114 protein-coding genes, 1 tRNA gene and 1 riboswitch (2 of these 116 running past the window's edge) are annotated in these 110,453 nt (G+C 65.9%); of the genes, 65 read left to right on the top strand and 50 right to left on the bottom strand.

All coding sequences use genetic code 11. The features are described 5' to 3' along the window. From G5V65_RS03220 to pcaF, 10 genes are all read left to right on the top strand, one after another. Positions 1 to 773: the 3' portion of an ABC transporter substrate-binding protein gene (locus tag G5V65_RS03220; protein WP_165047022.1), read on the top strand. 505 nt of this gene lie to the left of the window's left edge; 773 of the gene's 1,278 nt are visible here — the last part of the coding sequence; its start codon lies off the left edge, out of view; the stop codon is at positions 771 to 773. A gap of 67 nt (positions 774 to 840) precedes the next feature. Beyond that, positions 841 to 1,560: an ABC transporter ATP-binding protein gene (locus G5V65_RS03215; protein WP_165047020.1), complete on the top strand. Its 720-nt coding sequence runs from the start codon at positions 841 to 843 to the stop codon at positions 1,558 to 1,560. Next, a complete protein-coding gene (locus G5V65_RS03210; RefSeq protein ID WP_165047018.1) occupies positions 1,557 to 2,270 on the top strand; it encodes an ABC transporter ATP-binding protein in 714 nt (237 codons plus the stop codon). The genes G5V65_RS03215 and G5V65_RS03210 overlap by 4 nt, the downstream gene beginning before the upstream one ends. Further along, positions 2,267 to 3,130, top strand: coding sequence for a branched-chain amino acid ABC transporter permease (locus G5V65_RS03205; protein ID WP_165047017.1), 864 nt, complete (start codon positions 2,267 to 2,269; stop codon positions 3,128 to 3,130). Before G5V65_RS03210 ends, G5V65_RS03205 begins: the two co-directional genes overlap by 4 nt. Positions 3,131 to 3,139: 9 nt before the next feature. Beyond that, positions 3,140 to 4,186: a branched-chain amino acid ABC transporter permease gene (locus G5V65_RS03200; protein WP_165047015.1), complete on the top strand. Its 1,047-nt coding sequence runs from the start codon at positions 3,140 to 3,142 to the stop codon at positions 4,184 to 4,186. A gap of 22 nt (positions 4,187 to 4,208) precedes the next feature. Further along, the gene (locus tag G5V65_RS03195; protein WP_165047014.1) at positions 4,209 to 5,048 is read left to right on the top strand and encodes an intradiol ring-cleavage dioxygenase; all 840 of its coding nucleotides are present in this window, start codon (positions 4,209 to 4,211) and stop codon (positions 5,046 to 5,048) included. Between the two features lie 10 nt (positions 5,049 to 5,058). Further along, the gene (locus tag G5V65_RS03190) at positions 5,059 to 5,391 is read left to right on the top strand and encodes a hypothetical protein (protein WP_165047012.1); all 333 of its coding nucleotides are present in this window, start codon (positions 5,059 to 5,061) and stop codon (positions 5,389 to 5,391) included. Between the two features lie 9 nt (positions 5,392 to 5,400). Then, entirely contained in the window at positions 5,401 to 6,135 is a 735-nt protein-coding gene (locus tag G5V65_RS03185; RefSeq protein WP_165047011.1) for a 3-oxoacid CoA-transferase subunit A, read from the top strand. Further along, positions 6,132 to 6,803 carry a 3-oxoacid CoA-transferase subunit B gene (locus G5V65_RS03180; RefSeq protein WP_165047009.1) on the top strand — a complete coding sequence of 224 codons (672 nt, stop codon included), beginning with the start codon at positions 6,132 to 6,134 and terminating at the stop codon, positions 6,801 to 6,803. The genes G5V65_RS03185 and G5V65_RS03180 overlap by 4 nt, the downstream gene beginning before the upstream one ends. A 2-nt stretch (positions 6,804 to 6,805) precedes the next feature. Then, a complete protein-coding gene (gene pcaF, locus G5V65_RS03175) occupies positions 6,806 to 8,005 on the top strand; it encodes a 3-oxoadipyl-CoA thiolase (RefSeq protein ID WP_165047007.1) in 1,200 nt (399 codons plus the stop codon). Here pcaF and G5V65_RS03170 read toward each other — a convergent pair whose 3' ends face one another. Next, positions 8,006 to 8,956 (bottom strand): LysR family transcriptional regulator, encoded by a 951-nt coding sequence (locus G5V65_RS03170; protein ID WP_165047005.1) that lies wholly within the window; start codon positions 8,954 to 8,956, stop codon positions 8,006 to 8,008. It abuts the gene before it with no gap. 95 nt (positions 8,957 to 9,051) lie between these two features. On the opposite strand from G5V65_RS03170, the gene G5V65_RS03165 reads away from it, so the two are divergent. The 4 genes from G5V65_RS03165 to dmeF all read left to right on the top strand — a co-directional run bounded on the left by G5V65_RS03165 (position 9,052) and on the right by dmeF (position 13,270). Further along, positions 9,052 to 10,125, top strand: coding sequence for a maleylacetate reductase (locus G5V65_RS03165; RefSeq protein ID WP_165047003.1), 1,074 nt, complete (start codon positions 9,052 to 9,054; stop codon positions 10,123 to 10,125). Positions 10,126 to 10,152: 27 nt separating this feature from the next. Beyond that, positions 10,153 to 11,910 (top strand): FAD-dependent oxidoreductase, encoded by a 1,758-nt coding sequence (locus G5V65_RS03160; RefSeq protein WP_165047001.1) that lies wholly within the window; start codon positions 10,153 to 10,155, stop codon positions 11,908 to 11,910. Between the two features lie 107 nt (positions 11,911 to 12,017). Continuing rightward, positions 12,018 to 12,290 (top strand): metal/formaldehyde-sensitive transcriptional repressor, encoded by a 273-nt coding sequence (locus G5V65_RS03155; protein ID WP_165046999.1) that lies wholly within the window; start codon positions 12,018 to 12,020, stop codon positions 12,288 to 12,290. Further along, positions 12,287 to 13,270 carry a CDF family Co(II)/Ni(II) efflux transporter DmeF gene (gene dmeF / locus G5V65_RS03150; protein ID WP_165046998.1) on the top strand — a complete coding sequence of 328 codons (984 nt, stop codon included), beginning with the start codon at positions 12,287 to 12,289 and terminating at the stop codon, positions 13,268 to 13,270. The genes G5V65_RS03155 and dmeF overlap by 4 nt, the downstream gene beginning before the upstream one ends. A 75-nt stretch (positions 13,271 to 13,345) precedes the next feature. Here the strand turns inward: dmeF and G5V65_RS03145 are convergent, their stop codons facing one another. Together G5V65_RS03145 and rlmB are read right to left on the bottom strand one after the other, a co-directional pair. Next, the gene (locus G5V65_RS03145) at positions 13,346 to 13,759 is read right to left on the bottom strand and encodes a CoA-binding protein (RefSeq protein WP_165046991.1); all 414 of its coding nucleotides are present in this window, start codon (positions 13,757 to 13,759) and stop codon (positions 13,346 to 13,348) included. 164 nt (positions 13,760 to 13,923) lie between these two features. Next, positions 13,924 to 14,727: a 23S rRNA (guanosine(2251)-2'-O)-methyltransferase RlmB gene (rlmB, locus tag G5V65_RS03140; protein WP_165046989.1), complete on the bottom strand. Its 804-nt coding sequence runs from the start codon at positions 14,725 to 14,727 to the stop codon at positions 13,924 to 13,926. A 123-nt stretch (positions 14,728 to 14,850) separates the two neighbouring features. On the opposite strand from rlmB, the gene G5V65_RS03135 reads away from it, so the two are divergent. From G5V65_RS03135 to G5V65_RS03125, 3 genes are all read left to right on the top strand, one after another. Continuing rightward, positions 14,851 to 14,934, top strand: a tRNA-Tyr gene (locus tag G5V65_RS03135). Between the two features lie 28 nt (positions 14,935 to 14,962). Continuing rightward, positions 14,963 to 15,757: a dimethylarginine dimethylaminohydrolase family protein gene (locus G5V65_RS03130; protein ID WP_165046988.1), complete on the top strand. Its 795-nt coding sequence runs from the start codon at positions 14,963 to 14,965 to the stop codon at positions 15,755 to 15,757. 21 nt (positions 15,758 to 15,778) lie between these two features. Continuing rightward, entirely contained in the window at positions 15,779 to 16,762 is a 984-nt protein-coding gene (locus G5V65_RS03125; protein WP_165046987.1) for a hypothetical protein, read from the top strand. 200 nt (positions 16,763 to 16,962) lie between these two features. Here the strand turns inward: G5V65_RS03125 and G5V65_RS03120 are convergent, their stop codons facing one another. Next, positions 16,963 to 17,562 carry a LysE family translocator gene (locus G5V65_RS03120; RefSeq protein WP_165046986.1) on the bottom strand — a complete coding sequence of 200 codons (600 nt, stop codon included), beginning with the start codon at positions 17,560 to 17,562 and terminating at the stop codon, positions 16,963 to 16,965. Between the two features lie 73 nt (positions 17,563 to 17,635). On the opposite strand from G5V65_RS03120, the gene G5V65_RS03115 reads away from it, so the two are divergent. Continuing rightward, a complete protein-coding gene (locus G5V65_RS03115) occupies positions 17,636 to 18,088 on the top strand; it encodes an Lrp/AsnC family transcriptional regulator (RefSeq protein ID WP_165046985.1) in 453 nt (150 codons plus the stop codon). 149 nt (positions 18,089 to 18,237) lie between these two features. On the opposite strand, the gene G5V65_RS03110 is transcribed toward G5V65_RS03115, so the two are convergent. Beyond that, positions 18,238 to 18,651: a VOC family protein gene (locus G5V65_RS03110; RefSeq protein WP_165046984.1), complete on the bottom strand. Its 414-nt coding sequence runs from the start codon at positions 18,649 to 18,651 to the stop codon at positions 18,238 to 18,240. Between the two features lie 182 nt (positions 18,652 to 18,833). On the opposite strand from G5V65_RS03110, the gene G5V65_RS03105 reads away from it, so the two are divergent. Continuing rightward, complete coding sequence (locus tag G5V65_RS03105) at positions 18,834 to 20,126, top strand: O-acetylhomoserine aminocarboxypropyltransferase/cysteine synthase family protein (RefSeq protein ID WP_165046983.1); 1,293 nt, start codon at positions 18,834 to 18,836, stop codon at positions 20,124 to 20,126. A 44-nt stretch (positions 20,127 to 20,170) separates the two neighbouring features. Here G5V65_RS03105 and G5V65_RS03100 read toward each other — a convergent pair whose 3' ends face one another. Next, positions 20,171 to 20,884: an SIMPL domain-containing protein gene (locus tag G5V65_RS03100; protein WP_165046982.1), complete on the bottom strand. Its 714-nt coding sequence runs from the start codon at positions 20,882 to 20,884 to the stop codon at positions 20,171 to 20,173. A gap of 169 nt (positions 20,885 to 21,053) precedes the next feature. Here G5V65_RS03100 and G5V65_RS03095 point away from each other — a divergent pair, with 169 nt between their 5' ends. Both G5V65_RS03095 and G5V65_RS03090 read left to right on the top strand, forming a co-directional pair. Continuing rightward, positions 21,054 to 23,978, top strand: coding sequence for a hypothetical protein (locus G5V65_RS03095; protein WP_165046981.1), 2,925 nt, complete (start codon positions 21,054 to 21,056; stop codon positions 23,976 to 23,978). Between the two features lie 98 nt (positions 23,979 to 24,076). Further along, positions 24,077 to 26,050 (top strand): cation:proton antiporter domain-containing protein, encoded by a 1,974-nt coding sequence (locus G5V65_RS03090; RefSeq protein ID WP_165046980.1) that lies wholly within the window; start codon positions 24,077 to 24,079, stop codon positions 26,048 to 26,050. Here G5V65_RS03090 and cobT read toward each other — a convergent pair. Next, the gene (gene cobT / locus G5V65_RS03085; RefSeq protein WP_165046979.1) at positions 26,047 to 27,063 is read right to left on the bottom strand and encodes a nicotinate-nucleotide--dimethylbenzimidazole phosphoribosyltransferase; all 1,017 of its coding nucleotides are present in this window, start codon (positions 27,061 to 27,063) and stop codon (positions 26,047 to 26,049) included. The genes G5V65_RS03090 and cobT overlap by 4 nt on opposite strands. Before the next feature lie 83 nt (positions 27,064 to 27,146). Between cobT and cobS the strand changes: the two genes are divergently transcribed. From cobS to G5V65_RS03065, 4 genes are all read left to right on the top strand, one after another. Then, positions 27,147 to 27,908, top strand: coding sequence for an adenosylcobinamide-GDP ribazoletransferase (gene cobS, locus G5V65_RS03080; RefSeq protein ID WP_165046978.1), 762 nt, complete (start codon positions 27,147 to 27,149; stop codon positions 27,906 to 27,908). Between the two features lie 106 nt (positions 27,909 to 28,014). Then, the gene (locus tag G5V65_RS03075; protein WP_165046976.1) at positions 28,015 to 28,470 is read left to right on the top strand and encodes a type III secretion system chaperone; all 456 of its coding nucleotides are present in this window, start codon (positions 28,015 to 28,017) and stop codon (positions 28,468 to 28,470) included. 35 nt (positions 28,471 to 28,505) lie between these two features. Then, on the top strand, positions 28,506 to 29,159 hold the full coding sequence (locus tag G5V65_RS03070) for a hypothetical protein (protein ID WP_165046975.1): 654 nt from the start codon (positions 28,506 to 28,508) through the stop codon (positions 29,157 to 29,159). Positions 29,160 to 29,437: 278 nt separating this feature from the next. Continuing rightward, the gene (locus G5V65_RS03065) at positions 29,438 to 29,641 is read left to right on the top strand and encodes a hypothetical protein (RefSeq protein WP_165046974.1); all 204 of its coding nucleotides are present in this window, start codon (positions 29,438 to 29,440) and stop codon (positions 29,639 to 29,641) included. A 190-nt stretch (positions 29,642 to 29,831) separates the two neighbouring features. On the opposite strand, the gene G5V65_RS03060 is transcribed toward G5V65_RS03065, so the two are convergent. From G5V65_RS03060 to G5V65_RS03040, 5 genes are all read right to left on the bottom strand, one after another. Then, positions 29,832 to 30,341: a CarD family transcriptional regulator gene (locus G5V65_RS03060; RefSeq protein ID WP_165046972.1), complete on the bottom strand. Its 510-nt coding sequence runs from the start codon at positions 30,339 to 30,341 to the stop codon at positions 29,832 to 29,834. Between the two features lie 317 nt (positions 30,342 to 30,658). Then, positions 30,659 to 30,997 (bottom strand): ferredoxin FdxA, encoded by a 339-nt coding sequence (fdxA, locus tag G5V65_RS03055; RefSeq protein WP_165046971.1) that lies wholly within the window; start codon positions 30,995 to 30,997, stop codon positions 30,659 to 30,661. A 47-nt stretch (positions 30,998 to 31,044) separates the two neighbouring features. After that, a complete protein-coding gene (locus G5V65_RS03050) occupies positions 31,045 to 31,380 on the bottom strand; it encodes an RNA-binding S4 domain-containing protein (protein WP_206526642.1) in 336 nt (111 codons plus the stop codon). Position 31,381: 1 nt separating this feature from the next. Further along, positions 31,382 to 34,231, bottom strand: a complete 2,850-nt coding sequence (locus tag G5V65_RS03045; RefSeq protein WP_165046970.1) for a helicase-related protein — start codon at positions 34,229 to 34,231, stop codon at positions 31,382 to 31,384. 13 nt (positions 34,232 to 34,244) lie between these two features. Continuing rightward, positions 34,245 to 34,817 carry a tetratricopeptide repeat protein gene (locus tag G5V65_RS03040; protein ID WP_165046968.1) on the bottom strand — a complete coding sequence of 191 codons (573 nt, stop codon included), beginning with the start codon at positions 34,815 to 34,817 and terminating at the stop codon, positions 34,245 to 34,247. A 73-nt stretch (positions 34,818 to 34,890) separates the two neighbouring features. On the opposite strand from G5V65_RS03040, the gene G5V65_RS03035 reads away from it, so the two are divergent. Both G5V65_RS03035 and G5V65_RS03030 read left to right on the top strand, forming a co-directional pair. Next, entirely contained in the window at positions 34,891 to 35,178 is a 288-nt protein-coding gene (locus G5V65_RS03035; protein ID WP_165047224.1) for an SCP2 sterol-binding domain-containing protein, read from the top strand. Next, complete coding sequence (locus tag G5V65_RS03030) at positions 35,175 to 36,110, top strand: alpha/beta fold hydrolase (protein ID WP_165046967.1); 936 nt, start codon at positions 35,175 to 35,177, stop codon at positions 36,108 to 36,110. The genes G5V65_RS03035 and G5V65_RS03030 overlap by 4 nt, the downstream gene beginning before the upstream one ends. A 70-nt stretch (positions 36,111 to 36,180) precedes the next feature. Here the strand turns inward: G5V65_RS03030 and G5V65_RS03025 are convergent, their stop codons facing one another. The 4 genes from G5V65_RS03025 to G5V65_RS03010 are packed head-to-tail and all read right to left on the bottom strand — an operon-like array spanning position 36,181 to position 40,089. Continuing rightward, complete coding sequence (locus G5V65_RS03025) at positions 36,181 to 36,903, bottom strand: proteasome-type protease (RefSeq protein WP_165046966.1); 723 nt, start codon at positions 36,901 to 36,903, stop codon at positions 36,181 to 36,183. A gap of 27 nt (positions 36,904 to 36,930) precedes the next feature. After that, positions 36,931 to 37,740 (bottom strand): transglutaminase family protein, encoded by an 810-nt coding sequence (locus G5V65_RS03020; protein WP_165046964.1) that lies wholly within the window; start codon positions 37,738 to 37,740, stop codon positions 36,931 to 36,933. Further along, the gene (locus G5V65_RS03015; protein WP_165046962.1) at positions 37,740 to 38,690 is read right to left on the bottom strand and encodes an alpha-E domain-containing protein; all 951 of its coding nucleotides are present in this window, start codon (positions 38,688 to 38,690) and stop codon (positions 37,740 to 37,742) included. Before G5V65_RS03015 ends, G5V65_RS03020 begins: the two co-directional genes overlap by 1 nt. Positions 38,691 to 38,697: 7 nt before the next feature. Beyond that, a complete protein-coding gene (locus G5V65_RS03010; RefSeq protein WP_165047222.1) occupies positions 38,698 to 40,089 on the bottom strand; it encodes a circularly permuted type 2 ATP-grasp protein in 1,392 nt (463 codons plus the stop codon). 177 nt (positions 40,090 to 40,266) lie between these two features. On the opposite strand from G5V65_RS03010, the gene G5V65_RS03005 reads away from it, so the two are divergent. The 3 genes from G5V65_RS03005 to G5V65_RS02995 all read left to right on the top strand — a co-directional run bounded on the left by G5V65_RS03005 (position 40,267) and on the right by G5V65_RS02995 (position 44,783). Then, complete coding sequence (locus G5V65_RS03005; RefSeq protein ID WP_165046961.1) at positions 40,267 to 41,271, top strand: ligase-associated DNA damage response exonuclease; 1,005 nt, start codon at positions 40,267 to 40,269, stop codon at positions 41,269 to 41,271. After that, positions 41,268 to 42,866: an ATP-dependent DNA ligase gene (locus G5V65_RS03000; RefSeq protein ID WP_165046960.1), complete on the top strand. Its 1,599-nt coding sequence runs from the start codon at positions 41,268 to 41,270 to the stop codon at positions 42,864 to 42,866. Before G5V65_RS03005 ends, G5V65_RS03000 begins: the two co-directional genes overlap by 4 nt. 90 nt (positions 42,867 to 42,956) lie before the next feature. Continuing rightward, positions 42,957 to 44,783, top strand: a complete 1,827-nt coding sequence (locus G5V65_RS02995; RefSeq protein WP_165046957.1) for a M3 family oligoendopeptidase — start codon at positions 42,957 to 42,959, stop codon at positions 44,781 to 44,783. 16 nt (positions 44,784 to 44,799) lie between these two features. Here the strand turns inward: G5V65_RS02995 and G5V65_RS02990 are convergent, their stop codons facing one another. The 7 genes from G5V65_RS02990 to G5V65_RS02960 all read right to left on the bottom strand — a co-directional run bounded on the left by G5V65_RS02990 (position 44,800) and on the right by G5V65_RS02960 (position 51,082). Then, the gene (locus G5V65_RS02990) at positions 44,800 to 45,156 is read right to left on the bottom strand and encodes a baeRF12 domain-containing protein (protein ID WP_165046955.1); all 357 of its coding nucleotides are present in this window, start codon (positions 45,154 to 45,156) and stop codon (positions 44,800 to 44,802) included. Positions 45,157 to 45,347: 191 nt separating this feature from the next. Then, positions 45,348 to 46,331: a Gfo/Idh/MocA family protein gene (locus tag G5V65_RS02985; protein ID WP_165046953.1), complete on the bottom strand. Its 984-nt coding sequence runs from the start codon at positions 46,329 to 46,331 to the stop codon at positions 45,348 to 45,350. A 68-nt stretch (positions 46,332 to 46,399) separates the two neighbouring features. After that, positions 46,400 to 47,170: a CDP-diacylglycerol--serine O-phosphatidyltransferase gene (pssA, locus tag G5V65_RS02980; RefSeq protein ID WP_165046951.1), complete on the bottom strand. Its 771-nt coding sequence runs from the start codon at positions 47,168 to 47,170 to the stop codon at positions 46,400 to 46,402. Next, positions 47,167 to 47,859, bottom strand: a complete 693-nt coding sequence (locus tag G5V65_RS02975) for a phosphatidylserine decarboxylase (protein WP_165046949.1) — start codon at positions 47,857 to 47,859, stop codon at positions 47,167 to 47,169. The genes pssA and G5V65_RS02975 overlap by 4 nt, the downstream gene beginning before the upstream one ends. A gap of 131 nt (positions 47,860 to 47,990) precedes the next feature. After that, a complete protein-coding gene (locus G5V65_RS02970) occupies positions 47,991 to 48,806 on the bottom strand; it encodes a class I SAM-dependent methyltransferase (protein ID WP_165046948.1) in 816 nt (271 codons plus the stop codon). Between the two features lie 150 nt (positions 48,807 to 48,956). Then, entirely contained in the window at positions 48,957 to 49,853 is an 897-nt protein-coding gene (rpoH, locus tag G5V65_RS02965) for an RNA polymerase sigma factor RpoH (RefSeq protein WP_165046947.1), read from the bottom strand. 179 nt (positions 49,854 to 50,032) lie between these two features. Further along, positions 50,033 to 51,082 (bottom strand): RluA family pseudouridine synthase, encoded by a 1,050-nt coding sequence (locus tag G5V65_RS02960; protein WP_165046946.1) that lies wholly within the window; start codon positions 51,080 to 51,082, stop codon positions 50,033 to 50,035. Between G5V65_RS02960 and G5V65_RS02955 the strand changes: the two genes are divergently transcribed. Next, complete coding sequence (locus G5V65_RS02955) at positions 51,081 to 51,380, top strand: DUF6476 family protein (RefSeq protein ID WP_165046945.1); 300 nt, start codon at positions 51,081 to 51,083, stop codon at positions 51,378 to 51,380. The two genes, G5V65_RS02960 and G5V65_RS02955, sit on opposite strands and share 2 nt — an antisense overlap. Before the next feature lie 4 nt (positions 51,381 to 51,384). Here G5V65_RS02955 and G5V65_RS02950 read toward each other — a convergent pair whose 3' ends face one another. From G5V65_RS02950 to G5V65_RS02925, 6 genes are read right to left on the bottom strand one after another with little or no spacing between them, the layout of a single operon-like run. Beyond that, positions 51,385 to 52,164 carry a cobalamin-binding protein gene (locus G5V65_RS02950; RefSeq protein ID WP_165046944.1) on the bottom strand — a complete coding sequence of 260 codons (780 nt, stop codon included), beginning with the start codon at positions 52,162 to 52,164 and terminating at the stop codon, positions 51,385 to 51,387. Further along, positions 52,161 to 52,823: an adenosylcobinamide amidohydrolase gene (locus G5V65_RS02945; protein ID WP_165046943.1), complete on the bottom strand. Its 663-nt coding sequence runs from the start codon at positions 52,821 to 52,823 to the stop codon at positions 52,161 to 52,163. Before G5V65_RS02945 ends, G5V65_RS02950 begins: the two co-directional genes overlap by 4 nt. Beyond that, positions 52,820 to 53,572, bottom strand: a complete 753-nt coding sequence (locus G5V65_RS02940; protein ID WP_165046942.1) for an ABC transporter ATP-binding protein — start codon at positions 53,570 to 53,572, stop codon at positions 52,820 to 52,822. Before G5V65_RS02940 ends, G5V65_RS02945 begins: the two co-directional genes overlap by 4 nt. Continuing rightward, positions 53,569 to 54,555: a FecCD family ABC transporter permease gene (locus G5V65_RS02935; protein WP_206526651.1), complete on the bottom strand. Its 987-nt coding sequence runs from the start codon at positions 54,553 to 54,555 to the stop codon at positions 53,569 to 53,571. The genes G5V65_RS02940 and G5V65_RS02935 overlap by 4 nt, the downstream gene beginning before the upstream one ends. A gap of 2 nt (positions 54,556 to 54,557) precedes the next feature. Then, positions 54,558 to 55,400: an ABC transporter substrate-binding protein gene (locus G5V65_RS02930; protein WP_165046940.1), complete on the bottom strand. Its 843-nt coding sequence runs from the start codon at positions 55,398 to 55,400 to the stop codon at positions 54,558 to 54,560. Continuing rightward, the gene (locus G5V65_RS02925) at positions 55,375 to 57,210 is read right to left on the bottom strand and encodes a TonB-dependent receptor plug domain-containing protein (RefSeq protein WP_165046939.1); all 1,836 of its coding nucleotides are present in this window, start codon (positions 57,208 to 57,210) and stop codon (positions 55,375 to 55,377) included. The genes G5V65_RS02930 and G5V65_RS02925 overlap by 26 nt, the downstream gene beginning before the upstream one ends. Before the next feature lie 137 nt (positions 57,211 to 57,347). Continuing rightward, positions 57,348 to 57,532, bottom strand: a riboswitch (cobalamin riboswitch). A 373-nt stretch (positions 57,533 to 57,905) separates the two neighbouring features. Here G5V65_RS02925 and G5V65_RS02920 point away from each other — a divergent pair. The 6 genes from G5V65_RS02920 (at position 57,906) to G5V65_RS02895 (ending at position 64,808) form a co-directional block, all read left to right on the top strand. After that, positions 57,906 to 59,351, top strand: coding sequence for an amidase (locus G5V65_RS02920; protein WP_165046938.1), 1,446 nt, complete (start codon positions 57,906 to 57,908; stop codon positions 59,349 to 59,351). A 69-nt stretch (positions 59,352 to 59,420) separates the two neighbouring features. Then, positions 59,421 to 60,485: a polyamine ABC transporter ATP-binding protein gene (locus G5V65_RS02915; RefSeq protein WP_165046937.1), complete on the top strand. Its 1,065-nt coding sequence runs from the start codon at positions 59,421 to 59,423 to the stop codon at positions 60,483 to 60,485. 2 nt (positions 60,486 to 60,487) lie between these two features. After that, positions 60,488 to 61,402 (top strand): ABC transporter permease, encoded by a 915-nt coding sequence (locus G5V65_RS02910; RefSeq protein ID WP_165046936.1) that lies wholly within the window; start codon positions 60,488 to 60,490, stop codon positions 61,400 to 61,402. After that, positions 61,395 to 62,198, top strand: a complete 804-nt coding sequence (locus G5V65_RS02905) for an ABC transporter permease (protein ID WP_165046935.1) — start codon at positions 61,395 to 61,397, stop codon at positions 62,196 to 62,198. The genes G5V65_RS02910 and G5V65_RS02905 overlap by 8 nt, the downstream gene beginning before the upstream one ends. A gap of 41 nt (positions 62,199 to 62,239) precedes the next feature. Next, a complete protein-coding gene (locus tag G5V65_RS02900) occupies positions 62,240 to 63,265 on the top strand; it encodes an ABC transporter substrate-binding protein (RefSeq protein ID WP_165046934.1) in 1,026 nt (341 codons plus the stop codon). Positions 63,266 to 63,395: 130 nt separating this feature from the next. Beyond that, positions 63,396 to 64,808, top strand: coding sequence for an amidase (locus tag G5V65_RS02895; RefSeq protein WP_206526648.1), 1,413 nt, complete (start codon positions 63,396 to 63,398; stop codon positions 64,806 to 64,808). Here the strand turns inward: G5V65_RS02895 and thpR are convergent. The 3 genes from thpR to G5V65_RS02880 are packed head-to-tail and all read right to left on the bottom strand — an operon-like array spanning position 64,803 to position 66,975. Continuing rightward, a complete protein-coding gene (thpR, locus tag G5V65_RS02890) occupies positions 64,803 to 65,342 on the bottom strand; it encodes an RNA 2',3'-cyclic phosphodiesterase (RefSeq protein WP_165046932.1) in 540 nt (179 codons plus the stop codon). The two genes, G5V65_RS02895 and thpR, sit on opposite strands and share 6 nt — an antisense overlap. Further along, positions 65,339 to 66,460 carry an acetoin utilization protein AcuC gene (locus tag G5V65_RS02885; RefSeq protein WP_165046931.1) on the bottom strand — a complete coding sequence of 374 codons (1,122 nt, stop codon included), beginning with the start codon at positions 66,458 to 66,460 and terminating at the stop codon, positions 65,339 to 65,341. Before G5V65_RS02885 ends, thpR begins: the two co-directional genes overlap by 4 nt. Beyond that, positions 66,457 to 66,975 carry a glutathione peroxidase gene (locus G5V65_RS02880; protein ID WP_165046930.1) on the bottom strand — a complete coding sequence of 173 codons (519 nt, stop codon included), beginning with the start codon at positions 66,973 to 66,975 and terminating at the stop codon, positions 66,457 to 66,459. The genes G5V65_RS02885 and G5V65_RS02880 overlap by 4 nt, the downstream gene beginning before the upstream one ends. A 303-nt stretch (positions 66,976 to 67,278) precedes the next feature. On the opposite strand from G5V65_RS02880, the gene G5V65_RS02875 reads away from it, so the two are divergent. From G5V65_RS02875 to G5V65_RS02865, 3 genes are all read left to right on the top strand, one after another. Further along, positions 67,279 to 67,755, top strand: a complete 477-nt coding sequence (locus tag G5V65_RS02875; protein WP_165046929.1) for an NUDIX hydrolase — start codon at positions 67,279 to 67,281, stop codon at positions 67,753 to 67,755. Positions 67,756 to 67,905: 150 nt separating this feature from the next. Further along, positions 67,906 to 68,340: a DUF1178 family protein gene (locus G5V65_RS02870; RefSeq protein WP_165046928.1), complete on the top strand. Its 435-nt coding sequence runs from the start codon at positions 67,906 to 67,908 to the stop codon at positions 68,338 to 68,340. 165 nt (positions 68,341 to 68,505) lie between these two features. Next, positions 68,506 to 69,138, top strand: coding sequence for a Hint domain-containing protein (locus G5V65_RS02865; protein WP_165046927.1), 633 nt, complete (start codon positions 68,506 to 68,508; stop codon positions 69,136 to 69,138). Here the strand turns inward: G5V65_RS02865 and G5V65_RS02860 are convergent, their stop codons facing one another. Next, entirely contained in the window at positions 69,139 to 69,462 is a 324-nt protein-coding gene (locus G5V65_RS02860) for a 2Fe-2S iron-sulfur cluster-binding protein (RefSeq protein ID WP_165046926.1), read from the bottom strand. A 166-nt stretch (positions 69,463 to 69,628) separates the two neighbouring features. Between G5V65_RS02860 and G5V65_RS02855 the strand changes: the two genes are divergently transcribed. The 3 genes from G5V65_RS02855 to G5V65_RS02845 all read left to right on the top strand — a co-directional run bounded on the left by G5V65_RS02855 (position 69,629) and on the right by G5V65_RS02845 (position 71,351). Further along, positions 69,629 to 70,090: an OB-fold nucleic acid binding domain-containing protein gene (locus tag G5V65_RS02855; protein WP_165046925.1), complete on the top strand. Its 462-nt coding sequence runs from the start codon at positions 69,629 to 69,631 to the stop codon at positions 70,088 to 70,090. A gap of 80 nt (positions 70,091 to 70,170) precedes the next feature. Next, positions 70,171 to 70,707, top strand: coding sequence for a peptidoglycan-binding domain-containing protein (locus G5V65_RS02850; protein WP_165046924.1), 537 nt, complete (start codon positions 70,171 to 70,173; stop codon positions 70,705 to 70,707). Next, the gene (locus tag G5V65_RS02845; protein ID WP_343162811.1) at positions 70,704 to 71,351 is read left to right on the top strand and encodes an HD domain-containing protein; all 648 of its coding nucleotides are present in this window, start codon (positions 70,704 to 70,706) and stop codon (positions 71,349 to 71,351) included. The genes G5V65_RS02850 and G5V65_RS02845 overlap by 4 nt, the downstream gene beginning before the upstream one ends. Before the next feature lie 52 nt (positions 71,352 to 71,403). Here G5V65_RS02845 and G5V65_RS02840 read toward each other — a convergent pair whose 3' ends face one another. From G5V65_RS02840 to G5V65_RS02810, 7 genes are all read right to left on the bottom strand, one after another. Then, positions 71,404 to 72,882, bottom strand: coding sequence for a DegQ family serine endoprotease (locus G5V65_RS02840; protein ID WP_241250426.1), 1,479 nt, complete (start codon positions 72,880 to 72,882; stop codon positions 71,404 to 71,406). 203 nt (positions 72,883 to 73,085) lie between these two features. Then, positions 73,086 to 73,280 carry a DUF2065 family protein gene (locus tag G5V65_RS02835; RefSeq protein WP_165046923.1) on the bottom strand — a complete coding sequence of 65 codons (195 nt, stop codon included), beginning with the start codon at positions 73,278 to 73,280 and terminating at the stop codon, positions 73,086 to 73,088. Next, positions 73,277 to 74,179 (bottom strand): protease modulator HflC, encoded by a 903-nt coding sequence (gene hflC, locus G5V65_RS02830; protein WP_394352228.1) that lies wholly within the window; start codon positions 74,177 to 74,179, stop codon positions 73,277 to 73,279. Before hflC ends, G5V65_RS02835 begins: the two co-directional genes overlap by 4 nt. Further along, entirely contained in the window at positions 74,179 to 75,375 is a 1,197-nt protein-coding gene (hflK, locus tag G5V65_RS02825; protein WP_165046922.1) for an FtsH protease activity modulator HflK, read from the bottom strand. Before hflK ends, hflC begins: the two co-directional genes overlap by 1 nt. Positions 75,376 to 75,452: 77 nt before the next feature. Next, complete coding sequence (gene gor, locus G5V65_RS02820) at positions 75,453 to 76,811, bottom strand: glutathione-disulfide reductase (RefSeq protein WP_165046921.1); 1,359 nt, start codon at positions 76,809 to 76,811, stop codon at positions 75,453 to 75,455. Beyond that, a complete protein-coding gene (gene rpiA / locus G5V65_RS02815) occupies positions 76,808 to 77,593 on the bottom strand; it encodes a ribose-5-phosphate isomerase RpiA (protein ID WP_165046920.1) in 786 nt (261 codons plus the stop codon). Before rpiA ends, gor begins: the two co-directional genes overlap by 4 nt. A 123-nt stretch (positions 77,594 to 77,716) precedes the next feature. Further along, entirely contained in the window at positions 77,717 to 78,295 is a 579-nt protein-coding gene (locus G5V65_RS02810) for a hypothetical protein (RefSeq protein ID WP_165046919.1), read from the bottom strand. Positions 78,296 to 78,470: 175 nt separating this feature from the next. Between G5V65_RS02810 and G5V65_RS02805 the strand changes: the two genes are divergently transcribed. Genes G5V65_RS02805 through G5V65_RS02795 form a run of 3 tightly spaced genes read left to right on the top strand, consistent with a single transcriptional unit; the run spans position 78,471 to position 81,496 of the window. After that, a complete protein-coding gene (locus G5V65_RS02805) occupies positions 78,471 to 79,127 on the top strand; it encodes a glutathione S-transferase family protein (RefSeq protein ID WP_165046918.1) in 657 nt (218 codons plus the stop codon). 4 nt (positions 79,128 to 79,131) lie between these two features. Further along, the gene (locus G5V65_RS02800) at positions 79,132 to 80,511 is read left to right on the top strand and encodes an L-serine ammonia-lyase (RefSeq protein WP_165046917.1); all 1,380 of its coding nucleotides are present in this window, start codon (positions 79,132 to 79,134) and stop codon (positions 80,509 to 80,511) included. 49 nt (positions 80,512 to 80,560) lie between these two features. Then, complete coding sequence (locus tag G5V65_RS02795) at positions 80,561 to 81,496, top strand: DMT family transporter (protein ID WP_165046916.1); 936 nt, start codon at positions 80,561 to 80,563, stop codon at positions 81,494 to 81,496. Here the strand turns inward: G5V65_RS02795 and G5V65_RS02790 are convergent. After that, positions 81,423 to 82,139, bottom strand: coding sequence for a thiamine diphosphokinase (locus G5V65_RS02790; RefSeq protein ID WP_165046915.1), 717 nt, complete (start codon positions 82,137 to 82,139; stop codon positions 81,423 to 81,425). The two genes, G5V65_RS02795 and G5V65_RS02790, sit on opposite strands and share 74 nt — an antisense overlap. A 140-nt stretch (positions 82,140 to 82,279) precedes the next feature. On the opposite strand from G5V65_RS02790, the gene G5V65_RS02785 reads away from it, so the two are divergent. Next, positions 82,280 to 84,724: a hypothetical protein gene (locus tag G5V65_RS02785; RefSeq protein ID WP_165046914.1), complete on the top strand. Its 2,445-nt coding sequence runs from the start codon at positions 82,280 to 82,282 to the stop codon at positions 84,722 to 84,724. 69 nt (positions 84,725 to 84,793) lie between these two features. Here the strand turns inward: G5V65_RS02785 and G5V65_RS02780 are convergent, their stop codons facing one another. After that, a complete protein-coding gene (locus G5V65_RS02780; RefSeq protein WP_165046913.1) occupies positions 84,794 to 85,027 on the bottom strand; it encodes a DUF2842 domain-containing protein in 234 nt (77 codons plus the stop codon). A gap of 10 nt (positions 85,028 to 85,037) precedes the next feature. Further along, on the bottom strand, positions 85,038 to 86,330 hold the full coding sequence (locus G5V65_RS02775; protein WP_165046912.1) for an adenylosuccinate synthase: 1,293 nt from the start codon (positions 86,328 to 86,330) through the stop codon (positions 85,038 to 85,040). 182 nt (positions 86,331 to 86,512) lie between these two features. Here G5V65_RS02775 and G5V65_RS02770 point away from each other — a divergent pair, with 182 nt between their 5' ends. The 16 genes from G5V65_RS02770 to G5V65_RS02695 all read left to right on the top strand — a co-directional run bounded on the left by G5V65_RS02770 (position 86,513) and on the right by G5V65_RS02695 (position 102,037). Then, positions 86,513 to 86,902: a VOC family protein gene (locus tag G5V65_RS02770; RefSeq protein WP_165046911.1), complete on the top strand. Its 390-nt coding sequence runs from the start codon at positions 86,513 to 86,515 to the stop codon at positions 86,900 to 86,902. A 65-nt stretch (positions 86,903 to 86,967) separates the two neighbouring features. Next, entirely contained in the window at positions 86,968 to 87,354 is a 387-nt protein-coding gene (secG, locus tag G5V65_RS22610; protein ID WP_165046910.1) for a preprotein translocase subunit SecG, read from the top strand. A gap of 158 nt (positions 87,355 to 87,512) precedes the next feature. Further along, positions 87,513 to 89,156 carry a CTP synthase gene (locus G5V65_RS02760; protein ID WP_165046909.1) on the top strand — a complete coding sequence of 548 codons (1,644 nt, stop codon included), beginning with the start codon at positions 87,513 to 87,515 and terminating at the stop codon, positions 89,154 to 89,156. 202 nt (positions 89,157 to 89,358) lie between these two features. After that, positions 89,359 to 90,144, top strand: a complete 786-nt coding sequence (locus G5V65_RS02755; RefSeq protein WP_165046908.1) for a 23S rRNA (adenine(2030)-N(6))-methyltransferase RlmJ — start codon at positions 89,359 to 89,361, stop codon at positions 90,142 to 90,144. Next, positions 90,137 to 91,033, top strand: a complete 897-nt coding sequence (locus G5V65_RS02750) for a PhzF family phenazine biosynthesis protein (RefSeq protein WP_165046907.1) — start codon at positions 90,137 to 90,139, stop codon at positions 91,031 to 91,033. The genes G5V65_RS02755 and G5V65_RS02750 overlap by 8 nt, the downstream gene beginning before the upstream one ends. A 46-nt stretch (positions 91,034 to 91,079) precedes the next feature. Further along, positions 91,080 to 91,529, top strand: coding sequence for a tellurite resistance TerB family protein (locus tag G5V65_RS02745; protein ID WP_165046906.1), 450 nt, complete (start codon positions 91,080 to 91,082; stop codon positions 91,527 to 91,529). After that, entirely contained in the window at positions 91,526 to 92,293 is a 768-nt protein-coding gene (locus tag G5V65_RS02740) for a phosphate/phosphite/phosphonate ABC transporter substrate-binding protein (protein WP_165046905.1), read from the top strand. Before G5V65_RS02745 ends, G5V65_RS02740 begins: the two co-directional genes overlap by 4 nt. Positions 92,294 to 92,396: 103 nt before the next feature. Continuing rightward, positions 92,397 to 93,176, top strand: coding sequence for an ATP-binding cassette domain-containing protein (locus tag G5V65_RS02735; protein WP_165046904.1), 780 nt, complete (start codon positions 92,397 to 92,399; stop codon positions 93,174 to 93,176). Between the two features lie 44 nt (positions 93,177 to 93,220). Beyond that, positions 93,221 to 93,952, top strand: a complete 732-nt coding sequence (locus G5V65_RS02730) for a transporter substrate-binding domain-containing protein (RefSeq protein ID WP_165046903.1) — start codon at positions 93,221 to 93,223, stop codon at positions 93,950 to 93,952. Between the two features lie 40 nt (positions 93,953 to 93,992). Then, positions 93,993 to 94,877: an ABC transporter permease gene (locus G5V65_RS02725; RefSeq protein ID WP_165046902.1), complete on the top strand. Its 885-nt coding sequence runs from the start codon at positions 93,993 to 93,995 to the stop codon at positions 94,875 to 94,877. 10 nt (positions 94,878 to 94,887) lie between these two features. Continuing rightward, positions 94,888 to 95,715: an ABC transporter permease gene (locus G5V65_RS02720; protein WP_165046901.1), complete on the top strand. Its 828-nt coding sequence runs from the start codon at positions 94,888 to 94,890 to the stop codon at positions 95,713 to 95,715. 148 nt (positions 95,716 to 95,863) lie between these two features. Continuing rightward, positions 95,864 to 97,201, top strand: coding sequence for a glutamine synthetase family protein (locus tag G5V65_RS02715; protein WP_165047214.1), 1,338 nt, complete (start codon positions 95,864 to 95,866; stop codon positions 97,199 to 97,201). Positions 97,202 to 97,337: 136 nt separating this feature from the next. Next, positions 97,338 to 98,018, top strand: coding sequence for a type 1 glutamine amidotransferase (locus G5V65_RS02710; RefSeq protein WP_165046900.1), 681 nt, complete (start codon positions 97,338 to 97,340; stop codon positions 98,016 to 98,018). 39 nt (positions 98,019 to 98,057) lie between these two features. Beyond that, positions 98,058 to 99,413: a glutamine synthetase family protein gene (locus G5V65_RS02705; RefSeq protein ID WP_165046899.1), complete on the top strand. Its 1,356-nt coding sequence runs from the start codon at positions 98,058 to 98,060 to the stop codon at positions 99,411 to 99,413. 6 nt (positions 99,414 to 99,419) lie between these two features. Further along, the gene (locus G5V65_RS02700; protein WP_165046898.1) at positions 99,420 to 100,721 is read left to right on the top strand and encodes an NAD(P)/FAD-dependent oxidoreductase; all 1,302 of its coding nucleotides are present in this window, start codon (positions 99,420 to 99,422) and stop codon (positions 100,719 to 100,721) included. Positions 100,722 to 100,849: 128 nt separating this feature from the next. Further along, positions 100,850 to 102,037: a DegT/DnrJ/EryC1/StrS family aminotransferase gene (locus G5V65_RS02695; protein ID WP_165046897.1), complete on the top strand. Its 1,188-nt coding sequence runs from the start codon at positions 100,850 to 100,852 to the stop codon at positions 102,035 to 102,037. A 118-nt stretch (positions 102,038 to 102,155) separates the two neighbouring features. On the opposite strand, the gene G5V65_RS02690 is transcribed toward G5V65_RS02695, so the two are convergent. From G5V65_RS02690 to phaC, 4 genes are all read right to left on the bottom strand, one after another. Then, positions 102,156 to 103,100 (bottom strand): LysR family transcriptional regulator, encoded by a 945-nt coding sequence (locus G5V65_RS02690; protein WP_165046896.1) that lies wholly within the window; start codon positions 103,098 to 103,100, stop codon positions 102,156 to 102,158. 20 nt (positions 103,101 to 103,120) lie between these two features. Continuing rightward, positions 103,121 to 103,687: a polyhydroxyalkanoate synthesis repressor PhaR gene (gene phaR, locus G5V65_RS02685; RefSeq protein WP_165046895.1), complete on the bottom strand. Its 567-nt coding sequence runs from the start codon at positions 103,685 to 103,687 to the stop codon at positions 103,121 to 103,123. Between the two features lie 152 nt (positions 103,688 to 103,839). Then, positions 103,840 to 104,289 (bottom strand): Phasin, encoded by a 450-nt coding sequence (locus G5V65_RS02680; RefSeq protein ID WP_165046894.1) that lies wholly within the window; start codon positions 104,287 to 104,289, stop codon positions 103,840 to 103,842. Between the two features lie 144 nt (positions 104,290 to 104,433). After that, positions 104,434 to 106,230 (bottom strand): class I poly(R)-hydroxyalkanoic acid synthase, encoded by a 1,797-nt coding sequence (gene phaC / locus G5V65_RS02675; protein ID WP_165046893.1) that lies wholly within the window; start codon positions 106,228 to 106,230, stop codon positions 104,434 to 104,436. A 105-nt stretch (positions 106,231 to 106,335) separates the two neighbouring features. Here phaC and phaZ point away from each other — a divergent pair, with 105 nt between their 5' ends. Further along, entirely contained in the window at positions 106,336 to 107,613 is a 1,278-nt protein-coding gene (gene phaZ, locus G5V65_RS02670) for a polyhydroxyalkanoate depolymerase (protein ID WP_165046892.1), read from the top strand. Here phaZ and G5V65_RS02665 read toward each other — a convergent pair. From G5V65_RS02665 to G5V65_RS02655, 3 genes are read right to left on the bottom strand one after another with little or no spacing between them, the layout of a single operon-like run. Then, positions 107,591 to 108,322, bottom strand: coding sequence for an alpha/beta fold hydrolase (locus G5V65_RS02665; RefSeq protein WP_165046891.1), 732 nt, complete (start codon positions 108,320 to 108,322; stop codon positions 107,591 to 107,593). The two genes, phaZ and G5V65_RS02665, sit on opposite strands and share 23 nt — an antisense overlap. Then, positions 108,319 to 109,299, bottom strand: coding sequence for an alpha/beta hydrolase (locus G5V65_RS02660; RefSeq protein WP_165046890.1), 981 nt, complete (start codon positions 109,297 to 109,299; stop codon positions 108,319 to 108,321). Before G5V65_RS02660 ends, G5V65_RS02665 begins: the two co-directional genes overlap by 4 nt. Beyond that, positions 109,299 to 110,039, bottom strand: coding sequence for an alpha/beta fold hydrolase (locus G5V65_RS02655; protein ID WP_165046889.1), 741 nt, complete (start codon positions 110,037 to 110,039; stop codon positions 109,299 to 109,301). Before G5V65_RS02655 ends, G5V65_RS02660 begins: the two co-directional genes overlap by 1 nt. 158 nt (positions 110,040 to 110,197) lie before the next feature. On the opposite strand from G5V65_RS02655, the gene thrS reads away from it, so the two are divergent. Continuing rightward, positions 110,198 to 110,453: the 5' end (the start) of a threonine--tRNA ligase gene (gene thrS / locus G5V65_RS02650; RefSeq protein ID WP_165046888.1), read on the top strand. It continues 1,691 nt past the right edge of the window; the window shows 256 of its 1,947 coding nt (coding positions 1-256); the start codon lies at positions 110,198 to 110,200; its stop codon lies beyond the right edge, outside the window.

The raw sequence follows: 110,453 nt of genomic DNA, 5'->3' as shown, positions 1-110,453 counted from the left end.
ACATGTGGGGCATGGCCTCGACGAACAAGAAGGTCGGCGCGCTCTGGCCGAATGACGGCGACGGCAACGCCTGGGCCTCGCCCGATGTCGGCATGCCGCCCGCGCTGGCCGCGGCGGGCTACGACCTCACCGATCCGGGCCGCTACCAGAACCTGACCGATGATTTCTCGGCCCAGATCAACGCCTTCAAGCAGGCCGGCTGCGAAATCATGACCGGCATCCCGATCCCGCCCGATTTCACCACCTTCTGGACCCAGGCCAAACAGCAGGGCTTCAACCCCAAGCTCGTCTCGGTCGCCAAGGCGCTGCTCTTCCCCGAAAGCGTCGCCGCTCTGGGCGAACTGGGCCACAACCTGACCGCCGAGGTGTGGTGGTCCCCCAACCACCCCTTCAAATCCTCGCTCACCGGCGAAAGCGCGGCCGACCTTGCCACCGCCTTCGAGACGGCGGCGCAACGCCAATGGACCATGCCCGTGGGCTTCGTCCACGCGCTCTTCGAAGTGGCCGCCGACGCGATCAAGCGCACCGATGACCCGACCGATGGCGATGCCCTGGCCGAGGCGGTGGCGACCACCAACCTCGATACCGTGGTGGGCAAGGTGCAATGGGGCCGTGACAACGTGCCGGAATTCGCGCGCAAGAACATCTCCAAGACCCCGCTGGTCGGTGGCCAGTGGCGGCGCAAGGAAGATGGCACCTTCGACCTCGTGATCGTGGAAAATGCCGGCGCGCCGGAAATCCCGCTGGGTGGCACGCTGGAAACGCTGGCCTGACGAAACCCTGCCCCGGCCCCGGCCCGGCGTCGTGCCGGGGCCTCCCTTCCCCGCAAAGGCCACGCCCATGGCGATCCTGTCCCTCCACTCGGTCTCGAAATCCTTCGGGGCGCTCAAGGTCACCGATGATGTCAGCTTCGACCTGAACCCGGGCGAGGCGCTGGGCATCATCGGCCCCAACGGCGCGGGCAAATCCACGCTCTTCAACCTGATCACCGGCAATATCGCCGCCGATCAGGGGCGCATCCTCCTCGATGGCCGCGATGTCACCCGCACCCCGCCGATGGACCGCGTCCGCGCGGGCATCGGCCGGTCCTTCCAGATCCCCCAGCCCTTCGGCAACCTCTCGGTCTATGAAAACCTGCTGGTCGCCGCCCGTTTCGGGGGCGAGGTGACCGCAACCGAAGCCCCCGCCTTCTGCATGGATATCCTGTCGCGCACCGGCCTTGCGGCCGTGGCGGAAAAACCCTCCGGCGGTCTGTCCCTCCTGCAGCGCAAGCGGCTGGAACTCGCCCGCGCCATGGCCACCCGCCCCCGCGTCATCCTGCTGGATGAAATCGCGGGCGGCCTGACCGATGCCGAATGCGTGGAACTCGTGGCCACCATCCGCGCCATCCATGCCGAAGGCACCGCGATCCTCTGGATCGAACATGTCCTGCATGCGCTGAACTCGGTCGTGGAACGGCTCATGGTGCTGAACTTCGGGCGGATGCTGATGATCGGCCAGCCCGATCAGGTCATGGCCTCGCCCGAGGTGCGCGAAATCTATCTGGGAATCGACGCATGACAGCCCTTCTCTCCATCGCGGGCCTCACCGCCCATTACGGCGATTTCCAGGCCCTCTTCGGCGTCGACCTCACGCTGGATCAGGGCCAGACCATCGCCATCATCGGCGCCAATGGCGCGGGCAAGACCACCCTCATGCGCGCCATCACCGGGGTTGCGCGTGTCACAGCCGGAACCGTCACGCTGGACGGGGAGGACATCACCCGCCACCCCGCCCCCGATATCCTGACGCGCGGCATCGCCATGGTCCCCGAAGGCCGCCGCCTGTTTCCCTCGCTCACGGTCGAGGAGAACCTCATGATCGGCGCCCATGCCCGCACCGGCAACGGCTTCTGGACGCTCGACCGCGTGCAGGCCCTCTTTCCCATCCTGAAAGACCGCCGCCACAACCCCGGCACCGCCCTGTCGGGCGGCCAGCAGCAGATGGTCGCCATCGGCCGCGCCCTGATGTCGAACCCCCGCGTCCTGCTCTGCGACGAACTCTCGCTGGGCCTTGCCCCCGTGGTCATCAAGGAAATCTACGCCGCCTTCCCCCAGATCAAGGACAGCGGCACCTCCATCATCGTGGTGGAGCAGGACATCGGGCAAGCCCTGCGCGTCGCCGATCACGTCCATTGCATGATGGAAGGCCGCATCACCCTGTCGGGCCGCCCCGCCGATCTGTCGCGCGACGCCATCCACGACGCCTATTTCGGAGTGAGCCACGCATGATCCTGATCGACACACTCGCCCAGGGCCTGCTTCTGGGCGGCCTCTACGCCCTCTTCGCGGCGGGGCTTTCGCTCGTCTTCGGCATAATGCGGCTGGTCAACCTCGCCCATGGCGACCTGATCATCCTCGGCGCCTATCTGATCCTCACCCTCACCACCCTCACCGGCCTGCATCCCTTCCTCTCCGTCCTTCTGGCCGCGCCGCTAATGTTCGCCCTCGGCTGGCTCCTGCAGACCCATCTCCTCAACCGCGTCCTCGGCACCGATATCCTGCCGCCGCTTCTGGTCACCTTCGGCCTCTCCGTCGTCATCCAGAACGGCCTGCTCGAAGCCTTCACCGCCGACAGCCGCAAGCTTTCGGCAGGCAGCATCGAGGCCCAGTCCCTCGACCTCGGCATCGTCACCCTGGGCGTGATGCCGCTGCTGACCTTCGCCTCCGCCGTGGCGGTGGTCTTCGCGCTGAACCTGCTCTTCTACCGCACCGCCCTTGGCCGCGCCTTCCGCGCCACCTCGGACGATGCCACCACGGCCCAGCTCATGGGCATCCGCCCGCAGCGCATCTTCGCCATGGCCACCGGCATCGCCCTTGTCGTGGCCACCATCGCCGCGCTCTACCTTGGCACCCGCGCCAATTTCGATCCCTCCATCGGCCCCGCCCGCCTGCTCTATGCCTTCGAAGCCGTCATCATCGGCGGTCTGGGCAGCCTCTGGGGCACGCTCGCGGGCGGCATCGTCATCGGCATGGCGCAGGCCATCGGCGCGTCGATCAATCCCGAATGGCAGATCCTGTCAGGCCATGTCGCCTTCGTGCTGGTGCTGCTCATCCGCCCGCGCGGCCTCTTCCCCCGCGCCAATGACTGAGGACCGGACATGACACTTTCCCGCAACCTCGGCCTCGGCCTTGCCTTCCTGGCCCTCGCGCTGATGTATGCCCTGCCCGCCATCGCGCCCCGCGCCATCGTGCAGGATCTCTTCGGCATCCTGACGCTGCTTGTCCTTGCGATGAACTGGAACATGCTGGCCGGTTTCGCGGGCCTCGTCTCGGTGGGCCAGCAGGCCTTTGTCGGCATCGGCGCCTATGCCATGTTCGCCGCCATCATCCTGCTGGGCCTCGATCCGCTGCTGGGCGTGCTGATCGGCGGTCTTGCCGCCGCCGCCTTCTCCATCCCCATGGCCTTCTTCGCCTTCCGCCTGAACGGCGCCTATTTCGCCATCGGCACCTGGGTCGTGGCCGATATCGCCCGCCTCGCCATCAGCCAGTGGAAGGCGCTTGGCGGCGGCACCGGCACCTCGCTGCCCAAGGGCACGGCCCGCGACATGGCCTTCGTCGACCAGATCAAGGAGATGCTGGATGTCTCCAGCGCCGCCGCCGCCGATGCGCTCACCTACTGGCTGATGCTGACGCTGGCCGTCGCCATGCTGGCGGCCTCCTATCTCTTCCTGCGCTCGCGCATGGGGCTGGGGCTTCAGGCCATCCGCGACAATGAGAATGCCGCGCGCTCGGTCGGCGTGGACCCGGTGAAACTCAAGGCGCTGGTCTTCCTGCTCACCGCCTTCGGCACGGGGCTATGCGGCGCGCTGGCCTTCATCCAGATCACGCGCGTCACCCCCGACGCCGCCTTCTCGGTGATCGACTGGACCGCCTTCGTCATCTTCATCACCGTCATCGGCGGCATCGGCACCCTGCCCGGCCCCATCGTCGGCGTGGTGGTCTTCTACGCCCTGCAACGCGCCCTGGCGGATTACGGCACCATCTACCTGATCGTGCTGGGCTGCCTCGGCATCGCCGTCATGCTCTTCGCCCGCCGCGGCCTCTGGGGGCTTTTCACCGACCGCACGGGGATCGACCTTCTGCCCCTCACCCACCGCCCGCCGCAGCCTGCGGCCCGGCACCCCAAAGCCCCCCGCGCCGCCTGACGCATTCACCAAGGACCGCCCCATGAAACCCTACTTTTCCGAAGAGACCTCCGTCGAAACGGTCAATGCCCGCATGGGCGCCACCACCAGCCCCCGCCTGGCCGAGGTGATGTCCTGCCTCGTCAAGCACCTTCATGCCTTCGCCCGGGAATGCCACCTGACCCAGGCCGAATGGGAAACCGGCATCGACTTCCTCACCCGCACCGGCCAGATCTGCTCGGGCGAGCGGCAGGAATTCATCCTTCTCTCCGATGTCCTGGGCTTCTCGATGCTGGTCGACGCGATCAACAACCGCCGCCCGCCGGGGGCCACCGAAAACACCGTCTTCGGCCCCTTCCATGTCGATGACGCCCCCATCCGCGCCATGGGCGACAACATCAGCCTCGATGGCAAGGGAGAGCCCTGCCTCTTCGAAGGCAAGGTGCTGGATCTGCACGGCACCCCGATCGAGGGCGCCTGCGTCGATGTCTGGTCCGACAATGCCGACGGCTTCTACGATGTGCAGCAACCGGGCATCCAGCCGAAATGGAACAATCGCGGCCGCTTCATCACCGGCGCCGACGGGGCTTATGCCTTCCGCGGCATCAAGCCCATCTCCTACCCCATCCCCGATGACGGCCCCGTGGGCAAGATGCTGGCCGCCCTTGGCCGCCACCCCTATCGCCCGGCCCACATGCATTTCCTCGTCACCGCGCCGGGTTTCCAGAAGCTCGTGACCCATACCTTCGTGGGCGATGATGCCTATCTGGAAAGCGACGCCGTCTTCGGCGTGAAACAGACGCTGATCGCCCCCTTCGAACGGCTGCAAGGGGCCGATACGCCCTGGCGCTCGCCCTTCGATTTCGTCTTGACCCCGGAATGAGGGCCGCATCATGCCGAATGTGAAGATCTTCGTCGATGACAGCCTCTATCCCGGCATCCGCGAACCGCTGGTGCAGGCCCTCGGCCCGATCCGCGACATGCTCTGCCAGGATCTGTCGGTCGATGTGCCCGCCTGCCAGTTCGCCCTGCTGCCGGTCGGCGCCATGCCCGACCTGCCGCGCGTCAATGTGGAAATGGCGATCCTGCCCCGCCCGGACCGCACCCGAGAGGTGATCCTCGCGGTCTGCGCCAAGCTGCGCAGCATGGTCGAGGCCGCCACCCGAACCCATGTCGCCGTGCGCGTCACCGCGCTCGACCCCGAAACCTACATCGCCCTGAAATAGGAAACCGGAATGGACAAGACCCTGCCCGACCTTGCCACCGCCGTGGCGGGCGTGACCGATGGCATGACCGTGATGATCGGCGGCTTCGGCGGCTCCGGCGCGCCCATCGAACTGATTCACGCCCTGATCGACCGCTTCCTCGCCACCGGCCATCCGCGCGACCTGACGGTGATCAACAACAACGCAGGCAATGGCCATGTCGGCCTTGCCGCCCTGATCGAAACCGGGATGGTCCGCAAGCTGATCTGCTCCTTCCCCCGCTCCGCCGATCCGGTGGTCTTCACCGAACGCTACCTTGCCGGCCAGATCGAACTGGAGCTTGTCCCCCAGGGCACGCTCGCCGAACGCATCCGCGCAGGCGGCGCGGGCATCCCCGCCTTCTACACCCCCACCGGCTATGGAACCGACCTCGCCCATGGCAAGAAGATCGAGGAATTCGACGGCCGCGCTTACGTGCAGGAACGCTGGCTCAAGGCCGATGTCGCGCTGGTCAAGGCGCATCACGGCGACAGGCTCGGCAACCTCACCTACCGGATGGCCGCGCGGAACTTCAATCCGCTGATGTGCATGGCCGCCAGCACCACCATCGTGCAGGTCAGCCGGATCCTTCCCCCCGGCGGGATCGACCCGGAATCCGTCATCACCCCCGGCATCTTCGTCCAGGGCCTCGTCCTTGTCGAAAACCCCGCCCAGGAAGAAGACCTCAACCGCGCCGGTGCCCGCTATCCAGAGGCCGCCCTATGACCGCGAAACTCACCCCCACCCAGATCGCCTGGCGCGCGGCGCAGGACATCGCCGACGGCGCCTATGTCAATCTCGGCATCGGATTCCCCGAAATGGTCGCGCGCTTTCAGCCGCCCGGCCGTCAGGCCATCTTCCACACCGAAAACGGCATCCTGGGCTTTGGCGAAGCCCCCGCCCCGGGGGCCGAGGATTGGGATCTCATCAATGCCGGGAAGAAGGCCGTCACCCTGAAGCCCGGCACCGCCTTCTTCCACCATGCCGACAGCTTCGCCATGGTGCGCGGCGGGCATCTCGACGTGGCGATCCTCGGCGCCTATGAGGTGGCCGAAACCGGCGATCTCGCCAACTGGTCCACCGGCCCGAAAGGCGTGCCCGCCGTCGGCGGCGCGATGGACCTTGTCCATGGCGCGAAACGCGTGGCCGTCATCACCGACCATGTGACAAAGGACGGCAAGCCGAAACTCCTGAAACGCTGCACCCTGCCCCTCACCGGCGTCGCCTGCGTCACCCGGGTCTATTCCAGCCTTGCCGTGATCGACATCGAGGATGGCCACTTCGTCCTGCGCGAAAAACTGCCCTCCCTCTCGCTCTCGGACCTGCAATCCCTCACCGGCGCGGAACTGCACATCCCCGCCCCGGTCCAAGACCTTGTCACGCCGGATCTCTGACCATGACCCCCGTCTATCTCTGCGACTATATCCGCACCCCCATCGGCCGCTTCGGCGGTGCGCTGTCCGCGGTCCGCCCCGATGATCTGGGCGCGATTCCGCTCCGCGCCCTCATGGCCCGCAACCCGGGCCTGGACTGGGACGCCGTCGACGATGTCATCCTCGGCTGCGCCAATCAGGCGGGCGAGGATAACCGCAATGTCGCCCGCATGTCCGCCCTGCTGGCCGGGCTGCCCGTCGCCGTCACCGGCACCACGATCAACCGCCTCTGTGGTTCCGGCATGGACGCGATCCTCACCGCCGCCCGCGCCATCGCGGCGGGCGAGGCCGATCTGATGATCGCAGGCGGCGTCGAATCCATGTCCCGCGCCCCCTTCGTCATCCCCAAGGCCGACAGCGCCTTCTCCCGCCATGCCGAAATCCACGACACCACCATCGGCTGGCGCTTCATCAACCCCGCCATGGACAAGGCCCATGGCACCGACTCCATGCCCCAGACCGGCCAGAATGTCGCCGATGACTACGGCATCAGCCGCGACGCACAGGATGCCATGGCGCTCTCCTCCCAGACCAGGGCCGCCGCCGCCCAGTCCAATGGCCGCCTTGCCCGCGAAATCACCCCCGTCACGATCCCGCAGCGCAGGGGCGACCCCCTCACCGTGGACCGCGACGAACACCCCCGCGCCACCACGATGGAGGCGCTGGCCAAACTCAAACCCCTTTTCCCCGACGGCTCCGTCACCGCAGGCAATGCCTCGGGCGTGAACGACGGCGCGGCGGCCCTCCTCATCGCCTCCGAAACGGCGATGAAGCAGCACGGCCTGACCCCCATCGCCCGCATCCTCGGCGGGGCCACCGCCGGCGTGCCGCCCCGCATCATGGGCATCGGCCCGGCCCCGGCCAGCCAGAAACTCATGGCCCGCCTCAACCTCACCCCATCCGACTTCGACGTGATCGAACTCAACGAGGCCTTCGCCGCCCAGGGCATCGCCACGCTCCGCCAACTGGGCATCGCCGATGATGACCCCCGCGTGAACCCCAATGGCGGGGCCATCGCGCTGGGCCACCCCCTCGGCATGTCCGGCGCGAGGATCACCGGCACGGCGGCGCTGGAACTGGCCCTCACCGGCCGCCGCCGCGCGCTTGCCACCATGTGCATCGGCGTGGGACAGGGCATCGCCATCGCGCTGGAACGCCCCTGATCACCCCCGCCGCCGCGTCACCTGCGCCTCGTGCTGGATCCGGGCTTCCAGAAGGGCGACCTCGTCCTTCAGGAAATCCCCGAACTGCCGCAGCGCAGGCGGCAGCGAGGCGCGGTCGAAGGTCAGCATCCCCAATTGCCGGTCGGGATGTTCGATCTTCAGACGCAGCGCCTCCAGCCCCGATGTCTTGCGCGTCAGGAAGACCACCGAATAGGGCAGCACCGTCAGCGAATCCGACCCCGCCAGGATCGAGATGATCGAGGCCAGCGTCCCCCCCGAAAAGCTGACGCGGAAATCCTCTTTCCCGATGGATTTCAGCGCCCGCTGCAGATCGCGGAACAGCGGGCTGTCGGCGGGGGGCGCGATCCAGGGATAGGGTTCGATATCGGCCAGCGTGATCGTCTTGCGCCGCGTCAGGGGATGCCCTGCCCGCGCCGCGATCACGTTCCGCCCCGGCAGAAGCGGGACAAAGCTCATGTCCGCGGGCACGCTGCCCTGATGCAGCGGCACGATCGCCATGTCGAGGCCCCCGTTCCGCAGGCTCGTGGCAAGCTGGTCGAAATAGCCGTAGGATTGCGCGATCTGCACATCGGGATGCCGCGTCTGGAAATCCGCGATGAAGGTGGACACGACCCCGTCCATGAAGATGGGCGTCCCCGCGATCCGCAGTCGCCCCGTATGCCCCCGGCGATAGCTTTGCACCAGACGGCTCGCCTCGGCATTCAGCGCATGGATGCGCGCGCCAAGCCGGGCCAGATTCTCGCCCAGTTCCGTGGGCCGCAACGGCCGCTTGCCCGGCTCGAACAGGGGCGCGCCGATCCGGTCCTCCAGCAGGGCCATGGTGCGCGAAACCGAAGGCTGCGACTTGCCCAGCGCCTCCGCGCCCTCGGTCAGACCGCCCTTCTCGACGATCATCGCCAGGATTTCCAGATGTTCACTGTCCAGCTTCATAACATCAGATCATATTAGACCCGCGCGATCCGATCAATATCGCGCGCCCATGCCGCTACCTTCCCGCCACAGACGATCCGGAAGGCCCCCGCAGCATGTCCCTTTTCATCGACCAGTTCACCACCACCCTTCCCGGCGTCCGTGTCCGCTTCGGCCCGGGCGTCCGCCACAGGGTCGCGGAAGAGATGGACATGCTGGGTCTTTCCCGCGCGCTGATCCTGACCACGCCCCAGCAAGCCGAAACCGGCGCGGAATTCGCCGCCATGCTGGGCGACCGCGCCGCAGGCAGCTTTGCCCGCGCCACCATGCACACGCCCACCGCCATCAGCGAAGAGGCCACCACGCTCGCCCGCGACTGCCGCGCGGATTGCCTGCTGTCCATCGGCGGCGGCTCGACCACCGGCCTTGGCAAGGCCATCGCCCTGCGCACCGACCTGCCCCAGATCGTGATCCCCACCACCTATGCCGGGTCCGAGGCGACCCCGATCCTCGGCCAGACGGAAGACGGCCACAAGACCACCATCACCACCCCCAAGGTCCAGCCCGAGGTGATCCTCTACGATGCCGAACTGGTGCGCAGCCTGCCCGTGGGCATGACGGTGACCTCCGCCCTCAACGCCATGGCCCATGCCGCCGAAGGGCTCTATGCGCAGAACCGCTCGCCCCTCTCCACCCTAATGGCGCTGGAAGGGCTGCGCGCCTTCCGCGATGCCCTGCCCCGCGTGCAGGCAAACCCCGATGACCTGCAGGCCCGGGGCGAAACGCTTTACGCCGCCTGGCTCTGCGGCACGGTCCTTGGCACCGTCGGCATGGCGCTGCATCACAAGCTTTGCCACACGCTCGGCGGCAGCTTCGACCTGCCCCATGCCGAAACCCATGCCGTGATCCTGCCCCATGCCATCGCCTATAACGAACAGGCCGCCGCGCGCGATCTTGCCCCCATCGCCGAAATCTTCGGCGGCGCGACCCCCGGTCAGGCCCTGCATGCCTTCGCCCGGCGCATGAACGCCCCGCTCGCCCTGCGCGATCTTGGCATGGCCGCGGCCGATCTCGACCGCGCCGCCGATATCGCGACGCAGAACCCCTACTGGAACCCGCGCCCCGTCGAGGCGCGCGCAATTCGCGGCCTGTTGCAGGCCGCATGGGAAGGCGCGGCCCCCGCCGCCTGACCGCAACACGCATAAAGGGAGGACAACATGGCAGACATCACCACCGAGGTGCTCATCATCGGCACGGGCCCCTCCGGCTCCGCCACGGCGGCGCTTCTTTCGACCTATGGCATCCAGAACATGGCGATCAACCGCTACCGCTGGCTGGCCAACACGCCGCGCGCCCATATCACCAACCAGCGCGCGATGGAGGTGCTGCGCGACCTCGGCCGCGATGTCGAGGATGAGGCCTACATGTTCGCCACCCATCAGGATCTGATGGGCGAGAACATCTTCTGCGAAAGCCTGGCGGGCGAGGAAATCGGGCGCATGAAATCCTGGGGCAACCACCCCCTGTCGCGCGCCGAACACCTCATGTCCTCGCCGACCAGGATGAACGACCTGCCGCAAACCTTCATGGAACCGCTGCTCTTCAAGACCGCCTGCTCACGCGGCACGCAGGCGCGCATGTCCACCGAATATGTCAGCCACGTGCAGGATGCCGAAGGCGTCACCACCACCTGCCGCGACCGCCTGACGGGCAAGGACATCACCATCCGCTCGAAATACCTGATCGGCGCGGATGGCGGCAAGTCGCTGGTCGCCGAACATGCGGGCCTGCCCTATGAGGGCAAGATGGGCGTCGGCGGCTCGATGAACATCCTCTTCCGCGCCGACCTGTCGAAATACGTGGCCCACCGCCCCTCGGTCCTCTACTGGGTCATGCAGCCCGGCGCGGATGTCGGCGGCATCGGCATGGGCCTTGTGCGCATGGTGCGCCCCTGGAACGAATGGCTGATCGTCTGGGGCTATGACATCAACGGCCCCGAACCCGAGGTGACGCCCGAATTCGCCACCGGCGTGGCCCGCCAACTGGTGGGCGACCCGGATCTGGAAATCGAACTCCTCTCCGCCAATACCTGGACGGTGAACAACCGCTACGCCACCCGCACCACCAATGGCCGCGTCTTCTGCATGGGCGATGCCATCCACCGCCACCCGCCATCGAACGGGCTTGGCTCCAACACCTCGATCCAGGATGCCTTCAACCTCGCCTGGAAGCTGGCCATGGTGCTGAAGGGCCAGGCCGGCGAACGCCTGCTCGACAGCTACAATGACGAACGCGCCCCCATCGCGAAACAGATCGTCACCCGCGCCAACCAGTCCATCGCTGAATTCGGCCCGATCTTCGAATCGCTGGGCATGGGCGAAGGCGTCGATCCCGTGCAGATGCAGAAGAACCTCAACGCCCGCACCGAAGGGACCGAGGCCGCCGAACGCCAGCGCGAGGCGATCCGCAAGGCCATCGCCTTCAAGAAATACGAATTCGATGCCCATGGCGTCGAGATGAACCAGCGCTACCGCTCTTCCGCCATCGTCACCGACGGCCAGATCGAACCCGCCTTCGCGCTGGATGCCGACCTGCATTATCAACCCACCACATGGCCCGGCGCGCGCCTGCCCCATGCCTGGCTCTACCGCCGCGATACCGGGGCCGAGGTTTCCACCCTCGATCTCTGCGGCCATGGCCGCTTCACCCTGCTCACCGGCCTGGGTGGCGAGGCATGGGTGCAGGCCGCGCAATCCGTGGCCGAGGAGCTGGGCATCGACATCACCACCCATGTCATCGGCCCCCGCCAGACTTTCATCGACCATTCCGGCGACTGGGCCCGCGCCAGCGAGATCCGCGACAGCGGCTGCCTCCTCGTCCGCCCCGATCACCATGTCTGCTGGCGCGCCGAAACCCTGACGGCCGCACCCCGGCCCGATCTGCTGCGCGTGATGCGCGCCGTCCTCGCCCGCTGATCCTGCCGGGGCCGCCCCCGCCCCTGCCCCGACCACGGGGCGCGCGGGGGCGGCCCCTCATGCCTGCCGCTTGCCATGACGGCAAATATAGGGTAGCCCCCTACCCTATGAGCCATACATCCCACCACAAATCCACCCTCCTCGCCCGCGTCCGCCGCCTCAAGGGCCAGATGGAGGCGATCGAGCGCGCCCTCGAAACCGGCGCCCCCTGCGCCGACATCCTCAACCTTGCCGCCTCCGTCCGCGGGGCGACCAACGGCCTTGTCGTCGAACTGCTCGAGGATCACCTGCACAGCCATGTCGTGCAGGCCGAAACCGACGCCGACCGCAGCGCCGCAGCGCTGGAACTTGTCGATGTGATGCGGAGACATCTGAAATGACCGCGGCCCCCCATGACCACGTCTTTCTGGGCCAGGACCATGTGCGCAACGAAAGGCGCAGCTGGATGGTCATCGCCCTGACCGCAACCATGATGATGGCCGAGATCGCGGCGGGAACGATCTTCGGCTCCATGGCGCTGCTGGCCGATGGCTGGCACATGTCCACCCATGCCTCGGCCCTGCTGATCACGGCGCTGGCCTATCGCTATGCCCGCCGCCACGCGACCAACCCGCGCTTCACCTTCGGCACCGGCAAGCTGGGCGATCTCGCCGCCTTCGGCAGCGCCACCGTTCTTGCCATCGTGGCCCTGCTGATCGGCTGGGAAAGCCTGATGCGGCTTTACAGCCCCATCGCCATCCGCTTCGATGAAGCGATCCTCGTCGCGGTGATCGGTCTCGCGGTGAACCTGCTCAGCGCCTGGCTGCTGCGCGACGATCACCACCATCACGGCCACCACGGCCACCACGGACACGGCCACCACGCCCACCACCACGACCACGACCACGACCACGACCACGACCACGACCACGACCACGCACAACACGGCCCCTCGCGCGACAACAACCTGCGCGCCGCCTATCTTCATGTCCTGGCCGATGCGCTGACCTCGGTCATGGCGATCCTCGCCCTTCTGGCCGGGCGCAGCTATGGCTGGACATGGCTGGATCCGATCATCGGGGTCATCGGCGCCCTTGTCATCCTGCGCTGGTCCTGGGGCCTTCTGCGCGACAGCGGCGCGGTGCTGGTGGACTACCTCCCCGAAGGCCAGGACCTGCCCGCCGAAATCCGCGCCGCCATCGCCACCGAGACCGACGAGATCGTCGATCTCCATGTCTGGCAGCTTGGCCCGGGCCATCATGGCGCGATCCTGTCGATCCTCAGCGCCGATCCCCAGCCCCCTCAGGAATACCGCCGCCGCCTGTCCGGGGTGCAGGATCTGTCCCACATCACCATCGAAGTGCAACCCAAGGCCGCCTGACGGCCCTCACCGGCACCGACGCAGGGGCACAGCGGCCCCCGGCCGCGCTCCCGGAAACCGCGCCGGTTGCCCCGCTCACATCCCCAGACGCGGCATCTCGATGGCCGGGCAGCGGTTCATCACCACCTCCACGCCCGCCGCCCGCGCCCGCGCCGCCGCCGCTGCGTCCTCCACGCCCAGTTGCATCCACACCGCCTTCAGCCCCGGCAGCACCGCCAGCGCCTCATCGACCACCGCCCCCGCCTCTTCCGAGCGGCGAAAGATGTCGACCATGTCCACCCCGCCGCCGATCTCGGCCAGGGATGCCCGCACCACCTCGCCCAGCGCCTCCTGCCCCGCCTGCCCCGGATTGACCGGGATCACCCGGAACCCCTTGCGCTTCAGGAAGGCCGCCACGCCATGGCTCGGCCTGTCGGGCTTGGGCGACCAGCCCACCACTGCGATGGTCCGCACCGCGCCAAGGATGCGGCGGATATCGTCATCTGTCATGCAAACCCCCAGAAGAAAAAAGCGCCCGGGCCTCTGCGGCCGGGCGCCAGTCGCGGAACGAGGGACAGTGAACGAGACGCGGGTGTTCCGAACCCGCTCCCTGCCCTGTGACATAGAAGGCGCAGCTTCGGATTTAAGGGCCGATCCCGCATTCGTGATCTGCCCTAGCCCTTGCCCCCGCCGCGCTGCGCGGCCGCATACAGCCCCACCGCCGCCGCGTTCGACACGTTCAGCGACCCGAACGCCCCCGCAAAGGGAATGCGCGCGATCACGTCGCAGGTCTCGCGCGTCTTGTCGCGCAGCCCCGGCCCCTCGGCCCCCAGCACCAGCCCGACAGGGCGCGTGCCCACCGCCGCCATCGCCTCGGCCAGAGGCACCGTCCCGTCGCCATCCAGCCCGATCAGGACGTAACCCATCTCCTTCAACTCCACCATCGCATCGGCAAGGTTCGTCACCCGCAGATAGGGCTGCCGCTCCAAGGCCCCGCTCGCCGTCTTGGCCAGCGCCCCCGTCTCCGGCGCGGAATGGTGGCGGGGTGCCACCACCGCCCGCGCGCCGAACACCTCGGCCGACCGCAGCACCGCGCCCACGTTATGCGGATCCGTCACCCGGTCCAGAAGCACCACCAAGGGCGCCCCCGCCCCCGATATCGCCACATCCGCCAGCTTGCCCCAGTTCAAGGGCCGCGCCTCCAGCGCCGCGCCCTGATGGACCGAGCCCTCGTCGATCGGCACGTCGAACTTGCGCGGGTCCACCACCTCGGGCTCCATCCCGCTCGCGGCCACGGCCTCTTCCAGCCGGTCCAGCGCATTCTTCGTCACCACCAGCCGCAGCTTCTCGCGCGCGGGGTTCACCAGCGCATCCCGCACCGCATGGATGCCGAACAGCCAGACCGTCTCCTTCGCCTCGGCCCGCTTGGCGCGTTCCTTGTCGATCACCCAGGTCGGCTTCTTGGCTCCGGTCTTCATCGCGCAATCCCCATCACATCCTTCCCCATCCATGTCCCCCGAACCGCCCCCGATGCAAGCGCGATTTCCCGCCGCTTTCCACCTTGACGCCCCCTCCCCCCTCGGCTATCCCCGCCTCGCGTCGGGCGACGAGCTGCAAGGTGCGGCAGCGGACTGTAACTCCGCCGGGGAGACCCATGCCTGGTTCGATTCCAGGGTCGCCCACCATCCCTTCCTCTGCTAAAGGGTGGTGATCATGACAAAAGACGCATCCTTCCGCTTCACCCACGCCATCACCCGCCGCCCCGCGGCCACCATCACCCAAGGCCTGCGTGCCGTCGATACCGGCACGCCCGACCTTGCCACGATGCAGGCCCATCACGCGGCCTATATCGCCACCCTGCGCGCCACCGGCGCGACGGTCATCGAACTCCCCGCCCTCGACGCCTATCCCGACTCGGTCTTTGTCGAGGATACGGCCCTCTGCCTGCCCGAGGGTGCCATCATCATGCGCCCCGGCGCCCCCACCCGCCTGGGCGAGGCGGCCGAGATGGAACCCCAACTCCGCGCCCTTTACACCACCATCGCCCGCATCCAGGGCCCCGGCACCATCGAAGGCGGCGACATCCTCGTGACGGGCCGCGAAATCCTCGTGGGCCAATCCGCCCGCACCGATGCCGCAGGCATCGCCGAACTCCGCGCCATCGTCACCGCCTGGGGCCACAGCTTGCGCGAAGTGCACACCCCCCCCGGCGTGCTGCATTTCAAGACCGATTGTTCCCTGCTGGATGCCAACACGATCCTCTCCACCGAACGCCTCTCCGCCTCCGGCTGCTTCGACGGCTACAAGCTGATCCACACCGCCCCGGGCGAAGAGGCCGCCGCCAACACGATCCGCTTCAACGATGTTGTGCTGATGCCCGCAGGCTTCCCCGGCACCAGACAGCGCATCGAACAGGCGGGTTTCACCGTCGTCGAAATCGGCAACTCCGAATGCGCGAAACTCGACGGCGGCATGTCCTGCCTCTCGCTCCGCTTCACCCCCTCCTGATCCCACCCGGGGGAGTTACCAGTGTCCGCGTTCAACATCCTCTGCATCGGCCAGGCGGGGCGGCTTCAATACGAAGCCGTCCTCCTCGCCGCCACGCTCCGCGCGCAATCGCCCGGCTTCCAGGGCCGCCTCCTGATCGCCACCCCGCGCCCCGGCCCGCTCTGGGCCGGCCAGAACCCCCAGATCACCGATTCCGCCACCCTCGCCCTGCTCGCTGACCTGGGGGCCGAGGTGATCCCCTTCGAAAGCCGCGCCTTCGGCGCCGCCTACCCCCATGGCAACAAGATCGAGGCGCTGGCCCATATCCCCGACGCGCCCTTCCTCTTCCTCGACACCGACACGATCATCACCGGCGACCTCTCCACCCTGACCCCCGATTTCACCCGCCCCACGGCCTCGATGAAACGCGAAGGCACCTGGCCGCAGATTGAACTCTACGGCCCCGGCTATACCGGGATCTGGGGCAGCCTCTACCGCCGCTTCGGCCTCGATTTCGAAACCTCGCTCGATCCCGCGCAGCCCGATGAATACTGGCAGCGCTACCTCTATTTCAACGCAGGCTGGTTCCTGCACGAAAGCCCCCGCCGCTTCGGCGCGCTCTTCCTGAAATACGCCACCGAAATCGCCCGCGACCCCGGCCCGGAACTGGCCTGCCAGACGCTTGACCCCTGGCTCGATCAGGTGGCGCTTCCCCTGGTGATCCATGCCCTGGGCGGCGGCCGCCCCGGCCCCGAACTCGCGGGCCTCGACGGCGCGCTCACCTGCCACTGGCGCATCCTGCCGCTCTTCTTCGCCCGCGAAAGCGACCATGCCGTCGCGGTGATGGAAAAGGCCGCCGCCGACACGCGCGTCGAACGCGTCCTGCGCCACTACGCCCCCTTCAAGAAGATGCTCTACAAGGGCCAGGGCCAGGAAGTCCGCGCCCTCTTCGACCGCGCCGATCTGCCGCGCAAGGAACAGGCGATCCGCAACGCGATCAAGCGCGCGGGCCTCTGGACGCGGTGATCCCCCTCCGGCAAGGCGGGGTGAACCCCGCCCTACCAACCCCTCTCCCTTCCGACACGCGGCCCCCGCCACCGTAAGGCGGGGTTCACCCCGCCACCCCCCCAAAACCACCGTAAAGGTAGGGCGGGGTTCACCCCGCCACCCCCCCCAAACCACCGCAAAGGTAGGGCGGGGTTCACCCCGCCACCCCCCCGCCCCCCTCACATCTCCATCCCCACCACCGGGATCAGCGACAGAACCAGCAACCCCGCCATCCCCCAGTTGAACAGCCGCAGCCGCCCCGGCCCCTCCAGCCAGCGCCGCAATCCCTGCCCCGCCGCCGCCCAGACCGCGACCGACGGCAGGTTCACCAGCGCGAACACCCCCGCCACCGCCGCATAGGCCCCGACCGAGGGCGCAGGCACATAGGCCGCCACCGCGCCCAGCGCCATGGCCCAGGCCTTCGGGTTCACCCACTGAAACGCCGCCGCCTGCAGGAAGGTCATCGGCCGCCCCGCCGCGCGCCCCTCGCCCGGCGCGCCCGACCGCGCGATCTTCCAGGCCAGCCACAGCATATACCCCACCGCCGCGACCTTCAGCGCAGTCAGCGCCAGCGGATGCGCCAGGAACACCCCCGCCACCCCCAGCCCCACCAGAAACACCATCACCGAATGGCCGACCGAAATCCCGATCATATGCGGCACCGTCCGCCGCAGCCCGAAATTCACGCCCGAGGCCAGCAGCATCATGTTGTTCGGCCCCGGCGTGACCGAGGTGACGAAGGCAAAGCCCAGCAGGGCAAGGAAAAGCTCATATGTCATGGCGCAATTCCTGCCACGAAACCCACGCCGCAGGATTGCAAATGCAGCGCAAAACGCACATGATCCGCAACAAATGACGAAGATTGACAGTATAAACGCCCGGATATTGCAGGAACTTCGCCGCGATGGCCGGATCCCCAACCTCATCCTCGCCGAACGCGTCGGCCTCTCGCCCTCCGCCTGCCTCCGCCGCGTGCAGGACATGGAACGTTCGGGCCTGATCAAGGGCTACCGCGCCGTCCTCGACCCCGTCCAACTCGGCATCGGCTTCACCGCCTATGTGACCGTGGGCCTCAACACCCATACCAAGGCCAGCCAGGAGGCCTTCGAACGCGCCATCTCCCGCGCGCCGCAGGTCACCGAATGCCACAACATCACCGGCACCGTGGAATATCTCCTCCGCGTCGAATGCACCGACCTCGCCGCCTACAAGCACTGGCATACCGATGTGCTGGGAACCCTGCCGCAGGTGCAATCCATCACCACCTTCGTCGTCATGGGCAGCCCCAAGGACGACCGGGCATAGCGCCCACCCGGAGCGAAGCCCCGCCCCTGTGCAGCCACGCACCCTTAACCACGTCAGCGCAGCCAAACCTGCCCAAACTTGTATGCACGCCCATCTGCACCAGCCGCCTGCACCGGCTGTTGCACGCCCCAAATCGCCAAGCTCTTGGTCTAATGGGCAAAAACGCCCTCCAGCGTCGGGAATCCCTTAACCTCGATCGGATTGCCCGAGGGATCGCGAAAGAACATCGTCCATTGCTCGCCCGGCTCACCCTCGAACCGCACCTGCGGCTCCAGCACGAAATCCACCCCCGCCCCGCGCAGCCGCCCGGCCAGCCGCTGCCAATCCGGCAGATGCAGGACCAGCCCGAAATGCGGCATCGGCACCAGCTTTTCGCCCACCCTACCGGTTGCGGCATTGAGAAACGGCTCCCCAAGATGCAGGCTCAACTGATGGCCGAAGAAATCGAAATCCACCCAGGTCGGCGCCGACCGCCCCTCGGCACAGCCCAGCACCCCGCCATAAAAGGCCCGCGCCGCCTCCAGATCGGTCACGTGAATCGCCAGATGAAACGGTGTCGGCATCGCTTGTCCCCCCAGTCTCCGCCCGGCAAGACTATTCTCCTCCGCAGCCCCGGCAAGACGCAAAATAAGTTCCGCCAAACTCTTGGAAATGCGGGCAAATCCCCTTAATTCCTGCCCCCCCTTCACAGCCCGGGCGGCTTCCCCTAGGCTCCCGCCATCACAATCCCAGGGAGGGGAAGACCATGTCAGACAACCGCCCGCTTGCCTTCGAAACGCTTCAGATCCACGCCGGAACCGCCCCCGATCCCGCCACCGGCGCGCGTCAGGTGCCGATCTACCAGACCACGGCCTATGTGTTCCGCGACGCCGACCACGCGGCAAAACTCTTTAATCTGCAAGAGGTTGGCTATATCTATTCGCGGCTGACGAACCCCACCGTCTCGGCGCTCGCGAACCGCGTCTGCGCGCTGGAAGGCGGGGCGGGGGCGATCTGCTGCTCCTCGGGCCATGCCGCGCAGATCATGGCGCTTTTCCCGCTGATGGGGCCGGGCAAGAACATCATCGCCTCCACCCGTCTCTATGGCGGCACGATGACCCAGTTCAGCCAGACGATCAAACGCTTCGGCTGGTCGACGAAATTCGTCGATTTCGACGACCTCGCCGCGCTCGAGGCCGCGGTGGATGATGACACCCGCGCCATCTTCTGCGAATCTATCGCGAATCCGGGGGGTTACATCACCGACCTTGATGCCGTCGCGGGCGTGGCCGACAAGGTCGGCCTGCCGCTGATCGTGGATAACACTTCCGCCAGCCCCTATCTCTGCCGCCCCATCGAACATGGCGCGACGCTGGTGGTGCATTCCGCCACCAAATACCTCACCGGCAACGGCACCGTCACGGGCGGTGTCGTGGTCGACTCGGGCAAGTTCGACTGGTCCAAGTCCGGCAAGTTCCCCTCGCTCTCGGAACCCGAACCCGCCTATCACGGGCTGGCCTTCCACCCGGCGCTGGGGGCCATGGCCTTCACCTTCCACTCCATCGCCGTGGGCCTGCGCGACCTTGGCATGACGATGAACCCGCAGGGCGCGCATTACACGCTGATGGGAATCGAAACCCTGTCGCTCCGGATGGACCGGCATGTCGAAAACGCCCGCAAGGTCGCGGAATGGCTGGAGAAAGACCCCCGCATCGACTATGTCACCTATGCCGGTCTGCCCTCGTCGCCCTACCACCACCGCGTCGCGCGCATCTGCCCCAAAGGGGCCGGCGCGCTGTTCACCTTCGCGGTCAAGGGCGGCTATGACGCCTGCGTCAAGCTGATCGACAATGTGAAACTCTTCTCCCATGTGGCGAACCTTGGCGATACCCGCTCGCTCATCATCCATTCGGCAAGCACAACCCATCGCCAACTGTCGGAAGAGCAGCAGGTCAAGGCAGGGGCAGCGCCGAACGTGGTGCGCGTCTCCATCGGGACCGAGAATGCCGATGACATCATCGCCGATCTCGATCAGGCACTCGCCAAGGCAACCGCCTGATCTGCAACGAAAAGGGGCGCCACCCGGCGCCCCTTCCCCCGCCCTTACTGGGCAATCTCCCAGGTGATGGTGACATTCGCCGTCACCCCCACCTCGCCGCCCTCTACCGGAACCGGCGCATCTGCCATGGCGGCCTCCATGCGGTACATCGGCATCGGCGGCGCATAGCCGCCCCCCTCGCTGATCGAAACGATCCGCCCCAGCCCCACGCCCGCAGCCCCCGTCAGCAACTCTGCCCGCGCCCGCGCCTTGGCCACCGCTTCCTTGCGCGCCTCGTCCATCGCAGGCTCCGGCTCGGCCAGCCCAAAGCTCACGCCGTTCAGCGTATTCGCCCCATCCGTGATCGCCGCATCCAGCACCCCGCCCAGTTTTGCCAGATCGCGCACCCGGATCTGCAGCACGTTGGTCGCCACATAGCCCTGGATCATCGGCATCGAGGATCCGTCGCTGTTCGACCAGTTCGGGTTCAGGTTCAGCGTCGATGTCTGGATATCCCGATCCTCGACCCCGGCCGCCTTCACCCGCTCCAGCACCGCCGACAGCGCCGCCGTATTGGCCGCCATCGCCTCTGCCGCCGTGGCCCCCTGCGACGTGACGCCAAGGCTGACCGTCGCGATATCGGGCGCGGCGGTGACGACGCCTTCCCCTGTCACGGTGATTGTGGCGGGGCTTTGGGCGTTTTCGGCCAGAACGGGCAGCGGGGCAAGGCCCGGCACAAGCAGGGCCGCCGAGATGCAGGCCACCGACAGAATGCGCATTGTGAAGATCCTCTCTGATGCGATCGGCCCTTTGTCCACCCAAGCGCGCGCTGCGGGCAAGTCAGGAAAGCGTGTAGTCTCCTTCCCTTCGGCAAAAACCTGCTGTAGGAAGTTGCTCAGCCGCCGCCTTGCATTCCCGCCCTCCCGGAAGCTGTGCTAGACCCGCCCCATGAAGCCGAACTTCGCCCTGAACTTCACCGATGACAGCATCGCGCTGCTGCACCGCACGAAACGCGGCTGGGCCGAAATCGGCAGCACCGCCTTCGATGTCGATGACCTTCCCGCCGCCCTTGCCGCGCTGAAGGCCAAGGCCGAAACGCTCGCCCCGCAAGGCTTCTCGACCAAGCTTGTGATCCCCAATTCCCAGATCAAGTATCTGGACATCCCCGCGCCCGGCCCCGATCAGCCCAGCCGCGAGGCCCAGATTGCCGCCGGTCTGGAAGGCCAGACCCCCTATGCGGTGGCCGAACTGGTCTGGGATCACGTCGCCGGTCAGGATAGCGCGCAGGTCGCCGTGATCGCCCGCGAAACCCTGGACGAGGCCGAAGGCTTTGCCATCACCCATGGCTTCAATCCCATAGCCTTCGCCGCCAACCCGCCCGAAGGCAGCTTCGAGGGCGAGGTCTGGTTCGGCCCCACCGGTTTTGCGCAAAGCCTGCTCAAGCCCGGCGAAAGCGTCGAACGCGACCACCCCCCGCGGCAGGGCACCGCCAAGGCCACATCCGCGGCAGAACCGGAGCCCGCGCCAGAGCCTGCCCCGGAACCCGCTCCTGAACCGGATCCGCTGCCGGAACCTGCGCCGCAACCCGCCCCCACGCCCGGGCCCGCACCGGAACCCGCGCCCGAAATCCTGCCCGAACCCGAGATCCAGCCCGATCTGGAACCTCAGGGCATCCCCGGGCCGCCCGTCGAAATTCCCGAACCCGCACCGATGGAGATTCCCTCCGGGCCGCTGGACTTCGTCACGACGGCCCCCCCCATGGCCCATGACGCGCCGGTGGATCCGGCCCGCATCGCGGCCACCCTCAGCGCAGGCGACCCGCCCGCAGCCGCGCCCGCTTCGGTGATCGGCGCGGATATCCCGGATGCCGACGAAGCGCCGATCGCGCTTGACGTGCATGACGATGCCACCGACACGGCGGTTGCCGAAACCCCGGCCAAAGGTGGTGCAGCCGGGGTCGCCAGCACCCGGATTGTCGACCCTGCCGTCGAGGATGACCTTCCCCCGATGCCCTCGGGTGCCGCTCTTGCGGCCTTTGGCAACCGCCTCGGCAAGGGTGACACGCCCGCTCCGGCGGCCACGCGGCCTGTCGTGGCGGCCCCCCCGACTGATGCGGATCGCAATGCCGCCCGCGCAGGCGGCAAGGCCGGGGCCGAACGGACGCCCGGTCTGCGCCCGCCACCGAAATTCTCTTACGAAACCCCGGGTGAGAAACCGGCCAGTCCCGCCACAAAGGCGCTGCGCGGGATGGCAGGCATGGTCACCGCACCCACGATTCCGGGTGGCAAGCGGGCCAAGGTCACGGCTTCGGCCACAACCGCCTCTGCCGATGGCGGCGCGGCCAGCGCCGCAGCCGCCACGACTCGCGCGCAATCCGGCCTCGGCACACGCCCCATGCCCGTGCGCGGCAAGCCGCGCCACCTTGGCCTGATCCTGACCGGGCTGCTTCTGATCATGCTGGCGCTCGCTGCGGGCCTCTCTTCCTTCTATGTCAGCTGGAACAGCACCGATGACGGCAGTGCCGTCGAAACGGCTGATGGGACCACGGCGCCGGATGCCCAACTGCCCGCCCCTGAAGACGAGATGCTGGCCGATCTGCAGGAAGAGGATTCCGCCGATCCCGCGGCCCCCGCCACAGCCGAAGCAGAAGTCGCCGCCGATACTGCCCCCGAGGGTGAAGCCGCCACCACAGCCGAAAACGCGGCTGAGGCACCGGCCCCCGAGGCTGCCACCGCCGATGCCACCGGGGCCACGGCCCCCCCCCGATCGGAACCGGCCCCTGCCACGGTCATCGCGGGCGATCCCGCCCCGGGCAACCTGCCGGGAACCGAGACGCAGGACGAGATCTTCCTCGCGGCCTCCGACACGCCCCCCAGCCCTGTGGATGCCGCGGCCCTGCCGCCGCCTGCGGCACGGGCCGATCTGCCGCCCGCGGCACAGGCCCCGCCCCCGCCCTTCGGCACGGTCTACCAGTTTGACGAAAACGGCCTCATCAGACCAACGCCCGAAGGGATCGCAACCCCCGAGGGCGTTTTGCTCTTTGCGGGCCGCCCGGAACTGGTGCCCCCCTCACGCCCCGAGGCGATCACGGCCGCCGCCGCTGCGCAAGCGGCCGCAGCGCCCACGGCTCTTGCCTCGCAGGCTGCCGCCGATGCTGTCGCGCCCGCCGAAGAACCGGCCGTCATCATCCCCGCCGATCCTGCGCTGGCTGATGCCCGCCCCCTGCCGCGCCCGGCCGGTCTTGCCCCAGAACCGCAGCCGCAGGACACCGCCACCGATGACGGCGCATCCCTCGCGCCCGAGGATGGCTCGCGGATTGCCGGCATCCGCCCGGCCCTGCGTCCTGCAAGCATCGTGGCAGAAAACGCTGCAAGCGGCCTTCTGTTGCCCGCTTCGGCCAGCACCAGCGGCAACCTCGCCCTGATCGCCCCGGATGGCGCGGGCAGCCCCATCGGACTTGCCATTTCGCGCAGGCCCGCGGCCCGCCCCGATGACATGGCCAGCGCCGTGGAAGCCGCCGTCGCCGCCGCCATCCGCCTGCCCGATCCCGAACCGCCCGCAGCCGAGATCACCCCCGAAACCGAAGAAGAACCGGAACTCGCCGCCGCCCCGGCGCCGCGCATTCCGTCTTCGGCCAATGTCGCCAAGCAGGCCACGATCCGCAACGCGATCGACCTGCGCGACATGAACCTGATCGGCGTCTATGGCACCTCGGCGGATCGCTACGCGCTCGTCCGCAATCCGAACGGGCGCTATATCAAGGTCTCGGTGGGCGACCGGCTGGATGGCGGCCGCGTCGCCGCCATCACCGCCTCCGAACTGCGCTATGAAAAGCGTGGCCGCATGGTCGTTCTGGCCCTTCCCAACAGCTGACGCCTGCTGCATTCCGCTTTGACCAGTTGCAGTCCGGCGGCACCTCGGCGCAAGATCGCGCCGTAACGTCAACGTGAAATCAGGGCTGCGGCATCAGCGTGGAAGGCTTTCTTCTCGAAGCCAGCATCTATCTTGGCGCGGCGGTGCTTGTCGTGCCGCTGGCCATGCGATTTGGTCTTGGTTCCGTCCTCGGCTATCTGGCGGCGGGGATCCTTGTCGGGCCCGTCTTCGGCATGGCCGGGGCCGATACCGCCGACCTGCAGCACTTCGCCGAATTCGGCGTCGTGCTGATGCTGTTCCTGATCGGGCTGGAACTTGAGCCGCGCACGCTCTGGGACATGCGCCACAGGTTGCTGGGCCTCGGCGGGGCGCAGGTCATCCTCAGCGCAGCCGCCATCGCGGCCCTGGCAGCGGTGGCAGGCCTCGCCTGGCAGGTTGCCCTGACACTGGGGCTGATTCTTTCGCTCTCCTCGACCGCGATCGTGCTGCAGACATTGAACGAAAAGAACCTGATGCGCTCGTCCGGGGGGCGGGCCTCGTTTTCGGTGCTGCTCACGCAGGACATCGCCGTCATCCCGATGCTGGCCTTCCTGCCGCTGCTGGCCCTGCCAGCCCTGACCGGCCCCACGGCCGACATCTTCGGCATCACCAATCCCGGCGATCAGGCCGACCATTCCGCCGGCAGTTCTGCCGAGCCGCTGATGACGCTGGTCGACCAACTGCCCAACTGGGCCACAACCCTGCTGACATTGGCCATCGTTGGCGGCATCGTCCTTGCGGGGCATTTCCTGTCACGCCCTGTCTTCCGCTTTGTCCATGCCGCCCGCCTGCCCGAGATGTCGACCTTCATCTCGCTGCTCATCGTGCTTGGCATCGCCTTCCTGATGATGCTTGTCGGGCTTTCCCCCGCCCTCGGCACCTTTGTTGCCGGCGTCGTCCTCGCCAACTCCGAATTCCGCCACCAGATCGAGGCCGATATCAAACCCTTCAAGGGCCTGCTCCTCGGTCTTTTCTTCATGACCGTGGGCATCGGGATCGACACCCGCACCCTGTTCGACCAGCCCGTCACCATCCTGTCCCTCACCCTCATCCTGATCGCGGTCAAGGCGGCGGTCCTCTTTGCCATCGGCTTCGCCTTCCGTCTGCGTCGGCATGATCTCTGGCTCTTCACCCTTGGCCTTGCCCAGGCAGGGGAGTTCGGCTTCGTCCTGATCAGCTTTGCCCGCCAGCAAGGCATCCTCTCGCTCAACCAGGGCCAGATCGGCCTCTTGGTCATCAGCCTGTCCATGCTGCTGACACCCGCTCTCTTCATCCTGTATGAACAGCTTGCCCGCCGGATGCGCAGCCGCACGCCGGAACGTGCCCCCGATCAGATTGATGAAAAGGGCCGCGTCATCGTGGCCGGGATCGGCCGCTTCGGGCAGGTCGTGAACCGTCTCGTCCGCATGTCCGGCCTGTCCACGGTGGTTCTGGATTCCGACATGGCCACCATCGAAACCATGCGCCGCTTCGGGGTGAAGGGCTTCTTCGGGGATCCCGCCAACCCCGCCCTGCTTGACGCGGCTGGCCTGCAAGAGGCCGCGGTCCTCGTCGTCGCCGTGGATGACAGCGTGAACGCCACCCGCATCGTCCGCTATGCCCGCAGCCAGCGCCACGACATCCATATCGTGGCCCGTGCGCGCGACCGTGTGCATGTCTATGAACTCTACCAGGCCGGGGCCGATGACATCGTTCGCGAAACCTTTGACTCCTCCATCCGTGCGGGCCGCTATGTCCTGGAAAACATGGGATTCACGGAATACGAGGCGGCCAAGCTCTCGCAGACCTATTTCAAGGTCGACCGTGCCGCGATGCGCGATCTGGCCAGCCTCTGGGTGCCGGGCCAGCCGGTGCATCTGAACGATGCCTATGTCGCCCGCGCGCGGCAGCTTGACCGCGATCTCGAACTCGCCCTGACCGACGAGTTGCATGAAACCAACCCGATGGCGGGCGAGGATGTCCCCGCCCCCTTCATCGACACGGCCGAGGAAGACGCCCTCGCCGATCCGGCCCCCCGCGCGGAAACGGCCTAGGCGCCAGAGACACCGGCCTCGGCAAAGGTGGCCATGCCCGAATGGCAGGCCAGCGCGCCCTTGACGATGCCCAGCGCCAGCGCCGCCCCCGATCCCTCGCCCAGCCGCAGGCCAAGGTCCAGAAGCGGTGCCTTGCCCAGCGCCGCCAGAAGCCGGGAATGGCCGCCCTCCGCGCTGACATGCCCCGCGACGCAATGATCCAGCGCGCCGGGCACCGCCCGTTCCAGCACGGCAGCCGAGGCCGTGCAGATGAACCCGTCCAGAACAACCGGCACCCGTTCCACCCGCGCGCGCGCGATCGCCCCCGCCATCGCGGCCAGTTCCCGCCCGCCCAGGCAGCGCAGCACCTCCAGCGGATCGCCCAGCGCTCCCGCATGCAGCGCCAGCCCCCGCGTCACGGCATCCGCCTTGCGTGCGAGGCCGGCATCATCGACGCCCGTGCCCCGGCCCACCCAGCCGGAGGGATCCCCCCCGAACAGGGCCGCCGCCAGCGCCGCCGCAGGCGTCGTGTTCCCGATCCCCATTTCACCCGTCACCAGCACATCGGCTGCTGGGTTCACCGCCTCCCATCCCGTCCGCAGCGCCGCGACGACCTCTGCCTCGGTCATCGCAGGCCCGGTCGTGAAATCCTTCGTCGGGCGCTCCAGTTCCAGCGCATGCACCGCCATCTCTGCCCCGAAGGCGCGGCTCAACTGGTTGATCGCCGCCCCACCGGCCCGAAAATTCGCCACCATCTGCACCGTCACTTCCGCTGGAAAGGCCGAAACCCCCTGCGCCACCACCCCATGATTGCCCGCAAAGACAAGAACCTGCGGTCGCTCGCAGCGCGGGCGGTCCGTCCCCTGCCAGCCAGCGAACCAGATCGCCAGATCCTCCAGCCGGCCCAGCGCGCCCGGGGGCTTTGTCAACTGCCCATTGCGCGCGGCGGCACCGGCCATGGCATCGGCATCCGCCCCGGGGGCCGCCGCCAGCAGGGCGCGGAATTCGGAAAGCGTGGAAAAGGAATGGGTCATCTGCAATCTTCCGTCGTTGAAGCCTGGGCTGCGCTTGGCTAACCCTTGGCACCGCCAAAGGCCAGCCGGGAAAGGACACCCCCATGACCAACCGCGACACTGCAAGCCTCGCCCTGGCCGACCTTGCCGCCGCCTTCTCGCTCTTGACGCGCCTGCCCGTCCCGGCCTCGCAGGGGGCACCCTCTCCGCGCGCAGCCTGGGCCTGGCCTGTGGCAGGCGCGGCCGTGGGCGCACTCGCGGCGCTGGCCACATCTGCCGCACTGGCCCTGTCCCTTCCCGCCGGGGTTGCGGCCGCCCTTGCCCTTCTTGTTGCCGCCCTCCTGACGGGCGGGCTGCATGAGGACGGTCTCGCCGATACCGCCGATGGCCTGATGGGCGGCCAGACCCGCGAACGCCGGCTGGAGATCATGAAGGACAGCCGGATCGGCTCCTATGGCACGCTGGCGCTCCTGCTTGTCACGCTGATCCGCTGGTCGGCGCTGACTGCCCTGGTCTCCACCGGCCACCACTGGGCCGCCCTCATCGCCGCAGGCGCCCTGTCACGCGCGCCGATGGCCGTGCTGATCGCCACTCTGCCCAATGCGCGCGGCACGGGGCTTTCGCATCTCACGGGCCGCCCCCCCCGCGGTGCCGTGATCGGCGCGCTGACGATTGCCGCCACCTTTGCCCTGCTCGCGACCGGTGCCACGCTGATCCCCATGCTTCTTGCCGCAGCAGGAACCACGGCCGCCATCGCTCATGCCGCGCGCAAGCGGATCGGCGGCCAGACCGGCGACATCCTCGGTGCCTCGCAGCAGCTCGCCGAAGCCGCGGCGCTTTCACTGGCGGCCGCCAGCCTCGGCTGACAGAACGGGCCGTTGGGCACCGCCCGCGGTCCCTGGTATCGGGCAACACATATCCCCTCCGGTTCCGCCCCTACAGTCAGGGGAACAGGGCAGAAGGAGGAAACACATGCTCGCATCACCGGAAGAGGCGCTTGCCGCCATCGCCCGTCACGCCAAGCTGCCGGGACTGACCTTTGGCAGCGACCGCATCTGCAGCGTCGATCTGGGCAAGGATCTCTGGATCGAGATCGAGGACAAGGCCGAGGATGCGACGATCCGCTTCCACGCCGCACTCGGCTATGCAGGCGATCTTGGCGTCAACGCGCTGCACTTTCTGCTTGAGGCGAATTTCAACGGCAACCGCACTGGCCGCGCCGCCCTTGCCATCAATCCGGCCAGTGACGACGTGACCCTCGGCCAGGCTGTCGATCCCCGCCATTTCACCGCCGACACCTTCTTCGCCGAATTCGAAACCTTCGCCCGCGTCGCCCTGTTCTGGCACGGCCAGTTGCGCGACCTGCCCGAAGACAGCGTCGCCGACGACATCGTCGATACCGACGAAACCATCAATCTCCGGCTCTGATCCGTCACCCCGAACCCGTCAGGAAAGGAAATTCCATGTTCTCCAGCTTCGAAACCACGTCCGCGCAGAAGTCCCGCGACAGCATGGTGATCATTGATCACAGCCATGACATCGAGGGGAACGAACTGAAGAAATCCGACAAGACGTCGATGCGGCCGACCAAAGAGCCCGGCTTCTTCGCGAAGATTTTCACGGCGATCGGCAACCTCGTGTTCGGCACACCCGAACAACGCGAGGCGCGCAGCCTCAAGAAGGCCGAGAAGCAGGTCGACGACAGCTTCGTGTCGATGATGAAAGGGCTTGGCGGCAAGTTCGACGCAGCCAGAACCGCCCGCAACATCGAAACCATGCATCAGGGCCTGAAAAAGCTGAACGGCGGCGAATTCGTCTCTGAAGAGAAACTCAAGAACGCCATGACCGACCGCATGCATTTCGTGAAGGAAGACCTGGTCAACCGGATCGGTCTTCGGGGCGACAGGCTGCACTCCATGTCCAGCGACATGCAGCTCAGGGTCGGCAAGGACATCGCCCGCGCCAATCTGGTCAACTTCAACGCCGAAAGGATGTTTGCCGGCGGCGGCCTGCAGGATGAAAATGATTTCAATGCCTACGAAGGCGTGGGCGAGGTGCAGGGCCGCATCGAGATGACGCTCCAGGTGCTGCGCGATGTCCTGAACATCCCGAACTGACCGACCATCATCACAGCAGGATGCCGCCGGTCCCTTCCGGCGGCATTCCGCATTCCGGCCCGCACCATCCGCATCGCATGTTGCAGCGCCACCTCCCTCGTCGAAAAGATCACGTCCTTCCCCCATTGCACCCAGTTCTGGGAAGGCCACGCCGCAACCCTGGAACCCGAAACCGTCACCCAAGTCCATGTCCTTGGCGCAGACACCATCAATCTCCGGCTCCAGGCCCAGAGACAGGACACAGCCCATGCACTCCAGGTTCGACGTCTCAGGCTCCCATGAAACGCAGGCGCCGCGGCCGCAGGACACGGCCGGAAACGACGGTTCTCCGTCAGCAAATCAAACCCAAGCGCAGCAAAAGCCCGCCCAGCGGGTGGAAGGCCGTCATCACGACGATCAAGAAGTTCTTTGCCCCCAACGCCGAGGTGAAGACCAAACACGAAGACAGACGCGCCGAGGCCACCTTCCTGCCTGATCAATAGCCAGAACAGCGAAGACGGCATCTTCGGGGCGGGGCAGGGAAACTCCAATGGCAACGGGAAAATCAACAAGGGCATTCGCGAAGCTCACCGCGATCTCGACCCCATCCTCACGGCCATCAGAAGCAGCCTCTGATCAAAAGGAAACGGGCCGCAATGCGCTGCGGCCCGTTTCCGTGACTGTCCGGATATCTCAGGCCGCGCGGCTCAGCAGCACGTCATCGACCTTCTTCTGCGCGCCCGCCTCGTCAACGCCCGAAACAGCCGCCACTTCCCGCGTCAGCCGCTCCAGCGCCGCTTCATACAGCTGACGCTCGGAATAGCTCTGCTCGCGCTGGTCATCCGTGCGGTGCAGGTCGCGCACCACTTCGGCGATCGAAAGCAGATCGCCCGAATTGATCTTCTGCTCATATTCCTGCGCGCGGCGCGACCACATCGCCCGCTTCACCCGCGCCCGGCCTTTCAGCGTATCCAGCGCCTTCGTCACCACATCGGGCGAAGACAGCTGGCGCATCCCGATCTCGGTCGCCTTGTGGGTGGGGACCCGCAGCGTCATCTTGTCCTTCTCGAACGAGATGACGAACAGCTCCAGATGGAGACCTGCGATTTCCTGCTCTTCGATCGAGATGATCTTGCCCACGCCATGCGCGGGATACACGACAAACTCGTTAGGGCGGAACTCGGGCTTCTTGGTCTTGGTCATTCAGACGCATCCTCGATGGGATTGCCTGCCTCACGCGACAAAAAGGACGACCGGGCCCCAGTTGGCCCCGGCATACCGGCCAAGTTGTCACAGAAAGACCCCGCTCAGGCGAGCAGCTCTGAGCCAGGCATCAGGCTTCCGTGGTGTATGTAACGGATTCTATACCACAGAATCGCCCTGATTCCAACTGAGTCGAGACCGGGCATGCCGTTCCATTGCGCGCATTTGCCCCGGATTCGGGCAAATATTCGATGGTATTCCGAATCAACAGGGCGGCCATGCCGAATCGGCATGGCAACCGACCGGGTAAGCCGCGCTCAGCTGCCCTCGCCCGCTGCTTCCGAGAAATACTTGCTCAGCTTGTCCGTCTCGCCGTCCCGCGCCTCGGCTTCGGGCAGGGGATCCTTCTTCACGGTGATCACCGGCCACATCTCGGAATACTTGCGGTTGAAGGCCACCCACTTGTCCATGTCCGGCTCGGTATCCGGGCGGATCGCATCCGCGGGGCATTCCGGTTCGCAGACGCCGCAGTCAATGCATTCATCCGGGTGGATCACCAGCATGTTCTCGCCTTCGTAGAAGCAGTCCACCGGGCAGACTTCCACGCAATCGGTGTATTTGCAGGCGATGCAGTTGTCGATCACGACATAGGTCACGGCGGTCTCCTAAAATCCCGGCAGTCTGACTAGTGGGCTTTTGCGCATCATTCAAGCGGGTCGGATGCCGCGTCCCGCTCATCCAGATCAAGGTAGAGCATCTGTGCCTCAGGGGCAGGCCCGCGCCGCAGGCCGAGTGCCAATATCTTCACCACACGGATCCGGCTTGCCTGCGGAAAGGTCAGAACGTCCCCCACCGCCACACCGGCGCCCGGCTTCCGGGTCGGCTGGCCGTTGATGCGCAGATGCCCGCTTTCGGCCATACCGGCGGCAAGGGCGCGGGTCTTGAAGAACCGCGCCTGCCACAGCCATTTGTCCAGCCGAAGCGTTTCGCGCTCCGGCCCGGACCGCGCCCCGATCTTCTGCGCGCCGGGGCCAGCCAAATCAGCCCTTGGTCTTCAGCGCCGCCAGCACGGCAAAGGGGTTGTCCGGGTCGATGGGTTTCTCGGCGCGCGGCGGGCGGGCCTCGAAGGCCTTCCCCCCGCCCGGCTTGCCGCCGTCGCGCCGCTCGGGCTTGCCGCCCTTGCCCTTGTTGCCCCCCTTGAAGCCACCTTCGCGCCGTTCTCCCTTGGGCTGCTCGCCCCCCTCGGCCCGGCGCGGACGGTCGCCCTGCGGCCGCTCGCCACGGTTCGGGCGCTCGCCACCCTGCGGGCGGTTGCCCCCGCGTTCGGGACGCTGAAAGCGCGGCTTGGGTGCCCAGCTGAAGCTGTAGAAGACTTCCATCTCGACCGGCGCATCTTCGGCACCCGCATCCTCTGCCACCGGTTCCGGCTCAGGGGGCGGGGCAAGGACCGATTCCCCTTCGGGGATCGGCGCGGTCGAAACAGGCGTCTCGGGCACGGCCACCGGCTCGGCGGCCTTTACCTTCACCCGCTCGCCCTTCTCGGCCTTGTAGCCAAGGCCCGTCATCAGATCCGCGAACTGCTCCAGCGTCATGCCGGTGATCGAAAGCATGTCCGGGCTCGCCTCGAACCCGGCCCGGCTGTCGCGCGCGCGCAGAAGATCGGCCAGTCGTTCCAGCATGTCGATCCGGATCGCCCGCGCGCCCGCCGGATGATAGCCCGACAGCGTGTAATGCTGCTTGGGCACCTCGGCGATGTTGGGGATCGTCACCAGCCCCGGGGGCGGGCTTTCGGGGAATTCATCCAGCCCGTTCGCAAGCGACCACAGCACCAGCCGCAGCCGCGTCGGCGCGGGTTTCAGAAGCAGCGGCAGGAACACCGTGAACTGCCCGAACCGCACGCCATGCTTGCGCAGCGCGCCCCGCGCCTCCTGATCCAGCGCCTTCACCTCTTCCGCCACCTCGTCCCGCGGCAGCACGCCCAGCCCCTCGACCAGCCGGAAGGCAAAGCCCCGTGCCAGCCCCGTCAGCCCCTCATCCCGGCTCATCGCGGCCAGCGGCTCGAACAGCGCGGCCACCTTGCGATCAATGAAATGCTGCAGACGCCGCTTCACCTTTTCGGCGACATCGGGCCCGGCCTCGTCATCGACGAACCCCTCCACCGACGGGCGCAGCGCCTCGGCCCCCTTCACCAGCTTGCCAACCGCCGTGGTCCCCCACATCAGCCCGCCCTGCTCGGTGAAATCCAGCTCCGTATCCGGCGCGTTGTAGAACCGGTCCGCCCGCAGGTGGAACTCGGGCCGCAGCGCCTGCACCGCCGCCTGCCGCAGCGTGCGCGCCTCCTCCGGCGTCGCCGAGGCGTCCTGCCGGAACCGGAACCCTTCCAGCCGCCCGACGAACTCGCCTTCGACCGTCACTTCGCCCTTGTCATTCACCTCGGCCACGAGGGTCTCCTTCTGCTTCAACCGGCGAAGCAGGACACTGGTCCGCCGGTCAACAAATCGCTGCGTCAGCCGCGCATGCAACGCATCCGACAGGCGGTCTTCTACAGCGCGCGTCTCGTCGCGCCAATGGCTTTCGTCTTCCACCCAGCCCGACCGTTGCGCCACATAGGTCCAGGTCCGGATATAGGCCAGCCGCTTGGAGATGGCGTCGATATCGCCATCCGACCTGTCGATCCGCGCCACCGCCTTGGCCAGCCAGTCCGAAGGCACCCGCCCGGTCTTCAGGAATTCGAAGATCCGCGCCAGCAGCCCCGCATGTTCCGTGGTCGAAGATGACCGGAAATCCGGCACCCGGCACACATCCCACAACAGACGCACATCCTGCGGCCCCTTCACGCGATCCCGAACCTCAGGCATCTCGGACAAGGCCTTCAGCGCGACCACGTCATCGGCATCCCGCGCCCGCGACAGCCAGTCATTCGACGTCGGCGCCTCAAGCGACCGCACCAGCCGCTCGACACTCCCGAACTCCAACCCCGCATTGCGCCATTGCAACTTCTTCACCGGCGCGAAGCGGTGGTTCTCGATGGCGTCGATCATCTCCTCGTCCAGGGGCCGCGCCTCGCCCGTCACGCCGAATGTGCCGTTCTCCACATGCCGCCCCGCCCGACCTGCGATCTGCGCCAGCTCCTGCGGATACAGCGCCCGCATCCGCCGCCCGTCGAACTTGGCCGTCGATGAAAAGGCCACATGCCGGATATCGAGGTTCAGCCCCATCCCGATGGCATCGGTCGCCACCAGATAATCCACATCGCCATTCTGATAGAGCGCGACCTGCGCATTCCGCGTGCGGGGGGAAAGCGCCCCCATCACCACCGCGCAGCCGCCCTTCTGCCGCCGGATCAGTTCGGCAATCGCATACACATTTTCAACAGAAAACCCCACGATGGCACTGCGCGGCGGCATCCGGCTGATCTTTTTCGAACCTGACCACGTCAGCGTGCTCAGCCTGTCGCGCTTGACGAAGCTCACCCCCGGCACCAGCGCGGCAATCGCCCCGCGCATCGTGTCCGATCCCAGGAACAGCGTCTCATGCAACCCACGCGCCCGCAGAAGGCGATCCGTGAAGACATGCCCCCGCTCCGGATCCGCGCAAAGCTGGATCTCGTCCACGGCCACGAAATCCGCCCCGATCTCCAGCGGCATCGCCTCGACGGTGCAAACCCAATAGGCCGTGCGCTCTGGCACGATCCGCTCTTCCCCCGTCACCAGCGCCACGACCGAAGGCCCCCGCAGGGCCACGATCCGGTCATAGACTTCGCGCGCAAGCAGGCGCAGCGGCAGGCCGATCACGCCCGTCCGATGCGCCAGCATCCGTTCGATGGCATAATGTGTCTTGCCGGTATTCGTCGGTCCGAGAACCGCCGTAACCCGTCCGGTCATGGCCATGATCTTGCTGCCCTTACAGGTCCTGCCCGGCGGTGTCTGCTTCCAGTCGCTCTATCGACTCGATTACCCCCTGCAGATGGGGATGTATAGCCAGCGCCGCCCGATAGGCCTCCAACGCCTTCTCGGGCTGCTCCAACTGCTCGAAGATCATGCCAAGGCCGGACAGCGCCCCGAAATGCCGGGGGTTCAATGTCAGCGTGCGCGCGATGTCGTTGACCGAAGGCCCCAGTTCGCCAACCGTGAAATAGGCCGTCGCCCGCGCGTTCCAGCCTTCGGCGAAATCCGGCGCATGGTCGGTCAGCGCGGTGAAATGCTCGATCGCCGCCGCCGCATCCCCTGATTCCATCGCATCCCGCCCGCGCTGCAACAGCAGGTCCATCGCGGGCGATCCCGATTTCGACCATTCGTTCCAGATCTCGCGCTCGATCCGCGATGCGCCCTGCGCATCCGACTCCTTCAGTTCCGCAAAAAGATCATCCAGCGCCGCCGTCTGGGCACCAACTGGCCGCGCAAAAGCCAGCATCGCGCAGAAAACCAGCACGAGTGCCGCAACGACATGATTGTGTAACGGGCGAAGCGCTTTCATAAAACCAAGGTAACGCAACCGCGCGGAAAGGCCAGCCTCCCGCGGTCACGACCAAGCGATGGAGACTGTAAGAATGAGCGACGTGATCGACGCAGCCGTAACCGCCCTGTCCGCCAAGCTGAATGGTGGTTTCGACGGCGTGGCAAAATTCGTGATCCCTGGCGAAGGTGCGATCATGATGGATTCGAACGGCGTCCGCGCCGGGGATGAAGAGGCTGACGTAACCCTCACCGCCTCGACCGAAACCTTCCGCGCGATTCTGGATGGCGACATGAACCCCACCATGGCCTTCATGACCGGCAAGCTTTCGGTGGACGGCTCCATGGGTCTTGCCATGAAGCTCGGTTCCGTCCTGTCGTGACGGGTGCCGCGCCGCTTTTCGCAGACCTCGCCGAGGGGCCATCGGGCGGGCGCGCGCTCTGGTTGCGCACGGCAGATGATAAGCGCATCCGCGCGGCGATCTGGGGCGATGGCGGGCGGGGCACGGTCTTTCTCTTTCCCGGGCGCACGGAATACATCGAAAAATACGGCCGCGCTGCCACCGTGCTTGCGGCCCATGGCTATGTCACGCTGGTGGTGGATTGGCGCGGGCAGGGCCTCGCAGACCGCGCCTTTGCCGACCGCCTGATCGGCCATGTCGGCCAGTTCGACGAATACCAGCGCGATGTCGACGCGCTGCTCGGCCTTGCAGAGCAGGAAGGGTTGCCCCGGCCCTTCCATCTCCTTTCGCATTCCATGGGCGGCTGTATCGGGCTGCGGTCCCTGATGCGCGGGCTGCCCTTTGCTTCGGCGGTCTTCTCGGCCCCGATGTGGGGCATCAGCATGGCGGCATGGTCGCGCCCCATCGCCCATCTCCTTGGCCGCCTGGCCGCGCCTTTCGGGCAGTCTCACCGCTATGCCCCCGGCACCGGGGGGCAGACCTATGTCCTCGCCGCGCCCTTTCAGGGCAATGTGCTGACCACGGATCCCGGGATGTGGGATTACATGCGCCGGCAGGTCATCGCCCAGCCCGATCTGGCCCTTGGTGGCCCCTCGCTCGGCTGGTTGGGGGCGGCGCTTCGGGAATGCGGTGCCCTGGCCGCCCTGCCCGCCCCCTCCACCCCCGCCATCACCGCCCTCGGGACGGCGGAAAAGGTGGTGGATGTCGCCCCGATCCACCTGCGCATGGCCGGTTGGGCCTCTGGTCGGCTGGACATCTATCAGGGCGCGGAACATGAAGTGCCGATGGAAACGCCCGCCCATCGCAGCCGCTTCTTCGATGCGGCAGTCGCGCAGTTCGCCGCCCATCGCTGACCGGTCTCAGGCTGGCCGCGGGGCATACCATGTGCTGCACAGCCGTCTGCACCGCGCGCGGCACCGATTTTCAGATGTTTATCTGGCTGAATCCGTCACGCAGCGCCCGGCTCCAGGCCTCGGACATGGCGCGGAACTGCTCGTCCCCGGCCTCGATCCGGCGGGTATGGGATACCCGGCAGGCATCCCGCTCGATCACGCACAGATCCAGCGGCATTCCCACGGAAAGGTTTGATCTCAATGTGGAATCCATCGACAGAAGCACGGCCTTCTGGGCATCCGCCAGGCTGGTCGACGGCTTGACCACGCGGTCAAGGATGGGCTTGCCGTATTTGTGCTCGCCGATCTGCAGGAAGGGCGTGTCTTCCGTCGCCTCGATGAAATTGCCCTCGGGATAGATCAGGAACAGCCGCATAGCCCCCCCCCGCCGCTGCCCCGCGACAATCATCGATGCGGTAACCCCTTGCATCGCCGACAGTTTTTCGTCGATATCCTCGCGAACCCGGGCCAGCATGTTGCCCACGATCTCGGCCACCTTCAGCATCGTGGGGGCCTTCATGATCGACTGTGTCTCGTCCGCTTCCGGATCTTCGATCGCCTCGCGCAGCCGCGCGATGGTCGTCTGGGTCACCGAAAGGCTCCCTGCCGTCATGATGGCGATGACCCGTTCGCCAGGCTCTTCGAAGTGGAACATCTTGCGATAGGTGGAAATATTGTCGAGCCCCGCATTCGTGCGGGTATCCGACAGCAGCACCATTCCCTCATTCAGCATGAGTCCCACGCAATAGGTCATTTCTTCTTCCCCTTGAACGCGACGACCCTATTGCTGCAAATTCTGGACCGCAACCGTCACGTCAAGGCTTTCGACGCCCAGACCCCGTGCGATCCCGCGAATGGGGGCCGCATCCTGTGCATCAAGCCCCGATCCCAACCGGATATAGCGTTCATCCGGGCAGCAGCGATTTGCAGGATCAAAGCCCACCCAACCCAGGCCCGCCACGTGGATTTCGGCCCAGGCATGCGCGGCCTCATGCGCGGCTCCGTCTGCCGTTGCAAAAAGATAGCCCGAGACATAGCGCGCCGGCAGCCCGATCACCCGGGCGCAGGCGATAAGGGCATGGGCATGGTCCTGACAGACCCCTTCCCCAAGGGCCAGCGCCTCGGCCGCCGTCGTATGGGCATGGGTGGCCCCGGGTCGATAGGCGATGGCATCGGCCACGACAGCCGCAAGCCGATGGGCGCGGGCCAGTGGTCCCTCTTCGGCCAGCGCCGTCTGTGCAAGGGCCGCCAGGGCTGCATCCGCCTCGGTCGGCAGGGTATCCACCAGATAGACCTCGGGTTGGACCATCTCCCGGTGTCCGCGCAAAACCCCTGCCAGATCAAGGGTTTCCACCGTGCCCACGACATGCACCTCGATCTCGCTGACCGGACCTTTCACTGTCCAGGCCTGCACCCGGTCCCCGGCGCCGTCGCGAAATGCCCCGCCCGGGATCCCGTCGGTCACGCTGACCTTCCAGTTTCGCACCTTCTGGCCATCAAAGGCCGATGGTGTCAGGCGGTGGCTTTGCATCACCGCGCGCACCGGTTGATCATAGCGGTAGCGCGTCACATGATCGACAGACAGCAGCATCAGCGCATATCCCCGCTCAGATAGGTTTCGTGGATCAACGACCCCAGCGCCGCCGTCTCGCGAATGAAGCGGGACAGGAAATCATGCAGGCCTTCATCAAAGATGTCGTCCTCGCGCGTTTCACTTAGTGCGACAAGCATTCCCCGCGCCTGCGCCTGGGCTTCCGTCGTTGCCCCGTAAAGACGCGCCAGCCGATCCAGATGCGCAGAAAGGCCTTCGACACAGGTGATCAGCGATCGCGGGCATTGCGGGTTCAGGATCAGGAAATGCGCGATCTTCGCCGCCGTCACCTCGCCTCCATAGGCCCAATGAAAGGCCCGATGCGCCGACATCGCACGCAGCAGCGTAGTCCACTGATAATTGTCGAGGCCGGACCCGACGAATTCCACGCGCGGCAACAGCACGTAATATTTCACGTCCATCAGGCGCGCCGTGTTGTCGGCGCGTTCCAGACTGTAGCCGATGTTCAGGAAATCCCAACCATCGTTGCGCAGAAGCGTGGCCTCGATTGCGCCACGCACCATTGCCGCATGGCGCATCGTCCACTCGGTCAGGCGCGAAAGTTCAAGTTCGCTGCGTGGTGTCCGCTCCAGTTGGCGAAGTTCCTGAAACGCCGTGTTCAGCGCATCCCAGACCTGCGTGGTAAGGGCAGTCCGGACGATGCGCCCATTCTCGCGCGCCGTCGTGATGCAGGATGCAACAGAGGATGGGTTGTCGCGATCGAAGAACAGGAAGCTTTCGATGTTGCGCTGCACCGGATCGCCATATTTCCGGGCAAAGGCATCGGCATTGCCCGATGCCTGCAGCAGCGAATCCCATTCGTTTCGATAGCCCGCGGCCGATGGCAAAAGCGCGATGCGCGATCCCACCTCCAGCAACCGCGCGGCGGTTTCGGCCCGTTCCATGTAGCGGGCGATCCAGAAAAGATTGTCTGCGGTCCGGCTCAGCATGACTGTCTCACTCCGCCAGAACCCAGGTATCCTTGACGCCACCCCCCTGCGAGGAATTCACGACAAGCGATCCTTCCGTCAGGGCGACGCGCGTCAGCGCGCCTGGCACAAGTTCGATACCCTCACCCACGAGGCAATAGGGCCGCAGATCCACATGGCGGGGTGCCACGCCTTCAGCAACGAAGGTGGGCGTCGTTGAAAGCGCCAGCGTCGGCTGGGCGATGTAGTTGCCCGGATCTGCCTTTATCTTCATGCGGAAGGACTCGATCTGGTCCTTCGTCGATTTCGGACCGACCAGCATGCCGTAGCCACCCGATCCATGCACCTCCTTCACGACAAGTTCCGAAAGGTTGTCGAGGACATAGCGCAGGTCCGCCTCCTTGCCGCATTGCCAGGTCGGCACATTCTGCAGGATCGGTTCCTCGCCCAGATAGAAGCGCACCATCTCGGGCACGAAGGTGTAGACGGCCTTGTCATCCGCAACCCCGGCCCCCGGAGCAGAACAGATGCTCACGCCACCCGAACGGTAGACATCCATCAAACCTGGCACGCCCAGCATGGAATCCGGGCGGAAGCAGAGCGGATCAATGAAGGCATCGTCGATCCTGCGATAGACAACATCCACCTTCTTCGGGCCTTCGGTTGTCCGCATCCAGACAAACTCGCCCTCCACGAAAAGATCCTGACCTTCCACCAGTTCGATGCCCATCAGATCGGCGAGAAAGCTGTGTTCGTAATAGGCGCTGTTGAAATGCCCGGGGGTCAGCAGAACGATCGTCGGCTCGTTGGTGCATTTCTGGGGCGCGACGGAAGCCAGGGTTCGCCGAAGGATTTCCGGGTAACGGTCAACAGGTTCAATCCGGTTGCCGCGGAACAGGTCCGGGAACATCCGCATCATGATCTCGCGGTTTTCCAACATGTAGCTGACGCCCGACGGCGTGCGGCAATTGTCTTCCAGCACAAAGAACTCGTCCGGTCCGGTGCGGACGATATCGATCCCCACGATATGGGAATACACGCCCTTCGGGGGCTTCATGCCGACGACGGCCTTCTCGAACGCTTCGTTCTGGTAGACGAGCCTTGACGGAATCCGCCCCGCACGAATGATTTCGCCACGGCCATAGACATCGACGAGAAAGGCGTTCAACGCCCGCGCCCGCTGCTTGATCCCCTTTTCAAGCCTTGCCCATTCCGACGCGGTAAAGACGCGGGGGAACATGTCGAAGGGGATAAGCCTGTCGGGATCCCCGCCCTCGCCATAAACGGCAAAGGTGATGCCGATGCGGCGGAAAAGATCCTCGGCCTCGGCCTGCTTGAGGGTCCGCAGCGAGGCTGGCATGGCGTTCATCCAGTCCTCAAGCCGCGCATAAGGCATGCGCACCTTGCCGCCGTCATACATCTCGTTGAAGTATTGTGACACAACCACCCCCGCACAGCGCTTGGGCCAAGTTAATCAGCGCCCCTTGCAAGGGGGAAGCCTTTCATCTCGCAACAACGGGTGCAGCATGTGCATTTGCACAAAAAACGGGCACATCGCCGCTCTCGCCCAGCGGTATTCCCGCCCTAGCTTTTCGCCATGTCGCAAGATCCGGTCCTGACGTTCACCGACAGGGGCATCTTCTGCCCGGATGGCGGATTCCATATCGACCCATGGCGGCCCGTGGATCATGCGTTGATCACGCATGGTCATTCCGATCATGCCAGATGGGGCCATCGCCGGTATCTTGCCACCCATCAGGCCCTGCCGGTGATCCGCCACCGTCTTGGTCAGATCGACGCAAGCGGCATCGCCTTTGGCGAGTCGCTGCGTATTGGCGGCGTGACCGTATCCTTTCATCCCGCAGGCCATGTGCCCGGCTCGGCCCAGATCCGTGTCGAACGCAGGGGAGAGGTCTGGGTCGTCTCTGGTGACTACAAGATCGAGAATGACGGTCTGGCCGAAGCCTTCACGCCCGTCCGCTGCCATTGCTTCATCTCGGAATGCACCTTCGGCCTGCCCGTCTTCCGCTGGCAACCGCAGGACAGTGTCATGCGTGGCATCGTGGATTGGTGGCAAGGGAATGCCGCATCGGGCAGAACCTCGGTCATTGGGGCCTACAGTTTTGGCAAGGCGCAGCGGATTCTGTCAGGACTCGGAGGTATCGGGCCGATCCTGACCCATGGCGCAGTAGAGGACACGACCGAAATCCTGCGACAGCAAGGCTATCCCCTGCCCACGACAATCCGGGTCACACCGGGGATCGACCTGGCGGCAAATCGGGGGGCGCTTGTCATTGCGCCGCCTTCCGCCATTGGCGCTGCCTGGATGCGCCGGTTCGGCGAGGTCGACGCCGCCATGGCCAGCGGCTGGATGGCCATTCGCGGGTTGAAACGACGGCGGGGCCTTGGCACCGGATTTGTGGTCTCGGACCACGCGGATTGGGGCGGGCTTGTCTCCGCGATCCGGGAAACCGGCGCCGAGCGGGTCTTCGTGACCCACGGTTACACGGTTCCGTTTCGGCGCTGGTTGTCGGAGCAGGGCTATGACGCAGGCATTGTGTCGACCGAGTTCGGGGAAGACATGGCCGAGGCCGCCGAATGAACCGCTTCGCCGCGCTCTTCGCCACGCTCGACGGCACGACAAAGACCTCGGCCAAGGTGGCGGCCCTTGCCGACTACCTTCGCAGCGCGCCCGGGGAAGACCGCGTCTGGGCGATCGCGCTTTTGTCGGGCAAACGGCCAAGGCGCAGCGTCCGCAGCACGGAGTTGCGAGCGTGGGCCGCCGAAAAGGCGCAGGTGCCGCTTTGGCTGTTCGAGGAAAGCTATGCGATGGTGGGCGACCTTGCCGAAACCATCGCCCTGATCCTGCCCGCGGGCAAGGCGGTTGATCCACCGGCTTTGGCAAGTGCCATGCGCGAACTTGCTGCTCTGTCCGGCATGGACGATGATCACCGCAAGGCAGCGATCCTTGATGCCTGGGATCGGCTTGGCCCGATGGAAAGGCTTGTCTTCAACAAACTGATCACCGGCGGCTTCCGCGTCGGCGTCAGTCGTGGCCTGGTGACGCGGGCCCTGGCCGAAGCCACGGGAATGGACGAGGGCACGCTCGCCCACCGGCTGATGGGCGACTGGACGCCAGCCGCCACCAGCTTTGACCACCTGATCGGAGATGGGGATTCCCGCGCCGATACCCGCCCCTATCCCTTTGCCTTGGCCTCAGGTTTGGAAAAAACGCCTGAAATCCTGGGCGCGCCGTCGCTGTGGACGGCCGAATGGAAATGGGATGGCATTCGTGGCCAACTGATCCACCGCGATGGTCTGCTTGCGCTTTGGTCGCGGGGGGAAGAACTGATCACCGACCGCTTCCCGGAATTCGCCATGCTTGCCGACTTTCTGCCCTCTGGCACGGCGCTGGATGGCGAGGTGGTGGTCTGGGATCACGAGGCAGACTTGCCGATGGCCTTCAGCGCGCTGCAGCGGCGGATCGGGCGCAAATCCGTGACGCGGCGGATCCTGGCCGAAGCACCGGCGCGGTTCATCGCCTATGATCTGCTTGAGACCGGGGGGAAGGATATCCGCACCGCCCCCCTGATGGAGCGTCGCGCAAGGCTTCAATCGCTTGTCGCGGGTTTGTCCCCGACCTTGCCCTTGGGCATTTCGCCCGCCCTGCCCTTTTCCAATTGGGAAGAGCTTGATCATCTGCGCCGCAGCGCGCGCCAGTTCCGCGCCGAAGGGGTGATGCTGAAGCAGGTGCAATCCCCGTATCATAACGGCAGGAAACGGGGCGAATGGTGGAAATGGAAGCTGGATCCGTGGTCGGTGGATGCCGTGATGATCTATGCGCAGGCGGGGCACGGACGAAGGGCCAATCTCTTCACCGATTTCACCTTCGCCCTGCGTGACGGAGAAAGCCTGGTGCCCTTTGCAAAGGCCTATTCCGGGCTGACGGATGCAGAGTTTGCTGAGATCACCCGCTGGGTTCAGAAGAACACCCTCGAACGCTTTGGCCCCGTCCGGCGCGTCACGCCGGAACTGGTGTTCGAGATCGGCTTCGAAGGCATTCAGGAAAGCCCGCGGCACAAATCGGGGATCGCCCTGCGGTTTCCGCGCATGATCCGCTGGCGAAAGGACAAGCCCCTGTCCGAGATCGACACGATGGAGAACCTGCGCCAGTTGCTGGCCCGGGCGCAGGCGTGACAGGCTTCACGGCAAAATGGGCCTCTGTCCCTTGCACCTTCCCGGTTGCCAGCCCTAGATGGAAGGCAGCAATGTGCAACGAGGTTCAAGATGACGCTTCCCCTGCCCCGCCCCGTCCATGACGCGAACGCCTCTGGTGGCGGGCTTGGAAAGTTGCCGGAATGGGATCTGTCCGATCTCTATTCCAGCCCCGATTGCGCCGAATTCAAACGTGACATGGCCTGGCTTGAAAAGGCATGTGCAGATTTCGCGGCCAGCTACGAGGGCAGGCTTGCATCCCTTGATGCCGGGGCGATGCTGGAATGCGTGCTTGCCTATGAACGGATCGACGTGGCTGCCGGGCGCATCATGTCCTATGCGGGACTGCGCTATTACCAGAACACGATGGACAGCGACCGCGCCAAGTTCATGGCCGATGCGCAGGACCGGATCACCACCTTCACGACCCCGCTGGTCTTCTTCAGCCTTGAGTTCAACCGTCTGGAAGAAGATCACCTGAACCGCCTTCTGCAGGCAAATGCGGATCTGGCGCGCTACAAGCCGGTTTTTGATCGCATGCGGGCGATGCGCCCCTATCAGCTTTCGGACGAGCTTGAGAAGTTCCTGCATGACAATTCGGTGGTCGGTGCAAGCGCATGGAACAAGCTGTTCGATGAAACCATGGCCGGATTGATGTTCACCGTGGAAGGCGAGGACGAGGAACTGAACCTCGAAGCCACGCTGAACCTGCTGACCGACACGGATCGCAATCGGCGCAAGGCGGCAGCGCAGGCGCTGGCCGGGGTCTTTGACCGCAACATCAAGCTGTTCGCCCGCATCCACAATACCCTGGCCAAGGAGAAGGAAGTCGAGGATCGCTGGCGCAAGATGCCCAGCCCCCAGACCGGGCGGCACCTGTCCAATCATGTGGAGCCCGAAGTGGTCGAGGCGCTGCGCAACGCCGTCGTTGCCGCCTATCCGAAGCTGTCGCACCGCTATTACCGCCTGAAGGCAAAGTGGATGGGCCTTGAGAAACTGCAGATCTGGGACCGGAATGCACCGCTGCCGATCGAGACCCCCAAATCGGTGGATTGGGATAGCGCCAGGGACATGGTGATGAATGCCTATTCGGCCTTTGATCCGAAGATGGCCGATCTGGCCCGGCCCTTCTTCGAAAAGGGCTGGATTGATGCAGGCGTGAAGCCGGGCAAGGCGCCCGGGGCCTTTGCCCATCCCACGGTGTCGACCGTGCATCCCTATGTGATGCTGAACTATCTGGGCAAACCCCGCGATGTCATGACGCTTGCCCATGAACTGGGCCATGGTGTGCATCAGGTTCTGGCGGCAAAGCAGGGGGAGCTTCTGTCATCGACCCCGCTCACCCTTGCCGAGACGGCGAGTGTCTTCGGCGAGATGCTGACTTTCCGCAAATTGCTGGACGGGGCCAAGACCCCCGCTGAACGCAAGACCCTGCTGGCTGGCAAGGTTGAAGACATGATCAACACGGTCGTCCGCCAGATCGCCTTCTACGATTTCGAATGCAAGCTTCACGCCGCGCGTCGCGAAGGGGAACTGACCCCGGACGACATCAATGCCCTGTGGATGAGCGTGCAGGCCCAATCCCTTGGCGATGCCTTCGAATTCATGGACGGATACGAAACCTTCTGGGCCTATATCCCGCATTTCGTGCATTCGCCCTTCTACGTCTATGCCTATGCCTTTGGCGATGGTCTGGTGAATGCGCTTTATGCGGCTTACGCGGATGGGCTGCCCGGGTTCCAGGAAAAATACTTCGAGATGCTGTCGGCAGGCGGATCGAAGCATCACAAGGACCTGCTGGCACCCTTCGGTCTGGATGCCAGCGATCCGAAGTTCTGGGACAAGGGCCTGTCGATGATCGCAGGCTTCATCGACGAATTGGAAGCGATGGAGGCCTGAGAGGCCCCCACCAGCGTCAGATCGCCTGGGCGGCCTGCAGCTGCCCGGCGATATCGCGCAGCGGATGGTTGATCAGATCCCGGTCAAGGACCGTCGCCACCCTGTCGCGCAATCTGTCGGGCAGTTCCTGCCGCATGGCGCAAAGCATCTGTGTTCCCGCAACCAGCGTAAGCCGGTCATAACCGCCCTTGCGCCATTCCATCTCGACCAGATCCGCGATCAGCTTTGGAAAGCGGGCGAGGCGGCTTCTTTCGGTGTTTCCGGGTTGGCGATCGAGGTCTGCCGCCCGAATGTGGCGGACCTCGGTCACCCCCAGCCCCTGGCCTTCGGATACCAGCAGGCGCAGATCCCTTTCCGCTGCAACCAGGATCATGTTTCGTCTTGTCTTCATACCTTCGCCCCCCGTGGACCACAGACCCCCGGGATAGGGAACGGCATGTCGGGGCGCTGTCTTAGCGCATCGCGGGATCGAGGGAGGGAAATAGCCCCAGTCGGGCGCGGGTCGAGAGGCCAGACGGCCAAATGCATGGGCGACAAGGGCCGCCCATGCAGGGGAGGATGGCGTTACCAGGAAATCTCGCGCGCGGTTTCGAAGGCGCGGTCGATCATTTCCTGCGTTCCGCGGGTGAATTCCAGCGGGCAGGGATAGGTAGCCCCGGTCCTGATGCTTTTCCCGAAATTCTCGACCTGCAGCTTGTAGTGATTTGCCGCGGGCCAGCGTTCGCTGGTAACGGTCTGATCACGGTGCAGTTCGATCCGCGCCTCGGCGAAGAGGTTCGCGTTGAACGGCCCATGCGCCACCTTCAGAAGGCCCTTGTCGCCATGGAAGGTGACTTCCTGCCGGTTCTGCATCCGCATCGACGTCATGGCGATATAGGTGGCCCGGCCCAGGGGGCCCTCGATCATCGCATCCACCTGTGCCCAGACATCGACGCCATTCTCGCGGATCATCCGGCAGGAAAGATCGCGCGCCTCGCCCCCCGTCACGAACCGGGCCGATCCATAGGTGTAGACACCGATATCCCGGATGCCGCCGCCGCCGGTTTCCGGCCGGTTGCGGATGTTCTGCAGTTCGTCGGCATTGTTGTAGCTGAAAAAGGCGTCCACATGCAGCAACTTGCCGATCGCCCCACCCTGCACCAGATCGCGCGCGCGCTGCCATTGCGGATGGTGGACGATCATGTAGGCCTCGGCCGCGAGAAGCCCGGTCCTGTCGCGTTCGGCGATGAGGATGTCGATCTCTTCGGCGGTCATCGAGATCGGCTTCTCGGTCAGGACATGCTTGCCCGCCGCCAGAACCTTCAGCGTCCATTCCACATGCATGTGATTGGGCAGCGGAATATAGATCGCGTCGATCGATGGATCGGCGAGAAGATCCTCATAGCTCATCTGCTTCAGGCCGGGGCAGAAATCCCACCCCTTTGCCGATCCGGGGTTTGACGTGCCCAGCGCGGCCAGTTCGGCATTCTCGGCCATATGGATGGCCGGTGCCATGTGATCGCGGGCGAATTTGGCGTTGCCCAGCACGCCCCAGCGGACGGGTTTCATCGGTCTTCTCCCTTTGGTGACAGCCGCAGGCTATGGGCGCGCGCCAGCCTGTGCAAGCGGTCTTCGCCCTAGTCCTGCTTCCGGAACAGCGCAAAAAGCTGCCCTCTCGCCACAAAGAGGATCCCCGCCAGATAGGCCAGCGAAAGTGACAGAAGCGTGACCCAGGGATAGGTGAAGAGCGCGGCAAACAAGGCCACAAGCGCAACAAGGATATAGCGCGCGTCCTCGGCATAGAAGGTGACGCGCTTGAGAGAGGGTGTGCGGATCCGGCTGATCATCAGCGCCCCCATGGCCACCATCCAGATGGCGACGGCCTCGGCCGGCAGCCGCACATCCCCGGGGAAGCAGAAGGCGAGATAGACGGGGGCCAGCACAAGCATGGCACCGGCGGGCGAGGGAACGCCGATGAAGGAGGTACGCTCGGCCGGTTCCTCCCCATCGCTGCGCTTGTTGCCGACATTGAACCGGGCCAGCCGCAACATGCAGCAGATCGCATAGATGAGGACGGCGATCCAGCCGAGGCTGGCCTCGCCCTTCAGCCCCCAAAGGTAGAGAACGATGGCTGGTGTCACCCCGAAATTCACGAAATCGCCAAGACTGTCGAGTTCGGCGCCGATGGCGCTTTCGGATTTCAGCATGCGGGCAAGGCGCCCGTCCAGCGCATCCAGCGCTGCCGCAAGACCGATCAGGGCGATGGCCGTGGCTACGCGGCCGTCGATGGCAAAGCGGATCGCGGTCAGTCCGGAACAAAGGCCGAGGATCGACACGAGATTGGGCAGCAACTGAAGGATATGCACCTTGCGGCGCGGGCGCGGCTGACCCTCGGGCGGCTGGTTCATTCCATCCTCGCCATGCGCTGCGGGCTGTCTTGCCCGATCGTCGCGATCACCGTTTCCCCGGCGACACAGGTCTGGCCAAGGGCCACCTGCGGTTCCACGCCTTCGGGCAGATAGACATCAAGACGCGATCCGAAACGGATGAGGCCGAAACGTTCCCCGGTTCGCACATCCTGACCCTTGGTCGCGAAGCAGAGAATGCGGCGTGCCACAAGCCCGGCGATCTGCACAACGGCGATGGAGCGCCCATCCGCCATGTCGATGCGCAGCGAGTTCCGTTCGTTGTCCACCGATGCCTTGTCGAGCGAGGCATTCAGGAACTTGCCCGGGCGATAGCTGATCTCCGAGATGCGCCCGGCGATGGGTGCGCGGTTCACGTGGCAGTTGAAGACCGACATGAAGACGGAAATCCGCATCAGCGGTTCGGGCCCCATGCCCAGTTCGGGCGGCGGCACCGCCCGTTCGATCAGCGACACGACACCATCCGCCGGGCTGACCATCAGGCCCGCATTCTGCGGCACGGCGCGCCGGGGGTCGCGGAAGAAGTAATAGCACCACACCGTCAGACCCAGACCGATCCAGCCGAGGGGTTCCCACAGCAGGAAAAGCAGGACCGTCGCCGCGGCGAAGGCTGCAACGAAGCGGATGCCTTCCTTGTGCATCGGCTTGATGAAGGTTTCGAGCATCGTCATGTCGGTCTCCAGCTTTGCTGCGGTCTACCTCTGCGGGCCAGTCGAGGCAACCGTCCTGACCGCGGCATCCTGACGACAATATGGGCGCGGGCACGGCCTGCCCAAGATGCGACCGGCGAAATGCACCGGTTTCAGCGGAAGAACCTGTCGATGCGGAAGCGGCGCAGTTCCGCCCGGTTGCGCAGCCAGCGACCCGCCCGACGGATCCCGGGCAGGTGACGAAGCAGCGGAACAAGCGGCCTTGCCACCGTGACGATCCTGGGATCGCGCCTTTCGCGATGGCGGAAATCCTGCGCGTCGTCTCCCGGCTTGTCATTCGTCGTCACGACGGAGGGCGCCGCGGATTCGGGGCGGTTGATGTGAAAGGCCACAATGGATTCAAAGCATTGGACCGACCAGATCCGCCGTTCCGCCGGGCTGTCGCTGACGAGGCTGGATCGGCGGTTGATCCGGTCGATCAGGTTCTGGCTGTAGCGCATGAAGGAAAACTTTTCAGGCCCGTAGCCTTGCAGGTAGGAGGTGTGGGTATCCTCGACCACCAGCAACCCCTTGTCACGGATCGAGTCCAGCATGGATTCGACCGTGATGATCTGTTGCGCATAGGTATGGCCGCCATCATCGAGCAGGATATCCACCGGGCCGACCTTGCGGGCGAAATCCTGCCAGAAGGAGGTGTCGGATTGCGACCCGATGAAGATCTCGAACCCGTCCTTTTCCCATTTCCGCGCATTCGGATTGAGATCGACCCCGATGATCCGTGCCTGCGGGCCGAAGAAGGATCGCCACATGAACAGCGATCCCCCGCCGAGGATGCCAACCTCGACAAAGGTGATGGCCCTGCCACGATAGGGGCCGAAGAGTGTGTCATAGACCCGGAAATAGGAGGAGTGTTTCAGGCTGCGATAGGGGCTTTCCAGGTAGGCGGCGAAACTGGGCGAGTCATTCATCAAGGCGGGTCCCGGGAACTGGCCCGCATCACGAACAATGGGGCACCAAAGAATTAACTTACGTTAACCAATTGTTCAGGAAACCGACAGCCCAACAGAAACGGCCCGCGATTGCGCGCGGGCCGCTGCTTATCCCTGATCCGGCGGAGTTCAGGCCGGGATCACCATGCCCTTGCCACGGGCGAGTTCGCGCATCTTCGATTGCAGCTTTTCAAAGGCCCGCACCTCGATCTGGCGGATCCGTTCCCGGCTGACACCATAGCTTTCGGAAAGTTCCTCAAGCGTGACGGGCGTATCGGCAAGGCGACGCTGCATCAGGATATCCTTCTCGCGTTCGTTCAGCACGGCCATGGCCTGCACCAGAAGCGCGCGGCGGGTATCGAGTTCGTCACGCTCCTCATAGGCGCCGGCCTGATCGCTGTCTTCGTCTTCCAGCCAGTCCTGCCACTGCGTCGCCCCTTCCCCATCGGAACCGACGGTCGCGTTCAGCGAGGCATCGGAACCAGACAGACGCCGGTTCATGTCGATGACTTCGTCTTCGGAGACGGAGAGATCCTTGGCGATCTGGGCCACATTCTCGGGGCGAAGATCGCCATCCTCCAGCGCGCCCACCTTGGCCTTGGCCTTGCGCAGATTGAAGAACAGCTTCTTCTGCGCCGAGGTCGTGCCGAGTTTCACAAGGCTCCAGGAGCGCAGGATGTATTCCTGGATCGAGGCACGGATCCACCACATGGCATAGGTGGCCAGACGGAAGCCCTTTTCGGGATCGAACCGCTTCACGGCCTGCATCAGGCCGACATTCGCCTCAGAGATGACTTCGGCCTGCGGCAGGCCATAGCCGCGATAGCCCATGGCGATCTTGGCCGCGAGGCGCAGATGCGAGGTGACAAGCTGGTGCGCAGCGCCGGCGTCCTGATGATCGACCCAGCGCTTTGCCAGCATGTATTCCTGTTCCGGCTCCAGCAGCGGGAACTTGCGGATTTCCTGAAGATAGCGGTTAAGGCCCTGCTCCGGGCTTGGTGCGGGAAGTGTCTGGTAGGTGCTCATGTCGTGCCCCCTGTTCTGACCCGGATCTTCAGCAAGCCTCCGGGAACCGTCAAATCTAGGTATGCGGCCTTGCTTGTGCAAGTTTGCCGGTCCGTTCAACGATAAGTGGGAAATGTTCCGTCTTCGTTAAAGGCGCGTTTCGGTGCGGTCACGCACATGTCAGCCATTGTTTCAAGACATCAGCGCGCCGCGCGCAGGCATTCCACCAGATCTTCCATGTCGGGCGGAAGCGGGCTTTCGAATTCCATCTCCTCGCCGGTGACAGGGTGAACGAAGCCCAGCGTCGCGGCATGCAGGGCCTGCCTGGGAAAGCCATTTCCCCGTTCGGCCGCAAGCGGCCCGACAGCCGCCGGCGAAAGGCGACGGCGGCCGCCATAGGTCTGATCTCCGATCAGGCCATGCCCCGCATGGGCCATATGCACGCGGATCTGGTGCGTCCGCCCTGTTTCCAGCCAGCAATCCACCAGGGCCGCGGCATCGCCGCCGAAGGAATCCACCACGCGGGCGCGGGTCACGGCATGGCGGCCCGCGCCATCCCAGACCACGGCCTGACGCTGCCGGTCGGTCTTGTGCCGGGCAAGGCCAGTCGCGATGCGCAGGATGCCGCCCGCTTCGAAGGTAACCCCGCGCGTGCCGCGCAGGCGCGGATCGGCCGCGTCCGGCCTGCCATGGACAAGGGCGATGTAGTGGCGGTTGACGCTGTGGGTTTCGAACTGCCGCGCCAGCCCGTGATGGGCGCGATCGGATTTCGCCACGACCAGCAGCCCTGTCGTGTCCTTGTCGATGCGATGAACGATCCCGGGCCGCTTTTCGCCGCCAATCCCGGAGAGCGTATCGCCGCAATGATGCAGCAGGGCATTGACCAGCGTGCCGGAGGGCGTTCCGGGCGCGGGATGGACAACCATCCCTGCGGGCTTGTCGATCACGATCAGATCGTCATCCTCGTAAAGGATGACCAGCGGGATATCCTCGGGCCGGGCGTGATAGTCTTCGGCCGGGGCAAGCCGCAGGGTGAAGGCATCGCCTTCGGCAACCTTCGCCTTGGGATCGAGGAGGGGCATCCCCCCCTTCAGCACATCGCCATCGGCAATCATCTTCATCAGACGCGAACGCGACAGCGCGGCTTCCTCTGGCACCTCGCGGGCCAGCGCCTTATCAAGGCGGTCAGGCGGGTTTGGCCCGATGACGACGATCAGGGTGGCCCCGCCCTCTTCCGAAAGGTCTGACATGGACGACACTCCTGATCCCGGCGGGCTTCCGCCCAGCCTGAGCTTCCTCAAATGGCTAGTGATCGTGCTGATGGTCACGATGATCGGGGGTGTCATAACCATCGTCAGCCTGCTTGTCACCCGGATGCCGGATGGCTCTGCCCCGGTTCTGCCGGAAAACCTGACCCTGCCCGAAGGCGCCAGGGCCGAAGCCGTGACGATCAGCAAGGACCGGATGCTTGTGGTGACAGAGGATGGGCGGCTTCTCGTATATGGGCGCGACGGGCAGTTTCGGCAGGAAATCCGGCTGGAGGAGTGACGGCCTACGCCTCTGCCCTGCCCCAGAGCGCCTGCAGGATGGCATCCAGGCCATCGGTCAGGGCGGCGGGGCCGGGCTGCAGGATGAGGGGCGACTTGATCTCGTGGATGCGGTTGTTCCGCACCGCCGGCAGCACATCCCATCCCGGTCTGGCGGCGATGCGGGCGGGCACCACCTTCTTGCCGCACCATGAGGCCAGGATGATGTCCGGCGCGCGCGGGATCACCTGATCGGGCGTCAGGATCCTGTCCTTCGCGGCCTTGCAGGCGGCCAGTTCCGGAAAGGCATCCTGCCCGCCCGCAATCGCGATCAGTTCCGATACCCAGCCGATGCCCGAAATCAGCGGCTCGTCCCATTCCTCGAACAGGACAACGGGCCGGTTGGGGCGATGGGTCGCGGCAATCCGGGCAAGGCGTTCCTCATAGCCGCAGGCGAGTGTGTCGGCCTGTTCGGGCACGCCGGTCAGCGCGCCGCAGGTCCGGATCATGGCAAGGATGCCTGCGACGGTTCTTTGATTGAAGGCGTGAACCTCGATCCCTTCGCGGATCAGGTCGGCGGCGATGGGGGCCTGCAGATCCGAGAAGGTCAGCACCAGATCAGGCGCAAGCGATCGGATCTTTTCGACATCGGCCGAAGTGAAGGCCCCCACGCGCGGTTTTTCGCGCCGCACCTGCGGCGGGCGGACGGCATAGCCCGTGACACCCACGATCCGGTGGGATTGCCCCAGCAGATACAGCGTCTCGACGGTTTCTTCCGTCAGGCAGACGATCCGGGAAAAGGTCATCTCTGGCGTCTCCGGTCTTCCTCTTCGCGGCGCCAGACCATCCAGTCGGCGGCGGCCGTCGCGATGGCGGCACGGGTCGCGGCACCGATCGCCTCGCCCACGGCGGTATGCAGGCCGGCATAGCGCCCGTCACCCGGGGGGCAGGCAAGGGCCGCGCAATCCGTTCCGGTGCCCGAGGCAAGACCCGTGGACAGGGTGAGGCCCGCCTCGATCACGGCAGCCGTGCGCGCCTCGACCGCGATCGAAAGCGCCTCGATCTGCGCGGCTTCGGTCAGGGGGGCATCAACCGCGGTGCAGAGGTTGATCGTTCCCCAATCGGCGGAATGATAGGGGCGGCGACGGCCGACTGCTTCGGCATTTGACAGGCCGACCGTCGCAAGGCAGGTGGCCTGCACGCCCTCTACCCGCGCCTCGGCCAGGCGAAAGGTGCCGATATCGCGCGATGTCAGCATCCCGACGGCATCGGGCCATTGCAGCATTTCCCGCGCGAACCAGGCGTCGACATCGAAATCCTGCGAGAGATCGGCATTGCGCACCTCACGCCAGAGGACACGTTCCGCCTGCACGAATCCGGGGCGGAACGGGGCCCAGCTGAGCACGCGCAGGAGGCTGGCGAATTCCGCCACAAGCCAGGGCCGCGCGAGCCGGGCCGAGATCATCGCGTCACCGCCATCGGCTGGAAGACCGGGCCATCAGGCGTGTCGGCCAGAAAGCCGCGTATGCCGAAAACCTCGGACAGGCGGGGATCCGACAGAACCTCGCGCGGCGGGGCGTCAAGGACGACGCGCCCATGATGCAGCACGACAAGCCGCGTGCAGAACCGCGCGGCAAGGCCCAGATCATGGATCGACACAACGATCCCCCGCCCTTCCCGCGCAAGATCGGCAAAGACCTGCATGGTGCGCAACTGCGCCTCGGGATCGAGGCCCGCCACGGGTTCGTCGGCCAGGAGAAGCGGGGTTTCCTGTGCCAGCGCGCGGGCGATCAGGACGCGGGCCTGTTCCCCGCCCGACAGGGCGGTGGCGATCCGGTCGCGGTAATCGGCAAGGCCCATGCGCGCAAGCGCGCGGTCAATGGCGCGGCGGTCTTCGGCGTGAAGCTTGCCCGATCCCTGGGCCGCGCGTCCAAGCGCCACCACGGCATCGACGGTGACGGGCCAGTGGATATCGCGGTTTTGCGGCAGAAAGGCCGCCTGCCGTGCCCTTTCGCCCAGGGGAAGGCGGGCAAGGTTCGATGATCCTTCATGCGGCAGCAGGCCCAGCGCCGCCCGCATCAGCGTTGTCTTGCCCGCGCCGTTCGGCCCGATCAGGCCGACGCATTCCCCCGCCTGCACCGACAGGGTCACGTCATCGACGACGGATTTCCCGGCGCGGCGGACCGACAGATGATCCAGCGAGAACAGCGTCATGCCTCCAGCCCCCGCATCCGCCACAGAAGGTGCAGGAAGAAGGGCGCCCCCACCAGCGCTGTCAGCACGCCCAGCTTCAGATCCTGGTCCGGGGCGATCAGCCGCACGGCGATATCTGCCGTCAGCACCATGGCCGCCCCGCCAAGCGCGGCCGCCGGCAGCAGATGCGATGGCCTGCCCCCGACGAGCGGACGCAGAAGATGCGGCATGACCAGCCCGACAAAGCCCACCGCCCCCGCCACCGCCACCGATGCACCGACAGCCGAAGCCGTGCCCAGGACGATCAGCAGGCGCAGTCGCGCCAGATCCACCCCCATGGAGCGGGCCGCGTCTTCGCCCAGCGTCAGCGCATCCAGCCCCCGCCCCGTGGCCAGCAGAAGGCCGCAGCCGATGGCCATGAAGGGCAGCGCCAGCCAGACATGGGTCATCGACCGATCCGCCAGCGAGCCCATCATCCAATAGACGATTTCCATCACCGCAAAGGGATTGGGCGACAGGTTCAGCACCAGCGATGTCAGCGCCCCTGCAAGGGCGGAAATGGCAATGCCGGCCAGGATCAGGGACAGCGCCCCCCCGCGCGGGCCGGCCATGACCAGAACCAGCAACACCGCCAGCGCCGCACCCGCCAATGCCGAAAGCGGCAGGGCAAGGGCAAAGCTGGCAGCCAGGCCGGTCTGCAGCGAAAGCACTGCGCCAAGGGCCGCAGAAGAGGAGACGCCCACCAGCCCGGGTTCGGCCAGCGGATTGCGCAGGAAGCCCTGCATGGCGGCCCCCGAGAGGCCAAGCACCGCCCCGACCAGAAGCCCCAGCAGCGCGCGCGGCAGACGGATCTCCTGCATCACCAGGGCGACCGGGCCGCCTTCGCCAGCGAGAAGCGCCATGACGCTCTGCTTCAGGCCAAGCGCCGCAGGGCCGATCAGCAACGAGGCAAGAAACAGCGCCATCACAAGCAGCGACAAGAGCAGCAGGGCAATGTGGCGCAGGGTCATTGCTGCCCTTCCAGCCCGGCGCGGGCATCGGCCATGGTCCTGATGGCGTTCAGAAGATGGGGGGTGCCGCAGACCCAGTCGGCATCGCGGACATGCGCCTGTGCCGCGCCGTCGCGCAACTGGCGCAGCGCGGGATGGGACAGGATTTCCTCGGACCGCGACGCGCCGGGATAGGGGGTGGAGGTGACGACGACCTGCGGTTCAGCCATGACGAGACGTTCCAGCGGAAGGATGCCGCCGCCGGTCAGCCCCGCCTCTGCCCCGACATTGCGAAAGCCGGTCAGCGAAAGGATCTGGTCCGACAGGGTGCCGGAACCGGCGGTATAGCCATTGGGATAATACATCGCGGCCGTCGCAGCCGGGCCGTCATGCCCGATGGAGGCGAGGGAGGTTTCAAATTCGCGGGCCATCGCCTCGCCCCGTTCGGGACGCCCGAGCGCCGCGCCGATCTGGCGCATGTGATCGGCGACATCTTCCAGCCGGTCGGCGGGGGGCAACTGGACCACCTCGATCCCCAGCCCCCGCAGCAGATCGACCGATGCCCGCGCGGTATAGGTGCCTGCCAGAACCAGATCAGGATGCATGAGAAATATCTGCTCTGCCCCGCCCCGGTTGACGGGATAGGCCTGCGCCTCTTCCACCATCGCCGAGGACAGCGGATCCAGCGCGAGGTTGCTGACGGAAATCAGCTGCCCGGGATCGGCCAGCAGCATGGCCAGCTGATCGGTGCAGAGGTTCATCGACACCACCCTTTCGGGCGGCGCCGCAACCGCCGCCCCGGCCCAAAGGGCAAGGGCGGCGATCAGGCAAGGTTCAGAATTTCGCGGAAATGCCGACATAGATCGCCCGACCGGAGGTGCCGTAATCTGCAATCTCCTGGTAGTCTTCATCAAAGAGATTGTCGACGCGCAGGGAAAGTTCCGCCGTATCGGAAAGCGCATAGCCGATCTTGGCATCCACCACCGTGAAATCGGGCATCGGCCGCGACGGGAAACCGTCAGCCGGGCGGTCTGCGACATGGCGGATGGCAAGGCTGCCGGTGACGCGATCGGCCAGTTCGCCATCCAGTGACAGGGTCAGCAGATGCCGGGGAACGCGCGCGATCCTTGCCCCGCTGGGCTGGCGTGCATCGGTATAGCTGTAGGCAAGGCCAAGTTCGGCAGTGCCGAAGACAGGCAGGCGGGTTTCAAGCTCGATCCCCTTGCGCTTCGATATGCCGGCCACGTTGATGTAGCTGGCCCCGAAGCCGATCTCGTTTTCGGTATCCAGCTTGAAGAGCGTGGCCGAAACCGACGCGCCGCCCGCCCATTCGTAATCGACGCCGATCTCATAGCTGTTGCTGCGTTCCGGGGTCAGGTTGGGGTTGGCGGCGATGCCGAAGCGGGTATCGCCGAATTGTTCGTAAAGCGAGGGCGCACGGAAGCCGCGCGCGACGGCGCCGCGCAGGGTAAGGCCCTCGGCCGCCTGCCAGGCCGCCGCGATGCGGCCGCTGGTGAAGCTGCCATAGCGGGAATTCTCGTCGAAGCGCAGGGTTGCAGAGACGTCGATATCGCCGGTGGGGGACCAGATCCCTTGGGCAAATACCCCGTTCACCTGGGTATCCTGCCCGCCGGGCTGGGCAGAGGTGCGGACGGAATCGCGTGTTGCATCAGCCCCATAGACCAGGGTGAAGGCCGAGGAGATCTCGGTCGTGCCCTGATAGCTGATCGCCTGCCGGTCGCCGTAGAAGAACCCGCCGGAACCGAGCGGTTCGACAAGATCGCGATCCACGGAATAGCCCGAAAGGCGCAGTTCGTGCTGCGTGGCACCCAGATCCCAGGTGGCGAAGGCGGAAAGGCTGCGCTCTGATCCATCGGTGACATTCGCGGCATCGGCCCCGAAATCATCGTAATCGGCGCTGGATTCGGCGACAAAGCCGTTCAGGCCGACGGTAAGGACGTCATTGACCTTGTAGCTGGTGGAGAAGCTGAGCCGCTGGCTGGAGAGGCCGTCATCTTCCAGCCCGGGGGTGCGGGGAAGGGTGTCGTAGGCGGAGAAGCCTTCGCTTTCATAGACCGAAACGGTCAGCGCGGCGGACCAGCGATCATCGGAATAGCCAAGGCTGTAAGAGCCTTCGACCGTGCCGTAGCTGCCCGCCTCGACCGCCAGGGATTGCGTGAAGCCGGGGGCTTCGGGGCGTTTGGTGGTGATGTTCACCACCCCGGCAATGGCCGAGCCGCCATAGAGCGCGGATTGCGAGCCGCGCAGCACTTCGATGCGCGAAATGTCAGATGTGCGGAGCGTCGCGAAATCGAATTCCGTAGCGATTCCCGTAGGATCATCGACGCGGACGCCGTCGATATAGACCGCCGTATAGCGCGGGGTCGCGCCCCGGATGCGGAGTTTCGCCTGCGTTCCGGCCGGCCCCTGACGGGTGACCTGGACCCCGGGAATGCGCGACAGGATCGTGGCGACCGACTGATCCCCCGCGCGGTCAAGTGCGGCTTCGTCGATGACGGTGACGGTGCTGCCGGTGCGGTTCAGGGCAAGGGCGGTGCGGTTGGGGCTGACCACGATGTCATCGAGGATTATCTCTTCGTTGTCAGTGGTTTGCGCGAAGGCGGGCAGCGCTGCGAGCAGCGCGACGAGGGAGATCGAAAGGCGTTTCATGGCCTATCTTCCTTTCCGGCGGGCCTGACGGCCCGGACAATGATCTGTCTTGGGAAAGGATTGCGCACCCCTTCCGCCGACGGTGAGGGTGTCACCACAAGCGGAAGGCCCGCCACCCGACGCGCGCCCCGCGCACCGGAAAGGTGATCTCCCTGGCAGGTCTCCTGGCTTGCGGGTCTGCGATCGGGCGGCCTTCCCGGAATGATTCCAGTGGCTTAGTCGCCGTCTCTCGCCGCTTACAGTTGCGGGGGCAGCCGCGGATTCGCACCGCGTTCCCTTTTCATCCGACATCGCTGCCGGAACCTAAGGCCCCCCCTGCATAGTGCGATGGCGCGGGGTGTCAATTGACGATTTTCCGCCCGTGTCGCGGTTTTGTGACGGGGTGTCGCTTTGGAAGGGGGTGGGAGGGGGAAAGGGGCGCGCGCTGGGTTAATTCCCTGCGAAAACGGGCCGGGGTGGCCCGGGGGCCGGTGCAGATGGCCAGTGCAGACGGCCAGTGCAGACGGCGGTATGCACGCCAAGAACGGCAATTTCACCTTCGCTTCAGGATTAACCATCCCGCCGAATCGGCCCGGATCGCGCCGGATCGTCCCGGCACGGCGGAAACCGACCGTGAGGTGGCGGGCTTGGGCATGACCGTCGGCGCGGCGCGGGTCCAGCATGGGGGCGGACGGACGGGAAGGGAGAAGGCGGCGATGATCGGAGATCTGGGGGCGCGGGATGCGACGGCCTTGGCAGAGCTTGTCGCGGCGGGGGAGGTGACGCCCACCGAACTGCTGGACGCGGCGCTGGCGGCGGTGGAGGCGCGCAATCCTGTGATCAATGCGGTCGTCCTGATGCAGGAGGATGTGGCGCGGCGGGCCATTGCATCGGGCCTGCCGCAGGGGCCGTTCCGGGGGGTGCCGTTCCTGTTGAAGGATCTGGGCTGCGAGGCGGTGGATTTCCCGTCGCATAACGGATCGCGGCTGCTGGCCGATACGCGATACGACCGGGATTCGGCGATCTATGCGCGCATCCGGGCGACGGGGGTGGTGACCTTCGGGCGGACGACCAGCCCGGAAGGCGGCATCGGGGCGGCGACGGAGGCGGCCGTCTATGGCGGGCCGACGCGGAACCCGTGGAACACGGATCACACCTCGGGCGGGTCGTCGGGCGGGGCTGGGGCTGCGGTGGCGGCGGGGATCGTGGCCTTTGCCCATGGGTCGGACGGGGGCGGATCGGTGCGCATCCCGGCCTCAAGCTGCGGGTTGTTCGGGTTCAAGCCGACGCGGGCGCGGCTGCCGGACGGGCCTTATGTGGGCGAGGGCTGGGCGGGCATGGCGATCGACGGCTTCCTGACGCGATCCGTGCGGGATACGGCGGTGATGCTGGATGCCTGCGCGGGGGCGGACCCTGGCGCGCCATACGTGGCCCCTGCCCTGCTGCGCAGCCATGCCGATGCGATCAGCCGCCCGCCAAGGCGGCTGCGCGTGATGATCTGCGACACGACCTTTACGGGCGCGCCGATCCACCCGGAGGTGCGGGCGGCGGTGCATCAGGCGGGGCGGATGCTGGAATCCTTGGGGCATCATGTGGAACCGGGGCGGCCGCAGGCGGATGTGCCCATGATGATGCGGGCCTGGACGGATATCGTGGGCGTGGGCACCGCACTTGGCGTGCGGCGGGCGCTGAAGGGGCGCGCGATGGCGGATCTGGTCGAGGGCGTCTCGCGGGGCGCGGTGGCCCATGCCGAGGGGCTGCATCCGACGCGCTATCTGGAAGCGGTGGGGGAAATCCATGCCTTTGGCCGCCAGATGGCGGTAGTGTTCGAGAATGGGCCGGACATCATCCTGTCGGCCTGTCTGGCGGAACCGCCCGCCAGGGTGGGGCGGTTCTCGCATGAGACCGAGGATTACCTGGGTTATCGCATCGGACCCGGCGGCATCTTCGAATATTCGCCCTTCTGCGCGGTGTTCAACGCCAGCGGCCAGCCTGCGGCGAGCCTCCCCCTCGGCTGGTCGGCGGAGGATCTGCCCATCGGCGTGCATCTGGCGGCGCGGTTCGGGGCGGATGAGGAACTGATCGCGCTTTGTGCAGAACTGGAGCGGGCGGCCCCCTGGGCCGCGATCCGCGCCCCGATGGCGGGCGCTGCGCGGCGATAATGCTTGCCAAGCGGGGATTCGGACGATCAGATATGATCAAAAGAAGATAACAACGGGGAGCGCCGCAGAGTGACCGAAGCCGTCACCATCGAGGCCCGGAATGCCGTGAAGGCCTTCGGACAGGGCGACCATGTGGTGCGGGCGCTGGATGACGTGTCGATCCAGATCCGCAAGGGGGAATTCTTCACGCTGCTTGGCCCTTCGGGCTGTGGCAAGACCACGCTTCTGCGGCTGATCGCGGGGTTCGAGATGCCGACATCGGGCACCATCCTGCTGGATGGGGCCGATATCACGGAATTGCCGCCAAACAAGCGGCCGGTGAATACGGTGTTCCAGAGCTATGCCCTGTTTCCGCATCTGACCGTGGCCGAGAATGTGGGCTTCGGGCTGACGATGCAGGGGCGGCCCAGGGCGGAAGTCACGGCCCGCGTGGCCGAGATGCTGGCGCTGGTGAAGCTGGAGGCGATGGCGGGGCGGAAGGTTTCGCAACTGTCGGGTGGGCAACAGCAGCGCGTGGCGCTGGCGCGCGCGCTGGCGCCGCAGCCGAAGGTTCTGTTGCTGGACGAACCGCTGAGCGCCCTGGACCTGAAGCTGCGCAAGGAGATGCAGGTCGAGCTGAAGCGGTTGCAGACGGAGACGGGCATCACCTTCATCTTCGTGACGCATGATCAGGAAGAGGCGCTGACCATGTCCGACCGGATCGGCGTGATGAGCGCGGGCAAGCTGCAGCAGGTGGGCAGCCCAAAGGACATCTACACCCGGCCGGTGAACCGCTTTGTGGCCAGTTTCATCGGCGAGACGAATTTCCTGCCCGCCACGGTGGTGCCCGGCGGGGTGCGGCTTGCCACGGGTGATGTCGTCGAGGTGGCTGCGCAGGCCAGGGGCGATGTCACGCTGACGGTGCGGCCGGAACAGGTGCGGATCGTGGGCGCCGGAGAGGCCGGGGCGATTGCCGCGACGGTGAAATTCCTTGTCTATTTCGGGACGGATACGCATTGCCATCTGGCGCTGGCCGACGGGACGGAAGTTGTCGCGCGGGTGCAATCGCCCGCCAGCGGCGAGGCGGGGATCGAGGCGGGATCGGCGGTCGGCCTGCGCTTTGCGTCGGGCGCGGCGCAGGTTCTGGAGGATTGAGGATGGCAAGCCGGGCCGAGGAACGGATGCAGCGGCAATCGGCACGGAATGGCTGGCTGCTGTCGCTGCCGGCGCTGGGGCTGTTGCTGATCGCGGCGCTGGGGCCGCTTCTGATCATCTTCGTCTATTCCGTGCTGACGCCGGGTCAATATGGCAATGTCGTCTGGGAATTCAGCTGGGACGGCTGGGTGTCGATCCTGTTCACGCGCGACATATTCGACGGCACGCTGGGGCTGGCGGATGCGCATCTGACGATCTTCTGGCGGTCGGTCTCGCTGTCCTTGATGACGACGCTGGCGACGTTCGCGCTGGGCTTTCCGACGGCCTGGTTCATCGCGACACGCCCCCCCCGGCAGCGGGGGCTGTGGCTGTTCCTGATCACGATCCCGTTCTGGACGAACCTGCTGATCCGCACCTTCGCGATCAATGAGGTGATCCGGCAGGAGGGGGTGCTGAATACCTTCCTGCTCTGGACCGGGGTGATCGAGCGGCCGCTGTCGATCATCTATACCGATACGGCCGTGCTGATCGGGATGGCCTATGTCTATCTGCCGCTGATGGTGCTGCCCTTGTTCGCGGCGATCGACCGGTTTGACATGCGGCTCTTGGAGGCGGGCTATGATCTTTACGCCAGCCGCTGGCAGGTGCTGCGGCGGGTGATCCTGCCCATCGTGAAGCCCGGCATCGTGGCGGGGTCGATTCTGGTCTTTGTCCCCTCGCTGGGCGCCTATGTGACGCCGCGCGTGCTGGGGGGCGGCAAGAACATGATGATCGGGAATTTCATCGAATTGCAGTTCCTGGCCGGGCGCAACTGGCCCTTGGGCGCGGCGCTTTCGGTGACGCTGCTGCTGATCGTGACGGCGGCGCTTCTGATCTATGTCCGGGCGGCGAACCGGGGGAGCAATCCGCATGGCTGAGCGGCGGTTCGAGATCGGGCGCATTCCGGGCTTTGCCACCGTGGCGGTGGCGACCTTCGTCATGCTCTACCTGCCGATTGCGACGCTGGTGGCCTTTTCCTTCAACGAGGGCAACAGCATCGCCGTCTGGGAGGGGCTGTCGCTGCACTGGTATCGCGAGGCATGGGACAATCAGGCGGTGAAGGATGCGACCGCGCGGTCGCTGATCATCGCGGTCTGCGCGGCGGTGATTTCGACTACGGTCGCCACCATGGCGGCGCTGGGCACGACGCGGCGGGCAAAGTTCCGGGGCGAGACCTTCATCTATGTGGCGATCAACCAGCCGCTGATGGTGCCCGAGATCGTGACGGCGGTGGCGCTGATGATCTTCTTCGGGATGATCAAGGTGGCGACGGGCTATCAGGGGCTGGGCTATCTGATCCTGGCGCATTCGGCCTTCTGCATCCCCTTTGCCTATCTGCCGATCCGCGCCCGGCTGGAGGGCATGGATCTGAGCCTGGAGGCCGCCGCATCGGATCTTTATGCCACGCCCTGGAAGACCTTTCGCCATGTCACCCTGCCCCTTCTGGGGCCGGGCATCCTTGCCGGCGCGATGCTGGCCTTTGTCATTTCGCTGGATGATGTCATCATCACCGAATTCGTGAAATCGGGCGGGCAGGACACGCTGCCCACCTACATGCTGGGCCAGTTGCGCCGCACCATGACGCCCGAAGTGAATGCCATCTCGACCGCGCTGCTGGCGCTGACGGTGATGCTGCTGACGGCCTTCTTCCTGCTGACGCGGAAGCGGGACTGACGACGACAAGAAGAAACAACCTCAACATGGGAGCGACTGCGATGAAACGACTGATCTCTGCAACTGCGCTGCTGATGGCCACCAGCGCCATCGCGCAGGCGGAAGGGCAACTGAACCTTTACAACTGGGGCAATTACACGAGCCCCGAACTGCTGGAGAAGTTCAAGGCCGAGACCGGGATCACCGTGACGGTGACCGACTATGACAGCAACGACACCGCGCTGGCCAAGGTCGAGGCGGGCGGGCATGGATTTGACCTGGTGGTGCCGTCGGCGAACTATGTGCCGATCTGGGTGGAGAAGGGGCTGATCGTCGAACTGGACGCATCGAAACTGCCCAACAAGGCCAATATCGCCCCGGAATGGGCGGATGTGAGCTGGGATCCGGGCCGGACGCATACCGTGCCGTGGCAATGGGGTTCGACCGGGGTTGCCGTGGATACCACGATCTATACCGGCGACATCAATACCAGCGCCGTCTTCCTGGAGGTTCCGGCGGAACTGAAGGGCAAGATCAATGTGGTGCCCGAGATGAACGACATCGTGGCCATGGCCACCATGTATGCGGGTGGCGAGCCCTGCTCGGAAGACCCGGAGGTTCTGAAGAAGGCGCGCGACCTGCTGGTGGCGGCCAAGCCCGACTGGATCAGCATGGATTACGGCGCGACGGAGCGTCTGTCGAATGGCGACTGGGCGGCGAGCGTGAACTGGAACGGATCGTCGATGCGCGTGCGCGTGGCCAATCCGAAGGTGGCCTATGGCTATCCCAAGGAAGGCTATCCGCTGTTCATGGATTCGGTCGCGCTGCTCGCGGATGCGCAGAATGTGGAAGAGGCCTACAAGTTCCTCGACTTCATCATGGTGCCGGAGAATGCGGCGATGATTTCGGCCTTTGCGCGCTATGCGAACGGGATTTCGGGGTCGGAGGCCTTCATGCCGGAAGACATGAAGACCGCGCCGGAAGTGGTGATCCCGGAAGAGCACAAGGCGGCGGGTGTCTTCCTGCCGACCTGCACGGGCAAGGCGCAGGAATACATCACCGCGATCTGGACCGAGTTGCAGAAGTGATCTTGCGGAGTGCTGCGGGCCGGGTGGCCCGCAGCACGTTCCTTTTGGGTCACGGGCGCGGGCCTTCGCCCGCGCCCGTTCCAGTTGGGGTTCCACCCCAAACCCAGGGGTATTTGGAGCCAAGATGAAGATGGATGATCTGTGTGAGCTTTCCGCGACGGCGCTGTCGCGGCTGATCGCGGCGCGCGAGGTGAAGCCGTCGGAGGTGATGGAGGCGACGCTGGCGCGGGTGGCCGCCGTCAACGGGGCGGTGAATGCGATCGTGTCGATGCCGGACGGGGACGCGCTGATGGATCAGGCGCGGGCGGCGGATGGGGCGGCGCCAGCCGGATGGCTGCATGGGATACCCATGGCGGTGAAGGATCTGGTGGCGGTCCGGGGCATGCGAACCACATGGGGGTCGCCGATCTTTGCCGACCATGTGCCGGTGGCGGATGACCTGCTGGCGGCGCGGATGCGCGCGGCGGGGGCGATCTTCATCGGCAAGACGAACACGCCGGAATGGGGGCATGGGAGCCATTCCTTCAACCCGGTGCATGGGGTGACGCGGAACCCCTATGACCTGACGCGCACGGCGGGGGGATCGTCGGGCGGGGCGGCGGCGGCGCTGGCGGCCCGGATGGTTTCGGTGGCGGATGGGTCGGACATGATGGGGTCGCTGCGGAACCCTGCGGCCTTTTGCAATGTCTATGGGTTTCGCCCGAGTTACGGGTTGGTGCCTGCCGATGCGGTGGGGGATACCTTCCTCGCCACGATGGCGACGGAAGGCCCCATGGCGCGGACGGTAGAGGATGTGGCGCGGCTGCTGGAGGTGCAGGCGGGGGTGAACCCGGAGGTGCCCTTCGGGCGGGCGGCGGAGCCTTTTGCGGACCTTCTGGCCATCGAGATGCGGGGCAGGCGCATCGGCTGGCTGGGCGACTGGGGCGGGGCCTATGGCTGCGAGCCGGGGATATCGGACCTGTGCGAAGGGGCCTTGCGGGTGTTCGAGGGGATGGGGGCGGTGGTGGAGCCTGTACCGCCGCCCTTCCCTGCGGAAAAGCTGTGGCAGGCATGGACCACGATCCGGGCCATGCTGAATGCAGGCGACAAGCAGGCGATGGCGGCGGACCCGGCGAAGCGGGCGCTGATGAAGCCGGAAAGCCTGTGGGAGATCGAGCAGGGGTCGAAGGTCACGGCGGCGGAGTTCCATGCGGCAAGCGTGATCCGGTCGCGGTGGTATGCGCGGGTGGCGAAGCTTTTCGCGCAATATGACGCGCTGGTGATGCCTTCGGCGCAGGTCTGGCCCTTTCCGGTGGAATGGCGCTGGCCGGAGCGGATCGGGGAGCGGGTGATGGATACCTATCACCGCTGGATGGAGGTGGTGATCCCGGTGAGCCTTGCGGGGTTGCCGTCGCTGAACGTGCCGGTGGGGTTCGGGGCGCAGGGGCTGCCGATGGGGATGCAGGTTTTCGGGCCGCATGGGGCGGATGCGCGGGTGCTGGCGATGGGACAGCAGTACCATCTGGCGACGGATTGGCCGGGGAAGCGGCGACCCGACCTATAGGTCGTAGCGGGCGAGTTCGCTGTAGCGGCTGCCCTGTTTGGTCTGGTGGCTTTGGTAGAGGATGAAGTGGTCCACCACCCATTCCGGGGTGGTGAAGGTGCTGCCTGCGGCGATGGCGCGTTCGAGGCGGAAGGTTTCTTCCGGGGGTGGCGGGGGGAAGCGGCCCAGTGTGACATGGGGGGTGAAGCGGCGGCTTTCGGTGGCGATGCCCGCGCTGCGGGCGGCGTGTTCGAGTTTGGCCTGCAGGCGGTTCAAGGTTTCGGAGGGGGCGGTGCCTGCCCATGCGGCGCGGGGTTTGGGTCCGCCGAAGAGGCCCAGGGATTTCAGCGACAAGGGGAAAGGCTGGACGCGGATTTCGGTGAAGAGGTCATGGGCGGCCTGAAGCACGGGCTCGGGCTGTTCGCCAAGGAAGACGAGGGTGAGGTGGAAGGTTTCGGGATCGGTCTTCTTCGGGAGGGGCAGCAGGAATTGCTGCACGCGGAGGGCGGAGAGGACGGGGTCTGGCAGGGGAAGGGCGAGGAAGGCGCGGATCATCTTGCGGCCAGATGGGCGAGGCGGGTGGTGATTTCCGGGCGGAGGGGGCCTTCGCGCGGGGGGTCGAGGAGGGTGGTGAGCATCTGGGGCTCTGGCGTCGGGCGGGTGCCGCCGCCCCATGTGAGGGCGCGGAGGACGGCTCTGGCATCGTCGGGCAGGCGGTCGGGGATGTCCAGACCCGCGAGCGTGGCCCAGAGCGCCGTCCAGCAGCGGCCGACGGACCACGGGTTATAGCCGCCGCCGCCCAACAGCATGAGGCGGGGGGCGAGCGGGCGGATTTCGGCAAGCGCCTCGACATAGGCGCGGTTGGAGAGGGCGAGGCGGGAGAGCGGGTCTTCGAGCAGGCTGTCAGCGCCGCATTGCAGGACGATGGCCTGCGGGGCATGGGCGGCGAGGCGGGGGAGGATGAGCTGGTGGAGGACGGCGCGCGCCTCGGTGTCGTTATAGCCGCGCGGGACGGGGAGGTTGAAGGCGTTGCCTCCGGCGTCGTCGGTGAGGTGGCCGGTGAAGGGCCAGCGGTTTTCCTCATGCACGGAGATCATCAGGATGTCGGGGTTGCCCGCGAAGGCGGGTTCCACGCCGTCGGGGTGGTGGGCGTCGAGATCGACATAGGCGAGGCGGGAGAGCCCCGCATGGCGCAGCGCCATGAGCGCGAGGACGGGGTCGTTGAGGTAGCAAAAGCCGTTGGCGCGGTCGGGCAGGCCGTGATGTGTGCCACCACCGGGGACATGGATCGCGCCCGCGCCATGGGACGCCAGGAGTTCGGCGGCCAGCATCACGCCCCCTGCCCCGGTGGCGGGGCGGCGGAACATCTCGGGGAACACGGGATTGGAGGTCGTGCCGAGATGGTGGCGGCGGCGGGTGTCGTCATCCACGTCGCCCGCCTCTTCGGCCCGTTGGAGGGCCGCGATATAGGCGGGTGTGTGATAGGCTGTCAGCGCCGCCGGTTTCGCGCGGGGGCTGGTGCGGTAGCGGGCGGGGGGCAGCCAGCCCAGCGCGGCAGAGAGGTCCATCACGGTGGAGACGCGGGGCACGCGCAGCGGGTGATGCGGCCCGTAGGAGGAGCCGCGATAGATGCCGGAGCCGAGGAAGAGCGGCCCCGGAAGCGGGGCGGTCACGGCAGCAGCGCCTCGATCTTGCGGGTGATCGGCTGGGCGGTGGGGCGCATCACGCTGCCCCAGGTCGCCACGACGTCGCCTTCGCCATCCAGAAGCACCTTGTTGAAGTTCCAGCCCGGGGCGAAGCCTTCGGTATCCAGCAGCCATTTGTAGAAGGGATGCGCCTGATCGCCCATGACGCGGGTGATATCGGTCATCGGGATGGTCAGGTCGAAGTTGACCGCACAGAATTCCTTGACCTGTTCGCCCGAGGCAAGCTCCTGGCGGAAATCGTCCGAGGGGACGGCCAGCACGACGAGGCCACGGTCGGCATATTCCTCGTGCAGGGTCTGGAGATCGTCGAACTGGGGCGCGAAGCCGCAGAGCGAGGCGGTGTTGACCACCAGAACGGGGCGACCGCGGAAATCGTCAAGGTCGATTGTGCCGCCGTCGATGGAGGGGAAGCTGAAGCCCGCGAAGGCCGCCGCGGGCAGCAGGGCCAAAAGAAGCGAGGGACCGAGGGGCAGCAGGCGCATGGGCGTGATCCGGCAGGGATGTCTGACCCGAGAGATAAGCCAATGGTCGGGCAGGTCAATCGCGACTTGGGTCGGAAGGCGCGGGGTCGAAAGGCGCGGGGTCGGAAGGAGCGGGGTCGGAAGGAGCGGGGTCGGAAGGCGCGGGTTGCCCGAGATGTGCCATCCGGGCCTGAAAGTCGTTCAAATCTTTGCGGATCACGTCGTTCAGGTGGAAATCGGGCGGTTCTGGTGCCATATACTGGGGATGAGCAGCAAGACCCGAACAGAAAATCCGGACAGCATGGATCGGCGGGACAGGACGAGATGAAGCGGACGCAATCTGACCAGTTCCTTCGCCCCGAAGGCGAAGGGCCACGCAGCCAGTATGGCGCGCTGTGCTGGCGCATGCATCGCGGGCGGGTGGAGGTTCTTCTGATCACCAGCCGCGATACAGGGCGCTGGGTGATCCCGAAGGGGTGGCCCATCGAAGGCAAGAACCCGGCGCAATCGGCGGCCCAGGAAGCCTGGGAAGAAGCGGGTGTCCGCGGGGCCGGCCGGGACGAGGCGCTTGGGCTTTATGCCTATGACAAGACGCGCAAGACCAAGGATGCGCTGCCCTGTGTGGTGGCCGTCTATCCGCTGCGGGTCGAGGCGCTGGCCGCGCAGTTTCCCGAACGCAGCGAAAGGCGGCGGCGCTGGTTCAGCGCGGAACGGGCGGCCCGTCTGGTGGCCGAACCGGAACTGCGCATGATCCTGAGCGGGCTTGCGGGCGACCCCTCGCCCCTGACGGAGCAGGCATGAGGGTGCCCGGGCGTGAGGGAATGGTTGCATCGGGCCCTGTTCCGGGCTTCAATCGCGCCTTGCCTGTGCCGGGTCGGGATATGGGCCGCCCCCTGTCGGCCGGATCGGGCAAGGCATCGTGAAGGGCCAGTGAAACCGCGGTAGACAGAGATGATCCGCTTCCATCTGAAATGCGCTGAAGATCATTCCTTTGAAAGCTGGTTCCAGTCCGGCGCCGCCTTTGCGGCATTGCAGGCGGCGGGCCATGTGATCTGCCCGGAATGCGGGTCTTCGAGGGTGGAGAAGGCCCTGATGACCCCGGCGCTGCGGCCCGGCAGCCGTGCCGAGGCCGCCCCGGCCCGGCCCGACCTGCGCGATCCGGCCACGGCGCGCGAGGCCACGCTGGCCGAATTGAAGCGGCAGATCGAGGCGAATTCCGAATATGTCGGCATGAACTTTGCCGCCGAGGCGCGGCGGATCCATTCGGGCGATGCGCCGGAACGATCCATCTATGGCGAAACCCGTCTGGATGATGCGCGCAAGTTGATCGAAGAGGGCGTGCCGGTGGCCCCCCTGCCCTTTCTGCCTGCCCGCAAGGCGCATTGAACGATCAGGCGCCGCCGGGCCTGCGATCCGGCGCATTTGCCTTGAACCGGTAACCATTTTCCAAGCTTGCGCGCCGTTTCCGCCCCAATTCGGCCTTGTTTGAAGCCGAGTCTCGGCCCAGTTCGATTGTGAATGGTGATCGGTATGGCGAGTGCGGACAGGACCATGGGGCAGCGCATCGACAGGGCGCTGGATCTGGCGGTAGAGGTCTTTCAGACAACGGAACTGGCCTGCTTTGTCCGCGGCACGCGGATCGAGACGGCGACGGGTTTCGTCGCGGTCGAGGATCTGCGCGACGGGATGCTGATCGAAACCATGGATCATGGCCTGCAGCCGGTGCGGCGCGTGCTGTCGAAGACGGTGGCGGCGCAGGAGGCGCTGGCACCGATCCGGATCGAGCGCGGGGTTCTGGGCAATATCCGCCCGCTGCTTGTTTCGCCGCATCACCGGATGGTGCTGTCGGGCTGGCGCGCGGAACTGATGACGGGCGAGACCGAGGTTCTGGCCGCGGCGCGCGATCTGGTGGGCCGGGGACAGGTGACGATCGAACCGCGGGACAGCGTGGAATATTTCCACCTGCTGTTCGACCGGCACGAGATCATCTTCGCCGAAGGCGCGGCGACGGAAAGCTATCATCCCTTTGCCGACGGGCTTACGGTGCTGGCCCCCGAAACGATGGCCGAACTGGCCGCGATCTTTCCCGACCTTGGCCCTGCCTTCTGGGAGGACACGCTGCTGGGCGGCACGGCCCGGCCCTGCGTGGATCGGGCCGAGGCGGCGCTGCTGATGGCCGAGTGATCAGATCTGCTTTTCGGGCATCTGGACGCGCAGGCCATCCAGCGCGTCGGTGACCTTGATCTGGCAGGTCAGGCGCGAGCGGACGGGATCGGGGTTCCAGGCGAAATCGAGCATGTCCTCTTCCATGCTGTCCTTCCTGGGCAGGCGATCGACCCAGGCGGGATCGACATAGACATGGCAGGTGGAACAGGCGCAGGCGCCGCCGCAATCGGCCTCGATCCCCGGGATGCCGTTGTCGCGGGCACCTTCCATCACGGTCAGGCCGGGGGCGACCTCGACCACATGTTCCTTGCCGCCATGTTCCACATAGGTGATCTTCGCCATTCTAGCCCTGCCTTGTCGGTGAACGCATTCCCTGCGCGTGACATAGGCCATTCCCTGCGGATTTGCCAGTGCCCGAGGCGACGGGGCGGCTTGTCATTTGCGACAGACGTTCTATCTTTGTTCCCATGTCGCGCCCCGCAGACCCCCAGGAGAATGCCGCCCCCTGATGCCGCCGCATGAGACGCCCCGCGTGACGCCGCATGGTGCCCTGCCCCCTGCCCGCCCGATCGGCGACTGGCTGGCCCCCACGGCCCGGCCCGGCGCATGGCCGCGCCCGCCCGCGGCGCTGGTGGCCGCGCGGCTGGACGAACCGCCCGCCGGTGCGCGCGTCTGCGTGGCGGGGCTGGTGCTGGTGCGGCAGCGGCCGGGCACGGCGAAGGGGGTGATCTTCGTGACGCTGGAGGATGAGACGGGCAGTTGCAATGTGGTGGTCTGGGCGAAGGTCTATGAACGGTTCCGCCGGGCGGTGATCGCGGGGCGGATGCTGCGGGTGACGGGGCGGGTGCAGCGCGATGCGGGGGTGGTGCATGTGGTGGCCGAGGTGATCGAGGATCTGTCGGCGATGCTGGACCGGCTGCTGCATCCGGATTTCCGCCATGACGGCACGCGGGCGGGCGATCAGCCCTGACGGCAGGGTTCCGGTGGCGCGGCTTTGCCGCTATGCTGTGCGCCGGTGATCCGGGCGAACCGGGCGGGCGGGAAGAGCAGATGCGAAACAAGACCCTTGCGATGGGCGTGATTGCCGCCGTGCTGGCGGCCTGCCAGGGCAGCCTGCCGGCCCCCGCGACGCGCAGCGACCTTGGGTCCGAGATCGTGCGCCTGAACCGGCCCGGCCCGCCGACCCGGCCCGAAGGGGCCTGCTGGGAAAGCGATGTCACCCCCGCGGTGATCGAGACGGTGACGGAACAGGTGGTGGTGACGCCGGAAACCCGCAACGAGACGGGCCGCCTGCTGCAACCCGCCACCTATCGCACCGATACAAGGACGCGCATCCTGAACGACCGCGAGGAGATCTGGTTCCGCGCGCCCTGCCCGGCGGATTACACCGTGGATTTCGTCGCCTCGCTGCAGCGCGCCTTGAAGGCGCGGGGCTATTACACGGCGGCGCTGACCGGGCAGCTGGACAGCGCCACGCGTGATGCGGTGCGCCGGTATCAGACGGATCGCGGGCTGGACAGCCCCCGCCTTTCGCTGGCGGCAGCGCGGGAACTGGGCCTGTTGCCCACCGCGCTGGACGAATTGTGAGCGGCTGGGCTGGCCGCGCCCGGGCGCGGATGGCGGAAATCTGGGGCGCGGCTGCGGATGGGGCCGCGGATGGCGCGCATGATCTGGGGCATCTGGACCGGGTCTGGGCCTCTTGCCGGATGATTGCCATGGACGAGCCGGGGGCGGATGGCGATGTGCTGGCGGCGGCGGCCTATTTCCATGATGCGGTGAACCTGCCCAAGGACAGCCCCGAGCGGGCGCGCGCCTCGATCCTGTCGGCGGATCTGGCGGTCAGGGAACTGGCGGCGATGGGGTTCGATGCAGGCAGGCTGGCGTCGGTGCATCACGCCATCGCCGCGCACAGCTTTTCCGCCGGGATCGCGCCGGAAACAGCCGAGGCGCGCATCCTGCAGGATGCCGACCGGCTGGAGGCGCTGGGGGCCATCGGGCTGGCGCGGATGTTCCTGATCGCGGGGCAGATGGGCGGGGCGCTGTTCGATGCCGCCGATCCCATGGCGATGGACAGGCCGCTGGATGACAGGCGCTTTGCGCTGGATCATCTGGAGGTGAAGCTGTTCCACCTGCCCGGGCGGATGCAGACGGCGACAGGCCGCGCCATCGCCGCCGAGCGGGCGGAATGGATGGAAAGCTTTCGCAGCCGCCTTCTGCGCGAGATCGCATAGCAGAAGGGGCGGCAGATGCCGCCCCTTGCCCGATTGCCCTTGCGGCATGGCGTCACTGTTCGGCGGGGGCAGCCTCGTCGACCGACAGCGCGACAAAGCGCGGATCGCCCGCACGGCGCACCAGAAGCAGAAGCGACTTGCGCCCGGCATCGCGCGCCTCGGTCACGCGGTCTTCGAGATCCTGCAGCCGGATGACGGGCTGCTGCCCGGCTTCGGTGATCACGTCGCCTTCGCGCAGGCCCTTGCTATAGGCCTCGGAGGCCGCGTCGACCGCCGTCACGGCAAGGCCCTTGGCATCCGCAGGCAGCCCCAGTTCAGCCGCGCTTTCCGCGGTGAGCGGGGAGAGCGTCAGGCCGAGCAGTTCCAGATTGGCCGGATCCTGCTGCGGATCGGCGGCGGCGGGGACGACTTCGGTCGCCTCGGCCTCTTCGCGGCGGCCAAGGGTGACGGAAAGCGAGGTGGTCGCCCCGTCGCGCAGCACGATCACCGGCACGGCAGCACCGACCGGGCTGTCGGCCACCTGACGCGTCAGGTCGCGGACATCGGCAATGGCCTTGCCGTCGAAGGTGGTGATTACGTCACCGGCCAGCATGCCGGCATCCTTGGCCGGGCCATCGGGCACATCGGTGATCAGCGCGCCCGCGGCTTCGGCCAGGCCCATCGCCTCGGCCACGTCGGGGGTGACGTCCTGGATGCGCACGCCCAGCCAGCCGCGGCGGGTTTCGCCGAATTCGCGGAGCTGGTCGACGACCTTGGTCACCACATTGGAGGCCATGGAGAAGCCGATGCCGATGGAGCCGCCATTGGGCGAGAGGATCGCGGTGTTCACGCCGATGACCTGCCCGTCCATGTTGAAGAGCGGGCCGCCGGAGTTGCCGCGGTTGATGGCGGCGTCGGTCTGGATGTAATCGTCATAGGTGCCCGAAAGCGCGCGACCCCGGGCCGAGACGATGCCCGCCGAGACCGAGAAGCCCTGACCCAGCGGGTTGCCCATGGCCATGACCCAGTCGCCCACGCGCATCAGATCGGAATTGCCGAATTGCACGAAGGGGAGCGGTTCGTCGGAGGTGACCTTGAGCAGCGCGATGTCGGTCTTGGGATCGGTGCCGACGAGTTCGGCCTTCAGCCGGTCGCCGGAGAAGAATTCGATCTCGATCTCGTCCGCGCCTTCGATGACGTGGTTGTTTGTGACGATATAGCCGTCTTCAGAAATGACGAAGCCGGAGCCCAGCGCCTCGGACCGGCGGGGTTCCTGGGGGCCGCTGTCATTTCCGGGCGGCATGAAATCGCGGAAGAAATCCTCGAACGGGGATCCTTCCGGCACCATCGGGCCATTGCCCGTGGGGGCCGCGACCACGGCCGAGGTGGTGATGTTCACGACCGAGGGGCTGATCTGTTCGGCAAGATCGGCAAAGCTTTCGGGGGCCGACCGGGCCGCTGCGTCCAGCGCATTGCCCAGCGCCAGCGACATGCCAAGCACGAGGGCAAGGAAGAGGCGGGGAATGGGGCGCTGCGCGCCCCTGGCGCGCATGACCTGGGACTGGGTAGTGGGATGCACTCCGAACTCCTTTCGTTTCGAGGTGCCGCAAGCGCCTGAAGGGCCGCGGCACAGAGCACACTGGTGTTATCCAGTTAGGAAGGACCGAACACAATGCAAACCGGGTCGCGGCCTCTCAACAGCATGTGAACCCTTTGGGGCAATTGTTTCAACCCGGCAGGCGGAAAAAGAGCCGGTCAGGCCAGAAGGTGCCGCGCAAGCCAGATCAGGCCCGTGCCAAGCGCGACAGAGATGAGCCCGACAAGGCGGCGGCGATCGCGGCCGAGCGCGGCGAGCAGCGCCAGCACCTGTTCCAGACGCGAAGGGGCCAGCGCAAGCGCCAGCCCCTCGATCACAAGCACAAGGCCAAGGCCCAGAAGCGCCCAGGTCATTCCTGCGGGGCGGTCGCCGCGCCGGGAACATCACCGCGCCCGGAATCGGAGCGGAGATAATCGAAGAATTCGCTGTCCGGCTGCATGACGATGGAGGAATTCCCCGATTGCAGCGCCCGTTCATAGGAGGTGAGCGAGCGGGTGAAGGCGAAGAATTCCGGATCCTGACCGAAAGCTTCGGCATAGATCGCGTTGCGTTCGGCATCGGCCTCACCCCGGATGACATCGGCCTGACGGCGCGCGTCGGAGGTGAGTTCGACCACCGTCCTGTCGGCGCTGGCGCGGACGCGCTGCGCGGCCTCGCCGCCGCGGGCGATTTCATCCGCCGCCTCGCGTTCGCGTTCGGCGCGCATCCGGGCGAAGGTCGCCTCGAGGTTCTGGTCGGGCAGATCGGTGCGGGTGAGGCGCACGTCGATCACCTCGATCCCGAGATTGAGCGCCTGGCGGCGCGCGATGTCGCGGATCTGGTTCATCAGCGCGGTGCGGTCTTCCGACAGCACGCGGCTGGAGGGGACAGAGCCCAGAACCTGCTGGATCGCCGGGTTGATGATCCCTTCGAGACGGCGGAGCGCCTGCACCTCGCCCCCGGCGCCGACGGCTTCGCGGAATTCCACCAGATCGGTGATGCGCCAGCGGGCGAAGGCATCGACGACAAGGCGGCGGTCGTCGAGCATGGTAACCTCGACCGGGGTCGTGGGCAGGCCGAGGATGCGGCCGTCATAACGGACAACCTCCTGGATCAGCGGGATCTTGAAGCCGAGACCCGGATCTTCCTTGATCTGCTTGACCTGACCGAACTGCAGCACCAGCGCCTTTTCGCGTTCATCGACGATGAAGAGCGAAGACAGCGCGGCGGCCCCGACAATGGCCGCGATGGGAAGAAGGATTGCGCTTTTCATCAGTTGCTGCCCCCGGTCGATGCGGCCGCACCGGCCGTGCCGGCCGGACGGTTCAGTTCGTTCAGCGGCAGGAAGGGCACCACGCCCTGACCACCGCCTTCGCCGCTGGAGACACCGTCAAGGATGACCTTGTTCATGCCGCCGAAGACCTTTTCCATGGTTTCCAGATACATGCGGCGGCGCGTGACCTCGGGGGCCTTCACATATTCCGCATAGACGGAAAGGAAGCGGCTGGCCTCACCCTGGGCCACGTTGACGACCTGGGCGCGATAGGCCTCGGCCTCTTCGAGAAGGCGGGCGGCATCGCCGCGGGCGCCGGCGGTGACGCGGTTGGCATAGGCGTCGGCTTCTTTCTCAAGCCGGTCGCGTTCCTGCTGGGCGGCCTGCACTTCGCGGAAGGCGTCGATCACCTCGGCGGGCGGGGCGGCGCGCTGCAGGTTGACGCGGATCACGTTGATGCCCGCCATGTAGCTGTCGAGCGTGTTCTGCACGTTGGTCTGCAGGTCCGAAGCGATCACGCCCCGGTCACGGTTGAGGATGGGCGAAAGTTCCGACCGCGCGATGATGTCGCGCATGGCGGATTCCGACACCGCGCGGATCGTGTCATCGGGATCGGCGAGGTTGAAGAGGAAGGCCGCCGGGTCCGAGACGTTCCAGACGACCTGAAAGCCGATATCGACGATGTTCTGGTCGCGGGTGAGCATCAGGCCATTGCCCATGGCCCCGTCGCCGACGGCACCGATATCGGTGGTGCGTTCGCCGGTCACCGGCACGATTTCCGCCGTGATCACGGGCCAGGGCGCGAAGTTCAGGCCCGGATTGCCCACGGCGGAGAATTCGCCGAGGAAAAGCTCGACGGAGCGTTCTTCGGGACGGACGGTATAGAAGGACATGAAGGCCCAGAGGCCGACAGCCGCCAGCGCGCCCAGCATCAGCCCCTGCTTCGAGACAAGCGGCCCGTTCGGATCGCGCCCGCCGCCGCCGCCGCCGCCGTTGAAGCCGCCGCCCTTGCGGCCGCCCATCAGGACGCGCAGCTGTTCCTGGCCCTTCTTGACGATTTCGTCGATTTCCGGGATCTGCGGCCCGCTGTCGCCGGGCTTGCGGCCCCCGCGGCGATCATCGCCGCCACGCCCGCCATTCCGGTCATCATCGCCCGGGCCGCCACCGCCGCCCCAGGGACCTCCGCTTCCTGCCATTGATCGAACCCTTTTTCTTGTCTTCCGGCATAAACTGGTCATGCCCGCGTCAAATTCAAGCAGTTGCCTGCTGGCGTCTAGCCTTTTCGGCTGGCTTTGCGCATCGTCACCAGTTCCTCGGCCATGGTCGGGTGAACGGCGACGGTGCGGTCGAAATCTTCTTTCGTGGCCCCCATGCCGATGGCGATGGCGGCAAGCTGGATCAGCTCGCCCGCCTCGGGTGCGACGATATGGCAGCCCAGAACCTTGCGGCTGGCCTCGCCTACGATCAGTTTCATCAGCACGCGGTCCTGCCGGCCTGCGAAGAGCGTCTTCATCGGGCGGAAGGTGGCGGAATAAACCTCGATCGGTTCCTGTTCGCGGGCCTGTTCCTCGGTCAGGCCGATGGAGCCAAGCTCGGGCTGGGTGAAGACGGCCGAGGCGATGAGGCTGTGGTCAAAGCGCGTGGGAACGCCGCGGAAGACGGTATCGGCAAAGGCATGGCCTTCGCGGATGGCGACCGGCGTCAGGTTGACGCGGTCAGTCACATCGCCCACGGCGAAGATCGAGGGAACGGCGGTCTGCGACCATTCATCCACGACGATCTGGCCGTTGCGGCCGAATTTCACGCCAAGATCCGCAAGCCCCAGCCCCGCGGAATTGGGGCGGCGGCCGGTGGCGTAAAGCACGAGGTCGAATTCCCGCTCTGTCCCGTCGGTGGCGACAGCGCGGATGGCGGTGGCGGTTTTTTCCAGCCGGATCACATCGGTGCCGCAATGGATGGCGATGCCGCGCGCCTGCATGGCATTGGCGACATGGCCGCGCGATTCATCATCGAAGCCGCGCAGGATCTGCGCGCCGCGGTAATACTGGGTGGTTTCCACGCCAAGGCCGTGCAGGATGCAGGCGAATTCCGAGGCGATATAGCCGCCCCCCACCACCAGCGCCCGTTTCGGCAGGGCGTCGAGATGGAAGACCTCGTTCGAGGTGATGGCAAGGTCGCGCCCCGGGATATCGGGGACGAAGGGCCAGCCGCCGGTGGCAACGAGGATATGCCTTGTGGTGAAGGTTTCGCCCGAGGCGAGGCGCACGGTATGGGGATCGACCACGGTGGCGCGGGCGTCGTGGATGGTGACGCCTGCAGTGAGGAGCGTGGAGCGATAGGCGTTTTCCAGCCGCGTGAGTTCGGCCTCGAGCGCGGTGCGGAAGCGGGGCCAGTCGAAGCCTTCGGATCTGACGCGCCAGCCATAGGCATTGGCATCTTCGATCAGGTCGGGAAAGGCCGAGGCGAAGACCATCAGCTTCTTGGGCACGCAACCCCGGATGACGCAGGTGCCGCCCATGCGGCTTTCCTCGGCCAGACCCACCTTCGCCCCGCCTTCGGCCGCCGCGATCCGCGCCGCGCGGACCCCGCCGGAGCCGCCACCGATAACGAAGAGATCGTAGTCGAAGGTCATTCCATATCCGCGAAGATGTTGTCGGTGGGGGCGAATTCGACGAAATCCTCGCCTTCCGTGCCCTGATTGATGTCGCGCACCGTCACGCGGCCATCGCCATGGCCGATCACCACGATGTCGCAGATGTCGATGAAGAGCCCGTTTTCCACCACGCCGGGGATCTGGTTCAGCACCAGCGCAAGCTGGCGGGGGTTGCCGATCCGCTTCAGGTGCAGGTCGATGATGAAATTCGCCTCATCCGTCACCAGCGGGCGGTCGCCGTTCATGCGCAGGGTGCAATCGCGGTTCATCACGTCAAGCGAGACGAGCGTTTCCTCGATCAGGGCCTTGGTGGTTTGCCAGCCGAAGGGGATCACCTCGACCGGAAGGGGGAAGGCGCCGAGTTGGGTAACTTCTTTCGCGGCATCGGCGATGACGATCATCTGGTCCGAGGCGGTGGCCACGATCTTTTCCTGCAGAAGGGCCGCGCCGCCGCCCTTGATCAGCGCGAGATGGGGATCGAATTCATCCGCGCCGTCGATGGTGAGGTCGAGCCATTTCACCTCGTCCAGCGTAGAGATCGGCACGCCGAGCGAGGCCGCGAGTTCCGCCGTGCGGGTGGAGGTGGGCACGCCGGTGACGCGCAGCCCTTCCTCGCGGATGCGTTCGGCAAGGCAGCGCACCATCCAGGCCGAGGTGGAGCCGGTGCCGAGGCCGAGTTTCATCCCGTCTTCGACGAATTCGGTCGCCCTTTTGGCTGCGACGAATTTCGCCTTGTCGATGGGGGAAAGCTCTGCGGGCATGGGGCACCTCCTTCGGATCGTGCCCCTTATAGGCAATGCGAGCGGGTCGTGTAAGGGCGAATTGCCGCGTGCCGCGGGGGGGCGGTCTTCCGTGCCCAGATGGCGGGGGCGACGGCGGGCCGGTCAGTCGGGCGCGACGGTCTGCATGGCCTGCGCGATCTCGGCCAGGGATGCCGTCCCGTCGGTATTGGCATCGAAGATGGCAACGGCGCGCAGGAGCGCCTCGTCCTGCGGGCGCGAGGCGCGGGCGACGGCGGCCTCGGCGTGGCGGGACAGTTCGGCGGGGGTGATCGTGCCGTCGGAATCGGCATCCGCATCGGTCTGCTGGCGCATGAGGCGTGCCCTTCCGGTGGTGGAAAGCGTGGCGGCGCGGGCGGCGATTTCGGGGGCCTGCAGGGTGCCATCGGCATCGAGATCGGCTTCCAGGAAGGGCCGCAGGGCGCGGGCGCGGAAATAGGCGCGATCAAGGGCGATGGCAGTTTCGATGGCCGCGGGGGCGATGGCCCCGCCGGTGCCGTGGCCGTGGATCAGATCGGCGGCCAGATCGGCAAAGCGATCTGGCCGGGCGAGGATCGCCTCGGCCACTTCGGGGGGAAGGCTGGCGGGCAGGACGAGGGTGGGAGGCGCAGCCGCCTCTTGCGCGAGGGCCGGGTAGGGGGCCGGGGCGGTGAGGAGGGCAAGCAGGGCGAGGACGGCGCGCATGGCTTCTCCGATGCGGGTGGGATGGGCGCAGGATGGGGGTCTTGGGTTAACGGATGGTGAAGGCCGGGGGAAAGACGGGGGAAAGATGTGCGGAATACGCATTCCGAATGTCGCTTTCCGCAGGACGTGCCATTGTGGCGCGGCGCATTCTGCGCGGGCCGCAAGGGAGGACGGGATGTACAGGCTTTACGGGGTGCAGGATTTCGCGAATCTGGTGGTGCATCAGGCGCTGGAAGAACTGGGCGTGCCTTATGAGGCGGTCTTTCTGGATGCCGATGCGGGCGAGTTGAAATCCCCCGCCCATCTGGCGCGGCATCCCCTTGGGCTGGTGCCCGCGCTGGAGACGCCGGAGGGCACGATCTTCGAGACGGGGGCCTGTCTTCTTTTTCTGGGCGAGCGGCATGGGCTGGCACCGGCGCCGGGCACGGCCGCGCGGGGGGCGTTCCTGTCGTGGTTCGTCTTCGTCAATAACGGCATCCACACGGCGGCGATGGACCTGATCCATCCCTACCGGGTGAGCGAGGCCCATGCCCGCATCGTGTCTGAGGCCGCCCGCGCGCGGCTGGTGGAGCGGCTGGCGACGCTGGATGCCATGGCGGCCACCCGCCCGGACTGGCTTTCGCCGGAAGAGCCGGGCATTCTGGGACTTTACATTTCCATGCTTCTTCGCTGGCTTCGCGCCTTTCCCTGGGCGCCGGATCTTGCCATTTCCGCACATGACACCCCTGCCTTGCTGGCGATTGCCCGCGCCTGCGAGACGCGGCCCGCCGCGATCCGCGCGGCGGCGGCGAACGGGCTGAGCGGGGCCTTCTTCACACAGCCCGAGGCGTAATCCGATGTTCCTTTCCGTCTTCGACATGTTCAAGGTGGGGGTCGGCCCCTCTTCCAGCCATACGATGGGGCCGATGGTCGCCGGGGCGCGGTTCCTGGAGAAGATGCGCGCCTCGCCCTTCCACTTCCACGGGCTGCGGGCATCGCTGCATGGATCGCTGGCCTTTACCGGCGTGGGCCATGCGACGGACCGGGCCACGATCCTTGGTCTGGCGGGGTTCGAGCCGGCCACCTATGACGCGGCCAAGGCCGAGGCGACCTTGGCCGACATCAAGGCGCGCAAGGTGATCGAGGTGCCGGGGATGGGCGCGCTGGCCTTTGATCCGGGCAAGGATCTGGTCTTTGACTATGGCCCGGCGCTGGCGGGCCATGCGAACGGGATGATCCTGAAGGCCACGGACGCGCAGGGCGACGTGATCATGGAGGAAACCTATTACTCCATCGGGGGCGGTTTCGTGCTGACGGCGGGGGAATTGGCGGAAGCCGGGGGATCGAAGGCCAAGGCGCGGGCGGATGTCCCCTATCCCTTCGAGAAGGCGGATGAGATGCTGGCCATGGCCAAGGCATCGGGCCTGTCCATCGCCGCGATGAAGCGGGCGAATGAGTTGAAGTTCCGCTCTGCCGCCGATCTGGACCGCGGGATGGAGCGGATCTGGCAGGTGATGAATGACTGCATCACCCGCGGCATGACGGGCGAAGGCATTCTGCCCGGCGGGTTGAAGGTGCGCAGGCGGGCCAAGGGCATCCATGATGCGCTGATGGCTGAACGCGGGCTGAACATGACGCCGCCGCATGTGATCAACGACTGGATGTCGCTTTATGCGATGGCGGTGAATGAGGAGAACGCGGCGGGCGGGCAGGTTGTCACGGCACCGACCAATGGCGCGGCGGGGGTGGTGCCTGCGGTGATCCGCTATTGGCTGGATCATGTGCCGGGCGCATCGGCCAGCCGGGTGGGGGAGTTCCTGCTGACGGCCTCGGCCATCGGCGGGCTGGTGAAGCACAATGCCAGCATCTCGGGCGCGGAATGCGGCTGTCAGGCCGAGGTGGGATCGGCGGCGGCGATGGCGGCGGCGGGGCTGTGTGCCGTGCTGGGCGGCACGCCCGAGCAGGTGGAAAACGCGGCGGAGATTGCGCTGGAGCATCACCTGGGCATGACCTGCGATCCGGTGAAGGGCCTGGTGCAGGTGCCCTGCATCGAAAGGAACGGGCTGGGCGCGATCAAGGCGGTGTCGGCGGCGTCGCTGGCCCTGCGGGGGGATGGCATCCATCTGGTCAGTCTGGATGTCTGTATCGAGACGATGCGCCAGACGGGCCGCGACATGCATGAGAAATACAAGGAAACCAGTCTTGGCGGCCTGGCGGTGAACGTGCCGAATTGCTGATGTCGGTTTCAGGATGGACGGGCCGGAATGGCCCGGCTAGGCCAAGGGGATGACACAGGATCGCATCTTTCCCGGCATCGTCCTCATGCTGTGCTTCTGCATGCTGGCGCCGCTCTTGGACGTTTCATCGAAGCTGGCGGCCGAGAACGGCATCCCGGTGGGCCAGATCACCGCGGCGCGGTTCGTGGTGCAGGGGGCCCTGATGCTGCCCGTGGTGCTGTGGATGGGGCTGCCCTGGGCGGTGAGCCCGCGGGTGCTGGGTTTCGTCTTCCTGCGGGCGGTCTTTCTGATCCTGTCGACCTTTTCCTTCGTGTCGGGCATCGCGGTGATGCCGGTGGCGGATGCGCTGGCCATCGCCTTTGTCGAGCCGTTCATCCTGCTGATCTTGGGCAGCCTGATCTTTGGCGACGAGGTCGGCCCGCGCCGCATCGCGGCAAGCGCCGTGGGGTTCTGCGGCGCGCTGCTGGTGATCCAGCCGTCGATCGCGGCCTTCGGCTATGTCGCGCTCTGGCCGCTGGGGACGGCCTTTTCCTTCGCCTTCTACATGCTGGTGACGCGGGCGATGGCGGCCTACATGCATCCGGTGACGATGCAGTTGCATACCTCGCTTGCCGGGATCGCGATTGCGGTGCCGCTGATGTTCCTGTTCGATGGCACGGGCTGGGCGCAGCTTGATCCGGTGATGCCCGAGGGGTTGAACTGGCTGTGGCTGTTCGGGGTGGGGTTCTGGGCCGGGGTCAGCCATATGTGCATGACCTATGCGCTGAAATACGCGCCTTCGGCGACGCTGGCCCCGCTGCACTATACCGAGATCGTGGCGGCGGTGGCGCTGGGCTATCTGATCTTCGGCGATTTCCCCAATGCGATGACCTGGGCGGGGATCGCGATCATCGTGTCATCCGGGCTTTACGTCATCCACCGCGAGAGGCTGAGCGCGAAGGCGAAGCGGAAGGCGGCTGCCATCCTTCCGGCAGAAGCGATCTGATCGCCGCATCCAGCCGCGCGCGCGGCAGGATGACGAGCATGCCGGGGCCGTCGAATTCCAGCCGGACCTGCCGGGCGGTGACGCGGTTCGAGGTGCCGATCATCCCGTCTGGGGCGAAGGCCAGCCCTGCGATGGGCCATTCCAACCCCTCGCTGCGCCCGGTGACCGGGGCCATGGGAAAGAGCGACAGCCGATCCCCGGGCCGCAGGTCAAGCCGCAGGCGGGGCGGGGCGTGAAAGACCACATCGCGCGGCCCGATCACGAGGCAGCGCCGCGTGGCGTGGCGCGCAAGGCTGGCGAAGACCGCAAGGCCATGGTCGATCCGCGCACCCGCAAAGCCCAGCGCCAGGGTGAAGGGGGCCTCGACCGAGCGGAGGGCCTTGTCGAAATCCGTCGTCATCTGTTCCGGGATCGGGAACAATCGCGCAGGCCCCAGCCGCGCCCGCGCGGCATCGGAGATCGAGTCGAAATCGCCCACCACCGCTTCGGGGATATAGCCCGCCGCAAGTGCCCGGTCTGCCCCCGCATCGGCGGCAAGAATCCTTGGCGCGCGGGCAGTTGCCATGCGGAATTCGGCCCTGGTGACAGGGCCGCCACCGACAAGCGTTACCCCCGCGGATGATTGGACAATCGGGGCATTCATGGCAATACTGTCTTTCCAATTGAGGCAAGTCGAGCGTTCGTGGGCCATAATCAATCCTTCAAATTACCCCTATCTGTCCATGAAAACGATCAGGAGCCGGGTAGATTGAGGACATCGAACTGGCGGAAAGCGAGCATCCGATGAATGGTGCGAGTAAGATACTAACGGTCTCCTACGGGACCTTCTCATGTACCCTCGAGGGTTTTGACGATCCCTTCAACACCATGAAGGCGATCGCGGAATACTTCCGTGACCTTGCCGCGGGGGACAGGTATTTCGGCGCGGAACCCCCGACGCCCGATGCCGCCATGCTGCATCAGATTGCCGAACGCGAAATCCAGCGCCGGGTCGAGGCGAAGATCCAGGAGAATGGCGTTGTCCTGCGGGCGACGGATCTGGATGGATCCGGCACGGAGGGTGCGGTTGCACGGCCCGCCGCAGCGCCGGCCGTTGCCGCGCCCACCCCTGCCCCGGTTGCCGCAGCGATGCCCGCCAATGTGACGGCGACCACCGTTCAGGAAGCCCCCGTCCCGCAGGCGCCTGTTGCCGATGCCCCTGCCGAAACCGTCGCTGCCGAGGTGGCGCGGCCCAGCCTGGCCCCTGCCAGCGAAAGCGCCGCGGAATCGGTCGTGGAACGGCTGTCGCGCCTGCGCTCTGAAATCGCGGCGCAGCCTGCCGAAACGACGGCGGCGGCGACATCCCCCGTCCTGAGCTTTGCCATCCCGGAATATCTGGAAGATCAGCATGCCGATGTGCTGGACCCGGCCGTGGAACAGGCGCTGGCCGATTTCCTGCCCGAGGCGGGACCTGATGCCGCGTCTGACCTGCCGGAGGAAGCCGAGGCATCCCCCACCCCCGATATGACGGAGGTCGAGGAAGAATTCGACATCGCGGCGCTGACCGAGGCACTTGATGCCGAAGCCGAAGCGGATGTGGCTGACCCCGGGATGGCGGCCAAGACCCTGATCGCGGACGGCGCAGCCGAGGACACGCCCATCGCGGTGATGGAAGCGGCCGACGAGGCGCAGGCAGGCCCCCTGCCCGACGCGCCGGTGACCGAAGAAGCCGAAGCCGATCTGGAGGCCGCGCTTGCCGATTCGCTTCGGGCCGCGCTGGACGGGACGGATATGCCCGACAGCGCCGCGGCGGATGTGGCCGAAGCGGATGCGGCGGCAGGGGAAATGGCCGACGTGGCCGTGGCCTACGAGTCCGAGGATCAGGCGCAGGACAGCACCGAACCCACCGAAGCGGCGCAATCGGATGAGACGCTCTTTGCCTCGCTCGGGGCGGTGCTGGGGCATGCGGAAGCCGAGGCCACATCCGGGACGATTGCTGTTGCCGAAGAAAGCGAGGGCTATGCCCCCGCGGCCGGGGAAACCGCGCCCGAAAGCGATGGCGCCTGGCCCGAGGCCGCCGAGGGCGTGCCTGCGGAACAGGGTGATCCCTCCCCCGCCGCCGAGACGCCCGCCGGGATGGAACTGCGCCCCGGGGCCGCCGAAAAGCTGCAGCGGGCGCGGGCCCGCGTGATCCGCATCCGCCGTGGCGAGGAGCTGGAGGTGAAACCCGCCGAGGCGCAGCCCGCCCCTGCCATTTCGCCCGATGCCTTTGCCGAGATCGAGGAAGAGACCGCAGCCGAGGCCCCGGCCCCCCGGCCCGAGGCGGCATCGCCCGCACCGGCCACGATCGGCGCCCTGCTGTCGGCCGAGGATGAGGCCGAATTGCAGCGCGAACTGGCGGCGCTGCGTCTGGGTGGGGCGGATCGGGAGGAGCTTTCCGAAACCGCTGCCCCTGCCGCCCAGGCCGATGCGCGCAAGCCCTTTGAGGGGGCCTCGGCCGATGATGCGGTGGGCCGGCTGATGCAGCAGACCGATACCGAGATGGCGGGCAGCGAAAACAAGCGCCGCCAATCCGCGATCGCCCATCTGAAGGCCGCCGTGGCCGCCACAGTGGCGGACCGCAAGGTGACGGGCGACAAGACCGGCGAGGCGGAAACCGTGTCGCGCCTTGCGCGCTATCGCAATGATCTGGCCATGGTCGTGAAGGCCGCCCTGCCGGGCCGCAGCAGCGGAACCGAGGCGCAGGCCGAACGCCCTGCCCCGCTGGTTCTGGTTTCGGAACAACGCATCGACCGTCCGCGTCCGGCCCCGGCACCGCAAGCCCCGGCCGGGGTTTCCACCGCCCCGATCCGCCCGCGCCGCGTGACGACGGGGGGGTTGGGCATGGCAACGGCGGCCGATCTGGACCTGTCGGATGAAGACGGCGACGAGGATCTGTCCAACCTCTTTGGCGACAGCCGCGGCTTTGCCGAATTCGTCGAGCGGGTGGGGGCGACCAGCCTTGAGCAGATCCTCGAGGCTTCCGCCGCCTATCTGGCCGGGATCGAGGGCCGGTCGCATTTCAGCCGCCCGCAACTGATGCAGCATCTGAGCGCCGTCGTGCCGCAGGGCAGCTATCAGCGCGAGGACGGGCTGCGCAGCTTTGGGTCGCTTCTGCGCAACGGGCGTTTTGCGAAGGTGCGGCGCGGGCAGTTCACGCTGTCCGACGAATCCGCCTATCTGGCCGAGGCGCGCAAGATCGCAGGCTGAGGGATCGCGGGCCGAGAGCTGCCACTCAGGCCCCAGGGGAAGGGCGGACCGGGAACGGTCCGCCTTTTTCTATTGGCCCTTCTCGCCCGGGTCATCGGGATCGGCCTGCCCCACGCCGCGAAAGATGGAGCGGAAGGGCAGCGCCCAGACAATGCCGAGCGCCACATAGATCACGAATTCCAGCCAGATCGGGGGGCGGTCGAACAGGCTGATCACGAAAAGGGCCGCCGCGATGTAAAGCGGCAGCCCGATCACCAGTATCAGTAGCGAAAGCCTGCGCCGGGTCTTGTAGGGCAGCGCCATCTGGATCCTTTCAATCGGCGAAGGGATCGGTCACGAGGATCGTGTCGTCCCGTTCGGGCGATGTGGAAAGTAGCGCGACCGGGCACTGGATCAATTCCTCGATCCGGCGGACATATTTGATCGCCGCCCCCGGCAGATCGGCCCAGGACCGCGCGCCTGCGGTGGAGTCGGTCCAGCCTTCCATTTCCTCGTAGATCGGCGTCACTCGGGCCTGCAGATTGGCGGCGGTGGGCAGATAGTCCAGTTTCTCGCCATCCAGTTCATAGCCGGTGCAGATGCGCAGGGTTTCGAACCCATCCAGCACGTCGAGTTTCGTCAGCGCGATGCCCGACACGCCCGAAGTGGCGCAGGTCTGGCGCACCAGCACCGCGTCAAACCAGCCGCAGCGGCGCTTGCGCCCCGTGACGGTGCCGAATTCATGGCCGCGTTCGCCCAGCCGTTCGCCATCGGCGTCGAAAAGCTCTGTCGGGAAGGGGCCTTCGCCGACGCGGGTGGTATAGGCCTTGACGATGCCAAGGACGAAATCCACCGCCGTGGGGCCAAGACCGGTGCCGGTGGCGGCCATGCCTGCCAGCGTGTTCGAGGAAGTGACGTAAGGGTAGGTGCCGAAATCCACATCAAGGAGCGAGCCCTGCGCGCCTTCGAAGAGGATGCGCTTGCCCGCGCGGCGGGCCTCGGTCAGCACTTTCCAGACGGGTTTGGCATAGGGCAGGATCTTTGGCGCAACCTCAAGGAGTTGCGCCTTCAGCGCGACGGCGTCGATGGGATCAAGACCGAGGCCCGCGCGGAGCGCGTTGTGATGGGTCAGGAGCCGCCCGATGCGCAGATCCAGCGTCGCCTCATCGGCCAGATCGGCCACGCGGACGGTGCGGCGACCGACCTTGTCTTCATAGGCCGGGCCGATGCCGCGGCCAGTGGTGCCGATCTTGGCGACGGAATTCTGGTTCTCGCGGGCGCGGTCCAGTTCCCCATGCACGGGCAGGATCAGGGGGGTATTCTCGGCGATCAGCAGGTTGTCGGGGGTCACATCGACGCCCTGCCCGCGCAGCTTTTCGATCTCGGACAGAAGCGCCCAGGGGTCCAGCACCACACCATTGCCGATGACCGAAAGCTTGCCGCCGCGCACGATGCCCGAGGGCAGGAGCGAAAGCTTGTAGACATTCCCGTCGATCACGAGGGTATGGCCTGCATTGTGGCCCCCCTGGAAGCGGGCGACGATATCGGCGCGCTCCGACAGCCAGTCGACGATCTTGCCCTTGCCCTCGTCGCCCCACTGGGCGCCCACGACCACCACGTTTGCCATCGGAGATGTCCTTTTCCGGTCCGGTGAAACCGTGCGTCCTATAGCGGGGCGCGGGGGGGATGGAAACGGGGAAATGGTCGCGCCGCCCGCAAGGCGGGCCAAATTCGTTTGAACGAATTTGCAAATTTCTTCGAAGAAATTTGTGCCTTGCGGCAGGGCGCGCGGGGCGGCAGGGTTGGGGGATGTTCCTCTACATCACCCTTGGCACGAATGACCTGGCGCGCGCGACGCGCTTCTATGACCCGGTGATGGGGACATTGGGGCTGTCGCGCCTGCGCACGCTGGAGGATGAGATCGGCTATGCCGCGCCGGGCGATACGCGCTGCCGTCTCTGGGTGACGCGGCCCTTCGACGGGCGGCCAGCCACGGTGGGCAACGGGTCCATGCCCGCGCTGGTGGCGGCAAGCCGCGACGCGGTGGATGCCTTCCATCGCGCGGCGCTGGCCCATGGCGGCACGGATGAGGGCGCGCCGGGGCTGCGGCCTTTCGGGCCATCCTTCTATGCCTGTTATGTCCGCGATCCCGATGGCAACAAGCTGTCGGCCGTCTGCGAAGGGCCGCCCGCCAGGTGACACGCCTACTTGCGCCCTATCCCGCTTGCGCCTAGATAGGCGCGTCAGTTACGGAAAGCGCCTTCATGGAAAATGTCGTCCTAACCATCCATCTGATCCTTGCGCTGCTGCTGGTGGGCATCGTGCTTCTGCAGCGGTCCGAAGGCGGTGGTCTGGGCATGGGCGGCGGCAATTCCGTGATGTCGGGCCGGGGGGCGACCACGGCCCTGCAGAAACTGACCTGGCTGCTGGCTGCGGCCTTCATCGCGACATCGCTGACCCTGACGATCCTTGCCGCGCGCGGCACGGAGGGGGCCTCGGTCCTGGACCAGATCGGCGTGGACGCGCCGGTGGCACCGCCCGCGGGCGACCTGCCGGCCGGATCGGACCTGCTGCCGCCCGCTCCCGCGGATGCGCCGCTTGCGCCGCCCGCGGCGGATGCCCCGGCAACTCCGCCCGCCGCCAGCGAATAACCACCACTTATTGACGAAAAAGCCACGGATGGGCCTGCATCTTGCGGTCCGGTTGCATGCCGGGCCGAGGTGGATTAAGGCTTAACTCCCGTGATGATGCGATTCCCTGAGGGGGATCACATCGCCCCTTTGGACATGACATCACGGGAGATCCGACCATGGCGCGCTATATCTTCATCACCGGCGGCGTGGTGTCATCGCTTGGCAAGGGGCTGGCCTCGGCCGCGCTGGGGGCGCTGTTGCAGGCGCGGGGCTATACGGTACGGCTGCGCAAGCTGGACCCATATCTGAACGTCGATCCCGGCACGATGTCGCCCTTCGAACATGGCGAGGTCTTCGTGACCGATGACGGGGCGGAGACCGACCTGGACCTTGGCCATTACGAACGGTTTACCGGGGTTTCGGCGCGCACGACCGACAGCATCTCGTCCGGGCGCATCTATTCCAACGTGCTGGAGAAGGAGCGGCGGGGCGACTATCTGGGCAAGACCATTCAGGTGATCCCCCATGTGACCAATGAAATCAAGGACTTCCTTCGCATCGGCGATGACGAGGTCGATTTCATGCTGTGCGAGATCGGCGGCACGGTGGGCGATATCGAAGGGCTGCCCTTCTTCGAGGCGATCCGGCAATTCATCCATGAACGCCCGCGAGGACAGTCGATCCTGATGCATCTGACGCTGCTGCCCTATCTGGCGGCGAGTGGGGAGTTGAAGACGAAGCCCACGCAGCATTCGGTGAAGGAGTTGCAGTCGATCGGTCTGGCGCCCGACGTGCTGGTCTGCCGGTCGGAGCATCCGATCCCGGAGAAGGAGCGCGAGAAGATCGCGCTGTTCTGCAATGTGCGGAAAGAGGCGGTGATTCCCGCCTATGACCTGAAGACGATCTATGAGGCGCCGCTGGCCTATCACCGGGCGGGGCTGGATCAGGCGGTGCTGGATGCCTTTGGCATCACCCCCGCGCCGAAGCCCAACCTCGCCCGCTGGGAAGACGTGATGGACCGCCTGCTGAACGCCGAGGGCGAGGTGCGGGTGGCCATCGTTGGGAAATACACCCAGCTGGAAGACGCCTACAAATCCATCGCCGAGGCGCTGACCCATGGCGGCATGGCGAACCGGACGCGCGTCAGGGCGCAATGGATCGACGCCGAGATCTTCGAGCGCGAGGATCCCGCGCCCTGGCTGGAGAATTTCCACGCGATCCTGGTGCCGGGCGGGTTTGGCGAGCGGGGAACCGAAGGCAAGATCAAGGCGGCGCAATTCGCGCGCGAAAAGAAGATCCCCTATCTGGGCATCTGTCTGGGAATGCAGATGGCGGTGATCGAAAGCGCGCGCAATCTGGCCGGGCTGGCGAATGCCGGGTCGGAGGAATTCGATCACGAGGCCGGGGCGAAGCGGTTCACGCCGGTCGTCTATCACCTGAAGGAATGGGTGCAGGGCAACCATGTCGTCGCGCGGAAGCTGAGCGATGACAAGGGCGGCACGATGCGGCTGGGGGCCTATACGGCGACGCTGGCGGAAGGATCGAAGGTGGCCGGTGTCTATGGCACGACCACGATCGAGGAACGCCATCGCCACCGCTATGAGGTGGACATCCAGTATCGCGACAAGCTGGAGAAATGCGGGCTGATCTTTTCGGGCATGTCGCCCGACGGGCGACTGCCCGAGATCGTGGAGGTGAAGGATCACCCCTGGTTCATCGGCGTGCAGTTCCACCCGGAGCTGAAGTCGAAACCCTTCGCGCCGCATCCGCTGTTTGCCGATTTCGTGCGGGCGGCGGTGGAGGTGAGCCGGTTGGTCTAGGCGAAATCTGACGCAGATTTCGCGTCGTTTTCTGCACGCAGAAAACGCTGTCAGAGCGGCGGTCGGGGACCGGAATTTGCGTCAAATTCCGGCGCGTTTCCTGCGTCAGGAAACGCCTGTCCGGCCGGACGATCTCGATCCTCGGATGCCCGCCCAGCGCAGGGGCGTTGCAGAGCGGCGGGGTTCCGGGTTAGGCGGGGGAATGCTTTCCTATCAGCACAGCTATCACGCGGGAAACCTGGCCGATGTGCAGAAGCACGCGCTTCTGGCATGGGTGCTGGACTATCTGACGCAGAAGGACAAGCCGCTCAGCTATATCGAAACCCATTCCGGGCGCGGGCTTTACGACCTTGGCGGGGCCGAGGCGGAAAAGACGGGCGAGGCGGCGCAGGGCATCGCGCGGCTGGAGGCGGGGTTTCCCGCCGATCATCCCTACCGGCGTTCGCTGGCGGGGGTTCGGGCGATGCATGGGCCGCGGGCCTATCCGGGATCGCCCTTGCTGGCGGCGATGGGGCTGCGCGAGGGCGATGTGATGCATCTGGCGGAGTTGCATCCGCAGGAACATGCGGCGCTGGCGGCGCTGCTGGCCCCCTGGGGGGCGCATGTGCAAAAGCGCGACGGGTTCGAGATGGCGCTGGCGATCACGCCGCCCACCCCGCGCCGGGGGATGCTGCTGATCGACCCCTCCTATGAGGTGAAGGCGGAGTATCAGACGATCCCGAAGGTCATCGGCCAGGTGGCGCGGAAGTGGAATGTGGGGATCATCGCGCTGTGGTATCCGATCCTGACGGATGGCCTGCATGAGGGGATGCTGCGCGCCCTGATGGCGGCGCATCCCGGGGCGCTGCGGCATGAAGTGCGTTTCCCGCCTGCGCGGGAGGGGCATCGCATGGTTGGATCGGGAATGTGGATGCTGAATCCGCCCTATGGGGTTGAGGCGGAATGCGCGCGGCTGGATGCGCTGTTCGGGGGGTTGGGCGATGCTTGAATTCCGCACGCTGGACGTCTTCACCGCGCGCCCCTTCACGGGCAATCCGCTGGCGGTGGTGCTGGGGGCGGATGGGTTGACCACGGCGCAGATGCAGACCATCGCGCGGGAGTTCAACCTGTCGGAGACGATCTTCGTGATGGCCCCGCGCAATGCGGCGCATCGGGCGCGGGTGCGCATCTTCTTTCCGACGGCGGAGATTCCCTTCGCGGGGCATCCCACCATCGGCTGCGCGGTGCTGCTGGCCGGGATGGATGCGGGACCGGGGGATTTCGAGGCGCATCTGGTGCTGGAGGAGGAGGCGGGGCTGGTGCCTGTCACCGTCTGGCGGCGCGGCGGCGTGACGGAAGCGGAGTTCACCGCGCCCGTGATCCCGCACGGGACGGAGGGGCGGGTGCATGGGGCGCTGGCCGATGCGCTGGGGCTGGCGGCGGGGGAGATCGGCTTTGGCGCGCATCGCCCCGGCATCTGGCAGGGTGGGCCGAGGTTCCTTTATGTGCCGGTGGCATCGCTGGACGTGCTGGCACGGGCAGGGCCGATGCAGCCGCATTGGGATGCGGTGATGGCGGCGGCGGGGGTGGACAGCGCCTATCTCTATACCCCCGGCGCGGATTGCGATTTCCGGGCGCGGATGTTTTCGCCCACGGCGGGGATACCGGAGGATCCGGCGACCGGCTCCGCCACGGCGATCCTTGCGGCGCAGCTTATGGCCAGCGGGGCGCTGCGGGACGGCGAGACGCGGTTCCATCTGCGGCAGGGGGTGGAGATGGGGCGCGCCTCGGACCTGTGGATGACGGTGGAGGTGGCGGCAGGCGCGATCCGCGCCGTCCGCATCCGCGGCGCGGCAGTGCCCCTGTCGGACGGGCGCATCGCCATCCCCGAAGCGTGAAGCGCCATGTCTTGCCGCAGGCGCGGCGAATGATAATGTCCTGACCATGTTGCAAGCGATCCTGCGCGCGCTGAGCGCCCCCGAACCCGCCCGCCTGACTGAACCCGATGCGCGCCTGGCGCTCGCGGCGCTGCTGGTGCGGGTGGCAAAGACAGATGGCCTTTATTCCGCCGAAGAGGTGGAACGGATCGACCGCATCCTGATGGCCCGCCACGGCCTTGGCCCCTTTGAGGTGGCAAGGCTGCGGGCCGAGGCCGAAGAGCTTGAATCCGTGGCCCCCGATACGGTGCGCTTCACCCGCGCGCTGAAATCGGCCACCGCTCTGGAAGACCGGGCCGCGCTGATGGAGGCGCTGTGGCGCGTGGCGCTGGCCGATGGGGTGCGCGATGCCGAAGAGGACCGGTTGCTGCGCATGGTCGCCTCGCTGCTTGGCTTGACGGATGTGGAATCGGGGCTGGCGCGGCAGCGGGCCGAACGCGGGGCCGCGCGGGGATGATCGCGTCCTTGCCGATGTATGACCGCCCGGAATTGCGGGCCGCGACGGATCGCTATTGGGCGCTGATCCGCGCCGAACTGGCGGCGCGCGGCCTGGAGGCGCCCGAAGGGTTGCGGCGGGGCGATGCGGTCTTGATGCCGCAATGGGAGGATCCGGATCTGATCCTGTCGCAGACCTGCGGTTTTCCCTATCGGGCTCGGCTACATGGGCGGGTGGAACTGGTGGGCACGCCGGATTTCGGGAATGCGGGCTGCCCGCCGGGATATTACCGATCCGTCCTGATCGCGCGGGCTGACGATCCGCGCGCAGATCTGGCGGGTTTTGACGGGGCGCGGCTCGCCTATAACGACGGGATGTCGCAATCGGGCTGGGCGGCGCCGATCAACCATGCGGCAGCAAAGGGCATCCGCCTTCTGCCGGGGCCGGAGACCGGATCGCATCGCGCCTCGTTTCAGGCGGTGGCGGAAGGGCGGGCCGACCTTGCCGCTATCGACGCGCTGACCTGGGCGCTGATTTCGGAATTCGAGGATGTCTCGGGCGTGAAAGTGGTCGGGGCGACCGATCCCACCCCGGCCCTGCCCTATATCACCGCCCGGGGCCGCGATGCCGGGGCGATCCACGACGCCATCGCCACGGCCATCGAGCGGCTGTCGGCGGCGGATCGCGCGGCGCTGCGCCTGCGCGGCCTGGTCACGATCCCGGCGGCCGATTATCTGGCCGTTCCCATTCCGCCCACGCCTGAGCAGATCGGAAAGGCGAACTGATCAAATCGGCGGCGATCCGGGGGGACCTATACCGAAAGGACGTTGCATTGCCCCGGATGATGCGCCTTACTCGGCAACCAAGTTCAACAGTGCGACGAGCCACGTGACCAATCCCAGCCCCGATACGCCTGTCATCCGCATCCGCAACCTGCACAAGAGCTATGGCCAGCTTGAAGTGCTGAAGGGGGTGGATCTGGTCGCGCCGCGCGGGCATGTCGTCTCGCTCATCGGGTCTTCGGGTTCGGGGAAATCCACCCTGCTGCGCTGCTGCAACATGCTGGAGGAAAGCCAGGACGGCGAGATCGAGTTCGAGGGCGAGGCCGTGCGCTGGAAGGGGACGGGCCACAACCGCCACCCCGCCGACAAGGCGCAGGTGATGCGGATGCGCACGAATCTTTCGATGGTGTTCCAGCAGTTCAACCTGTGGTCGCACATGACCATCCTGCAGAACGTGATGGAGGCCCCGGTGACGGTGCTGCGTCGCGATCCGAAAGAGGTGGAGGAAAAGGCCCGCGCCTATCTGGCCAAGGTGGGGATCGTCGAGAAATGCGATGCCTGGCCCGCGCAGCTTTCGGGCGGGCAGCAGCAGCGTGCCGCGATTGCGCGGGCGCTGTGCATGGAGCCGCGCGCGCTTTTGTTCGATGAGCCGACCAGCGCGCTGGACCCGGAACTGGAGCAGGAAGTGGTGAAGGTCATCAAGGCGCTGGCCGATGAGGGGCGCACGATGATCCTTGTCACGCATGACATGCGGCTTGCGGCCGATGTGTCGGACCATGTCATCTTCCTGCATCAGGGCAGGATCGAGGAAGAGGGTCCGCCCGACCGGCTTTTCGGAAACCCGCAGACCGAACGTCTGCGCGGGTTCCTTTCCGCCACGGCCTGAGCGCCGGACAAGAACAAGATTGCATCAACCCGAGGGAGATACCGATGAAAAAGATGATGCTTGCCACCGCGCTGATGGCGCTGACTGCGGGCGCCGCGCTGGCGCAGGACGTGGTGCGGATCGGCACCGAGGGCGCCTATGAGCCCTACAACTATATCGACCAGGCCACCGGCGAACTGACGGGCTACGAGATCGAGCTTGGCAATGAACTGTGCAAGCGTGCCTCGCTGAACTGCGAATTCGTGCAGAACGCATGGGATTCGATCATCCCGAACCTGCAATCGGGCAACTACGACATGATCATGGCCGGCATGTCGATCACCGATGAGCGGGAAGAGGTCATCGACTTTTCGCAGAACTACATTCCCCCGGCCTCTTCGGCCTATCTGGCGCTGACGGCCGAGGCCAATACCGGCGAAGGCGCGGTGGTGGCGGCCCAGACCGGCACGATCCAGGCAGGCTATGTGGCGGAATCGGGCGCGACGCTGCTGGAATTCGCGACGCCGGATGAAACCGTGGCCGCCGTGAAGAACGGCGAAGCGGATGCCGTCTTCGCCGACAAGGACTATCTGGCCCCGATCGCCGCGGATTCGAATGGCGAACTGGTGCTGCTGGCCAATGAAGTGCAGCTGGGCGGCGGTGTGGGCATCGGCCTGCGGGAAACCGATACCGAGCTGAAGGAAAAGATGAACGCGGCGATCCAGTCGATGAAGGATGATGGCAGCCTGAACGCCATGATCACCAAGTGGTTCGGCCCCGAAGCCGTGACCTTCTGATCCGGAAAGGGGCGGCCCCCGGGCCGCCCCGCCCTTTCCCATGTTCGAATATTGCGCCGATCCCAGCCAATTGTCCGGCCTGAGCTGGCTGAGCTGCTACCTGACCACAGGGACGCATTTCAGGTTCTATTGGTCATTCGCCACGGTCCTGATGTTGCTGGCGGTGACCGCGCCCGTGGCGCTGGCCTTCGGGTTCGGCGGTGCGATGGCGGCGCGGTCGCCCTTTCTGCCGGTGTCGCTGATCGGGCGGGGATATATCGCCGCCGTGCGGGGCGTGCCGGATATCGTCTATTTCCTGTTCTTCGTGATCGCGCTGGATCAGGGGATCGAATGGGCCAAGCATCTGTTCGTCTGCGATGATCTGGGCCAGCCGGTCTGGAACGGCACGGAATTCAACGTCTGCGCGGCGGCCAAGGTGCCCTTGGCCAGCTCGGCCGCGATCTGGCATTCGGCCTATGCCTTTGCGCTGGCCGTCTTTACCTTTGCACTGGTCTTCGGGGCCTTTGCGGCCAATGTCCTTTATGGCGCGATGCAGGCCGTGCCGCGCGCACAGCTTGAAACGGCGGAAGCCTATGGCATGACGCCACGCCAGGTCTTCCGCCGCGTTCTGGTGCCGCAGATGTGGGTCTATGCCCTGCCGGGCCTGTCGAACCTGTGGCTGATCCTGATCAAGGCGACGCCTTTGCTGTTCCTGCTGGGGATACAGGACATCGTCTATTGGGCGCGCGAATTGGGCAGTGCCAAGACATCGGGCAACAACCCCTATCCGCATGGCGACTGGCGGGTGTTCTATTTCCTGGGGCTGCTGGTTTTCTATCTGGCCTTCACCCGCCTGTCCGAAGTGGTGCTGGCAGGCCTGACGCAGCGCCTGTCGCATGGGCAGGCCACGCTGGGCGGCGAGCAATTGCGCAAGGCGGGGGCATAGGATGGAACCGATGACCTGCCTCGAGACCATCCAGGCCTATGGCCTGCGCTCCATCGGGATCGGCGAGCGGTTGCTGCCGCGTTCCGACTATACGCTGTGCCAGCATTTCACGCTGATCGGATCGGGGCTGATCTGGAACATCTATTTCGGCGTGCTGGCCCTGGCCTTCGGCTTTGTCCTGGCCAATGCGCTGGCCCTGGCCAAGGCCGCGCAAAACCCCTGGCTGCGCAAGCCGGCGGAGTGGTTCATCTTCGTCTTCCGGGGATCGCCGCTCTTCATCCAGTTCTTTCTGGCCTATGAGCTGCTGGTGCTTCTGCCCAAGGCGGGGATCAACGTCCTTGGCATCACCATCGAGACGGCCTGGACGACGCGCGCCTGGGCGGGGGCGCTGTTCGTGCTGTTCCTCAATACGGCGGCCTATTCGGCCGAGATCTTCCACGGCGCGCTGAAATCGGTTCCGAAGGGCGATGTCGAGGCGGCGGATGCCTATGGGATCACCGGATGGCCGCGGTTCCGGCGCATCCTGTGGCCCACCATGCTGCGCCTTGGCTGGCCTGCCTATACGAACGAGGCGATCTTCCTGTTCCATGCCACGACGCTGGTCTTCTTTTCGGGCTTTCCCGCGTTCCAGCAGAAGGGGGACGCGCTTTACTACGCGAATTTCTTCGCCGACAAGACCTTCAACCCCTTCATCCCCTACCCCATCGTGGGCTTCTACTTCATCTGCCTGACGCTTCTCCTGATCTGGGTCTTCGGCCTGATCAACCGCCGCCTGAACCGCCATCTGCCATCAAACCTGCGCGGCAGAATCCGCTTGCGTCTGCAGGTGATCCGATAGTAGCGTGGATTTGATCAAATTCCTCGGGCAGTGTTCGCCCGGGTCCGCCGAAGATGCGGCGTCGGGCATGGGGCCTGGCTGGAAGGGGATCGAAACACAGGGGAAGGATCGGGGCCGGGCTGAACGCCCCCCCGCCTGAAGAGTGATGATGAAGGATTGGCTGAGAAAGCATCCGGCCGTGCGGACGATCCGCGTGGCCGCCGTCGACCTGAACGGTCAGGCGCGCGGCAAGCGCGTTCCGGCGCGATTTGCGGAGAATGTGGTGAAGAACGGGACGCGGTTCCCGTTCTCTGTCCTGAACCTCGATATCTGGGGCGAGGATATCGACGACAGCCCGCTTGTCTTTGAACAGGGCGATCAGGACGGCGTCCTGCGTCCGACCGAGCGCGGCTTCATGCCGATGCCCTGGCTGGAGGCGCCGACGGCGCTTTTGCCGATCTGGATGTTCCGCGAGAATGGCCTGCCCTATGAGGGCGACCCCCGCCACGCCCTGCGCGCGGTGGTGGAAAAGTTCAAGGAGCGCGGCCTGACGCCCGTTGTGGCGATGGAGCTGGAATTCTTCCTGATCGACGACAGCGGCAAGACGCTGCAGGTGCCGCCCAGCCCCCGCTCGGGCAAGCGGCGCAAGGCTGCGGAGACGCTGTCGATCCGGGCGCTGGATGCCTTCGACAGCTTTTTCACCGACCTTTATGATGCCTGCGAGGCGATGGACATTCCCGCCGACACGACCACGTCGGAAACCGGCCTTGGCCAGTTCGAAGTGAACCTGATGCATTGCGACGATCCGCTGCGCGCGGCGGATGATGCCTGGCTGTTCAAGATGCTGGTGAAGGGTCTGGCACGGCGGCACGGGTTCGCGGCAAGCTTCATGGCAAAACCCTATCCGGAATATTCCGGGTCCGGCCTGCACACGCATTTCAGCCTGATCGATGAAGACGGAAAGAACGTGTTCGACTCGGGCGGCCCCAAGGGCACGGCGACGCTGCGCTCTGCCGTGGCGGGCTGCCTGAACGCGATGCATGACTCGACGCTGATCTTTGCCCCGCATCAGAACAGCTATGAACGGCTGGTGCCGGGCAAGCATGCGCCCACGGCGATCTGCTGGGGATACGAGAACCGCACCGGCGCGATCCGGATCCCGGCGGGGAACCCTTCGGCCCGCCGGATCGAGCATCGTGTGGCGGGGGGCGATGTGAACCCCTATCTGATGCTGGCCGCCATCCTTGGCGCGGCGCTGGACGGGATCACCCAGGCGATGGAACCGCCTGCGCCGATCACCGGCAATGCCTATGCGCTGGAGGGGCTGGCCCAGATCCCCGACAGCTGGGAAGGCGCGATCGAGGCGCTGGAACGCAGCACCATCGTGCCGCGCTTCATCCATCCCGAACTGATCAAGAACCTGATCCAGACCAAGCGGCAGGAACTGCATTACATCGGCGAGTTGAGCGAAAGCGAGAGGGTCGAACTCTACCTCGATACTGTCTGAACGGCGTGCGCCCTGAATTTTCGCAGAAAATTCGTTGGGCGCATGGCAGGGGCCAACGATTTTTCTGCGAAAAATCAGGCCCCTTGCCGAAGGCGGGGCCATGACACTACCTTTGTGAGGGACAAAAAGGCGAAACATGCGGATCGGCATCCTTCAGACCGGCCTCGCCCCCGAGGCGCTTGCCCCCGAAATGGGGGATTATCCCGACATGTTTGCCCGCCTGCTGGACGGGCATGGTTTCACCTTCCGCACCTGGAAGGTGGTCGAGGGAGAGCTGCCCGCCTCGGTGGCCGAGGCGGATGGCTGGCTGATCACCGGATCGCGCCATGGCGTCTATGAGGATCACCCCTGGATCCCGCCACTGGAGCAGTTCATCCGCGATGCCTTTGCCGCGCGGGTGCCTGTGGTGGGGATCTGCTTTGGCCATCAGATCGTGGCGCAGGCCATGGGTGGCAAGGTCGAACGCTTTGACGGCGGCTGGGCCGTGGGCGCGACCGAATATGATTTCGGCGGCGAAACGCTGCGCCTGAACGCCTGGCATCGCGACCAGGTGGTGACGGCGCCGCCCGGCGCGAAGGTGATCGCCACCAACGACTTCTGCACCAATGCGGCGTTGCTTTACGACGACCGCGCCTTGACGGTGCAGGCCCATCCCGAATTCCGCCCCGAATTCGTCGATGGGTTGATGCGGACGCGGGGCAAGGGGCTGGTTCCCGACGAGGTGATGGCCGAAGCCGCCGCCAAGCTGGACCTGCCCATTCAGGACAAGACCATGGCGGGCCGTATTGCCGCCTTCTTCAAGGAACCGCGTGCCTGAGAAGGGGCGCGCGGGCAACCGCAAAAACATGAGCTAAACATGTCCAAATGGACCGAGAAACTGCCCGAGGCAGCCCGCGATTTCATCGCAGGCCGCCGCGTGGACGAGGTGGAATGCATCATCGCCGACATCGCCGGCGTGGCGCGGGGCAAGGCGATGCCCGCCTCGAAATTCGCCAAGCAGGCCAGCTATTTCCTGCCCAATTCCATCTTCCTGCAGACGATCACGGGGGAATGGGCCGACAACCCGACCGGGGCCTTCACCGAACCCGACATGATCCTTGTCCCCGATTTCAGCACGGCAACCGCCGCGCCCTGGACGGCGGATGTCACGCTGCAGGTGATCCATGATGCGCAGGATCAGGCCGGAAACCCCGTGCCCACCGCACCCCGCAATGTGCTGAAGCGGATCGTGCAGCTTTACAACGCCGAAGGCTGGAACCCCATCGTCGCGCCCGAGATGGAATTCTTCCTTGTCGCGCGCAATATCGACCCGAACATGCCGATCATCCCGCCGATGGGCCGGTCCGGCCGCCGGGCGGCGGGCAAGCAGGCCTATTCGATGAGTGCCGTTGACGAATACGGCAAGGTCATCGACGACATCTACGATTTCGCCGAGGCGCAGGGATTCGAGATCGACGGCATCCTGCAGGAAGGTGGGGCCGGGCAGATCGAGATCAACCTCGCCCATGGCGACCCCGTGGCGCTGGCCGACGAGATCTTCTTCTTCAAGCGGCTGATCCGCGAGGCGGCGCTGCGGCATGACTGTTTCGCCACCTTCATGGCCAAGCCCATCGAGGGCGAACCCGGCAGCGCCATGCATATCCACCATTCGGTGGTGGACATGAAGACGGGCAAGAACATCTTTTCCGACAGGAAGGGCGGCGAGACCGCAGAGTTCCTGCATTTCATCGCCGGCATGCAGACCCATCTGCCCGCAGCCGTGGCGCTGCTGGCGCCCTACGTCAACAGCTATCGCCGCTATGTCCCCGACTTTGCCGCGCCCATCAATCTGGAATGGGGCCGCGACAACCGCACCACGGGCCTTCGCGTGCCGATCTCCGGGCCCGAGGCGCGGCGGCTGGAAAACCGTCTGGCGGGCATGGATTGCAACCCCTATCTGGGCATCGCGGCCAGCCTTGCCTGTGGCTATCTCGGCCTGAAGGCGGGCAAGATGCCGCGCGCGGAATGCACCGAGGATGCCTATAACATGGAGACGGACCTGCCCTACAATCTGGGTGACGCGCTTGACCTGCTGGAAGAGGATGGCGCGCTGCGCGAGGTGCTGGGTGTGGAGTTCTGCAATGTCTATGACTCTGTGAAGCGGAACGAATACAAGGAGTTCCTTCAGGTCATCAGCCCGTGGGAGCGCGAGCATCTTCTGCTGAACGTGTGACGGCCCATGAACCTGCTGCACGCAAATGACCGGGCGGGGGAATATCCCCCGTCCTGGTACGCCGCCACACGCGCGGACTTCCCCGCCCTGCCCCCGCTTCAGGGGGCGGTGCGGGCCGATGTCTGCATCGTCGGGGCTGGCTATACCGGCCTGTCTGCCGCACTGCATCTGGCAGAACGCGGGCTGAAGGTCATCGTGCTTGAGGCGCATCGCGTGGGCTTCGGCGCATCGGGCCGCAATGGCGGGCAAGTGGGCAGCGGGCAGCGGCTGGATCAGGACGCGCTGGAAGCAGCGGTCGGTCTGGACGACGCGCGCAAGCTGTGGGGATTGGCGCAAGAGGCGAAGGACATGGTGCGCGGTCTGATCGCGCAGCATGACATGCCCGTGCGCTTTTACCCCGGCATTGCCCATGCCTGCTGGTCGGCGGGTGAGGTAAAGCACGCCGCCGCCTATGCCGACAAACTCCGCCGCGACTATGGCTATGATCAGCTTGAGGCGCTGTCGAAGGACCAGATCGCCCGCCTCATTCCCTCGGGCGTCTTTGCCGGGGGGGAGTTGGACCGAGGCGCGGGGCATGTGCATCCGTTGAACTACGCCATCGGCCTTGCCCGCGCGGCGCAGGGGGCGGGGGCGGTGATCCATGAACGGTCCGAGGTGACGAAGATCACCCACGGCGCACAGCCCGTGGTGGCGACGGCGCAAGGCCAAGTGACCTGCGACCACCTGATCCTTGCCTGCAACGGCTATATGGGATCGCTGGAACCGCAGGTGGCCGCCCGCGTCATGCCGATCAACAACTTCATCGTGGCGACCGAACCCTTGGGGGACCGCGCGCGCGAGGTTCTGGCCGAACCCGTCGCCGTGGCAGACACGAAATTCGTCGTGAACTATTGGCGCCTGTCGGAGGACAACCGCCTGCTTTTCGGGGGCGGCGAAAGCTATGGCTATCGCTTCCCCGATATCGTGAAGACGGTGCGCAAGCCGATGCTGGAAATCTATCCCGGCCTGCGCGACGTGAAGATCGATCATGCCTGGGGCGGCACGCTGGCCATCACCATGACGCGCAACCCCTGTTTCCTGCGCGTGGCGCCCAATGTGCTGTCGGCCTCGGGCTATTCGGGGCACGGCGTGGCGCTGGCCACGCTGGCGGGGCGCATCCTGGCCGAAGCCGTGGCCGGGCAGGCCGAACGCTTTGACGTGATGTCGAAGCTTCCTACGCCGCGGTTTCCCGGCGGGGCGGCCCTGCGCTGGCCCATGCTGGTGCTGGCCATGACCTGGTATTCCATGCGCGACAGGCTGGGGCTCTGACCCGGAATCTCGGCGGTTTCTCGCCCCGTGACGCAGGGAAAAGACCCCTGTCTTGAACTTGTCACTGGAAATGTGACGCCCCCCCTATTACAGAAAAGGCGAAGAAGAGTTTCAGAAAAGGTGCAGGCATGGCCCCGGACGGACAGACGCTCGCCCCCAATGTCTATGACGCCGAAGCAATCCCCGAGGCCGCGCGGGCCGAGATTGACCGCCTTCTCGCCAGCGGTGACCTGTTCCGCTACACCGCGCCCGAAGGCGCGCCCGTTGCCCTGCTGGAAAGCGAATTCGCCGCATTGCTGGGGTCGCGCTATGCACTTGCCGTCTCCTCCTGTTCGGCGGCGCTGTTCCTGTCGCTCAAGGCGCTGGATCTGCCGCGCGGAGCCAGGGTCCTGATCCCGGCCTTCACCTTCGCCGCCGTGCCGTCGTCGATCGTCCATGCCGATTGCATCCCCGTGCTGGTGGAAGTGGGCGAGAACTACCGCGTGGACATGGCGGATTTCGAAGCCAAACTCGCCGACGCAAGCGCCGTGATGATCAGCCATATGCGCGGCCATACCTCGGACATGGACGCGATCATGGCGCTTGCGGATGCGCGCGGCATCCCGGTGATCGAGGATGCGGCCCATTCGCTTGGCACCACATGGAACGGGCGCAACATCGGCACCATCGGCAAGGTGGGATGCTTCAGCTTCCAGTCCTACAAGCTGGTGAACGCGGGCGAAGGCGGGATCATGGTGACCGATGATCCCGAGCTTGCCGCCCGCGCGATCATCATGTCCGGCGCCTATGAAGAAAACTGGAAGAAACATCCCGGCCTGTCCAATTCCTGCGCGCATTGGCAGAACCGCCTGCCGCTCTACAATCTGCGCATGCAGAACCTGTCGGCGGCGGTGATCCGCCCGCAACTGCCCGAAGTGGCGCGGCGTGTGGCCCAGGGGCGGGCAAACCACGACTGGGTGGCGGACCGCCTGAACGCCTGCGGCCTGCTGGAGGTGCCCCCTGCCCTGCCGCAGGAGAGCCGCGCGCCCGATTCGATCCAGTTCAACCTGAAGGGCGATTGGAGCGATGAGCAGGCACTTGCCTTCCAGAAGGCCGCGAAACGGCGCGGTGTGTCCGTGCAGGTCTTTGGCCTGTCCGAAGGAAATGCCCGCGCCTATTGGAACTGGCAATTCCTTGGCGACGTGCCGGACCTGCCCCGCACGCGGGCCATGCTGATGCGTGCCTGCGACGTGCGCCTTCCCGCCCGGCTGACCGGACCGGAGCTGGACTATATCGCCAGCGCCCTGACCGAAGCCGCGCGCGAGATCATGGGCTGAGGCAGAAGAATTTTCAGTCGAAAATTCTTCCGGAGCGACCTTCCTTTGGAAGGTCGTGAAAATTCTTCTGCGAAGAATTTTCGGGTGGGAAGATTTTTCGGATGAAAAATCTTCGCCCTCACAACATGCGCAATGTATCGCCCAGCCAGGGCCAGCGCGTGCGGGTCGGTTGGACGACCTGCCGGTCCAGCAGCCGGCGCAGGCGGACAGCCACCTCGCCCGGCATGTCGCGCAGCACCCCGGCCCGGGCCTGAAGCGACAGGCTGCGCCCCAGCGGCTCAAAGGGCAAGGGCCGCAGGTCCACGGCATCGCGAAACCGCGCGGCGTGATGCAGGGCGAGCGGCGTCAGGATCGTCCAGCCTGCGCCCGCAGCGACCATGGCGAGGATCGGCGTATAGCTGTCCAGTTCGAAGCGCGCGCCGACGCGGATATTCTGCCGCGCCAGATGTGCCGCGATCTGACGGCCCATCAGGTGGCGTGTGGTATACTGGATCAAGGGAAGGCTGGCCGGATCGCCGCCCCTTGGCGCTACGGCCAGAAAGGGTTCGGCCAGCAGGGGATGCACCTCTCGCCAGCCTTCCGGCGCATCAAGCGGCGCATCGGCGGCCACGACCATGTCCAGCGCGCGGTTCGACAGTTGTTCCAGCAGATGATGGCTGGCCCCGGTTTCAAGCAGGAAACGGCAGCCCTTGAGTTCGCGCGCCAGTTCCGCCAGCAGTTGCGGCGTCACTTCGGCATCGAGATCCTCGATCATCCCCAGGCGAAGGGTGGTCAGACCGGACAGGTCCGCAAGGGCAAGCTCGGCCCGCGCCTCGGCTTCGGCGTTCAGGATCACCTGGGCGTGGCGGCGGAACATGGTGCCTGCGGGCGTGGTCATCATCGGGCGCGCGCCGCGATCCAGAAGAGCCGCCCCCAGCGCCGCCTCGAGCGAGGCCAGCTGCTGGCTCACCGCCGAGGGGCTGACGCCAAGCCTGCGCGCGGCGGCCGATATCGCGCCTTCCTCGGCGGCGGCGAGGAAGACCTCGATCCCCCAGAGCGTGACGCGACCCTGACTTTCCGACATGGGCCGCGCCCCCTGCTCCGTCAGAGTCTGGAAAGCTTCTTCTGAAGCTCGGCCAGCTGCTTCTTGATCTGGGCCAGTTCGTCATCCTTGGAGGCGCTGTCCGATGCGCTGTCCTCCTTGGGGGCCGGACCGGAGCCACCCCATCCGGGAAGGCCGCCCATGAAGGCCTGCATGAAGACTTCCTGCTGCTTGCGCATGGCATCGAAGCCGGGCATGGCGGCCATCGGATTGGGGAAGGCCTGCAGGTTTTCCATCATCTTGGACTGTCCATCGCGCAGCATCTCGAACGACGCGGCGAGGAATTGCGGCACCACGGATTGCATCTCGGTCGTGTAGGAGCGGACGAGATCGGTCAGCACATTGATCGGCAGGACATTCTCGCCCTTGGATTCATGTTCGGCCACGATCTGCAGCAGGTATTGGCGCGTCAGGTCATCGCCGGATTTCAGATCGACTATCTGCACCTCGCGCCCGGCGCGGATGAAGCCTGCGATATCCTCGAGCGTGACGTAATCCGATGTCTCGGTATTGTAGAGGCGGCGGCTGGCATAGCGCTTGATCAGCAGCGGCTTTTCGGTATCGGCCATCTGGCCCCCTCCCCTGGTCTTTTGCAGTTGCATTGGCTGCATCGCAGAGAAGCTTAGGACAGGGATTTTCAAAAAGAAAGGGCGGGCATGAAGCCCGCCCAATGGCGCCTGTCCGACAGGGAGGAGTACGAACGGCGCGCGATCCTTGCGGATTACTTCGCGGCTGCAGCGGCCTTCTTGGCGACCGAGGTCACTTCCGCGGTGGCTTTCTTGACGGCGGCGGTCGCGTCTTCCGAGAAGTCCTTGCCGGCGGCCAGCATCAGCTCGACCGTTTCCATCTGGACCTTCTTCGCCACTTCGGCAAAGGCGGCCATGTTTTCGGCGGCCATTTCGGCAGCGGCCGAAGCGAAATCCGTCACCGATTTGGTGTAGTCGGTCGGCTCGGTCTTGGCCTTGGACACGTCGCCCAGCTTGGCGATGGTGTCTTTCGTCCACTTGGCGGTGATCTCGGTCGATTTCTCGGCGGCTTCGAGGGCCACTTTCGACAGCTTCTCGCCCATCGCGGCCTGAGTCTTGAAGGCGTTCTGGAGGGCCGACGAGTCGACCGGGAACGAAGCCATCATGTCCTGCATGACTTTGGTGAAGTCGGGGGTCTTGGTCATTTCATTTGCTCCTGGCGTTCCGGGTGTTGGCCCGTTTCCTGATGAGCAGGATATACATGCTGCACCGCAGCATTTCAAGTATTTTTCTGCAATGCAGCATTGCGATGGCGGAATGGCGCGCGCAACCGGGAATTGCGCGCGGGATCAGCCACTTGGCGTGGCGACCACATAGGTGCCCGGTGCCGGGGCCAGGATCTCTGCCCCCGAATCGCCGGGGATCCGCGCCTTGATCTTCTTGCCGGACCGGCCCGCCAGCCATTCGCCCCAGCGCGGCCACCAGCTGCCCTGATGATAGGTGGCATTGGCTTTCCAGTCTTCGGGGGCGCCTTCCAGCGGCGCGTCGCTGGTGTAATGGCCGTATTTCCCCTTGGAGGGCGGGTTGATGATGCCCGCGATATGGCCGCTTTCCGACAGGATGAAGGTCTTGTCCTTCGATCCCATCTGTTTCACGCCGTTGAAGCTGCCCCGCCAATGCGCGATGTGATCGGTCTCGCAGGCGATGGCGCAAAGCGGCAGCTGGACATCGGCCAGCGTGACCGGATGGCCGAAGACGGGAAAGCCCGTGGTTGCGAAGCGGTCGCTCTGGCACAGGCCACGCAGGTATTCGACCGCCATCTTCGCGGGCAGGTTCGTGCCATCGCCATTCCAATAGAGCAGGTCGAAGGCGGGCGGGGCCTCGCCCATCATGTAGCTCTTGATGGCGGGCTGATAGATCAGGTCGTTCGACCGCAGGAAGCTGAAGGTGCGCGACATGAAGAAGCGCGACAGGATCCCGTCCTGTTCGGACTGGCGTTCGATGCCATCGACGAAATCGTCGTTCAGGAAGACCCCAACCTCGCCGGGATCGGAGAAATCGGTCAGCGTCGTGAACAGTGTGGCCGAGCGGACGGATTGATCCCCCGCCTTCTGCAGATGCGCAAGCGTCAGCGAAAGCGTGGTTCCCGCGATGCAATAGCCCACGCAGTTGATCTGCTTTTCGCCGGTGATGCGCCGCACCTCGGCCATGGCGCGCAGATAGCCGTCGCGGATATAGTCATCCATGCCGATGTCGCGATAGCTGTGATCGGGGTTGACCCAGCTGACGACAAAGACCGTGAAGCCCTGTTCGACAACCCATTTGATCAGGCTGTTGGCGGGTTTCATGTCAAGGATGTAGAACTTGTTGATCCAGGGCGGAAAGATCAGCAGCGGCGTCTGATAGACCTTTTCCGTGGTGGGCGTGTACTGGATCAGTTCGAACATGCGGTTGCGATAGACCACCGCGCCGGGCGAGGTGGCAAGGTTCTCGCCCACCTTGAACGCCTCGCGGTTGGCAAGGGTCACCACCAGATCGCCCGAATTCGACTCGATGTCATGGACGAGGTTTTCAAGACCCTTCACCAGGCTTTCGCCATCGGTTTCCACCGCGCGCTCCAGCGCATCGGGATTCGTGCCCAGGAAATTGGTCGGCGAGAACATGTCGACGATCTGCCGGGTGAAATATTCCACGCGGCGCTTGTCGGCCGGATCCAGCGATTCCATGTCGCCCACCGCTTCGGTGACGGCCTCGGCGTTCATCAGATATTGCTGCTTGAGGTAGTTGAAGAAGGGATGGGTCTGCCAGAGGGGATTGGCAAAGCGCCGGTCCTGCGGGGTGGCATCGGGTGGGGCCTTCAATTCGCCCTTCGCCAGAACCTGCTGCGCCTCGACATAGTGCTTCAGGCTTTTGCCCCAGTAATTGATCTGGTGTTCCAGTATCTTGGCCGGATTCTGCATCATCTCGGCCAGATAGGCGGCGGCGGCCTTCATGTAGACATCGGGGGCCGGGCCATGCAGGGAATTGTCCACCTGCTTGCGCCTGGCCAGCGCGGCCACGAGGCGCTGTGACAACTCCTCGACCTTGGCGAGATTCTCGTTAAGCCTAACGAGCCGTTCGCCTGCGTCGTTCTCTTCCGTTGTCATGCGAATATTTCCCCCCTATCCTCGCCGCTATGCAGCATATCGCCGCCGGTCCGGGGGGGAAAGCTGTGAATGCCGGTATTGGCCCACCCGGACAAGGAGACGCACTTGCGGTACATGTACACCTACGACCTGATGGAGACCGCCCGCAACACGAATGAGTGGCTGGGTGCGACGGCGCGGGCGATGGCCTCTTATCCGGCCTTCGCCTTGTCGATGAACCCGGTGCTGCCCCTGATGGCCGCCTGGGGCGAGGTGACGGAGCGGACCTTCGGGCGCATGGTGGCAAAGCCCGACTGGGGCATCCGGTCCATCGTGGGGCCGGATGGCACCGACCATCTGGTCGATGTGAAGACCGTTGTGGAAAAGCCCTTCGGCAATCTGGTGCAGTTCTTCGTGCGCCGCCGCGCCCCGATGGCGCGCAAGATCCTGCTGGTGGCGCCGATGTCGGGCCATTACGCGACGCTGCTGCGTTCGACCGTCGCCTCGCTGCTGCCGGATGCGGATGTCTATGTCACCGACTGGCACAATGCGCGCGACATTCCCGTTTCGGCGGGCAAGTTCGACGTCGAGGATTACACGCTTTACCTGGTCGAATTCATGCGCGCGCTGGGTTCGGATGTGAATGTGATCGCCATCTGCCAGCCCGCGCCGCTGACACTCGCCGCCGCCGCCTATCTGGCGGCCGAGGATCCCGATGCACAGCCCCGCAGCCTGACGCTGATCGGCGGGCCGATCGACCCGGATGCCGCCGCGACCGAGGTGACGGATTTCGGCCGCCGGGTGACCATGGGCCAGCTGGAACAGACCGCAATCCAGCGCGTGGGGTTCAAGTACAAGGGTGCGGGGCGGCTGGTCTATCCGGGGCTTTTGCAACTGCAAAGCTTCATGTCGATGAATGCAGAACGCCATTCCAAGGCCTTTGCCGAACAGATCATGCGCGTGGCGCGCGGCGAGGCGTCGGATCACGATGCCCATAACCGCTTTTATGACGAATATCTGGCCGTGATGGACATGACGGCGGAATTCTACCTTTCCACCGTCGAACGCATCTTCAAGAACCGCGAGATCGCGCGGAACGAATTCCGCGTGAACGGCAAGAAGGTGGATATCGGCGCGATCAGCCAGATCGCGGTGAAGACGGTCGAAGGCGCGAATGACGATATCAGCGCCCCGGGCCAATGCGTGGCCGCGCTGAAGCTGCTGACCGGTCTGCCGGACGACAAGAAGGCCAGCCATCTGGAACCGGGCGCGGGCCATTACGGCATCTTCGCGGGGAAAAGCTGGCGTCTGAACATCCGCCCCCTTGTTCTGAACTTCATCGACGCGAATGCCGCCGCCCCCAAGCCGAAGAAGGCCAAGATCAGCCTGGCTTCCTCGCAGTAGGGCGCAGCATCATCGGGCCGTCCAGAAAGGCCGCGATCGCGGCGCTGACGGCTTCGGGCTGTTCCAGCATGGGCAGGTGGCCCGCCCCTTCGACGACATGCAACTTGCCATGCGGGGCAAGCTGCGCGGCAAAGTCCTGCCGCCGCAGCGGAACGATGCTGTCCTGCGCCCCGGCGATGAAAAGGAGCGGCAGATTGGCCCGGCGCAGCGTCTTTTGCTGATCCGGGCGGCGCTGCAGGGCGCGCGTCTGGCGCAGGAAGACGCCTTCGCCCAAGGACAGGGCCATGTCCTGCAAAAGATCCATGATTTCGGCCCGCCATTCGCTGGGGGCGAAGGCGCTTTCGGGGAATTCCTGGCGGACCACCTCTTTCAGCCGCCCGGCCTTTGCCGCGACAAGGCGCGCCTCGCGCGCGGCGGCGGTGGCCGGGGGTTCGGCCAGCGGATCGGTCGCGATCAGGACGGCCCGGCTGACCCGGCCATTGTCGCGGCGCAGGATATCCAGCGCCACATCACCGCCAAGGCCGTGGCCGATCAGGGCAAAGCGGGGCGGGGCCGAGGCGAGGATCGCCTCGGACATCTGTTCGACCGTTTCCCCCTTGGCGGGCAGGGCGATATGCAGCGGCTGCCGCGCGCCCAGATGCACGATCTGCGGCAGGAAGATGCGCGCGTCGCAGAGAAGCCCGGGGATCAGGAGCAGGGGTTCGTTCACAGCCCGCGCGCCCAATCGGTGATGATACGGATGGTCTCTTCCGTCTGGCCGGGCGACAGGATGTCGCCCGCGATGACATGGGCATAGGGATCGTCATCGCCCTGCATCTCGCGCCTTTCCACCTGGGTGGGGCCGCCCCAGGCGGCGATGACGGGGGGAATGCGGGCCGGGTCGATCACGTGATCGGCGGGGGCGTAAAGGAACAATGCAGGCGTTCGGGCCTGCCCGTGATCGGCCGCGCGGGCGGCCCGGATCAGCCGCGCCATGGGATAGAGTGCTGCGGTCGGATATTCCGTCGTCCAGTGGCGGGCGTGATCGGCGTTCAGCGGGGTGAAGGCGCGCGTCTCGCCCGCGACCATGTCCCCCCAGCTTTCGATGAAGGGCGCATCGAGCAGCCACTGCGCGGGCGCATGCAGGCCGAAATTGGGCGAGACCAGCACCGTTCCCGCCAGCCCTTCGTTCAGTTGCGGATCGCCCGCCGCCAATGCGGCAAGCGTGCCCCCGGTCGAGGTGCCGATGACGATGACCCGGTCCCCCAGACGGCGCCCGATGGCCATCGCCTCGGCCATGTCGAAAAGCCAGTCCTCGGCGCTGGCCTCGGCCATGGCGGCGCCATCACGGCCATGCCCGGCAAGGCGGGTGAAGAAGAGGTTCGCGCCAAGCGCCCGCGCCACCTCGTCCGGGACGGGGCGGACTTCGGCGGGGCTGCCGGAAAAGCCATGGACATAGACGATGGAAAGCGGCGTCTTTCGCCCCTTTTCCCCGGCCCAGAGGATCCGCTTGCCATCGCCGGGGCGGATGTCGGAAAACTGCTGTTCCTTCCCGGTGATCCAGGCTTCGACATCGGCGGGAATGTTCGCTTCGGAAAAGTCGATGCTGCGGTCAATTCCCGTGCGCGGCACCCCGAACCAGAGCCCGAGCCCCAGGACGAGCAGGGCCGCCAGCAGCCGACCCAGCCCTTTTCCGAATGCACGCATCAGACACTCACCTCTTCCACCGCTGCGGCGATCATGGCAAGGCAGGCGGGCGTTGAAAAGCGGTGATCGGCCCCCTTGACCAGCGTCAGGCGCAGATCGGCGCAATCGGCATGGTCCATCAGGCGCAACGCCACGGCGGGCGGCACGTCGGTATCCGCCGTGCCCTGAAGCAGGCGCACCGGAAAGGGCAGCGGCAGGGGCGCGCGCAGGACAAGGCGCTGGCGGCCCTCTTCGATCAGGCGGCGGGTGATCGGGTAGCCGCCTTCGGAATAGTCCGAAGGGATCACGATCCGGCCCTGTTCCATGAGGGCCTGCCGCTGCGCGGCAGAGAACCCCGCCCACATGCTGTCTTCGGTGAAATCCGGCGCGGCGGCGATGCCGACCAGCCCTTTCACCCGGGCAGGCCAGGCGCGGGCGATCTGCAGGGCGATCCAGCCCCCCATGGATGAGCCGACAAGAACCTGCGGCCCTTCGGTCCGCGCCTCGATCACGGCCATCGCATCCTCGACCCAGTCGCCGATGCAGCCGTCCTCGAAAGCGCCGGAAGATTGCCCATGGCCGGAATAATCCAGCCGCAGGAAGGCACGGCCCCGCCGTTCGGCCCAATCCTGCAAATGGATCGCCTTGGTTCCCGTCATGTCAGACATGAACCCGCCCAGAAACACCACCCCGGGGCCCTGCCCCGCAGTCTGCACATAGGCGATGCGGCGGCCCTGTGGCGTGGTCAGAAATGCGCTCATCCCGGCCTCCTTCTTTGCAGAAGGCATAGCGAAGCCCGCGCCCGGATGCCACAGCCGCGCGGCAGGCGTTGACATTCCCCCCGCCCCCGCGCAGGAAAGCGGCACATAACCCGCAACCGGGCGTTCCGTGGGCGCCAAACCGACGAGGGAGCCGAGACATGGCCCAGATTTCCCTGACATTCCCCGATGGCAATATCCGCGTGTTCGACGCGGGCGTGACGCCTGCGCAGGTGGCACAGGCCATAGCGCCGTCGCTGGCCAAGGCCGCGATCTCGGCCATGGTCGATGGCCAGCACTGGGATCTGCAATGGCCGATCCATGGTGACGCCCGCATCTCCATCAACACGATGAAGGATGACGGGCCCGCGCTGGAACTGATCCGGCACGACCTCGCCCACATCATGGCCCGCGCGG

This window comes from Paragemmobacter kunshanensis (genome assembly GCF_011059185.1).
Taxonomy (GTDB): Bacteria; Pseudomonadota; Alphaproteobacteria; order Rhodobacterales; family Rhodobacteraceae; genus Paragemmobacter; species Paragemmobacter kunshanensis.
This window is presented reverse-complemented; position numbering and strand designations above follow the sequence as displayed.

Excerpts from the sequence above, each read along its gene's own strand:
- G5V65_RS03215 (WP_165047020.1), top strand. The coding sequence starts at position 841 with ATGGCGATCCTGTCCCTCCACTCGGTCTCGAAATCCTTCGGGGCGCTC.
- G5V65_RS03210 (WP_165047018.1), top strand. The coding sequence starts at position 1,557 with ATGACAGCCCTTCTCTCCATCGCGGGCCTCACCGCCCATTACGGCGAT.
- G5V65_RS03205 (WP_165047017.1), top strand. The coding sequence starts at position 2,267 with ATGATCCTGATCGACACACTCGCCCAGGGCCTGCTTCTGGGCGGCCTC.
- G5V65_RS03200 (WP_165047015.1), top strand. The coding sequence starts at position 3,140 with ATGACACTTTCCCGCAACCTCGGCCTCGGCCTTGCCTTCCTGGCCCTC.
- G5V65_RS03195 (WP_165047014.1), top strand. The coding sequence starts at position 4,209 with ATGAAACCCTACTTTTCCGAAGAGACCTCCGTCGAAACGGTCAATGCC.
- G5V65_RS03190 (WP_165047012.1), top strand. The coding sequence starts at position 5,059 with ATGCCGAATGTGAAGATCTTCGTCGATGACAGCCTCTATCCCGGCATC.
- G5V65_RS03185 (WP_165047011.1), top strand. The coding sequence starts at position 5,401 with ATGGACAAGACCCTGCCCGACCTTGCCACCGCCGTGGCGGGCGTGACC.
- G5V65_RS03180 (WP_165047009.1), top strand. The coding sequence starts at position 6,132 with ATGACCGCGAAACTCACCCCCACCCAGATCGCCTGGCGCGCGGCGCAG.
- pcaF (WP_165047007.1), top strand. The coding sequence starts at position 6,806 with ATGACCCCCGTCTATCTCTGCGACTATATCCGCACCCCCATCGGCCGC.
- G5V65_RS03170 (WP_165047005.1), bottom strand. The coding sequence starts at position 8,956 with ATGAAGCTGGACAGTGAACATCTGGAAATCCTGGCGATGATCGTCGAG.
- G5V65_RS03165 (WP_165047003.1), top strand. The coding sequence starts at position 9,052 with ATGTCCCTTTTCATCGACCAGTTCACCACCACCCTTCCCGGCGTCCGT.
- G5V65_RS03160 (WP_165047001.1), top strand. The coding sequence starts at position 10,153 with ATGGCAGACATCACCACCGAGGTGCTCATCATCGGCACGGGCCCCTCC.
- G5V65_RS03155 (WP_165046999.1), top strand. The coding sequence starts at position 12,018 with ATGAGCCATACATCCCACCACAAATCCACCCTCCTCGCCCGCGTCCGC.
- dmeF (WP_165046998.1), top strand. The coding sequence starts at position 12,287 with ATGACCGCGGCCCCCCATGACCACGTCTTTCTGGGCCAGGACCATGTG.
- G5V65_RS03145 (WP_165046991.1), bottom strand. The coding sequence starts at position 13,759 with ATGACAGATGACGATATCCGCCGCATCCTTGGCGCGGTGCGGACCATC.
- rlmB (WP_165046989.1), bottom strand. The coding sequence starts at position 14,727 with ATGAAGACCGGAGCCAAGAAGCCGACCTGGGTGATCGACAAGGAACGC.
- G5V65_RS03130 (WP_165046988.1), top strand. The coding sequence starts at position 14,963 with ATGACAAAAGACGCATCCTTCCGCTTCACCCACGCCATCACCCGCCGC.
- G5V65_RS03120 (WP_165046986.1), bottom strand. The coding sequence starts at position 17,562 with ATGACATATGAGCTTTTCCTTGCCCTGCTGGGCTTTGCCTTCGTCACC.
- G5V65_RS03115 (WP_165046985.1), top strand. The coding sequence starts at position 17,636 with ATGACGAAGATTGACAGTATAAACGCCCGGATATTGCAGGAACTTCGC.
- G5V65_RS03110 (WP_165046984.1), bottom strand. The coding sequence starts at position 18,651 with ATGCCGACACCGTTTCATCTGGCGATTCACGTGACCGATCTGGAGGCG.
- G5V65_RS03105 (WP_165046983.1), top strand. The coding sequence starts at position 18,834 with ATGTCAGACAACCGCCCGCTTGCCTTCGAAACGCTTCAGATCCACGCC.
- G5V65_RS03100 (WP_165046982.1), bottom strand. The coding sequence starts at position 20,884 with ATGCGCATTCTGTCGGTGGCCTGCATCTCGGCGGCCCTGCTTGTGCCG.
- G5V65_RS03095 (WP_165046981.1), top strand. The coding sequence starts at position 21,054 with ATGAAGCCGAACTTCGCCCTGAACTTCACCGATGACAGCATCGCGCTG.
- cobT (WP_165046979.1), bottom strand. The coding sequence starts at position 27,063 with ATGACCCATTCCTTTTCCACGCTTTCCGAATTCCGCGCCCTGCTGGCG.
- cobS (WP_165046978.1), top strand. The coding sequence starts at position 27,147 with ATGACCAACCGCGACACTGCAAGCCTCGCCCTGGCCGACCTTGCCGCC.
- G5V65_RS03075 (WP_165046976.1), top strand. The coding sequence starts at position 28,015 with ATGCTCGCATCACCGGAAGAGGCGCTTGCCGCCATCGCCCGTCACGCC.
- G5V65_RS03070 (WP_165046975.1), top strand. The coding sequence starts at position 28,506 with ATGTTCTCCAGCTTCGAAACCACGTCCGCGCAGAAGTCCCGCGACAGC.
- G5V65_RS03065 (WP_165046974.1), top strand. The coding sequence starts at position 29,438 with ATGAAACGCAGGCGCCGCGGCCGCAGGACACGGCCGGAAACGACGGTT.
- G5V65_RS03060 (WP_165046972.1), bottom strand. The coding sequence starts at position 30,341 with ATGACCAAGACCAAGAAGCCCGAGTTCCGCCCTAACGAGTTTGTCGTG.
- G5V65_RS03045 (WP_165046970.1), bottom strand. The coding sequence starts at position 34,231 with ATGGCCATGACCGGACGGGTTACGGCGGTTCTCGGACCGACGAATACC.
- G5V65_RS03040 (WP_165046968.1), bottom strand. The coding sequence starts at position 34,817 with ATGAAAGCGCTTCGCCCGTTACACAATCATGTCGTTGCGGCACTCGTG.
- G5V65_RS03035 (WP_165047224.1), top strand. The coding sequence starts at position 34,891 with ATGAGCGACGTGATCGACGCAGCCGTAACCGCCCTGTCCGCCAAGCTG.
- G5V65_RS03025 (WP_165046966.1), bottom strand. The coding sequence starts at position 36,903 with ATGACCTATTGCGTGGGACTCATGCTGAATGAGGGAATGGTGCTGCTG.
- G5V65_RS03020 (WP_165046964.1), bottom strand. The coding sequence starts at position 37,740 with ATGCTGCTGTCTGTCGATCATGTGACGCGCTACCGCTATGATCAACCG.
- G5V65_RS03015 (WP_165046962.1), bottom strand. The coding sequence starts at position 38,690 with ATGCTGAGCCGGACCGCAGACAATCTTTTCTGGATCGCCCGCTACATG.
- G5V65_RS03010 (WP_165047222.1), bottom strand. The coding sequence starts at position 40,089 with ATGTATGACGGCGGCAAGGTGCGCATGCCTTATGCGCGGCTTGAGGAC.
- G5V65_RS03005 (WP_165046961.1), top strand. The coding sequence starts at position 40,267 with ATGTCGCAAGATCCGGTCCTGACGTTCACCGACAGGGGCATCTTCTGC.
- G5V65_RS03000 (WP_165046960.1), top strand. The coding sequence starts at position 41,268 with ATGAACCGCTTCGCCGCGCTCTTCGCCACGCTCGACGGCACGACAAAG.
- G5V65_RS02995 (WP_165046957.1), top strand. The coding sequence starts at position 42,957 with ATGACGCTTCCCCTGCCCCGCCCCGTCCATGACGCGAACGCCTCTGGT.
- G5V65_RS02990 (WP_165046955.1), bottom strand. The coding sequence starts at position 45,156 with ATGATCCTGGTTGCAGCGGAAAGGGATCTGCGCCTGCTGGTATCCGAA.
- G5V65_RS02985 (WP_165046953.1), bottom strand. The coding sequence starts at position 46,331 with ATGAAACCCGTCCGCTGGGGCGTGCTGGGCAACGCCAAATTCGCCCGC.
- pssA (WP_165046951.1), bottom strand. The coding sequence starts at position 47,170 with ATGAACCAGCCGCCCGAGGGTCAGCCGCGCCCGCGCCGCAAGGTGCAT.
- G5V65_RS02975 (WP_165046949.1), bottom strand. The coding sequence starts at position 47,859 with ATGACGATGCTCGAAACCTTCATCAAGCCGATGCACAAGGAAGGCATC.
- G5V65_RS02970 (WP_165046948.1), bottom strand. The coding sequence starts at position 48,806 with ATGAATGACTCGCCCAGTTTCGCCGCCTACCTGGAAAGCCCCTATCGC.
- rpoH (WP_165046947.1), bottom strand. The coding sequence starts at position 49,853 with ATGAGCACCTACCAGACACTTCCCGCACCAAGCCCGGAGCAGGGCCTT.
- G5V65_RS02955 (WP_165046945.1), top strand. The coding sequence starts at position 51,081 with ATGGACGACACTCCTGATCCCGGCGGGCTTCCGCCCAGCCTGAGCTTC.
- G5V65_RS02960 (WP_165046946.1), bottom strand. The coding sequence starts at position 51,082 with ATGTCAGACCTTTCGGAAGAGGGCGGGGCCACCCTGATCGTCGTCATC.
- G5V65_RS02950 (WP_165046944.1), bottom strand. The coding sequence starts at position 52,164 with ATGACCTTTTCCCGGATCGTCTGCCTGACGGAAGAAACCGTCGAGACG.
- G5V65_RS02945 (WP_165046943.1), bottom strand. The coding sequence starts at position 52,823 with ATGATCTCGGCCCGGCTCGCGCGGCCCTGGCTTGTGGCGGAATTCGCC.
- G5V65_RS02940 (WP_165046942.1), bottom strand. The coding sequence starts at position 53,572 with ATGACGCTGTTCTCGCTGGATCATCTGTCGGTCCGCCGCGCCGGGAAA.
- G5V65_RS02930 (WP_165046940.1), bottom strand. The coding sequence starts at position 55,400 with ATGTCGGCATTTCCGCGAAATTCTGAACCTTGCCTGATCGCCGCCCTT.
- G5V65_RS02925 (WP_165046939.1), bottom strand. The coding sequence starts at position 57,210 with ATGAAACGCCTTTCGATCTCCCTCGTCGCGCTGCTCGCAGCGCTGCCC.
- G5V65_RS02920 (WP_165046938.1), top strand. The coding sequence starts at position 57,906 with ATGATCGGAGATCTGGGGGCGCGGGATGCGACGGCCTTGGCAGAGCTT.
- G5V65_RS02910 (WP_165046936.1), top strand. The coding sequence starts at position 60,488 with ATGGCAAGCCGGGCCGAGGAACGGATGCAGCGGCAATCGGCACGGAAT.
- G5V65_RS02905 (WP_165046935.1), top strand. The coding sequence starts at position 61,395 with ATGGCTGAGCGGCGGTTCGAGATCGGGCGCATTCCGGGCTTTGCCACC.
- G5V65_RS02900 (WP_165046934.1), top strand. The coding sequence starts at position 62,240 with ATGAAACGACTGATCTCTGCAACTGCGCTGCTGATGGCCACCAGCGCC.
- G5V65_RS02895 (WP_206526648.1), top strand. The coding sequence starts at position 63,396 with ATGGATGATCTGTGTGAGCTTTCCGCGACGGCGCTGTCGCGGCTGATC.
- thpR (WP_165046932.1), bottom strand. The coding sequence starts at position 65,342 with ATGATCCGCGCCTTCCTCGCCCTTCCCCTGCCAGACCCCGTCCTCTCC.
- G5V65_RS02880 (WP_165046930.1), bottom strand. The coding sequence starts at position 66,975 with ATGCGCCTGCTGCCCCTCGGTCCCTCGCTTCTTTTGGCCCTGCTGCCC.
- G5V65_RS02875 (WP_165046929.1), top strand. The coding sequence starts at position 67,279 with ATGAAGCGGACGCAATCTGACCAGTTCCTTCGCCCCGAAGGCGAAGGG.
- G5V65_RS02870 (WP_165046928.1), top strand. The coding sequence starts at position 67,906 with ATGATCCGCTTCCATCTGAAATGCGCTGAAGATCATTCCTTTGAAAGC.
- G5V65_RS02865 (WP_165046927.1), top strand. The coding sequence starts at position 68,506 with ATGGGGCAGCGCATCGACAGGGCGCTGGATCTGGCGGTAGAGGTCTTT.
- G5V65_RS02860 (WP_165046926.1), bottom strand. The coding sequence starts at position 69,462 with ATGGCGAAGATCACCTATGTGGAACATGGCGGCAAGGAACATGTGGTC.
- G5V65_RS02855 (WP_165046925.1), top strand. The coding sequence starts at position 69,629 with ATGCCGCCGCATGAGACGCCCCGCGTGACGCCGCATGGTGCCCTGCCC.
- G5V65_RS02850 (WP_165046924.1), top strand. The coding sequence starts at position 70,171 with ATGCGAAACAAGACCCTTGCGATGGGCGTGATTGCCGCCGTGCTGGCG.
- G5V65_RS02840 (WP_241250426.1), bottom strand. The coding sequence starts at position 72,882 with ATGCGCGCCAGGGGCGCGCAGCGCCCCATTCCCCGCCTCTTCCTTGCC.
- G5V65_RS02835 (WP_165046923.1), bottom strand. The coding sequence starts at position 73,280 with ATGACCTGGGCGCTTCTGGGCCTTGGCCTTGTGCTTGTGATCGAGGGG.
- hflC (WP_394352228.1), bottom strand. The coding sequence starts at position 74,179 with ATGAAAAGCGCAATCCTTCTTCCCATCGCGGCCATTGTCGGGGCCGCC.
- hflK (WP_165046922.1), bottom strand. The coding sequence starts at position 75,375 with ATGGCAGGAAGCGGAGGTCCCTGGGGCGGCGGTGGCGGCCCGGGCGAT.
- gor (WP_165046921.1), bottom strand. The coding sequence starts at position 76,811 with ATGACCTTCGACTACGATCTCTTCGTTATCGGTGGCGGCTCCGGCGGG.
- rpiA (WP_165046920.1), bottom strand. The coding sequence starts at position 77,593 with ATGCCCGCAGAGCTTTCCCCCATCGACAAGGCGAAATTCGTCGCAGCC.
- G5V65_RS02810 (WP_165046919.1), bottom strand. The coding sequence starts at position 78,295 with ATGCGCGCCGTCCTCGCCCTGCTTGCCCTCCTCACCGCCCCGGCCCCC.
- G5V65_RS02805 (WP_165046918.1), top strand. The coding sequence starts at position 78,471 with ATGTACAGGCTTTACGGGGTGCAGGATTTCGCGAATCTGGTGGTGCAT.
- G5V65_RS02800 (WP_165046917.1), top strand. The coding sequence starts at position 79,132 with ATGTTCCTTTCCGTCTTCGACATGTTCAAGGTGGGGGTCGGCCCCTCT.
- G5V65_RS02795 (WP_165046916.1), top strand. The coding sequence starts at position 80,561 with ATGACACAGGATCGCATCTTTCCCGGCATCGTCCTCATGCTGTGCTTC.
- G5V65_RS02790 (WP_165046915.1), bottom strand. The coding sequence starts at position 82,139 with ATGAATGCCCCGATTGTCCAATCATCCGCGGGGGTAACGCTTGTCGGT.
- G5V65_RS02785 (WP_165046914.1), top strand. The coding sequence starts at position 82,280 with ATGAATGGTGCGAGTAAGATACTAACGGTCTCCTACGGGACCTTCTCA.
- G5V65_RS02780 (WP_165046913.1), bottom strand. The coding sequence starts at position 85,027 with ATGGCGCTGCCCTACAAGACCCGGCGCAGGCTTTCGCTACTGATACTG.
- G5V65_RS02775 (WP_165046912.1), bottom strand. The coding sequence starts at position 86,330 with ATGGCAAACGTGGTGGTCGTGGGCGCCCAGTGGGGCGACGAGGGCAAG.
- G5V65_RS02770 (WP_165046911.1), top strand. The coding sequence starts at position 86,513 with ATGTTCCTCTACATCACCCTTGGCACGAATGACCTGGCGCGCGCGACG.
- secG (WP_165046910.1), top strand. The coding sequence starts at position 86,968 with ATGGAAAATGTCGTCCTAACCATCCATCTGATCCTTGCGCTGCTGCTG.
- G5V65_RS02760 (WP_165046909.1), top strand. The coding sequence starts at position 87,513 with ATGGCGCGCTATATCTTCATCACCGGCGGCGTGGTGTCATCGCTTGGC.
- G5V65_RS02755 (WP_165046908.1), top strand. The coding sequence starts at position 89,359 with ATGCTTTCCTATCAGCACAGCTATCACGCGGGAAACCTGGCCGATGTG.
- G5V65_RS02750 (WP_165046907.1), top strand. The coding sequence starts at position 90,137 with ATGCTTGAATTCCGCACGCTGGACGTCTTCACCGCGCGCCCCTTCACG.
- G5V65_RS02745 (WP_165046906.1), top strand. The coding sequence starts at position 91,080 with ATGTTGCAAGCGATCCTGCGCGCGCTGAGCGCCCCCGAACCCGCCCGC.
- G5V65_RS02740 (WP_165046905.1), top strand. The coding sequence starts at position 91,526 with ATGATCGCGTCCTTGCCGATGTATGACCGCCCGGAATTGCGGGCCGCG.
- G5V65_RS02730 (WP_165046903.1), top strand. The coding sequence starts at position 93,221 with ATGAAAAAGATGATGCTTGCCACCGCGCTGATGGCGCTGACTGCGGGC.
- G5V65_RS02725 (WP_165046902.1), top strand. The coding sequence starts at position 93,993 with ATGTTCGAATATTGCGCCGATCCCAGCCAATTGTCCGGCCTGAGCTGG.
- G5V65_RS02720 (WP_165046901.1), top strand. The coding sequence starts at position 94,888 with ATGACCTGCCTCGAGACCATCCAGGCCTATGGCCTGCGCTCCATCGGG.
- G5V65_RS02715 (WP_165047214.1), top strand. The coding sequence starts at position 95,864 with ATGAAGGATTGGCTGAGAAAGCATCCGGCCGTGCGGACGATCCGCGTG.
- G5V65_RS02710 (WP_165046900.1), top strand. The coding sequence starts at position 97,338 with ATGCGGATCGGCATCCTTCAGACCGGCCTCGCCCCCGAGGCGCTTGCC.
- G5V65_RS02705 (WP_165046899.1), top strand. The coding sequence starts at position 98,058 with ATGTCCAAATGGACCGAGAAACTGCCCGAGGCAGCCCGCGATTTCATC.
- G5V65_RS02700 (WP_165046898.1), top strand. The coding sequence starts at position 99,420 with ATGAACCTGCTGCACGCAAATGACCGGGCGGGGGAATATCCCCCGTCC.
- G5V65_RS02695 (WP_165046897.1), top strand. The coding sequence starts at position 100,850 with ATGGCCCCGGACGGACAGACGCTCGCCCCCAATGTCTATGACGCCGAA.
- G5V65_RS02690 (WP_165046896.1), bottom strand. The coding sequence starts at position 103,100 with ATGTCGGAAAGTCAGGGTCGCGTCACGCTCTGGGGGATCGAGGTCTTC.
- phaR (WP_165046895.1), bottom strand. The coding sequence starts at position 103,687 with ATGGCCGATACCGAAAAGCCGCTGCTGATCAAGCGCTATGCCAGCCGC.
- G5V65_RS02680 (WP_165046894.1), bottom strand. The coding sequence starts at position 104,289 with ATGACCAAGACCCCCGACTTCACCAAAGTCATGCAGGACATGATGGCT.
- phaC (WP_165046893.1), bottom strand. The coding sequence starts at position 106,230 with ATGACAACGGAAGAGAACGACGCAGGCGAACGGCTCGTTAGGCTTAAC.
- G5V65_RS02660 (WP_165046890.1), bottom strand. The coding sequence starts at position 109,299 with ATGCGTGCATTCGGAAAAGGGCTGGGTCGGCTGCTGGCGGCCCTGCTC.
- G5V65_RS02655 (WP_165046889.1), bottom strand. The coding sequence starts at position 110,039 with ATGAGCGCATTTCTGACCACGCCACAGGGCCGCCGCATCGCCTATGTG.